At 59.3% G+C, this 113,986-nt stretch carries 105 protein-coding genes and 1 pseudogene; 70 read left to right on the forward strand and 36 right to left on the reverse strand.

Annotated elements, in window-relative coordinates:
• A partial coding sequence (locus tag QZW03_RS08610; protein WP_296509581.1) for a hypothetical protein occupies positions 1–1,045 on the forward strand: 1,045 nt, incomplete at its 5' end.
• A gap of 62 nt (positions 1,046–1,107) precedes the next feature.
• The gene (locus QZW03_RS08615) at positions 1,108–1,557 is read left to right on the forward strand and encodes a DUF2721 domain-containing protein (RefSeq protein ID WP_296509582.1); all 450 of its coding nucleotides are present in this window, start codon (positions 1,108–1,110) and stop codon (positions 1,555–1,557) included.
• Positions 1,558–1,569: 12 nt separating this feature from the next.
• Here QZW03_RS08615 and QZW03_RS08620 read toward each other — a convergent pair whose 3' ends face one another.
• The gene (locus QZW03_RS08620) at positions 1,570–3,660 is read right to left on the reverse strand and encodes a molybdopterin oxidoreductase family protein (RefSeq protein WP_296509583.1); all 2,091 of its coding nucleotides are present in this window, start codon (positions 3,658–3,660) and stop codon (positions 1,570–1,572) included.
• A 79-nt stretch (positions 3,661–3,739) separates the two neighbouring features.
• Between QZW03_RS08620 and QZW03_RS08625 the strand changes: the two genes are divergently transcribed.
• Together QZW03_RS08625 and QZW03_RS08630 are read left to right on the forward strand one after the other, a co-directional pair.
• Entirely contained in the window at positions 3,740–4,933 is a 1,194-nt protein-coding gene (locus tag QZW03_RS08625; RefSeq protein WP_296509584.1) for a M20 aminoacylase family protein, read from the forward strand.
• A 39-nt stretch (positions 4,934–4,972) separates the two neighbouring features.
• Complete coding sequence (locus tag QZW03_RS08630) at positions 4,973–5,581, forward strand: hypothetical protein (protein ID WP_296509585.1); 609 nt, start codon at positions 4,973–4,975, stop codon at positions 5,579–5,581.
• Positions 5,582–5,604: 23 nt separating this feature from the next.
• Here the strand turns inward: QZW03_RS08630 and QZW03_RS08635 are convergent, their stop codons facing one another.
• The gene (locus tag QZW03_RS08635; protein ID WP_296509586.1) at positions 5,605–6,384 is read right to left on the reverse strand and encodes a type III pantothenate kinase; all 780 of its coding nucleotides are present in this window, start codon (positions 6,382–6,384) and stop codon (positions 5,605–5,607) included.
• A 193-nt stretch (positions 6,385–6,577) separates the two neighbouring features.
• Between QZW03_RS08635 and icmF the strand changes: the two genes are divergently transcribed.
• Both icmF and QZW03_RS08645 read left to right on the forward strand, forming a co-directional pair.
• Complete coding sequence (icmF, locus tag QZW03_RS08640; RefSeq protein ID WP_296509587.1) at positions 6,578–9,871, forward strand: fused isobutyryl-CoA mutase/GTPase IcmF; 3,294 nt, start codon at positions 6,578–6,580, stop codon at positions 9,869–9,871.
• Positions 9,872–9,930: 59 nt separating this feature from the next.
• Positions 9,931–13,182 carry an EAL domain-containing protein gene (locus QZW03_RS08645; RefSeq protein ID WP_366481530.1) on the forward strand — a complete coding sequence of 1,084 codons (3,252 nt, stop codon included), beginning with the start codon at positions 9,931–9,933 and terminating at the stop codon, positions 13,180–13,182.
• A gap of 81 nt (positions 13,183–13,263) precedes the next feature.
• On the opposite strand, the gene QZW03_RS08650 is transcribed toward QZW03_RS08645, so the two are convergent.
• From QZW03_RS08650 to dbpA, 8 genes are all read right to left on the reverse strand, one after another.
• Entirely contained in the window at positions 13,264–14,121 is an 858-nt protein-coding gene (locus QZW03_RS08650; protein WP_296509588.1) for an alpha/beta hydrolase, read from the reverse strand.
• Positions 14,122–14,144: 23 nt separating this feature from the next.
• The gene (locus QZW03_RS08655; RefSeq protein WP_296509589.1) at positions 14,145–14,861 is read right to left on the reverse strand and encodes an ABC transporter ATP-binding protein; all 717 of its coding nucleotides are present in this window, start codon (positions 14,859–14,861) and stop codon (positions 14,145–14,147) included.
• Positions 14,858–15,634 (reverse strand): ABC transporter ATP-binding protein, encoded by a 777-nt coding sequence (locus QZW03_RS08660; protein ID WP_296509590.1) that lies wholly within the window; start codon positions 15,632–15,634, stop codon positions 14,858–14,860. The genes QZW03_RS08655 and QZW03_RS08660 overlap by 4 nt, the downstream gene beginning before the upstream one ends.
• Entirely contained in the window at positions 15,631–16,602 is a 972-nt protein-coding gene (locus QZW03_RS08665) for a branched-chain amino acid ABC transporter permease (protein WP_296509591.1), read from the reverse strand. The genes QZW03_RS08660 and QZW03_RS08665 overlap by 4 nt, the downstream gene beginning before the upstream one ends.
• The gene (locus QZW03_RS08670) at positions 16,595–17,515 is read right to left on the reverse strand and encodes a branched-chain amino acid ABC transporter permease (protein WP_296509592.1); all 921 of its coding nucleotides are present in this window, start codon (positions 17,513–17,515) and stop codon (positions 16,595–16,597) included. The genes QZW03_RS08665 and QZW03_RS08670 overlap by 8 nt, the downstream gene beginning before the upstream one ends.
• Before the next feature lie 16 nt (positions 17,516–17,531).
• Positions 17,532–18,728: an ABC transporter substrate-binding protein gene (locus QZW03_RS08675; protein ID WP_296509593.1), complete on the reverse strand. Its 1,197-nt coding sequence runs from the start codon at positions 18,726–18,728 to the stop codon at positions 17,532–17,534.
• A 91-nt stretch (positions 18,729–18,819) separates the two neighbouring features.
• Entirely contained in the window at positions 18,820–19,056 is a 237-nt protein-coding gene (locus tag QZW03_RS08680) for a hypothetical protein (protein ID WP_296509594.1), read from the reverse strand.
• Between the two features lie 118 nt (positions 19,057–19,174).
• Positions 19,175–20,557 carry an ATP-dependent RNA helicase DbpA gene (gene dbpA / locus QZW03_RS08685; RefSeq protein WP_296509595.1) on the reverse strand — a complete coding sequence of 461 codons (1,383 nt, stop codon included), beginning with the start codon at positions 20,555–20,557 and terminating at the stop codon, positions 19,175–19,177.
• 255 nt (positions 20,558–20,812) lie between these two features.
• Here dbpA and QZW03_RS08690 point away from each other — a divergent pair, with 255 nt between their 5' ends.
• The 4 genes from QZW03_RS08690 to QZW03_RS08705 are packed head-to-tail and all read left to right on the forward strand — an operon-like array spanning position 20,813 to position 25,386.
• Positions 20,813–21,619, forward strand: a complete 807-nt coding sequence (locus QZW03_RS08690) for an alpha/beta hydrolase (protein WP_296509596.1) — start codon at positions 20,813–20,815, stop codon at positions 21,617–21,619.
• A 22-nt stretch (positions 21,620–21,641) separates the two neighbouring features.
• Entirely contained in the window at positions 21,642–22,643 is a 1,002-nt protein-coding gene (locus QZW03_RS08695) for a diguanylate cyclase (protein WP_296509597.1), read from the forward strand.
• 42 nt (positions 22,644–22,685) lie between these two features.
• Positions 22,686–24,182, forward strand: a complete 1,497-nt coding sequence (locus QZW03_RS08700) for a M48 family metalloprotease (protein ID WP_296509598.1) — start codon at positions 22,686–22,688, stop codon at positions 24,180–24,182.
• Between the two features lie 58 nt (positions 24,183–24,240).
• Positions 24,241–25,386, forward strand: coding sequence for a M14-type cytosolic carboxypeptidase (locus QZW03_RS08705; protein WP_296509842.1), 1,146 nt, complete (start codon positions 24,241–24,243; stop codon positions 25,384–25,386).
• Positions 25,387–25,404: 18 nt separating this feature from the next.
• On the opposite strand, the gene QZW03_RS08710 is transcribed toward QZW03_RS08705, so the two are convergent.
• A complete protein-coding gene (locus QZW03_RS08710) occupies positions 25,405–25,845 on the reverse strand; it encodes an FKBP-type peptidyl-prolyl cis-trans isomerase (protein WP_296509599.1) in 441 nt (146 codons plus the stop codon).
• Positions 25,846–26,003: 158 nt separating this feature from the next.
• Between QZW03_RS08710 and QZW03_RS08715 the strand changes: the two genes are divergently transcribed.
• Together QZW03_RS08715 and QZW03_RS08720 are read left to right on the forward strand one after the other, a co-directional pair.
• Positions 26,004–26,567 carry a histidine phosphatase family protein gene (locus QZW03_RS08715; RefSeq protein WP_296509600.1) on the forward strand — a complete coding sequence of 188 codons (564 nt, stop codon included), beginning with the start codon at positions 26,004–26,006 and terminating at the stop codon, positions 26,565–26,567.
• Between the two features lie 105 nt (positions 26,568–26,672).
• Complete coding sequence (locus QZW03_RS08720) at positions 26,673–28,202, forward strand: subtype B tannase (protein WP_296509601.1); 1,530 nt, start codon at positions 26,673–26,675, stop codon at positions 28,200–28,202.
• Here QZW03_RS08720 and QZW03_RS08725 read toward each other — a convergent pair.
• The 3 genes from QZW03_RS08725 to QZW03_RS08735 form a co-directional block, all read right to left on the reverse strand.
• Entirely contained in the window at positions 28,199–28,606 is a 408-nt protein-coding gene (locus QZW03_RS08725) for a thiol-disulfide oxidoreductase DCC family protein (RefSeq protein WP_296509602.1), read from the reverse strand. The two genes, QZW03_RS08720 and QZW03_RS08725, sit on opposite strands and share 4 nt — an antisense overlap.
• Positions 28,607–28,698: 92 nt before the next feature.
• Entirely contained in the window at positions 28,699–29,259 is a 561-nt protein-coding gene (locus QZW03_RS08730) for a pyridoxamine 5'-phosphate oxidase family protein (RefSeq protein WP_296509603.1), read from the reverse strand.
• A 71-nt stretch (positions 29,260–29,330) separates the two neighbouring features.
• The gene (locus QZW03_RS08735) at positions 29,331–30,197 is read right to left on the reverse strand and encodes a TIGR02285 family protein (protein ID WP_296509604.1); all 867 of its coding nucleotides are present in this window, start codon (positions 30,195–30,197) and stop codon (positions 29,331–29,333) included.
• 377 nt (positions 30,198–30,574) lie between these two features.
• On the opposite strand from QZW03_RS08735, the gene QZW03_RS08740 reads away from it, so the two are divergent.
• From QZW03_RS08740 to QZW03_RS08755, 4 genes are all read left to right on the forward strand, one after another.
• Positions 30,575–30,871 carry a hypothetical protein gene (locus tag QZW03_RS08740; RefSeq protein ID WP_296509605.1) on the forward strand — a complete coding sequence of 99 codons (297 nt, stop codon included), beginning with the start codon at positions 30,575–30,577 and terminating at the stop codon, positions 30,869–30,871.
• Positions 30,862–31,479, forward strand: coding sequence for a tetratricopeptide repeat protein (locus tag QZW03_RS08745; RefSeq protein WP_296509606.1), 618 nt, complete (start codon positions 30,862–30,864; stop codon positions 31,477–31,479). Before QZW03_RS08740 ends, QZW03_RS08745 begins: the two co-directional genes overlap by 10 nt.
• A gap of 78 nt (positions 31,480–31,557) precedes the next feature.
• On the forward strand, positions 31,558–31,821 hold the full coding sequence (locus QZW03_RS08750) for a DUF4212 domain-containing protein (protein ID WP_296509607.1): 264 nt from the start codon (positions 31,558–31,560) through the stop codon (positions 31,819–31,821).
• Entirely contained in the window at positions 31,818–33,932 is a 2,115-nt protein-coding gene (locus QZW03_RS08755; RefSeq protein WP_296509608.1) for a sodium:solute symporter family protein, read from the forward strand. Before QZW03_RS08750 ends, QZW03_RS08755 begins: the two co-directional genes overlap by 4 nt.
• Before the next feature lie 142 nt (positions 33,933–34,074).
• On the opposite strand, the gene htpG is transcribed toward QZW03_RS08755, so the two are convergent.
• Positions 34,075–36,066, reverse strand: coding sequence for a molecular chaperone HtpG (gene htpG, locus QZW03_RS08760; RefSeq protein ID WP_296509609.1), 1,992 nt, complete (start codon positions 36,064–36,066; stop codon positions 34,075–34,077).
• 127 nt (positions 36,067–36,193) lie between these two features.
• Here htpG and QZW03_RS08765 point away from each other — a divergent pair, with 127 nt between their 5' ends.
• Positions 36,194–36,478, forward strand: coding sequence for a TfoX/Sxy family protein (locus tag QZW03_RS08765; RefSeq protein WP_296509610.1), 285 nt, complete (start codon positions 36,194–36,196; stop codon positions 36,476–36,478).
• An 18-nt stretch (positions 36,479–36,496) separates the two neighbouring features.
• Here the strand turns inward: QZW03_RS08765 and QZW03_RS08770 are convergent, their stop codons facing one another.
• The 6 genes from QZW03_RS08770 to QZW03_RS08795 all read right to left on the reverse strand — a co-directional run bounded on the left by QZW03_RS08770 (position 36,497) and on the right by QZW03_RS08795 (position 42,473).
• The gene (locus QZW03_RS08770) at positions 36,497–37,759 is read right to left on the reverse strand and encodes an alpha/beta hydrolase (protein ID WP_296509611.1); all 1,263 of its coding nucleotides are present in this window, start codon (positions 37,757–37,759) and stop codon (positions 36,497–36,499) included.
• A gap of 13 nt (positions 37,760–37,772) precedes the next feature.
• Positions 37,773–38,798, reverse strand: coding sequence for a pseudouridine synthase (locus QZW03_RS08775; protein ID WP_296509612.1), 1,026 nt, complete (start codon positions 38,796–38,798; stop codon positions 37,773–37,775).
• A 91-nt stretch (positions 38,799–38,889) separates the two neighbouring features.
• The gene (locus tag QZW03_RS08780) at positions 38,890–39,381 is read right to left on the reverse strand and encodes a retropepsin-like aspartic protease (protein WP_296509613.1); all 492 of its coding nucleotides are present in this window, start codon (positions 39,379–39,381) and stop codon (positions 38,890–38,892) included.
• A gap of 20 nt (positions 39,382–39,401) precedes the next feature.
• Positions 39,402–39,650, reverse strand: coding sequence for a DUF3297 family protein (locus tag QZW03_RS08785; RefSeq protein ID WP_296509614.1), 249 nt, complete (start codon positions 39,648–39,650; stop codon positions 39,402–39,404).
• A gap of 37 nt (positions 39,651–39,687) precedes the next feature.
• A complete protein-coding gene (locus QZW03_RS08790; protein WP_296509615.1) occupies positions 39,688–41,688 on the reverse strand; it encodes an EAL domain-containing protein in 2,001 nt (666 codons plus the stop codon).
• 41 nt (positions 41,689–41,729) lie between these two features.
• Positions 41,730–42,473 (reverse strand): Crp/Fnr family transcriptional regulator, encoded by a 744-nt coding sequence (locus tag QZW03_RS08795; RefSeq protein WP_296509616.1) that lies wholly within the window; start codon positions 42,471–42,473, stop codon positions 41,730–41,732.
• Positions 42,474–42,649: 176 nt separating this feature from the next.
• Between QZW03_RS08795 and QZW03_RS08800 the strand changes: the two genes are divergently transcribed.
• The 8 genes from QZW03_RS08800 (at position 42,650) to QZW03_RS08835 (ending at position 52,312) form a co-directional block, all read left to right on the forward strand.
• Positions 42,650–44,602, forward strand: coding sequence for an AMP-binding protein (locus tag QZW03_RS08800; protein WP_296509617.1), 1,953 nt, complete (start codon positions 42,650–42,652; stop codon positions 44,600–44,602).
• Complete coding sequence (locus QZW03_RS08805; protein WP_296509618.1) at positions 44,599–45,384, forward strand: ABC transporter ATP-binding protein; 786 nt, start codon at positions 44,599–44,601, stop codon at positions 45,382–45,384. Before QZW03_RS08800 ends, QZW03_RS08805 begins: the two co-directional genes overlap by 4 nt.
• 14 nt (positions 45,385–45,398) lie before the next feature.
• Positions 45,399–46,328 carry a branched-chain amino acid ABC transporter permease gene (locus QZW03_RS08810; protein ID WP_296509619.1) on the forward strand — a complete coding sequence of 310 codons (930 nt, stop codon included), beginning with the start codon at positions 45,399–45,401 and terminating at the stop codon, positions 46,326–46,328.
• An 11-nt stretch (positions 46,329–46,339) separates the two neighbouring features.
• On the forward strand, positions 46,340–47,416 hold the full coding sequence (locus QZW03_RS08815; RefSeq protein ID WP_296509620.1) for a branched-chain amino acid ABC transporter permease: 1,077 nt from the start codon (positions 46,340–46,342) through the stop codon (positions 47,414–47,416).
• Between the two features lie 72 nt (positions 47,417–47,488).
• Positions 47,489–48,820: an ABC transporter substrate-binding protein gene (locus QZW03_RS08820; RefSeq protein WP_296509621.1), complete on the forward strand. Its 1,332-nt coding sequence runs from the start codon at positions 47,489–47,491 to the stop codon at positions 48,818–48,820.
• Between the two features lie 177 nt (positions 48,821–48,997).
• Positions 48,998–49,807 carry an ABC transporter ATP-binding protein gene (locus QZW03_RS08825; protein WP_142809266.1) on the forward strand — a complete coding sequence of 270 codons (810 nt, stop codon included), beginning with the start codon at positions 48,998–49,000 and terminating at the stop codon, positions 49,805–49,807.
• A gap of 84 nt (positions 49,808–49,891) precedes the next feature.
• On the forward strand, positions 49,892–51,145 hold the full coding sequence (locus QZW03_RS08830) for an AMP-binding protein (RefSeq protein ID WP_296509622.1): 1,254 nt from the start codon (positions 49,892–49,894) through the stop codon (positions 51,143–51,145).
• Positions 51,146–51,340: 195 nt separating this feature from the next.
• Positions 51,341–52,312 (forward strand): tripartite tricarboxylate transporter substrate-binding protein, encoded by a 972-nt coding sequence (locus QZW03_RS08835; RefSeq protein ID WP_296509623.1) that lies wholly within the window; start codon positions 51,341–51,343, stop codon positions 52,310–52,312.
• A 36-nt stretch (positions 52,313–52,348) separates the two neighbouring features.
• Here QZW03_RS08835 and QZW03_RS08840 read toward each other — a convergent pair whose 3' ends face one another.
• Positions 52,349–52,681 (reverse strand): DUF1840 domain-containing protein, encoded by a 333-nt coding sequence (locus QZW03_RS08840; RefSeq protein WP_296509624.1) that lies wholly within the window; start codon positions 52,679–52,681, stop codon positions 52,349–52,351.
• A 75-nt stretch (positions 52,682–52,756) separates the two neighbouring features.
• On the opposite strand from QZW03_RS08840, the gene QZW03_RS08845 reads away from it, so the two are divergent.
• Positions 52,757–53,080, forward strand: a complete 324-nt coding sequence (locus tag QZW03_RS08845) for a polyhydroxyalkanoic acid system family protein (protein ID WP_296509625.1) — start codon at positions 52,757–52,759, stop codon at positions 53,078–53,080.
• 59 nt (positions 53,081–53,139) lie between these two features.
• On the opposite strand, the gene QZW03_RS08850 is transcribed toward QZW03_RS08845, so the two are convergent.
• A complete protein-coding gene (locus tag QZW03_RS08850) occupies positions 53,140–53,394 on the reverse strand; it encodes an acyl-CoA-binding protein (RefSeq protein WP_296509626.1) in 255 nt (84 codons plus the stop codon).
• Positions 53,395–53,529: 135 nt separating this feature from the next.
• Between QZW03_RS08850 and QZW03_RS08855 the strand changes: the two genes are divergently transcribed.
• Positions 53,530–55,137, forward strand: coding sequence for a wax ester/triacylglycerol synthase family O-acyltransferase (locus tag QZW03_RS08855; protein WP_296509627.1), 1,608 nt, complete (start codon positions 53,530–53,532; stop codon positions 55,135–55,137).
• On the opposite strand, the gene QZW03_RS08860 is transcribed toward QZW03_RS08855, so the two are convergent.
• From QZW03_RS08860 to QZW03_RS08875, 4 genes are all read right to left on the reverse strand, one after another.
• Entirely contained in the window at positions 55,138–55,920 is a 783-nt protein-coding gene (locus QZW03_RS08860; protein WP_296509628.1) for a hypothetical protein, read from the reverse strand. It lies immediately after the preceding gene.
• Positions 55,920–56,576: a TetR/AcrR family transcriptional regulator gene (locus QZW03_RS08865; protein ID WP_296509629.1), complete on the reverse strand. Its 657-nt coding sequence runs from the start codon at positions 56,574–56,576 to the stop codon at positions 55,920–55,922. Before QZW03_RS08865 ends, QZW03_RS08860 begins: the two co-directional genes overlap by 1 nt.
• Positions 56,577–56,579: 3 nt before the next feature.
• The gene (locus QZW03_RS08870; RefSeq protein ID WP_296509630.1) at positions 56,580–57,824 is read right to left on the reverse strand and encodes a patatin-like phospholipase family protein; all 1,245 of its coding nucleotides are present in this window, start codon (positions 57,822–57,824) and stop codon (positions 56,580–56,582) included.
• Positions 57,825–57,929: 105 nt separating this feature from the next.
• Entirely contained in the window at positions 57,930–58,523 is a 594-nt protein-coding gene (locus QZW03_RS08875) for a phasin family protein (RefSeq protein ID WP_296509631.1), read from the reverse strand.
• 220 nt (positions 58,524–58,743) lie between these two features.
• Between QZW03_RS08875 and QZW03_RS08880 the strand changes: the two genes are divergently transcribed.
• Positions 58,744–60,744: an SDR family oxidoreductase gene (locus QZW03_RS08880; protein WP_296509632.1), complete on the forward strand. Its 2,001-nt coding sequence runs from the start codon at positions 58,744–58,746 to the stop codon at positions 60,742–60,744.
• A 36-nt stretch (positions 60,745–60,780) separates the two neighbouring features.
• On the forward strand, positions 60,781–61,740 hold the full coding sequence (locus tag QZW03_RS08885; RefSeq protein WP_296509633.1) for a GDP-L-fucose synthase: 960 nt from the start codon (positions 60,781–60,783) through the stop codon (positions 61,738–61,740).
• On the opposite strand, the gene QZW03_RS08890 is transcribed toward QZW03_RS08885, so the two are convergent.
• Positions 61,737–62,884, reverse strand: a protein-coding gene (locus QZW03_RS08890; RefSeq protein WP_296509634.1) for an IS3 family transposase whose coding sequence is annotated in 2 segments (ribosomal slippage) — positions 61,737–62,650 and positions 62,650–62,884 — 1,149 coding nt in all. Because the reading frame shifts where the segments join, the coding sequence is not laid out codon by codon here. The genes QZW03_RS08885 and QZW03_RS08890 overlap by 4 nt on opposite strands.
• 58 nt (positions 62,885–62,942) lie before the next feature.
• On the opposite strand from QZW03_RS08890, the pseudogene gmd reads away from it, so the two are divergent.
• From gmd to QZW03_RS09065, 35 genes and pseudogenes are all read left to right on the forward strand, one after another.
• Positions 62,943–63,901, forward strand: a pseudogene (gene gmd, locus QZW03_RS08895) (GDP-mannose 4,6-dehydratase); the annotation flags it as partial.
• Between the two features lie 80 nt (positions 63,902–63,981).
• Positions 63,982–64,263, forward strand: a complete 282-nt coding sequence (locus tag QZW03_RS08900; RefSeq protein ID WP_296509635.1) for a hypothetical protein — start codon at positions 63,982–63,984, stop codon at positions 64,261–64,263.
• 85 nt (positions 64,264–64,348) lie between these two features.
• Positions 64,349–64,624, forward strand: coding sequence for a winged helix-turn-helix transcriptional regulator (locus tag QZW03_RS08905; RefSeq protein WP_296509636.1), 276 nt, complete (start codon positions 64,349–64,351; stop codon positions 64,622–64,624).
• A gap of 66 nt (positions 64,625–64,690) precedes the next feature.
• Complete coding sequence (tviB, locus tag QZW03_RS08910; RefSeq protein ID WP_296509637.1) at positions 64,691–65,968, forward strand: Vi polysaccharide biosynthesis UDP-N-acetylglucosamine C-6 dehydrogenase TviB; 1,278 nt, start codon at positions 64,691–64,693, stop codon at positions 65,966–65,968.
• 2 nt (positions 65,969–65,970) lie between these two features.
• Positions 65,971–66,978, forward strand: coding sequence for an NAD-dependent epimerase (locus tag QZW03_RS08915; protein WP_296509638.1), 1,008 nt, complete (start codon positions 65,971–65,973; stop codon positions 66,976–66,978).
• Between the two features lie 483 nt (positions 66,979–67,461).
• Positions 67,462–68,829: a hypothetical protein gene (locus QZW03_RS08920; RefSeq protein ID WP_296509639.1), complete on the forward strand. Its 1,368-nt coding sequence runs from the start codon at positions 67,462–67,464 to the stop codon at positions 68,827–68,829.
• 1 nt (position 68,830) lies between these two features.
• Positions 68,831–69,364, forward strand: a complete 534-nt coding sequence (locus tag QZW03_RS08925) for a methyltransferase domain-containing protein (RefSeq protein WP_296509640.1) — start codon at positions 68,831–68,833, stop codon at positions 69,362–69,364.
• Positions 69,365–69,428: 64 nt separating this feature from the next.
• Entirely contained in the window at positions 69,429–70,703 is a 1,275-nt protein-coding gene (locus QZW03_RS08930; RefSeq protein ID WP_296509641.1) for a lipid II flippase MurJ, read from the forward strand.
• 29 nt (positions 70,704–70,732) lie between these two features.
• The gene (locus QZW03_RS08935; RefSeq protein ID WP_296509642.1) at positions 70,733–71,806 is read left to right on the forward strand and encodes a glycosyltransferase; all 1,074 of its coding nucleotides are present in this window, start codon (positions 70,733–70,735) and stop codon (positions 71,804–71,806) included.
• Between the two features lie 8 nt (positions 71,807–71,814).
• Positions 71,815–72,657 (forward strand): class I SAM-dependent methyltransferase, encoded by an 843-nt coding sequence (locus QZW03_RS08940; protein WP_296509643.1) that lies wholly within the window; start codon positions 71,815–71,817, stop codon positions 72,655–72,657.
• Between the two features lie 126 nt (positions 72,658–72,783).
• Positions 72,784–73,932, forward strand: coding sequence for a glycosyltransferase (locus QZW03_RS08945; protein ID WP_296509644.1), 1,149 nt, complete (start codon positions 72,784–72,786; stop codon positions 73,930–73,932).
• Positions 73,932–75,074 (forward strand): glycosyltransferase, encoded by a 1,143-nt coding sequence (locus QZW03_RS08950; protein ID WP_296509645.1) that lies wholly within the window; start codon positions 73,932–73,934, stop codon positions 75,072–75,074. The genes QZW03_RS08945 and QZW03_RS08950 overlap by 1 nt, the downstream gene beginning before the upstream one ends.
• The gene (asnB, locus tag QZW03_RS08955) at positions 75,074–77,014 is read left to right on the forward strand and encodes an asparagine synthase (glutamine-hydrolyzing) (protein WP_296509646.1); all 1,941 of its coding nucleotides are present in this window, start codon (positions 75,074–75,076) and stop codon (positions 77,012–77,014) included. The genes QZW03_RS08950 and asnB overlap by 1 nt, the downstream gene beginning before the upstream one ends.
• On the forward strand, positions 77,007–78,143 hold the full coding sequence (locus QZW03_RS08960; RefSeq protein ID WP_296509647.1) for a glycosyltransferase family 4 protein: 1,137 nt from the start codon (positions 77,007–77,009) through the stop codon (positions 78,141–78,143). The genes asnB and QZW03_RS08960 overlap by 8 nt, the downstream gene beginning before the upstream one ends.
• Positions 78,140–79,069: an NAD-dependent epimerase/dehydratase family protein gene (locus QZW03_RS08965; protein WP_296509648.1), complete on the forward strand. Its 930-nt coding sequence runs from the start codon at positions 78,140–78,142 to the stop codon at positions 79,067–79,069. Before QZW03_RS08960 ends, QZW03_RS08965 begins: the two co-directional genes overlap by 4 nt.
• 45 nt (positions 79,070–79,114) lie before the next feature.
• Positions 79,115–79,675 (forward strand): sugar transferase, encoded by a 561-nt coding sequence (locus QZW03_RS08970; RefSeq protein ID WP_296509649.1) that lies wholly within the window; start codon positions 79,115–79,117, stop codon positions 79,673–79,675.
• Position 79,676: 1 nt separating this feature from the next.
• Positions 79,677–80,066, forward strand: a complete 390-nt coding sequence (locus QZW03_RS08975; protein WP_296509650.1) for an H-NS histone family protein — start codon at positions 79,677–79,679, stop codon at positions 80,064–80,066.
• The gene (locus tag QZW03_RS08980; RefSeq protein WP_296509651.1) at positions 80,056–81,915 is read left to right on the forward strand and encodes a nucleoside-diphosphate sugar epimerase/dehydratase; all 1,860 of its coding nucleotides are present in this window, start codon (positions 80,056–80,058) and stop codon (positions 81,913–81,915) included. Before QZW03_RS08975 ends, QZW03_RS08980 begins: the two co-directional genes overlap by 11 nt.
• Positions 81,916–81,999: 84 nt before the next feature.
• Positions 82,000–82,899: an acetylglutamate kinase gene (gene argB, locus QZW03_RS08985; protein WP_296509652.1), complete on the forward strand. Its 900-nt coding sequence runs from the start codon at positions 82,000–82,002 to the stop codon at positions 82,897–82,899.
• A 57-nt stretch (positions 82,900–82,956) separates the two neighbouring features.
• Entirely contained in the window at positions 82,957–83,649 is a 693-nt protein-coding gene (locus QZW03_RS08990; RefSeq protein ID WP_296509653.1) for a response regulator transcription factor, read from the forward strand.
• Between the two features lie 11 nt (positions 83,650–83,660).
• A complete protein-coding gene (locus tag QZW03_RS08995; RefSeq protein ID WP_296509843.1) occupies positions 83,661–85,073 on the forward strand; it encodes a sensor histidine kinase in 1,413 nt (470 codons plus the stop codon).
• Between the two features lie 65 nt (positions 85,074–85,138).
• The gene (slmA, locus tag QZW03_RS09000) at positions 85,139–85,786 is read left to right on the forward strand and encodes a nucleoid occlusion factor SlmA (protein ID WP_296509654.1); all 648 of its coding nucleotides are present in this window, start codon (positions 85,139–85,141) and stop codon (positions 85,784–85,786) included.
• Positions 85,787–85,972: 186 nt separating this feature from the next.
• Positions 85,973–86,575: a TetR family transcriptional regulator gene (locus tag QZW03_RS09005; protein WP_296509844.1), complete on the forward strand. Its 603-nt coding sequence runs from the start codon at positions 85,973–85,975 to the stop codon at positions 86,573–86,575.
• Between the two features lie 39 nt (positions 86,576–86,614).
• Positions 86,615–88,411 (forward strand): acyl-CoA dehydrogenase C-terminal domain-containing protein, encoded by a 1,797-nt coding sequence (locus QZW03_RS09010; RefSeq protein ID WP_296509655.1) that lies wholly within the window; start codon positions 86,615–86,617, stop codon positions 88,409–88,411.
• Positions 88,412–88,460: 49 nt separating this feature from the next.
• Positions 88,461–88,895 (forward strand): DUF2147 domain-containing protein, encoded by a 435-nt coding sequence (locus QZW03_RS09015; protein ID WP_296509656.1) that lies wholly within the window; start codon positions 88,461–88,463, stop codon positions 88,893–88,895.
• An 18-nt stretch (positions 88,896–88,913) separates the two neighbouring features.
• Positions 88,914–91,313, forward strand: coding sequence for a 3-hydroxyacyl-CoA dehydrogenase/enoyl-CoA hydratase family protein (locus tag QZW03_RS09020; protein ID WP_296509657.1), 2,400 nt, complete (start codon positions 88,914–88,916; stop codon positions 91,311–91,313).
• Between the two features lie 8 nt (positions 91,314–91,321).
• Positions 91,322–91,843: a DUF4442 domain-containing protein gene (locus tag QZW03_RS09025; RefSeq protein ID WP_087496235.1), complete on the forward strand. Its 522-nt coding sequence runs from the start codon at positions 91,322–91,324 to the stop codon at positions 91,841–91,843.
• A 12-nt stretch (positions 91,844–91,855) separates the two neighbouring features.
• On the forward strand, positions 91,856–93,049 hold the full coding sequence (locus tag QZW03_RS09030; protein ID WP_296509658.1) for an acetyl-CoA C-acyltransferase: 1,194 nt from the start codon (positions 91,856–91,858) through the stop codon (positions 93,047–93,049).
• A gap of 92 nt (positions 93,050–93,141) precedes the next feature.
• Positions 93,142–93,948 carry a thioesterase family protein gene (locus tag QZW03_RS09035; RefSeq protein WP_296509659.1) on the forward strand — a complete coding sequence of 269 codons (807 nt, stop codon included), beginning with the start codon at positions 93,142–93,144 and terminating at the stop codon, positions 93,946–93,948.
• A gap of 33 nt (positions 93,949–93,981) precedes the next feature.
• Positions 93,982–94,746, forward strand: coding sequence for an enoyl-CoA hydratase (locus tag QZW03_RS09040; protein ID WP_296509660.1), 765 nt, complete (start codon positions 93,982–93,984; stop codon positions 94,744–94,746).
• Positions 94,747–95,012: 266 nt separating this feature from the next.
• On the forward strand, positions 95,013–95,690 hold the full coding sequence (locus tag QZW03_RS09045) for a TetR/AcrR family transcriptional regulator (protein ID WP_296509661.1): 678 nt from the start codon (positions 95,013–95,015) through the stop codon (positions 95,688–95,690).
• Positions 95,690–96,574, forward strand: coding sequence for an SDR family oxidoreductase (locus QZW03_RS09050; RefSeq protein WP_296509662.1), 885 nt, complete (start codon positions 95,690–95,692; stop codon positions 96,572–96,574). The genes QZW03_RS09045 and QZW03_RS09050 overlap by 1 nt, the downstream gene beginning before the upstream one ends.
• Positions 96,571–97,761 carry an acyl-CoA dehydrogenase family protein gene (locus tag QZW03_RS09055; RefSeq protein WP_296509663.1) on the forward strand — a complete coding sequence of 397 codons (1,191 nt, stop codon included), beginning with the start codon at positions 96,571–96,573 and terminating at the stop codon, positions 97,759–97,761. Before QZW03_RS09050 ends, QZW03_RS09055 begins: the two co-directional genes overlap by 4 nt.
• Before the next feature lie 9 nt (positions 97,762–97,770).
• On the forward strand, positions 97,771–98,268 hold the full coding sequence (locus QZW03_RS09060) for a thioesterase family protein (RefSeq protein ID WP_296509664.1): 498 nt from the start codon (positions 97,771–97,773) through the stop codon (positions 98,266–98,268).
• Between the two features lie 252 nt (positions 98,269–98,520).
• Positions 98,521–98,961: a hypothetical protein gene (locus QZW03_RS09065; RefSeq protein WP_296509665.1), complete on the forward strand. Its 441-nt coding sequence runs from the start codon at positions 98,521–98,523 to the stop codon at positions 98,959–98,961.
• 211 nt (positions 98,962–99,172) lie between these two features.
• Here QZW03_RS09065 and QZW03_RS09070 read toward each other — a convergent pair whose 3' ends face one another.
• The 7 genes from QZW03_RS09070 to QZW03_RS09100 form a co-directional block, all read right to left on the reverse strand.
• A complete protein-coding gene (locus QZW03_RS09070) occupies positions 99,173–100,348 on the reverse strand; it encodes an ABC transporter substrate-binding protein (RefSeq protein ID WP_296509666.1) in 1,176 nt (391 codons plus the stop codon).
• 51 nt (positions 100,349–100,399) lie between these two features.
• Positions 100,400–102,256, reverse strand: coding sequence for a long-chain fatty acid--CoA ligase (locus QZW03_RS09075; RefSeq protein ID WP_296509667.1), 1,857 nt, complete (start codon positions 102,254–102,256; stop codon positions 100,400–100,402).
• A gap of 4 nt (positions 102,257–102,260) precedes the next feature.
• Positions 102,261–103,058 carry an ABC transporter ATP-binding protein gene (locus tag QZW03_RS09080; protein ID WP_296509668.1) on the reverse strand — a complete coding sequence of 266 codons (798 nt, stop codon included), beginning with the start codon at positions 103,056–103,058 and terminating at the stop codon, positions 102,261–102,263.
• A complete protein-coding gene (locus QZW03_RS09085; RefSeq protein ID WP_296509669.1) occupies positions 103,055–103,882 on the reverse strand; it encodes an ABC transporter ATP-binding protein in 828 nt (275 codons plus the stop codon). Before QZW03_RS09085 ends, QZW03_RS09080 begins: the two co-directional genes overlap by 4 nt.
• Positions 103,879–104,955 carry a branched-chain amino acid ABC transporter permease gene (locus tag QZW03_RS09090; RefSeq protein ID WP_296509670.1) on the reverse strand — a complete coding sequence of 359 codons (1,077 nt, stop codon included), beginning with the start codon at positions 104,953–104,955 and terminating at the stop codon, positions 103,879–103,881. The genes QZW03_RS09085 and QZW03_RS09090 overlap by 4 nt, the downstream gene beginning before the upstream one ends.
• Positions 104,955–105,851: a branched-chain amino acid ABC transporter permease gene (locus tag QZW03_RS09095; protein WP_296509671.1), complete on the reverse strand. Its 897-nt coding sequence runs from the start codon at positions 105,849–105,851 to the stop codon at positions 104,955–104,957. The genes QZW03_RS09090 and QZW03_RS09095 overlap by 1 nt, the downstream gene beginning before the upstream one ends.
• A 185-nt stretch (positions 105,852–106,036) precedes the next feature.
• A complete protein-coding gene (locus tag QZW03_RS09100) occupies positions 106,037–106,453 on the reverse strand; it encodes an acyl-CoA thioesterase (RefSeq protein WP_296509672.1) in 417 nt (138 codons plus the stop codon).
• A gap of 40 nt (positions 106,454–106,493) precedes the next feature.
• On the opposite strand from QZW03_RS09100, the gene QZW03_RS09105 reads away from it, so the two are divergent.
• From QZW03_RS09105 to QZW03_RS09130, 6 genes are all read left to right on the forward strand, one after another.
• Positions 106,494–108,353 carry an ABC transporter ATP-binding protein/permease gene (locus QZW03_RS09105; RefSeq protein WP_296509673.1) on the forward strand — a complete coding sequence of 620 codons (1,860 nt, stop codon included), beginning with the start codon at positions 106,494–106,496 and terminating at the stop codon, positions 108,351–108,353.
• Between the two features lie 5 nt (positions 108,354–108,358).
• Positions 108,359–108,967 (forward strand): hypothetical protein, encoded by a 609-nt coding sequence (locus QZW03_RS09110; RefSeq protein WP_296509674.1) that lies wholly within the window; start codon positions 108,359–108,361, stop codon positions 108,965–108,967.
• A 75-nt stretch (positions 108,968–109,042) separates the two neighbouring features.
• Positions 109,043–110,020, forward strand: coding sequence for a LysR substrate-binding domain-containing protein (locus QZW03_RS09115; protein WP_296509675.1), 978 nt, complete (start codon positions 109,043–109,045; stop codon positions 110,018–110,020).
• Between the two features lie 133 nt (positions 110,021–110,153).
• Complete coding sequence (locus QZW03_RS09120; RefSeq protein WP_296509845.1) at positions 110,154–111,041, forward strand: amino acid ABC transporter substrate-binding protein; 888 nt, start codon at positions 110,154–110,156, stop codon at positions 111,039–111,041.
• A gap of 51 nt (positions 111,042–111,092) precedes the next feature.
• Entirely contained in the window at positions 111,093–112,139 is a 1,047-nt protein-coding gene (gene pyrC, locus QZW03_RS09125) for a dihydroorotase (RefSeq protein ID WP_296509676.1), read from the forward strand.
• Positions 112,124–112,873, forward strand: coding sequence for a DUF3025 domain-containing protein (locus QZW03_RS09130; protein ID WP_296509677.1), 750 nt, complete (start codon positions 112,124–112,126; stop codon positions 112,871–112,873). Before pyrC ends, QZW03_RS09130 begins: the two co-directional genes overlap by 16 nt.
• A gap of 20 nt (positions 112,874–112,893) precedes the next feature.
• Here the strand turns inward: QZW03_RS09130 and QZW03_RS09135 are convergent, their stop codons facing one another.
• The gene (locus QZW03_RS09135) at positions 112,894–113,904 is read right to left on the reverse strand and encodes a tripartite tricarboxylate transporter substrate-binding protein (RefSeq protein WP_296509678.1); all 1,011 of its coding nucleotides are present in this window, start codon (positions 113,902–113,904) and stop codon (positions 112,894–112,896) included.
• Positions 113,905–113,986: the final 82 nt, after the last annotated feature.

Raw genomic sequence — 113,986 nt, forward strand, 5'->3', positions numbered from 1 at the left:
TCGTGAGCGGATGTATCCTACCAAGCGAGCATGTAACAGTTGCGGATCAGGAGCTGAGAAAGTGGGAACGTTGCTTACAGGTGTTTGGCGCATTTCGGTCCTTAGCGTCTATGCGCTGATATTTTTTCCATTGCTGGGATGCAGTAGCTCGGACCCTGATTCAGTGCCCAAGACCATCGAGGTCAGCATCAGTTCAGATGGGAAACGAATTGCTGTACTGAACAACGCTGGCGAGAAACAGTCTCGTGTTCAGATCATGTATCTGGATCGCTCGGACAAGTGGTTTGATCTTCCGACTCCACCGAGAACGACGAGCATTCGGTTCGGATTGCTGGCGCACCAGTTATTGCTCACCCATTTGGACCAGGAGGCTTATTTTTCCGAACTGTCAACCATCGATCTAGGTGTGATAAGCGCAGGCCCGATCCCCAGAAAGATCCTGTTTAAAGGGGATGTACTCGCCTATCCGATCGAGGTCGAAGAAGGACGGATCTTGGTTCGGCATTGCAAATTCACGCTCGTAGTTTGCCCCTGGAACCTGATTCGCGACGGCAAATTGGAGCGCGAAGTTGTATCCAGCGATCGGGTGCAGTACAGCCTGCAGTACGGGCAACCTGTGGTGGTTCGTGGAAAGGGTTTCTATTGGCTGACTTACAAACAAGAAAACACCCCAGAATTCGGGCCAGACGTTCTGGCCTTCTCTTTCGATGAAGGTGGTGTATTTCAACCAAAGGTTCCAGCGATAGATCATCGCTTGGATAGTGTTGCGTGTGACTACAGCGGGGCGCGATGTCTGCATGCCTTCACAGAAGAAACTTCGCCAGTCTTGTTCCTGTACAACACCAAAGTATTGTTTAAGCGCGAAATCTGCAGCATCGATGGTGTTGCGGGTTGGAGTGATGGGGCCAGTCTGTCGCCGGATGGGCGCTTTGGCGTGAAGTCTCTCGCAGCTGGATTTGATAAGCCACGGCATGTGGTTTACTTCGAATTTGATCCGGCGAAATGTGAACCATCAGTGGTCAAACACATCCCACTTTCCAGGTGATGGACACCTAAAATAAAATGGTTGGTGGTCCTAGAATCTCCGATCAAACAGAGGTATTTTTTATGGTTTTTCCCATGGATCCCGATACGGTGTCCCACGGTATTCAACTAGCCGTGGCGCCGGTGTTTTTGCTGACCGCCGTGTCCGGCATGATCGGGGCCGTAGCGCAGCGCTTGGCGCGCATCATCGACCGCGCACGCAATGTGGAAACCCGTATCAAGCAGTGCACCCACCCCGCTGAAGATGCCGATGGCTATGCAGAGTTGGCCGAACTGCGCACCCGCGGTTTGTTGGCCAATACCAGCATTGCGCTGCTCACCTCGTGCGCATTTTTGATCGGCCTCACTATCGTGGTGTTGTTCCTTGGCGAGACGATCGACTTCCCCGGCCTGCGCATTTCCATCTTCAGTTTTCTGGGCGGGGTGGTGTGCTTTTTGAGTGCGCTGATCTGCTTCATGGTCGAGACCTTCATCGCCGCCCGCCTGCTCAACTTCGGACGCAAAAAACACTGACCCTGCGCTTCTTCAAGACTTCTTCACGTCAACCGCGCAGTCGTAAAACGTAGGGGCCCGGCCCATGTCGGTCAGGCGCTGGCTGGTCAGCTCGTTCACATTGGTGCCATCGCGGCCCAGCTTGCGCCACCAGATGCCCAAGCCGTTGACCACACCCGGGCGTGCGCGGGCGGACACACGGGCTACACAACGGTGGGTGCCACGGGCATTGAACACCGTCACCTCATCCCCATCCGCAATGCCGCGCTGGGCCGCATCGGCCTCATGCAGTTCCACCAGCGGCTCGCCTTCGATGTCGCGCAGGCTTTTCACATTCACGAAGGTCGAGTTCAGGAAGTTGCGCGCCGGTGGCGAAATCATGGCCAGCGGGTAGGCGGGGTCCGCGCCGGCGAGTTCGTAGTTGGGCACATGGTCGGGCAGGCCATCGTCGCCACGGGCGGCTAAGCGTGCGCTGTAAAACTCGCACTTGCCGCTCGGGGTGGGGAAGCCGCCCTCGGCAAACGGGGCATCGGGCACCGGCAAGGGGGCGTAGCCCTGGCTGAGCAACAAGCCAAAGTCCACCTTGTCGCCAAACGCCGTGCGGCACAGGCTTTCGTCAGACTCGTAGAACAGCGCGTCTGTGTAGTCCATGCGCTGCGCCAGCTCACGGAAAAACTGGGTGTTGGTGCGCGCCTCGCCCAGCGGGGCGATGGCAGGGCGGTTGAGCAGGATGTCGGTGTGGCCGTAGCTGCTGTGCACGTCCCAGTGCTCCAGTTGCGTGGTGGCGGGCAACACATAGTCGGCATAGTCGGCGGTGTCGGTCTTGAAGTGCTCCAGCACTACCGTAAACAGGTCTTCACGGGCAAAGCCCTGCACGACCTTGCCAGAGTCGGGGGCCACCGCCACGGGGTTGCTGTTGTAGACGATGAGCGCCTCAATCGCCGGGCCGAACTCGGGGCTGGCAGGGCGCAGCAAATCGTCGCCAATGGTGCTCATGTTGATGGTGCGCGGGGTGCGGCCCGCCAGCAACTCGGGGCGCTCCAGCGCTGCAGTTTGTGTGGGCACATAACCCGAGCTGGACAGCAACACGCCACCGGCCCGGTGCCGCCAGGCGCCCACCAGTGCGGGCAGGCAGGCGATGGCGCGCACCGCGTTGCCGCCGCCCCGCACCCGCTGCAGCCCGTAGTTCATGCGAATGGCCACCGGCTCGCCAGCGCGTGCTGCCTGGCCGTATTCGCGGGCCAGTTCGCGCACCTCGTCCGCGGTGATGCCACACACCTCTGCGGTGCGCTCGGGCGTCCAGAGCAGGGCGCGTTCGCGCAGGCCTTCCCAGCCCAAGGTGTGGCGGGCAATGTAATCGTGGTCCAGCCAGTCGTGGGTGATCAGCTCGTGCATCAGGCCCAGCGCCAGCGCGGCATCGGTGCCGGGGAGCAGGGCAATGTGCTGGTGGCATTTGTCGGCGGTTTCCGATTTGCGTGGGTCGATGCAGACGATGCGCGCGCCGTTGCGCTTGGCTGTTTGCACATGGCGCCAGAAGTGCACGCTACTGGCGATGGCATTGCTACCCCAGATCAGAATGAGTTTGGACTCTGCAAAATGCTCCACCCGCATGCCGACCTTGTTGCCCAGGGTGAGGGTGAGCGCTTCGGCCCCGGCCGAGGCGCAAATGGTGCGGTCCAGACGGGCGGCGCCCAGTTGGTTGAAAAAGCGTGCGGCCAGGCCCTCGCCTTGCACCCGGCCCATGGTGCCGGCGTAGCTGTAGGGCTGGATGGCCTGCGGGTCGCGGGCGGCAATGGCAGTGAGGCGCTGGGCAATGTCGTCCAAAGCCGCGTCCCAGCTCACGGGCTCAAACTGCCCCGACCCTTTAGGTCCCACACGTTTGAGCGGGTGCAGCAGGCGCTCGGGGTGGTAGGTGCGCTCGGTGTAGCGCGAGACCTTGGTGCAAAGAGCGCCACCGGTCGCCGGGTGGTCCGGGTTGCCCTGGACCTTGATGGCCACTCCGTCTTGCACGGTCACCAGCATGGAACAAGTATCGGGGCAGTCGTGGGGGCAGGCGCCGGTGACCCGGGTCATGGCGGGCGCGTCGGGGGCGGTGTGGGAGGTGGCGGGAGTGTCTGAGTGCATGGTGCGGACTTTACCGAATTGCGTATGCTCTTGCGATGACAGGAAGCGGACATTTCTTTCCCTGCAGAGGACACTTGCTATGAAACTGATAGAGCCCATCGTGGCGAACACCCCCGAAATTGCGGCCCTGCGCAAAGACATTCATGCCCACCCGGAGCTGTGTTTCCAGGAGGTGCGCACTGCGGATGTGGTGGCCGCCAAGCTAACGGAGTGGGGCATTCCCGTCCACCGCGGCATGGGCACCACCGGGGTGGTGGGCATTGTGAAGGCCGGCACCTCCAGCCGCGCCCTGGCTCTCCGCGCCGATATGGACGCCCTGCCCATGCAGGAGTTCAATACCTTCGCCCACGCTAGCCAACACGCCGGCAAGATGCACGCCTGCGGGCACGACGGTCACACCGCCATGCTGCTGGCCGCCGCCCAGCACTTTGCCCGACATCGCAACTTTGATGGCACCGTGTACCTGGTGTTCCAGCCCGCCGAAGAGGGCGGGGGGGGCGCGCGGGAGATGATCAAAGACGGTCTGTTTGAGCAGTTCCCGGTGGAAGCCGTGTTCGGCATGCATAACTGGCCGGGCATGGCAGCAGGCACCTTCGCCGCCAGCGCAGGCCCGGTGATGGCCTCCAGCAACGAGTTCAAAATCACCATCCGCGGCAAGGGCGGCCATGCGGCCATTCCCCACAACGCCATTGACCCCGTGGTGGTGGCTTGCCAGCTGGTGCAGGGTTTCCAGACCATCATCAGCCGCAATGTGAAGCCTATTGATGCGGGCGTGATCTCGGTCACCATGATCAACGCCGGCGAGGCCACCAACGTGATTCCTGACCGCTGCGAGTTGCAGGGTACGGTGCGTACGTTCTCCATCGAAGTGCTGGACCTGATTGAGCGCCGCATGCGCGAGATGAGCGAGAGCCTATGCGCCGCGTTCAACACCCGCGTGGAATTTGAGTTTGTGCGCAATTACCCGCCCACCATCAACTCCGCCCGCGAAGCTGCGTTTGCTCGCCAAGTCATGGAAAGCATCGTAGGCGCCGATAAGGTGTACACCCAGGAGCCCACCATGGGCGCGGAAGATTTTTCGTTCATGCTGCAGGCCAAGCCGGGCTGCTACGCCTTTATCGGCAACGGCGATGGCGACCACCGCACCATGGGCCATGGAGCCGGGCCTTGCACCTTGCACAACCCGAGCTACGATTTCAATGACGAATTGCTGCCCCTAGGGGCAACCTTTTGGGTGCGTTTGGCGGAAGAGTGGCTAGCGTCTGACATCTGAAGTCACTATCATGAAATGTCAGTGATAACAGGGGACGCTATGACCGGTTCGAGCGATGGCAATCCGCGGGAACGCGCTGTGAGTCTTCAAGCGGCTGTCCGCCGGCAGACACGGCCGGGCGAGTACCGGTACACCTTTGTGCACGACGAGTTGGAGATTGACGATCCCTCGCTCGATACGAATGGACGTTTTTTCGTGTCGCCACGGGACTACGGCTTTGTGATTCGTGGCTTCGAGGAGGGCCGCACCGCCTGGGCCCGCGACTTCTCCAACGGGACCATGCTGGTGGTGAACGCCGAAGCCCGATCCCACGTGCTGTCACCCAAAATGGCGGCGCGGGTGCTGTTTATTGCGCCGGACGGTGCTTTGCTCCAAGACACAGGGGGTGCGGGGCGTCCTGCGCAGCCGGTTCCCGAGCTGGCGACCATCCGGCTTACCTTGACGGCAACGGTTGACCTCAATGGCTTGTCGCAAGAAGCAGCACGCGCCGAGCTGATCCGCCTGGTAGATCGCGCCGTGCTGGCCGCCCAAGCTTCGCAGGGGGACGGTGTGCGGGTGTTGGAGCATGCGTTTGACTCGGCGTCGGTGGTGTCGTCCGATACGCCGGGCTCCTCAGATACCAACTTTTCTCAGCTGCTGGACATGTAGCCGCAGCGGGCTGCGGGGCCTTGTCAGGCAGCCTGTGGGGCCGGAAAGCGGACTTTCGCCATCTGCAACAGGCCGTCAAAGATCAGGTTGTCCACCAGTTCGAAAGGCCGTGTCATGCTGGGCGCCATTTTCCAACCGGCTCCGCCCGTCATGATGCAGGCGGGCTCTGCGCCGCAGTGCGCTTTGACGTGTTGCACCATGCGCTCGACAGCACCTGCAATCGCAAAAGTGCCGCCACTGGTGAGTGCATCGCTGGTGTTGGTGGGGAACTCGCGCACATCGCCGGTGGGCACATGCAAGCCCGCTGTGCCGGACTCCAGCGCGCGGAGCATGATGCCGTGGCCGGGCAAAATCAAGCCACCCAAAAACTTGCCCTGGGCATCGACCGCCTCCACCGTCACGGCGGTCCCCACCATCACCAACACCATGGGCCGTGCCGGGCCCTGACTCAGCATGTGGTGATAGGCACCGATCATGGCCACCCAGCGGTCCGCGCCGAGCCGGGTGGGGTGGTCGTAGCCATTGCGCAGGCCGGCTTCGCCCTCGCTGGAGACGACCCACTGGGGCACGACATCCCACAAATCCATTTGCTCTTGCACCCGGCGCTTGACGGCGTCGCCCGCCACCACGCAGCCCAGCACCTGGTCTGGTGGCGTTAGCGCGCTCCAGGCGCCATCTGCGAGCTTGTCGATGTTTTCCAAAAATTCAGCCCCCTGCGCCAGAAGGGCAGCGCCCGGCCGGGGGGAAGCGTAGTGGGCCCACTTGAGGCGTGTGTTGCCGATGTCCAGCGCGAGAAATGTCATGGTGCCGCAAGCAGTGTCTTGATAGAGCGCACTCTACCGGATTCGGCGGCCTGTCCCGCGTACGGCGCAGGTTGTGCCTAGGTACTTACCCCCATGAGCGGTGTAAGCCGCTGTCAGGGTGATTGGTTTACAGTTGACGTTTACGTAAACGTCAATCGTGCTGCATTGCGCAGCCACTGCTTGTGAGTGCCTTATGACCGACCTGTCTGCTGACTTCAAAGCCCTGGCCAACTACCGCCCCACGCACAAAGTGCGCTTCGTCACCGCGGCGAGCCTGTTTGACGGGCACGATGCGGCCATCAACATCATGCGGCGCATCCTGCAGGGCATGGGTGCCGAGGTCATTCACCTGGGCCACAACCGCAGTGTGGACGAGGTGGTGACGGCCGCCTTGCAGGAAGATGTGCAGGGCATTGCCATCAGCTCTTACCAGGGCGGGCATGTGGAGTACTTCAAGTACATGGTGGACCTGCTCAAGGCGCGGGGTGGGGCACATATTCAAGTCTTTGGCGGCGGTGGCGGGGTGATCGTGCCGCCCGAAATCCGCGAACTGCATGCCTACGGCGTTACCCGTATCTACAGCCCCGAAGACGGGCAGCGCATGGGGCTGCAGGGCATGATCGGCGAGATGGTGATGCGCTGCGACCAAGACATCACCGCGCTGGCCCCGACAGACCTCAACGCGATTCAAGGCCACACCGAGGCCAGTTGGCGCGCTCTCGCCCAGTTGCTGACCGCCATTGAGGCTTCTAAGCTAAATCCGGCCCTAGCCCAAGAGATACGTGCGCAAGCAGCTACTAAAAAGATAGCGACTATCGGCATCACCGGCACCGGTGGTGCGGGCAAGTCCAGCCTGACGGATGAGCTGATCCGCCGCTTGCGGCTGGACCAGAACGACGCCTTGCGCGTCGCGGTCATCTCCATTGACCCCAGTCGCCGTAAGAGCGGGGGGGCGCTGCTGGGCGACCGTATCCGCATGAATGCCATCTCTCCATGGCAACAAGGTTCTCGCGTGTTCATGCGCTCGCTGGCTACCCGGGACTTCGGTTCCGAAATCAGCGCCGCGCTGCCGGACGTGATTGCTGCCTGCAAGGTGGCGGGCTTTGATTTGGTGGTGGTGGAGACCTCGGGCATCGGCCAGGGCGATGCGGCGATTGCACCGCTGGTCGACGTGCCGGTGTATGTAATGACGCCCGAGTTCGGCGCCGCCAGCCAGCTCGAGAAAATCGACATGCTGGACTTTGCCGAGTTCGTGGCCATCAACAAGTTCGACCGCAAAGGTGCCAGCGACGCGCTGCGTGATGTGGCCAAACAGGTACAGCGCAACAAAGAAGCCTGGACCACGCCTACTGAGCAGATGCCGGTGTTCGGCACCATGGCCGCGCGCTTCAATGACGATGGCGTTACCGCGCTGTACCAGGCCATGCTGCCGCGCCTCAAGGCGCTAGGCGTACCTTTGCAGGAAGGTAGCTTGCCGCGCGTGAGCGTGCGCCACAGCTCTAACCAGACGCCGGTGGTGCCCGCAGCGCGCACCCGCTACCTGGCCGAAATCAGCGACACCGTGCGCGGCTACAAAAAGCGCGCCCAAGCGCAGGCCCGCCTGGCGCGCGAAATCCAGCAACTGCGGGAGTCCGGCCGCATGTTGCAAGAGGCTAACCCCGACAAGGTCAACGCCGTCACCGCAGTCCGGGAGTTGGCGGTAGAGCGCGAAGAGCGCATGGGCGCCGCCGAGCGCAAGCTGCTGACCCAGTGGCCCGAAATGCAAAAGGCCTACGCCGGCGACGAGTACGTGGTGAAGATTCGTGACAAGGAAATCCGCACCGCACTCACCACCAAGAGCTTGAGCGGCACCACCATCCGCAAAGTGGCTTTGCCGCAGTACGAAGACCACGGCGAGATTCTCAAGTGGCTGATGCTCGACAACGTGCCCGGAAGCTACCCCTACACCGCAGGTACCTTTGCTTTCAAGCGCGAGGGCGAGGACCCGACCCGCATGTTCGCGGGCGAGGGCGATGCCTTCCGCACCAACACCCGCTTCAAGCTGCTCAGCAGCGGCATGGCGGCCAAGCGCCTGAGTACCGCGTTTGACTCTGTCACGCTCTACGGCAACGACCCTGACCCGCGCCCCGATATTTACGGCAAGGTGGGCAACAGCGGCGTGAGTATTGCTACGTTGGACGACATGAAGGTGCTCTACGACGGGTTTGATTTGTGCAATCCGTCCACCAGTGTGTCCATGACCATCAACGGCCCGGCACCGTCCATATTGGCCATGTTTATGAACACAGCCATCGACCAGAACATCGACAAATTCAAAACCGACAACGGCCGCGAGCCCACCGATACCGAAGTCGCCAAGATCAAGGAGTGGGTGCTGGCCAATGTGCGCGGCACCGTGCAGGCCGACATCCTGAAAGAAGACCAGGGTCAGAACACCTGCATCTTCAGCACCGAGTTTTCACTCAAGGTCATGGGCGATATTGCCAGCTACTTTGTGCACCACAACGTGCGCAACTTCTACAGCGTGTCCATCAGCGGCTACCACATTGCCGAGGCCGGTGCCAACCCCATCAGCCAGCTGGCGTTCACGCTGTCCAACGGCTTTACGTTTGTCGAAGCCTATCTGGCGCGCGGCATGCACGTTGACGACTTTGCGCCCAACCTGAGCTTTTTCTTCAGCAATGGCATGGACCCGGAATACACGGTGATGGGCCGCGTGGCGCGCCGCATCTGGGCTGTGGCCATGAAAGAGAAATACGGCGCCAACGAGCGCAGCCAAAAGCTGAAGTACCACATCCAAACCAGCGGCCGCAGCCTGCACGCCCAAGAGATTCAGTTCAACGACATCCGCACCACGCTGCAGGCGCTCATCGCCATTTACGACAACTGCAACAGCCTGCACACCAACGCGTTTGACGAGGCCATTACCACGCCCACTGAAGATTCGGTGCGCCGCGCTATGGCCATCCAACTCATCATTAACCGCGAGTGGGGCCTGGCCAAGAACGAGAACCCTTCGCAGGGCGCCTTCATCATCGAAGAGCTCACCGAGCTGGTGGAAGAGGCGGTTCTCAAAGAGTTTGAGAGCATTGCCGAGCGCGGCGGCGTGCTGGGCGCCATGGAAACCGGCTACCAGCGCGGCAAGATTCAGGACGAGTCCATGCACTACGAAATGCTCAAGCACACCGGCGAGCTGCCCATCATCGGGGTGAACACCTTCCGTAACCCGCATGGCGACGCCGTGATGGACAAGCTGGAGCTGGCCCGAAGCACCGACGATGAAAAGCAAAACCAGCTCAAACGCCTGGCCGACTTCCACACCTTGCACGCAACTCAGTCGCCCGCCATGCTCAAGAAACTGCAGCAGGCCGTGATCGACAACGCCAATGTGTTTGACGTGCTGATGGACGCGGTCCGCGTGTGTTCGCTGGGCCAGATCACCAGTGCGCTGTTTGAGGTGGGCGGGCAGTACCGGCGCAATATGTAGCTGCGTCGGACGATGGCAAAAAGCTCAGCCCACACCGGATGCACCTGCATGGGGCGCTTATGGTGCGTTTATTGCTAGTGACTGTGCAAGCCGTTGGAACCCGCTTGGGCGGGTGGCTCTGGAGATCGGGCCTGCACATGTTGTCAAAAATACCGCTTTGGTTGGGGCGTTTAAGCGTCGGGCGCAAACTCACGCTCATCTACCTGCTGGACTTGACGGCCGTCATTTACGTGTCGGGCATCCTCATCCACGAAAAATACCTCGCGATTGACTTTGCCCGCAAAGAGATTGTGGGCGTCCAGTACACCGAGGCGGTGCGCCGCAGTGTGATGGACAACATCCTGGCACCGGCTGGCACGGTGCCCGCAGCCCGCGCCGGGGCGCTTCAGGGGCTGGAGCAAGCGAAGGCGGCGTTTGACGGTGAACTCCGCACCGGTGGTGCGTCCTCCCGGCTGCACGCCACGTTGGCGGACGCAGCCGCGGCGTCTGAGCATGGCGTCCTCGTGTCGCAGGCGCGGGACCTGCTCACGATCGTGGGCAACCAGTCCAATTTGATTCTGGACCCGGACCTGGACAGCTACTACGTGATGTCGCTGACCCTGCTGCGCTTGCCGGAGCTGCTGCAGGTCATGCTGGACACCCATCACTTTATGAGCCACTGGGGAACGCGGGTCCCCGGCTTCAACCCCAATGCCCAGTTGTTGACTCTCCTGGGCCGGCTGGACGCCGTGCAACAGGGCCTGGAGTCAGACTACGAGCAAACCTGGTTGGCAGGCACGCCGGCTTTACAGGCGGCCCTGCGCCCGGGCCGCGATGCTATGCGCCGGTCTCTGACCGAATTCACGCGGGCGGTCCGCGATATCAACACCGGCAGTATTACCCCGGAACAGACCGCACGGCTGGACGCCAGCTTCCGCATTGCACTGCAAGACCTCTCCGGCAGCTGGCAGACCGGCCTTACCCAACTTGCAGTCTTGTTAGACCAGCGGGTGGAACAACTCTTCCATCGCATGTGGCTGCACTTGGGGACTGCGCTGGCGCTGTTGGGCTGCATTTTGAGTCTGGTGTATCTGGTGGCCAGCCAGATCGCGAAACCTCTGCAAAGCCTGGCCCGCGTGGCCAACGATGTGCGCCTCAAGGCGGACTACAGTTTGCGTGCCGAGTGGCACAGTCGCGATGAAATCGGCCAACTGTTTGCCGCTTTCAACGGCATGTTGGCGCAGCTGGACCGTGACCGCCTGGTGCAGCAGGAGCTAGCCGCCAGTGCCCGCGCCGCCGAAGCGCAGCGGGAGCTGGTGGAGGCGTTTCCGATTCCCATGGTGGTGACCTCGGTGCCCGACCACGAGGTGTTGCACGTCAACACCCCGGCGCGCCCCTGGCTGAGCGGCCGCACCGATGACCCGTGGCGCCACGGCCTGGAGCCGGGCGTGCGGGGGCGGTTCTTTCAGCGACTGGCGGATTTTGATGCGGTCGATGAGTTCGAGGTGCGCTGGCATGGCGGCGCCACGCCCTCGTGGGCGGTGTTGTCGGCGCGCCGGCTCAACTACCAGGGGCGCGACGCCGTGCTCACCGCCTTCACGCCCATCAACAAGCTCAAAGTGATGGAGCAGCGGCTGGAGCTGTGGGCCAAGGTGTTTGAAGCGTCCAGCGAAAGCATCATCATCATGGACGGTGCCCGCAACATCATCAGCGTGAACCAGGCCTTCTGCCGCAGCACCGGGCACGATTTGTACGAGGCACTGGGCCAGGACCTCAGTTTTGTGATGGAAACGCCGCAGGACGCGGTGTGGACGCATCTAGAAGACCACAACGACTGGCAAGGTGAAGTGCGGTTCTGCAAACAGAACGGCGACAGCTATCCCGCCTGGCTGATGGTCTCTACGGTGCACAAAAGCGCTACCAGCGGCGAGGTGGTGAACTACATCGGCATCTCCATCGACATTACCGACCGCAAGGCCAAAGAGGAGCGCATCCGCTTCCTGGCCCAGCACGATGTGCTTACGGAGCTGCCCAACCGAGCCCTGTGCCAGCAGCGGCTGGGCGAGGCCATGGAGAGTGCGCGCCACAGTGGCGAAAAAGTGGCGGTGCTGTTTATTGACCTGGACCGGTTCAAGCTCATCAACGACACCGTGGGCCACCACATTGGCGACGGGCTGCTGCGCACCGTGGCGCGCCGCCTCAGCAGTGCAGTGCGAGCCGACGATACGGTGAGCCGCCTCGGGGGCGATGAGTTTGTGATCGTGCTGCGGCATGTGGGCGATTTGGCGGAGCTCAACGCCATGGTCAACGACCGCCTGATTCCGGCGATCCGCCAGACCGCGACGGTCGACGGGCATGTGCTCACGGTGTCCTGCAGTGTGGGCGTCGCCCTGTTCCCCGATGATGCGCTGGACCAGGACGAGCTGATGCGCCGCGCCGATGCCGCCATGTACGAGGCCAAGTCCGCAGGGCGGGACACCGCCCGCTTCTTTTCTCCCGAGACCGATCAGCGGGTTCTGGCCCGCCAGACCATGGAGAGCCAGCTGCGCCAGGCGCTGGCGAACAACGAGTTCAGTCTGCACTTTCAGCCCCGGCTCAATGCCCGCACCCGCAAGGTGCAAGGCGCTGAAGCCCTGCTGCGCTGGAAAAACCCGATGCTCGGGCATGTGCCGCCGGGCGAGTTCATCCAGGTGGCCGAAGAGAGCGGCCTGATCAAACCCATAGGCGCGTGGGTGTTGGCCGAGGCCTGCCGGAGCTGGATGGCGCTGGAAGCCCAAGGGGTGAGCAAGGGGCTGGAGCTCTCGGTGAATTTGTCGGTGGCCCAACTGGCCGACCCGGAGTTGGTCGATCAGCTCAGTGCCATATTGCGCGAAACCCGCATGCCGCCCGCGCAGCTGGAGTTGGAGCTCACCGAGTCGCACCTGATGGACAACCCGCTCGCCGCCCAGCAGCAGGTGGCCGCCCTCAAGGCGCTGGGGGTGCAGGTGGCTATTGACGATTTCGGCACCGGCTACTCCAGCCTGGCCTACCTCAAGCGCTTTGCGATCGACAAACTCAAAGTGGACCAGTCTTTCGTGCTCGGCATGCTGGAAGACAGTGCCGATGCGGCCATCGTGCACGCTGTCATTGCGCTCGGCCACACGCTGGGCCTCAAGGTCGTGGCGGAGGGGGTGGAGAACCTGCCCACTGCCCAGACCCTCACCGCACTCGGCTGCGATGAGCTGCAAGGCTATTGCTTCAGCCGCCCGGTGCCGCTGCCCGAGTGGGTGAGCTACCTGCAAAGCCACGCCCAGCGGGAAGACCGGCGACGCCCGCCGATTTCCCCCGTTTAGCGCGAAGTGGATGCTATATTTTTAATAGCTACTCGCGCATATTCTGTATGGGCTAGAGGCTGTTTTTGCTTGAAAATTGCCTTAAGCCGTCAGTTGCCGCTGCAGCCAGCGGCACACCGGGCTGGAGGCGTCTTCCAGCCCGTGGATCACGGTGAAGTGGTCGGCGCCTTCGATGGCGCTCAGCTCTACCGGGTTGCCCAGGGCCACTGCCGTGTTGCGGTAGGTGGTGGACTGGCGGGCGAATTCGCCGGACTCTTGGCCACCCCAGACCACCCAAGTGGGCGTAGGGCATGCGCGCAGATTGGGCGTGGGGGACTGGCGGCGGATGATGCCGGCATCCAGCTGGATCATGGGTTGCAGGTAGCTGTAGCGCAGCGGCTCCAACTCATAGAGGCCGCTGAACAGCAAGCCCGCCTTGAGCGGGTCGCGCGGCAGGCCGTAGTCGGTGTCCCAGGCGGTTTGCAAGCACATGGCACCCAGGTGGCCGCCGGCCGAGTGACCGCCCACGCCCACGCGGGTCGGGTCGCCACCGTAGTGTTGGATATTGCGCAGCGTCCAGGCCACGGCCGAGCGCACCTGTCGCGTGATCTCGTCAATCGTGACAAACGGCGCCAGCGCGTAGTTCACCACCACGGTGGTGATACCGCTGGCGTGCAGGCCCAGCGCGACGCCATGAAAGTCTTTGCTCTGGAAGGCGCGCCAGTAGCCGCCGTGGATGAACACAAAAACGGGCGCGTTGGGCTGGTCTGCCGGAAAGATGTCCAGCGTCTCATGCACGGTGGGGCCGAAGGGGATGCCGGCATGGTGCTTGAGGGTGCTACGGGCCTTGTCGGCCTGCGCGGCAAAGTGCTTGCCGGGCGCGGTCGGGTCGGACAGTGCGATGGAGGGGTTGTACTGCGCGTCAATTTGCGCCTGGGTGTCAAAGTCGCGGTAGAGCATGGGGCTGAAGTGTCCTTGATGAATCAAATGCCGACGTAGCGGTGCCAGAGTTCGGGTTGTGTGGCCAAGGTGGCTGAGTCGCCACTCCAGACCGCGCGGCCGCGCTCCATGATGGTGTGGTGGCCGGCCAGCGCAATCAGGCGCTGCACATATTTGTCGATGACCAGCACACTCTGGCCTTGGGAGCGCAGGGTGTCCAGGCAGCGCCAGATGTCTTCCCGGATGAGCGGGGCCAGGCCTTCGGTGGCTTCGTCCAGGATCAGCAGGTGCGGGTTGGTCATGAGCGCGCGGCCGATGGCCAGCATCTGCTGCTCGCCACCCGAGAGCTGGTTCCCCATGTTGCGTGCCCGTTGCTCAAGCACCGGGAAGAGGTGGTAAATCCGCTCCAGCGTCCATGGCTGGGCACTGGCATTGCGCCGCGCGGCAAAGGCAATCAGGTTTTCTTGCACCGTGAGGTTGGGGAAAATCTGCCGCCCCTCGGGCACCAGTGCCACGCCCATGCGGGCAATGCGGTCGGGGCTCAAGCCCTCAATGCGCTCGCCCCGGAAGCGGATGCTGCCGTTGCGCGCTGGCGTCAGCCCCAGAATGCTGCGCACCGTGGTGGTCTTGCCCATGCCGTTGCGGCCCAGCAGGGTGCAGGTGGTGCCGGCCGGGAGCTGCATGTCCAGCCCGAACAGCACCTGGCTGTTGCCGTACGCCGTCTCCAGGCCCTGGATGTCGAGCAGGGTCTCGGTGCTCATGCGCGCACCTCCGGCAAGGCTTCGTCGCCCAGGTAGGCGCGTTTCACGTCGTCACTTTGGCGAATGGCATCCGGCTGCCCGCTGGCAATCACGCGGCCGGCTACGAGCACCGAGATGGTGTCGGCCAGTTGGAACACGGCGTCCATGTCGTGCTCCACCAGCAGCAGCGTGGTCTCCGCGCGCAGCGATTGCAGCAACGCCACCATGCGCTGGGATTCGTCCGGCCCCATGCCGGCCAAGGGTTCGTCCAGCACCAGCAACTGCGGGCGGCTGGCCAGCGCCAAGCCCACCTCTAACTGCCGTTGCTCGGCATGCGACAAGGCGCCTGCCGTACGTTGCAACTGAGCCTGCAAACCTACGCGCGCTGCCACGTCTGCTGCGGCCTGCATGCGTTGGGTCTCGGTGTGTACCGGGCGCCAAAAGCGCATGCTGCTGCCCGCCACCGCCTGCAGGGCGAGGGCCAGGTTGTCTTGCACGCTCAGGCGCAAAAACACGTTGGTAATCTGGTACGAGCGAGCCAAACCGCGCTTCACACGTGCGTGCATGGGCAGGCGGGTGATGTCTGCCCCGTTGAGTAACAGGCGCCCGGAATCCGGCTGCAGCGCGCCCGAAATCTGGTGGATAAGCGTGGTTTTTCCTGCGCCATTCGGGCCAATCAAGGCATGGACTTCGCCTTGGTGTACCTGCAGGCTGGCGTGGTCGGTGGCGGTGAGCGCGCCGAAGCGCTTGACCAGCGTGTCGATCTGTAGCAAGGGGGGGGCGCCGGTGCTCATGGCTGGCCCCGCGTCCACACGCTGCGCAGGCTGGCCAGGCCGCGCGGTGCCAGCAGCACCACAGCCAGCAACATGGCGCCCAAGCCCAGCTGCCAGTGTTCGGTGGTGTGGCCCAGCACTTCTTCAAGCAGCAGGAAAGCGGCAGCACCCAGCACGCCGCCATACAGGTGGCCCACGCCACCCAGAATCACCATCACCATCAGCATGCCGCTCTGGCTCCACTGCATCATGGACGGGCTGACAAACCCTCCCTGGTTGGCCAGCAAGGTGCCGGCCAGACCGGCCATGGCGCCCGCCAAGGTGAAGGCCGTGAGCTGCGTGCGCAGCACCGGAAAACCTAGCGCCTGCATGCGCACCGGGTTCTCGCGCAGGCCTTGCAGCACCTGGCCGAAGCGCGCGTTGAGCAGGCGCTGGGTGAACAGCAGGCACAGGGTGAGCGCACCGAGGGCCAGGTAATAGAGTGCCGTGTCGTCAGGGGCGATGCCGGCCCAGGTGTTGCGCCCGGCCAGGGGCAGGCCGTCGTCCCCGCCGTAGGTTTTGAGGGAAACGGCCAGGTAATACAGCATTTGCGCAAAGGCCAGCGTGATCATGATGAAGTACACGCCCTGGGTACGCAGGCTGATAAAACCGATCAGGCAGGCCAGGCCCGCGCTCACTAGCATGGCAGCGGGCCAGGCAATGGCAGCAGGCACGGTGCCGTGTTGCATGAGAATGCCCACGGTGTAGGCACCCGCGCCCACAAAGGCCGCATGCCCGAAGCTCACCAAGCCGCCGAAGCCCAGAATCAGGTTCAGGCTGCTGGCCGCAAGGGCAAAAATCGCAATGCGGGTGGCCAGCGTGACGTAGAACTCGGCGTGCAAAGCTGCCGTGATCTGCGGCAGGGCCAGCATCACCAGAAACACCGGGAGTGCAGCCCGCAGGTGCAGGGTGTGGTGCAGCGAGGTGCGGGCGTTGTCGGAATCAACCATGGGCAGGGAACAGGCCGCGCGGCTTGAAGAACAGAACCGCAGCCATCAACACATAAATCAAGATAGAGGCCACCGCCGGCGCCGCATCGGCTGCCAGCGCTGCGCCGAAGAGCGACTCGAACACCATGGGCAGCAGAGTGCGCCCGCCGGAGTCCACCATGCCCACCAGCAGCGCGCCCACCAGCGCGCCGCGAATGGAGCCGATACCGCCGATCACGATGACCACAAAGGCCAGAATCAGAATGCTCTCCCCCATGCCCACCTGCACCGCCAGCAGGGGCCCGAGCATGCCGCCGGCCAGCGCGCATAAAGCGGCGCCCAGCCCGAACACCGCAGTGAAAAGGCGCTGCACATTGGTGCCCATGGCCAGGGCCATGTCGCGGTTGGAGGCGCCGGCACGGACTTGCATGCCCAGCCGGGTGCGGGTCACCAGCAGGTAGAGCAGCAAGGCGGTGGTCAGGCCCACACCGATGATGAGTAGGCGAAAAGCCGGGTAAAAAAAGCCGGGCAACAACTCCACCGGGCCCGAGAGTGCGGCCGGCGGGTTCAGCGACAGGGGCTGTGAGCCCCAGATCATGCGCACCGACTCGTTACACATGAGCAATATGGCAAAGGTGCCCAGCACTTGGGTGACGTGGTCCCGCCGGTAGAGCCGGCGCAACACGCTCACTTCGAGCAGCACCCCGAAAATGGCAGTGCCCGCCACCCCCGCCACCAACCCCCACCAGAACGAGCCGCTGGCCTGGGTGGCTGTGGCGATCAGGTAGGCGCCCACCATATAGAGGGATCCGTGGGCCAGGTTCACCATGTCCATGATGCCGAACACCAGGGTCAACCCGGCGGCCAGCAAAAACAGCATCAGGCCGAGCTGCAGGCCGTTCAGGGCCTGCTCCAGCAGCAGAATTCCGCTCATGCGCGTGCGTCAGGCCTTAGAGGCCGGGCATCTTGCAGTTGGCGGCGTAGGCGTCGGCGTGGTTTTTGAACACGGTGCCCAGAGTGCGGTTGGTGACGCGGCCCTTGGCGTCGCGGGTAATGACGCGCAGGTAGTAGTCCTGGATGGGGAAGTGGTTGCTGTTGAACTTGAAGGCGCCCCGCACCGAGTCAAACTTGGCGGCTTCCAGTGCCTTCTTGACGGCGGCTTTGTCGTCCAGCTTGCCCTTGCTGTCGCGCACGCCGGCGTCCATCAGGCGGGCAGCGTCGTAGCCTTGGGCCGCGTACAGGGTGGGCAGGCGGCCGTATTCTTTTTCAAACTCCGCCACAAATTTCTTGTTGGCCGCGTTGTCCATGTCGTGGCCCCACTGGCTGGTGTTGAACATGCCCAGCATGGGCTCGCCCACGGCTTTGATCACGTCCTCATCGCCCGAGAATCCGGGGCCGAACAGCGTGATGTCCTTGGACAAGCCAGCGCCCACAAACTGCTTGATGAAGTTAATGCCCAGGCCGCCGGGCAGGAAGATGTAGACCGCGTCCGGCTTGGTGGCGCGCAGCTTGGAGAGCTCGGCGCCGTAGTCGAGCTGGTTGAGGGCGGTGTAGGTCTCGGAAGCAATCTCGCCTTTGTAGAAACGCTTGAAGCCGGTGAGGGCGTCTTTGCCTGCGGGGTAGTTGGGGGCGATCAGCGCCACGCGCTTGAAGCCTTTGTCGGTGACGGTCTTGCCCACCGCCTCATGCATGTTGTCGTTTTGGTACGAGGCACTGAAGAAGTAGGGGTTGCACTGCTCACCCGCGTATTGCGAGGGGCCGGCGTTGGCGCTGATATAGAAAGTCTTGGACTGGAAGGTGGGAGTGCCCACGGCCAGCATGACGTTGGAGAACACGATGCCGGTCATGAAGTCGACCTTGTCGCGCTTGATCAGCCGGTCTGCGGTTTGGCGGCCCACTTCGGGGTTGGCCTGGTCATCGGCCACGATGACTTCGGCAGGGCGGCCGCCGAGCTTGCCACCGTTAAGTTTCACGGCGAGCTGAAAGCCGTCACGGATGTCCACGCCCAAACCAGCGCCGGGGCCGGACAAGGTGCTGAGCAAACCGACACGAACGGGTTCCGGGGTCTGGGCCCAGGTACCTGCTGTTGCGGCAACCAAAGCTGCGGTCAAAACCAGGCGGGAGGGGGCAAAACGGGGCAGGTGCATTGCAAACTTTCCTTGAGGGGGATGGACCGGATCATTATCGGCCCAACCCTCCCTACTTTCTGCGGCACCGGCGCAGAAAGCAGTACCGCGCTCAGTTCAGCAGGTAGCTGTCAGCGTTGGCTTCAAAGTCTTCCGCATCGATTGCCGCGTCATAGGCGGCGCGGGCAGCCAGCGCTTCTTTGGTGTAGGGGATCAGGGGCTTGTCCAGGGGGCGCAGTTTGTGGCGGCGCAGGCCGCGCAGCTGCTGCGAGCGTTCCATGGTTTGCAGTACCAGCTCGGGCTCCATCATCAAGCTGAAGGGGTTGAGGTCGGTGGCAGTGGTTTTCATGGCAGTTCTCCGGTGAGTGGTTGCGCCGGTCATCAGACTTTGGCGCTTAGGAGAACTGTAGTCAGCCCGGCCCGAAACTGGAGTCAGGCACAGGCTGTAAGTCGTGTAGGAATTTCCCTTACAACAAGCGTGCCCGCACGCTCTTGCCCTTGACCTTACCGGCGTTGAGCTTGTTGCAGGCCGACTGCGCCACATTGCGGGCCACACCCACAAAGGTGCAGTACTCGGTGACCTGGATCTTGCCGATCTGCTCACGGGTGAAGGCGGGGCCGCCCTCGGCGTTGGTCAAGGCACCCAGCACATCGCCAGCGCGGATTTTTTCTTTGCGGCCGCCGGCAATTTGCACGGTCACCATTGGGGGAAGCAAACGCCCGGAGCCTGACGGGGTGAGTTCGTCGAGCTTGTGCCACACCGAGGGCGCGTTTTGGTACTGCTCGATCTTGCCGACCGCACCCATCTCGCGCAAGCTGACCAGGCTCAGGGCCAGGCCTTTCTCGCCCGCGCGACCGGTGCGGCCGATGCGGTGCACATGCACCTCGGGGTCGGGGGTAATGTCCACGTTGATCACGATATCCAACTCTTTCACATCCAGCCCGCGCGAGGCCACGTCGGTAGCCACCAGCACCGAGCAGCTGCGGTTGGCAAACTGGGCCAGCACCTGGTCGCGCTCGCGCTGGTCCAGGTCGCCATGCAGGGCCTGGGCGATAAATCCGTCTTCGACCAGCTTGTCCACCAGCTCGTTGCACTGTTGCTTGGTGTTGCAAAACGCAATGGTGCTCACCGGACGGAAATGGTTCAGGATGCTGCTGACTGCCGTGAAACGGGACTCGCGGTTCACCTCAAAAAAGCGCTGCTCGATGGTGTTGTCGGCCCTGGCGGCCTCCACCTTGATCTGCTGCGGGTTCTGCATGAACTGCTTGGCCAGCTTCTCAATGCCTTCGGGGTAGGTGGCTGAAAACAGCAGGGTCTGGCGGTTGGGTGGGCACTGGCGCACCACGGTGGTGATGTCGTCCAGAAACCCCATGTCGAGCATGCGGTCGGCCTCGTCCAGCACCAGGGTGTTCAGGCCCTCCAGGGTGAGGTATTCGCGCTCCAGCAGGTCCATGATGCGCCCGGGCGTGCCCACCACAATGTGCGCGCCGTTCTCCAGCGAGGCCCGCTGGCCGCGGGTCGCGACACCGCCACACAGGGTGACGACCTTGATGTTGTCTTGCGCGCGCGCCAAGCGGCGAATTTCCACCGTCACCTGGTCGGCCAGCTCGCGCGTAGGGCACAGCACCATGGCCTGCACCGCAAACCAGCGCGGATTGAGCTTAGCCAGCAGGGGCAAGGCAAACGCGGCGGTCTTGCCACTACCGGTCTGGGCCTGGGCAATCAGGTCTTGGCCGGCCAGCGCCACCGGCAGGCTGGCGGCCTGAATGGGCGTCATGGCATCAAAGCCCAGCTGTTGCAGATTGGCCAGCGTGGCAGGTGCGAGGGGGAGAGTAGAGAAAGCTGTCATCCCCCGATTATCGGGGGTGGGCCTGAGGGCTGATCCAGTGAATTGCGGGCTGCTACTTATTTAATAGCTAGATGTCTTGTTTTTACGAGGGCTTTGGGGGTGTTTTTCTTTTTGCTAGGGCGCATCCCGCCGCTTCTTTGTTCTTTTCTGCTCCCCGAATGCAGGCACGCTCTTGCACTGCAAGTTGTTACTACTTGACCGAAAACTAGCCTAGACTTGCGGCTCCTACAAGCGCTGAACTCCGGAGAACTACCAATGGATATCTTGAAGCGAAACCACGTTAACGTGAGCGGTGAAGGCACCCAAACATTGCTCTACGCCCACGGCTTCGGCTGTAACCAGCACATGTGGTCTCAGGTGACCCCTGCGTTTGAGGCAAGCCATCGACAGATTTTGTTCGACTATGTGGGCTGTGGCGCCTCCGATGCGAGCGCGTTTGACCCTCGCCGCTACAGCACCCTGAACGGTTACGCTCAGGATGTGCTCGATGTTTGCGATGCCCTCGGCTTGAGCTCCGGAGTCACTTTTGTGGGGCACTCAGTGAGCAGTTCCATCGGCATGTTGGCCTCCATTGCCCGCCCAAGCCTTTTTGATCGCATGATCATGGTGGGCCCGTCTCCTTGTTTTGTTAACCACGCTCCGGACTACGCGGGCGGCTTTGAGCGTACCGACCTCGAAGGTTTGTTGGCGCTGATGGACCAGAACTACATCGGCTGGGCCAACTACCTCACCCCGGTGATCTCCGGCGAGCAAGGCGGCGGACCGGTCGCAAAAAATCTGGAGGAGAGTTTTTGCTCGACGGATCCGCTGATTGCACGCATTTTTGCCGAGGCTACTTTTTACGCGGACAACCGGGCGGACCTGCCTCTGGTCACCTGCCCCAGTTTGATTCTGCAACACCGGTATGACGCTCTTGCACCGGTCGAGGTGGGGGAGTACTTGCACCAGCACCTGCGCGGCAGCACGCTGCGGGTACTGGATGTGGTGGGGCATTGCAGCCACATGTCCCATCCGGCGTTGGTCGTCGATGAAATGAAAGCTTATTTAGCGACTTCGCTGTAGTCATGGTGACCGCCCGCGTGTCATGAAGCACCTTGATTTGCTACCTAGTCCTGTGTTGGCTACCGATTTGCGGGGGAGCATCCTGACAGCGAATCGGGATTTGTTGGCACTGGTGGGCACAGATGGGGGGGCGTGTGCGGGCCGAACTCTGGATGTTTTGATGCCGGCTGCGAGTCGCATTTTCATGCAGACCCACGTCTGGCCTATGGTGATGCGCTATGGCGCAATCCAGGAGATTTATCTTCACCTCAGCACAGCCAGCGGTGAGTCGGTCCCGGTAATGGTGAATGCCCGCCAGGGCCGCTGGGATGAGACGGAGTGTATTTTTTGGGTTTTCTTTGTAGCGCAAGAGCGCAGCCGTTTCGAGGCTGAGCTCTTGGACGCCCGGGGCCGTGCCCAACGCTTGGCGGCTGAGTTGTCACAGGCGAATGCCGAGTTGAACGCACTTCATCAGCAGATGTCTGAACATGCACAACATGTGGAGTCAGAAAACCGAGAGCTTTCTGCGCTAAGCCTGACCGATCCCCTGACGCAATTGGGGAACCGCCGCGCCTTGGAGCGCGCGGTGGAGCAATGGCAAAAGCAGACCCCTCAAGGCACACCCGCAGCCTTGATGATGGTCGATGCAGATCATTTCAAGAAAGTGAACGACACCTATGGTCACGATGAGGGCGACCGAGTGTTGCAGGAGTTGGGCCAACAACTCCAAGCCAGTGGCCGAGGGAGTGATCTGGTGGTGCGCTATGGTGGAGAGGAGTTTGCGATGTGGTTGCCGGGTGCCACGCCGGACGGCGCACGTGCCGTTGCCGCGCGTACCCATGCCCTGATTGCGCAGGTGCGGGTGGGTGACCGGCCCATCTCGGTGAGCATTGGTGTCGTCTGCGCACAGCACACGCTGCACAAGGAACAAGATATGGTGTTTCTGAGTCGCATGCTCCAACAGGCGGACCTTGCGCTCTACCGGGCCAAAGCGGCAGGGCGCAATCGCACCGAATGGCACACCGGTGCTCTTGGACTCTCCTAAAATTTGAGGATTGCGCTCAGGCGCGTTCAAAAGAGGTCGTGCATGCGTTCCTGGATGGGTATGGCGCTGGTCAGCAGCGCGTTGTTGGTAGCTTGCGGCACCAATGTGGTCAACCCGGTCACCGGGCAAACCGAGCGCTCCGCCATGAGCGAGGACGCCGAGATCGCCGAAGGGGCCAAAGGCCACCAACAGGTGTTGCAGGAGTACGGGGTGGTCAACAACCCGGCACTGCAGTCCTATGTCAACGCGCTGGGGCAGCGCTTGGCGGGGCAGAGTCACCGCAGTCAGCTGCAGTGGCACTTTACGGTGCTGGACAGCCCCGAGATCAACGCCTTTGCCTTGCCCGGTGGCTATGTTTATGTCACCCGCGGCATCATGGCCTACATGGATAGCGAGGCTGATCTGGCCGGCGTCATCGGCCACGAAATTGGTCACGTCACCGCCCGCCACGGCGCACAGCGCGCCACGAGCCAGCAGAACGCAGGCTTGGGTGTGTTTGCCGCCAGCGTGCTGGGTGCGGTGGCTGAAGCCTATGGCGTGGCAGGCGCGGGGCAGCTTGCGGGACAGGTGTCGCAAAACGTGGCGGCGGGTTACATCGCCTCCTATGGCCGCGAACAGGAGCTGCAGGCCGATGGCTTGGGCGCCGAGTACCTGTTTCGCACCCGCTACGACCCGCGCAACATGATTGACGTGATCAAGGTCCTCAAAAACCAGGAGCTCTTTGCGGCAGACCAGGCCAAGGCCGAAGGGCGCCCTGCACCCGCCAAGGGGGATTGGCTTTCATCGCACCCCAGCAACGACCAGCGCCTTGAAACCATCAGCCGCTTGGCCGCGCAATACAAAACCCAAGAGCGCTATGACGACGAGGGCCGCGCCCGCTACCTGCAGGCCATCCAGAGCATGAACTTTGGCGACAGCCCGGAGCAGGGCCTGGTGCGGGGGCGCAATTTTTACCATGAGTCCCTCGGCCTGGCCCTCACGGCGCCTGCAGGTTGGTATGTGCAAAACGACACCGAGCAACTGGCCTTTATCAACACCGCTCGCGATGCCGCGCTTCTGGTGCGCACGGTACCTGCCGCCGCCGGCAAGACACCGGCCGATGTCGTGCGCAACCTGCTCAAGCCGACCCAGGGCCGCTTGGAGCCCACTACTATCAACGGGCTGCAGGCCTCTCGCTTCACCGGTGCACGGGCCGGTGCCAATGGCAGCAGCGTTGCTTTGGAGGCGACGGTCATTACCGGCCCCGGTGACCGGGTGTACTTGTTGCAGTCGACTGCCAAAGACGCCAACGCCCTGGCCCGTGCCCGCGCAGGCCTGCGCGAGGCTGAAGGCAGCTTTCGCGCATTGACAACCCAAGACCGCGCTGCGGCCCGGCCCTGGGTCATCAAGACAGCGCCGTACCCCAAGGGTGGATTTGCCGAGCTGGCCAAAAACTCACCGATTGCGCGGCCCGAGCAGCAGCTGCGCTTGATCAACGGTTACTACGGCGGCGGCGAGCCAGCAGTCGGGCAGCCAGTTAAAGTCGTGGTCATGAAGTAATTTGCTATATTTTTAGGAGCTACTTGCGCAGTATCGGCGAGGGCTAACTGCCATTTTTATTATGAATCAGCTCTACATATCTTCCCAGTTTGATGCCGGTGCTATCGACGTTGTGCGGGCCGAGGTTGCGCACGACATTCAGCTGCGCATCCGCCCTGACAGTGCTGCCGGGTTTGCCCAGTGGTTCCATTTTTGTTTGCATGGTGCGGCGGGGCAGGCGGTGACCCTGCGGTTTATCAATGCTGCGGAGTGCGCCTACCCCAAAGGTTGGGAGGGCTACCAAGTGCTCGCCAGCGAGGACCGCCAGCACTGGAGCCGCATCGACACCCACTACGACGGCAGCGTCATGACTGCCCGTTTGACCCCCCAGGGCAATGCCATTTATTTCGCCTACTTTGAGCCCTATTCGCTGGAGCAACACCTCGACCTGTTGGCCTCTGCGGCGGCGTCCCCCTTGGTGAAGTTGCAACGCTTGGGCGGCACGGTGCAGGGGCGGGACATGTGCCTGGTGCGGGTGGCTGAGCCGCACACCCAAATGCCCGAGGAGGACAAAAAGAATATTTGGGTCATTGCCCGCCAGCACCCTGGCGAAACCATGGCGGAGTGGTTTGTCGAGGGCTTTCTGGAGCGTTTGCTGGATGCGGACGACTCAGTCAGCCGAACCCTTTTGCAGCGCTGCAATTTCTATGTGGTGCCCCATATGAACCCCGACGGCGCGGTGCTGGGCAACCTGCGCACCAATGCCGCTGGCGCCAACCTCAACCGCGAGTGGGCCGCTCCCAGCATGGAGCGCTCGCCGGAAGTGCTGCTGGTGCGTCAAGCCATGGAATCCGTGGGCGTGGACTTGTGCCTCGATGTTCATGGCGACGAGGCACTGCCCTGCAACTTTGTGGTGGGCTCCGAAGGCACCCCGGGCTACACACCGCGCATTGCCGAGCTGGAGGACGATTTCAAAACCGCCTGGATGCGCGCCTGCCCCGATTTTCAAGATACCTTGAATTACGGCCGGGTCGCCCCCGGCCAAGCCAATATGACCCTGGCCACCAACTGGATCGCCCAGCGCTTCGGCTGTATGGCTTTGACCATCGAGATGCCCTTCAAGGACAACGTCAACCTACCCGACCCCGCCGTGGGCTGGAGCGGCCAGCGCTCCAAAAAGCTGGGCGCGAGTGTGCTGCAGCCTTTGCTGGAGTGGTCGGTGTAGATTTGCAGTTTCCTCTGTTTACTTGCCGTTCACCCCGAGCAACTCCACTTCGAAAACCAGGGTGGCGTTCGGCGGAATCACACCACCGGCGCCTCGTGCGCCATAGGCAATTTCAGACGGGCAGGTAAGTTTGGCTTTGCCACCGGTTTTCATGCGCTGCACGCCTTCAGTCCAGCACGAGATCACACCATTGAGCGGCAAGTCGGCTGGCTGGCCGCGCTTGTAGGAGCTGTCGAACTCACGGCCATCCGGAAACATGCCTTTGTAATGCACCGTGACTTTGTCGGTGGCCTTGGGGCTGGTGCCTGTGCCGTCTTTGAGGCTGCGGTAGACCAAGCCACTGGCGGTCACCACTGCACCGTCTTCTTTGGCGGCTGCCGCGGTGATGGCGTTTTGTGCAAAGGCACCCTGTGCACACAAAGCCAGAGCGATGCAGGAAATTCGGAGTTTGATTTTCATAATGGCTTGTCGAGATCGTGTGAAAGAAATCAGCGGAACTACAAGGTAGCAGGACTCGCTGAGCTGCGTACCGGAACATTATCCTTTCCCGCATTTCGTAGCGAGGGACTTTGGGTTGCACGTGCACAGATGCTGCAGGTATCTGAAAAAATGACGCAATGAAAATCCTATTGTCTAGCCTTCGTGGCCTCTTGTGGGTAGCGGTGATGTGGATGCCGGTTTTGGCAGTTCATGCGGCAGATGAAAGAAGCGAGCTCCAGCCAGGCAGTATGGTGCTGATTCGCCACGCTCTTGCAACCGGTGTGGGGGACCCGGAGCACTTTGCTCTGAATGACTGCCGGACCCAACGCAACCTGAATGACGAGGGGCGCAAACAAGCAATGCGGATCGGCGCGTACTTCCGGCAGCTCACCGTGCCTGTGACGGCGGTCTGGTCATCCCAATGGTGCAGAACTCGCGAAACAGCGGATCTGGCGTTTCCTGGAATGCGTGAGGACAAGGCTGCGTTCAACTCGTTTTTCGGAGAGCCCGACGCAGCCCCTGCACAAACGCTGGCGGCCAAGCGTTTGTTAAATGCATGGAATGGCAATGGCTTGTTGGTGGTGGTGACCCACCAGGTCAACATCACTGCGATTGCGGGTGTGGTGCCCGCGTCGGGAGAAGCGGTGGTGCTCCGGTTGCGCGATGGCGCCTGGGTGGTGTCGGGCAGGCTCACACCCTGAAAACGCGGCCTTTGAGCCGGGCATGGCATGGTTGTGCATCGAAAGCTGCGCGGTTCATCGTCGCTTTACATGCCTTGACTAGCATCTCCGCAAAGGAGTTTGCACATGAGTTCTCAATTGTCCCGCCGCGCAGCACTCTCGTGCCTTGCCGGTACTGCCGTGCTGATGGGCACCGCTTGCTCGACTGCCCGCCAACCTTCAGCTGCTAATACTGCAGCGGATTCCCTGCATCTGGACCCCACTCGCTTTGAGCCGCAAGCGGTATCGGTGGGCGGGCAAAGCATCGCAGTGCGCGCCTACCTTGGGGTGCTGTACATCTCCAAGCCGGTGGACGCTGCCTATCAGGTGATGAACATCTATGTGCCGGAGGCTTACTTTCAGGGAGCCAAGGTGGCGGGCTTTGACGCCCGCACGGCGCCGGTGTTTTTCCCGAACCAGGTGGGCGGCTACATGCCCGCCAAACCCGGCACGGCCCAAGCGGCAACCCAGGGCCCCGGAGCAGGTAAGCCTAGCACTATTGGTACAGCTTTGCTCAAGGGGTTTGTGGTCGCGTCGCCCGGCGCACGGGGGCGCACCTTGAAGGATGCCGGTGGCACCTACACCGGCAAGGCGCCGGCTGCTATCGTGGACTTGAAAGCCGCCGTGCGCTACCTGCGCTGGAATGCGGGTGTGCTGCCTGGCGACATGGAGAAAATCATCTCTAGTGGCACCAGTGCAGGAGGTGCTTTGTCTGCCTTGTTAGGTGCCAGTGGCAATTCGCCGGACTACGAGTCCTATCTGCAAACTATTGGCGCAGCCCCGGGGCGGGACGACATTTTTGCGGTGTCCGCCTACTGCCCTATAACCAACCTTGAGCGTGCCGACGCCGCGCACGAGTGGCTGTTCAACGGGGTGAACGATTACCGCGCCATTCAAGTGAGCATGCTGGATTTCAACATGGTGCGCAAAGAGGTGGCCGGAACTCTGACACCCGCGCAAATGCAGGTTTCTAACGCGCTCAAACCGTTGTTTCCGGCCTATGTCAACAGCCTGCAACTGCGCACGCCGCAAGGGCAGGTTTTGGCGCTGGACGCCCATGGCAACGGCAGCTTCAAAGACTGGGTTGCGACTTATGTGCAAGCCTCGGCGCAAGGCCAATTGGATGCCGGCAAAGACCTGAATCAACACAGCTGGCTCACTGTCCAAGGTGGCAAGGTGCGCAGCCTCGACCTGGACGCTTTTGTGCGCTACGCCGGCCGCATGAAGCTACCCCCAGCATTCGACGCGCTGGACGCCTCCAGTGGCGAAAACAACCTGTTCGGTACCGCATCAACGGATAACCGGCATTTCACCGATTTCTCTGTGCAGCACAGCACCGCCGGTGGCGCAGGGCGAGCGGAAGACAAGCTGGTGAAGATGATGAATGCCATGCGCTACATCGGCAGTCAGGACGCGCGCAATGCCAAGCGCTGGCGCATCCGCCACGGCACGATAGACCGTGATACCTCGCTGGCGATTCCTGTCATTCTGGCAACCGCCCTGCAAAACCAGGGCTATGCCGTCGATTTCGCCATGCCTTGGGATCAGGGCCACGCAGGCGACTACGATCTGGAGCAACTCTTTGTCTGGATGACCCAGGTCGCCAAAGCGAACTAACGGCGAGTTTCCGCGGCGCGCATGACCTTTTGAAGTTGCGGCCGCAGATGCAGAAAGCCCCGGTAGCTGAGTTCCAGCAGTGGCGTCACACCGGGGAGTCTGCCAATGCGCCCCAACCAGCGCCAGCCCGGCATAGTGAGCCACAACTCCACAAATGCTGCGGCTCCGCTGAGCAAGCGCCCATCCGGCAGTCGCACGTGAAAGCGGGCCATCAAGCGCGCCTGTTCCTCGGGGCTCAGGCCGGCTTGTGTCCCGCTCACATCCTGCCATTGCACGGGTTGCAAAGATTCCAAGGATTGGTACATCCCGATCTCTCGGCGGCACAAAGGGCATGCGCCGTCAAACATCACGGTTAAAGCATCGCAGGACGCAGGCGAAGCGTTTTTGTCAACGGGTACAGACATGGGCACAGCCCCAACAGGCAGTCAGAAGATGCTGACGCCCGTTTGTAGCGCATCAGGACCAGCCCTTTCGCCAACGCGGGCAAATGGTGGCCTCAGGGTACCCGCCACTCCCACTGGTCGGCGGTGAATACAGCCCGCCGGTGACCGGTGCGCGCCAGTTCCAGCCAGTCTATGTTTTGCACCCGCAGGGTGACGATGGCAAGGTGGTGCTGCGAGTGGTCGGGTGCCGGGTCTGTAGCGTCAGGGTTCCACGCAGCGCCCGGCGCGTTGGCCGACAGATAGTCTCCTGCAGCAGGGGATTGGCTGACGCGAGCCCACACCCCATCCACCTCGGGACCGCTACCCTGCACAGTTGCCGTGGCTTGGATCCTCAATTGCCAGCTCAGCCGCTTGCTCCAAAACACCAGCGCCACAGAGGGGGGCGCCTCCAATTCCGCAACCTTGGGACTGCGCTTGTCGGTGAAAAACTGCAACTCGGTCTGCCGCGCGTCGGCCTGCCGCAGGACCACGGTGCGGGCTTGCGGCGCACCATGTGCGTCCACCGTGGCCAGCACGGGTGTGCGCCACTCATGGTGCCGGTCTTGCACGGCCCGCTGGAGTTCTTGCCAGATGCGCTGGCGAATCTCAGTTGCGTTCAAGAGTGGTGTGTCCACACGGGTCCTCTATGAAGGTGTTATGCAGCTAAGGCCGCAATCAGGCGCTACCCGCACCTGTGTTGGGGCTTTCAACGTGTTGAGCTGTTGATCTGGCTCGCCAGGCGTTGTCGGTAGGGTTTGATCAGATAGGGCGGTAGCCAACGTTCATACGAGGCGGCTAGTGCAGTGTCCGTCTGCAATGTGCTCGTCAATCGGCTGAGGTCGGCAAAAGTCTGGTCGGTGTGCGGACCCTTGGTGCAGCTAAACCGCCCGGCAATCAACGCAGTGTTTTCTGCAATGGGATAGAAATGCAAGTCGTTGAGGGCGTTGTCGTAGAAGACAGCCTCGTTGGGGTAGGCCATCGTGTAGTCAAACCGACTTTTTTGCAGCATGCCGATGAGTGATTTGGTCGAGTTGTCCTGACTGACCCTCATTACTTGGGCCGCGTTGGATTGCAACAGCGGTTTGAGCATGTCATCAATCTTGGCGCCGTAGGCCCTGTTACCGGCGACCCCCACCCGCAGTTCGTTGTAGTCCAGAAGGTCTCGCAAGCGGATTTCGCCCGACTTGTTGAGAAAGCGTTTGAACAGGGATCGGTTTTTGGCCATGGCAACCACGCCCACGGGGTACACATAGCCGTAGGGCGCAGTAAACCGTAAGTAGGCCTCCCGCTCCGGCGTTTGGGCTGCCATCGCCGAGCAATAGGCGCCACCATTTTGGGCAAGAAAAAGGACCCTTGGCCAAGGTAGCACCTCCTCTTGAATGCGATGCTGGGGTAAAGCCTGCTGCACTTGCTTCAGCAAGGTATTCATGTAGCCGGGGTCCTTGGTGTCTTTGTCGAACATCGCCAGGGGCGGGAAATCGGCACTCAGCCAAGTGATCTCCTCGGCATAAGCCGCCCCCCCGAGTAGCGACGCACTGATGCAGCAGGCGATAGCGGGGGCTCTTTTGTTCATGGGAACTCGTGTGTTTCTGGTAGGCAACGACGAGACTCAGCATAACCTTAAGCCGTATTGCACCTGCGTGAGGGTTATCACTGAGCGACAGTCTGTGCATGACTCCAATGACCCGTCCAGCGTCTTCAGTGGCCGCTGCCGGGCCTAGGACTTTCCCTAGGAAACGAGCGCAAAAGTTTCCGAAATACAGACTTTTTTGCATGTCAGGCTCTCGTCAGTTTGCTCTGAATTGCGAGGGAGGGTAGCTGTCCCTTGGCTTGTTTATGTCACTTTTTTCGTCAAAGTAGAAGTTTGCCCCCGACAGATTTAGGGCTTACCGACTTTGTGAGCTGCTTCATAGAATCCGCCGAATTCACTTGCCCAAGGAATCGGAAGCTATGTTGTTAACCGTCGTCATTGCAAAGAGCCTGGTGGAGTTATCGCTGATGTTCATCATCGGCAGATTCGTATTGGGGCTTTTGGCGGGCCCCAAGCGGGACCATAACGTTTTTTGGCAGCTGCTGGATGTGGCCTCCAAGCCTGCGCTATGGCTAACGCGCAAGGTCAGCCCGAAATTGATTTTGGATCAGCATATTCCGCTGGCCGCCGGCAGTTGGTTGCTGATTGCATGGGTGGCGCTTGTGCAATTGAAGGTTGATATGTGTCTCTCCCTCGGAGTCAACGTATGCCAGTAAATCACGATGCCAGCGCGGTGGCACCGCGCACCCCTACCCGCACGACGCTTTTGCTCTTGCGCCTGAAGGCCAAGGCGCTGTTGGTGTTGGGATTGCGCGGCCCCGCTCGGGCGGTGTTTGAAGAGATCGCGACGATCTACCCGCAGGACGTTCTGGCCATCAACAGTTTGGGCTACGACGCGCTCAATGCGGATGACCTCCCGACGGCGCTGCGTTACTTTGAGAAAGCAGTGCATTTGACGCCAGCCAGCACTCACGCGCACTTCAACCATGGCTTTGTGCTGGAGGCCCTGGGCTTCAGTGAGCGGGCAGAACATGCATTCCGGCATGCCGTGCGCATTGACGAAAAAATGGACCGGGCCTGGTACGGGCTGGGTCTTGCCTTGGTACGACAGCGCCGATTTCCAGAAGCGATAGAAGCCTTTAAACGCAACACGCAACTGCAGTCCATGAGTCCCTTTGCCTGGTACCAGATGGCGAGGGTGTACATGGAAATGAAACAACCCGAAGAGGCCTTGACGGTGATGCGGCACCTGAATGGTTTTGAGCCGAAAGTGGCCGCGCAGCTGGAGAGGGAGACCGGGTTGAGCCTGGGCGCAATGGATTAGCCGTGAGGCTGAGTTATTGCTGCTCCAAGCGAAGGAGCGAAAGAAGGTTCATCTAATTTCAATGAGAAGGAGACAAGGATGCAACTCACTGAGAAGCACCGGGAATACTGGGGCAAAAACTTAAGGATCACGGGGCTCTTGCTGGCCCTGTGGTTCTTTGTCACGTTTGTGTTGGGGTACTTCGCGCGGGATTTAACGTTCAGCTTTTTCGGCTGGCCGTTTTCCTTTTGGGTCGCGGCCCAGGGCGCGCTGGTGGTGTATTGCCTGATTATTTGGTTCTACGCCCGTTACATGAACAACCTCGACAAAGAGTACGGAGTCGCCGAAGGAGAGTCCACATGAGTATTTTTGCGGGTGCTGGCCAAAGCCAAAGCCAGTTTCAAAAGTCTCTGAACAAAGTCTTTGTCTGGTACGGCGGCGGCTTCGCGGCCTTCGTACTGGTGCTGGCTTTCCTGGAGCAAATGGGCATGCCCAAGGAGTACATCGGCTACGCCTTCCTGGCCGCCACGGTGTTGCTCTATGGCGGCATCGGCGTCATGAGCCGTACCAACGATGCCGCGGAGTACTACGTGGCCGGTCGACGTGTGCCTGCTATCTACAACGGCATGGCGACCGGTTCCGACTGGATGTCTGCGGCATCGTTCATCGGCATGGCCGGTACCCTGTACCTGACCGGCTACGGTGGCTTGGCATTTATTCTGGGTTGGACAGGCGGCTACTGCTTGGTGGCACTGTTCCTTGCGCCCTACCTGCGCAAGTTTGGTCAGTTCACTATTCCTGACTTTTTGGGTGCCCGCTACGGCGGCAACATGGCGCGCCTGATTGGCGTGTTTGCGGCCATTCTGGTGTCGTTCGTGTACGTGGTGGCCCAAATCTTTGGTGTGGGCCTGATCACCGCCCGTCTCACCGGCTTGTCATTCGATGTGGGTGTGTACGTCGGGCTGGCGGGGATTTTGGTGTGCTCATTCCTGGGTGGAATGCGTGCAGTGACCTGGACCCAAGTAGCGCAGTACCTCATTCTCATCGTGGCCTACATGATTCCGGTGGTCTGGTTGTCGGTGAAACACACCAACATGCCCGTGCCGCAAGTGTCGTATGGCTACTTGCTGGAAAAGGTAACCGCCAAAGAAGAGCAGCTCTTGAAAGACCCCAAGGAACTCGAAGTACGTGGAATTTTCAAAGCCCGCTCCGACGAGGCGATCGAAAAGCTGAAAGATGTACCCGCTGCCATGGCGGCAGACAAAGCAGCGGCCACTAAAAAGCTGGATGACCTGAAGGCCGCGAATGCGCCGGAGGCTGACATCAAGGCTGCGGAAAAAGCCTTGGCCGCGCTGCCCAAGGATGAAACTGCCGCCAAGGCAGCCTACACTGCGGCCCGCACGTCCAATGCGGCCCGTGCTGCGCCTCCGTTGCGCCATGCGGAGCCTTTCCCGGGTAAGGATGATGCTGCGCGGGATGTCGCCCGCAAGAACTTCCTGGCCCTGGTGTTCTGCTTGATGATCGGTACCGCGGCCTTGCCACACATCCTCATGCGCTTCTACACCGTGCCTTCGGTGCGGGAGGCGCGTGAGTCGGTGGCCTGGTCCTTGTTCTTCATTTCCTTGCTTTACTTCACGGCGCCGGCCTTGGCCGTGTTGGTGAAGTTTGACATCTACACCTTGCTGGTGGGCACACCGATGGACCAACTTCCAAGTTGGATTGCACGATGGAATGTGGTGGATCCGACGCTGATGGCGGTGTCAGACATTAACAAAGACGGCATTCTGCAACTCGCGGAAATCCGCCTGGGGGGTGACATTGTGGTGTTGGCCACGCCGGAAATCGGAGGCTTGCCCTTCGTGATCTCGGGTCTGGTCGCCGCCGGTGGCTTGGCTGCAGCGTTGTCCACGGCCGATGGCTTGTTGCTGACTATTGCGAACGCCTTGTCCCACGACGTGTACTACAAAGTGGTGGACCCTAACGCATCCGCAACCCGCCGGGTTGCCATCTCCAAGTCCATCCTGGTGGTCGTGGCGTTGGCGGCGGCGTATGTAGCGTCTTTGCGCATGGCCGACATTTTGTTCCTCGTGTCTGCAGCGTTCTCGTTTGCGGCGGCAGCGTTCTTCCCAGCCTTGACACTGGGTATTTTCTGGAAGCGCGCCAACAAGTGGGGTGCGTCGCTGGGCATGTTGGCAGGCTTGGGCATCTCGTTCTACTACATGGTGCAAACCCATCCATGGATGTACGGCCTGTTCCATGATCATGCAATCACCCCAGAGATTCTGAAGGCCAACACCTGGTGGGATATTGCCCCCATTTCTGCCGGTATCTTTGGTGTTCCCCTGGGCTTTGCGGTGATTATTGTGGTGTCGCTCCTCACCAAAGCGCCTGATAAAGAAGTGCAAGACTTGGTGGAGCACGTACGCTTCCCCAGCTTTGATGGCACCACCTCGCAAGGCAGTGCTGCGCACTAACTAACGCCTTCGAGCTACAACTAAAAAGCCCCGCAACCTACAGGTTGCGGGGCTTTTTCTTTTGATGTGCTACAAAATTAGTAGCAATTAGCCCATGTTGCATATCGGCGGGAGGCCAATTTGACCTCAAATCACTCAGGCCTTACACCAGCAGTGCATTCACCCGCTTCACATAGGCCGCAGGGTCCGCAGGCAATCCGCCTTCGGCCAGCAAGGCCTGGTCGAACAGAATGTGGGCCAGGTCATGGAAGTGCACGGAGCCGTCCAGCTTTTTCACCAACGAGTGCTCGGCGTTGACTTCCAGCACCGGCTTCACATCGGGCGCAGCTTGGCCGGCTTGTTTGAGCATGCGGGCCAGCTGGGTGCTCATGCCGTCGTCTTGCACCACCAGGCAGGCAGGGCTGTCGACCAGACGGCTGGTGACGCGCACATCTTGCGCTTTGTCTTTGAGGGCTTCTTTGAGCTTGGCCAGCACCGGTTTGAAAGCCTCTGCAGCTTCTTCAGTGGCCTTCTTTTCCGCCTCGTCTTGCAGCTTGCCCAGGTCTACGGCGCCTTTGGCAACGGACTGCAACGGTGTGCCGTCGAAGTCGTGCAGGTAGTTGAGTGCCCACTCGTCCACGCGGTCGGTCATCAAGAGCACTTCAATGCCCTTTTTCTTGAACACTTCCAGCTGCGGGCTGTTTTTGGCTGCAGCTGCGTTCTCGCCGGTGATGTAGTAAATGGCCTCTTGGCCTTCCTTCATGCGCGCCTTGTAGTCCGCCAGCGAGACGCTCACGCTGTCGGTGGTGCTGGAGGCAAAACGCAGCAACTTGGCCAGGCGCTCCTTGTTGCCAAAGTCTTCGCCCAAGCCTTCTTTGAGCACCGCGCCGAACTCGGCATAAAACTTGGTGTACTTGCCCAGGTTGGCTTCTTGCTCGGCTTTTTCTTCCGCGCTGAGCACGTCGGTGACGCCATCCGCGGCCTCAGCCGGCTTGTCGTTCTTGGCCAGGGTTTCGAGCATGGACAGCACGCGCTTGGTGTTGCCCTCGCGGATGGCTTTCACGTCGCGGCTTTCCTGCAGCAGCTCGCGGCTCACGTTCAGGGGCAGGTCGGCAGAGTCCACCACGCCCTTCACAAAGCGCAGGTAGCTCGGCAGCAGGGCTTCCGCGTCGTCCATGATGAACACACGCTTCACATACAGCTTCAGGCCGCCCTTGTGCTCGCGGTTGTACAAGTCCATGGGCGCTTTGCCGGGGATGTACAGCAGCTGGGTGTATTCGGTGCTGCCTTCCACGCGGTTGTGCGTGTGGGCCAGGGGCGCTTCAAAGTCGTGGCTGATCTGCTTGTAGAAGTCGTCGTACTGCTCTTGGGTCACGTCTTTTTTGGCGCGGCTCCAGATGGCGTTGGCCTTGTTGACGGTTTCCCACTCGCCGGTTTTGACCATGCCACCGGGCTGGCGGCCGCCGTTTTCGTCGGACGGGTTGATCAGCTCGCCGTCTTTCCACTCTTCCTTTTCCATCTGAATGGGCAGGCTGATGTGGTCGGAGTACTTGTTGATGATGCCCTTGACCTTCCAAGCCTGGGCGTAGTCAGTAGCGTCTTCGCGCAGGTGCAGGATGACGCTGGTGCCGCGGGCTTCGCGCGAAATGGCTTCTACCTCAAAGGCGCCGCCACCGCTGGCACCGCCGTCGCTCACCCAGCGCACCGCTTCATCGGCCTTCAGGCCGGCACGGCGGGATTCCACGGTGATTTTGTCGGCCACGATGAAGCCGGAGTAAAAGCCCACACCGAACTGGCCGATGAGGTTGCTGTCGGCCTTCTGGTCGCCACTGAGCTTGCTCACAAAGTCTTTGGTACCGCTCTTGGCAATCGTGCCCAGGTTGTCGATGGCTTCTTGCATCGACAGGCCAATGCCGTTGTCGGTGATGGTCAGGGTCTTGGCGTCTTTGTCAAAAGTGACTTTCACCTTCAACTCAGGGTCGGCCTCGTACAAGCCGCTATTGTTGATGGCCTCAAAGCGCAGCTTGTCGCAAGCATCAGATGCGTTGGAGATCAACTCGCGCAAAAAAATCTCTTTGTTGGAGTAAAGCGAGTGCGTCACCAGGTGCAGCAACTGCGCCACTTCGGCCTGGAAATTCATGGTTTGCTTGGTCATTGGTCAGTCCCTCAGTCTCAAAAAAGCGATGTGCACCGCAAGCCATGCCGCTTGCGGCGCGGACAACCCTCAATTATGGGCGACGGGGTGGGTTTCAAGAGCAAGATAGATTCGCTAGCATCGAGCTATGCCCAAGCCAGCCTCCCATAAAGAAGATCTCGCGCGCCTGCCTAACTTGGGCCCCAAATCCCGGTCGATGCTGATCGCCGCAGGTATCAACTCCCTGGCGGACCTGCAACGGCTGGGCTCTGTGGCAGCCTATGTGAAGGTTAATCGCCAAAGCGGTAAAGCCAGCCTGAATTTGCTGTGGGCTCTGGAGGGTGCGATCAGCGGCCTGCATTGGCAGGAAGTCGCCCGCGAGCACCGCACCAGCCTGTTGCTGGCCCTCGAAGACGCAGAGCGCTGTGCTTGAGAGGTCGTTGTGACAGGCTTAGGCCAGCCAATTGACCAACAACTCGCGGACCACGGGGCTGCTGAGCAATTCCATGTGGTTGAGGCGGTACACCACGGCTTGCCGGTTTTTGGGGAAGTGCAGCGACCGTGCGGCATCGTCGTGCCGGCCCAGGGCGCTGTGCAGGGGTACTAAACCGTCGCCCACCAGGCGCTCGGCCAGCAGGCTGCGCGGTTTGGCCACGGTGGCGGCCACGGTGTAGCAGGCCACGCCTTCGGGCAGCGGCAAGTGGGTGCGTCGGTCGGGTTGTCGGCGGAAGCGGTCGTGGCCTTGCCAGTCAGACTCATGCACCAAACCGTAGCGCAGGTCGGTGATGCCGGCACTGCGCAGCTGCCCCAGCTTGGCCAGCGGGCGCGAATACGGCGTGCTGCCTAGCACCACATCGACCCAATTGCCCGCCCGCTCCAGCGGCGCGCCGTGGTGGGGTGTGCCCAGAAACACCATGGCTTTGAGCAAGGCACGCCAAGGGGCCGCGCCCGCATCTGCGTGGGCACACGCACTGCGCGCCACCAGCCCGCCCATGCTGTGCACCAGCACGGTGATGCTCTCTACCGGCACGGGCAACTGGGCCACCAGCTGGCTCAATGTCTCTGACAACACCGCGCCATTAACAGACACATGCAGACCGGAGTTGTAGCGCACAAAAAGAGGCGTGTAGCCATGGGCCGCTGCCAGTGCGGCTGGGTGGCTGGTGGATGTGCCGTCGGGCGCTGCATGTTCCCACTGCAGGTCGTTCATGCACAGGCCGTGCAGCACGATCAGCAGCTTGCCGTTCACGGCCTTCGGGGCCGGCATATGGCCAGGCTCCAGCACAGCACCCTTGAAGCGCAAGCTCATTGGCGTGGCCAGCGGGTTGCCGGTGGCGGCCAAGTGGTCACCCAGCACGCCGTTGAGGGCGGCCACTACGGCCGCGCGTTGGGGGGATTCGGGGGGCTGCGCCTCGGTACTCTCCAGCATAGGGGTGAGGGCACGTAGCGCAGTGTCGGCCGTTTTCCCGACCAAACTGGTGATGCCGCGTACTGCGCTGTAGACCAAGCCGGTGAGGCCGGTGGCCTGCGGGTGGCTGCCGGTGTGGGGGCTGCTGTTGCTGCCTTTGGCGCCCAAGGTGCCGAGTACCGACTGGTGCACGCCCTCTGCCATGCGGGCCACACCCAGAGTGGCTTGGGTAGCCAGCTGGGCTGCGCCCCGCAGGTCTGTGGCGATGGCTTTGGCAGAGACTTTGGTGCGGGGCGGTGTGGGCATAAGCGCCTTGTTTTTAAAACTTTTCGTGTGGCTGCAGGTAGCGCCACTGGCCCACCGGCAGGTTGCCCAGCATGACCTTGCCCACGCGCACCCGTTTAAGGCCCACCACCTTCAGGCCCACCAGCTCGCACATGCGACGGATCTGGCGCTTCTTGCCTTCGGTCAGCACAAAGCGCAGCTGCTCGGGGTTTTGCCATTCCACCTTGGCGGGCTTCAGGCGCTGGTCGTCCAGGCTCAAGCCATGTCGCAAAAGCTGCAGCTTGTCAGCAGGGAACACGCTTTGCACATCGCTGGTGACCGGGTCGTCATCGTCCAGGCGAATCAGTTGCTGGGGCTGACCACGGCCCGGCAAACCGGGGTAGGTGGCGGCGGGCGAATTCGCGGCGCTGGGGTTGGCCACACCGGTGTAGGCCACGCGCACCAGGTATTCTTTTTCCATCACCGAGTCCTCGCCGATCAGCTGGCGCGCCACGCGGCCGTCTTGGGTGAGCACGAGCAGGCCGGTGGAGTCAATGTCCAGCCGGCCGGCGGGCACCAGGCTCTTGAGCTGGCTGCCGTGGAAGAAGAAGCGGGCGTTGTCATCATGCCAGCGGTTCTGGGGCTGAATGAGTTTGATGGCGGGCTCGTGCCCGTCTTCGGCCTGGCCGCTCACAATGCCCAATGGCTTGTTCAACAAGATGGTGACCTGGTTGGCCTGCTGGCCCTGGGCCTGTTTGTCGATCTCAATACGCACATCGGGCAGCACTTGCATGCCCATTTCGGCCACCTTGCCGTTGACTTTGACCCAGCCCTTGGCTATCCATTCATCGGCTTCCCGGCGGGACGCCATGCCGAGGTCGGCCATGCGCTTGTTGAGGCGCACGGTGCCGCCTGCGCCATGGGCGGCCGTGTTGCTTTGCCCCTGCGGGATGGCGCGGTTGCCCGGTGCGCGGGATGCTGCGGGGGGCGGTGCCCGGCGCGCGCCGGTGGGGGCTGCCGCGTCTTGGGCGGGCGGTGGCGCGCGGCGCAGGACGGGGCGGGGAGGAGTCTGGTCAGTCATGGTGCGATTGCTATTATTTTGAGAGCTACTTGCGCTTATTCTGCGAGGGCTAGAGGCAGATTCTGCTACTAATTGGCAGGGTGTGCCAGTGTTAGCGGGGTTTCAGGACCATCTGGTCTTTGCTGAGCGTGATGTCGAACTTGGACAGGAAAGTCTGGCCGAGCAGGGCTTGATTGTCGTCGCCAACCGACAAACCCACCCCGACCCGGACCCGGTTGAACTCCACAGGTCCTAAGTGAACAGCAACACCCTCCACAACGCGCCCGGGCCGGTCGCCATTGGCGGTGCGGAATGTGGTGGGGGTGCCGCCAGAGAGCCCGGCTTGGCGTGCCAATGCCTCACTCACGGTCACCAGCGAGGCGCCAGTGTCCACCAGGAACATCACGTCCTGCCCCTGGATGCGACCCGGCGCATAAAAATGCCCGTCGAGCGCGCGCTGGATGACCAGATCGCCGCTGGCTTGCACCTGAACCTGCTTGGGCCGCAGGTAATAGGTCATGCCGGCGTAAAGCAGCCCCATGACGGCGCACCAGAACAGAATGAGCGGAATCAGGCCGGTCTGACGCGGGGAGCTGCCTCGCATGGCGGTCGAGGGGCGGAAGATCAGTTGTAAAAGGCTTCGACCTTGCCCTTGAGCTTGATGAGCAAAGGCTTGCCCTTGCGGTCTACGGTTTTGCCGGCGGGGACTTTGATCCAGCCTTCGCTGATGCAGTATTCCTCGACATCGTGACGCTCTTTGTCGTTGAAGAGGATGCCGATGTCGTGCTCAAACACGGCAGCGACATGGTGTGGGCTGCGCGGGTCGGCGCAGAGGTGGTCGGGCAGGGCGGGGCGTTCGATAGGATTTGTCATAGAGCGTATTTTCTCATTCTCGGGAGCTTGCGAGACGCTAGGCCCGAACTCTGGCAACAAAAGCAGCAGCCGGCATGGGTTTGGCAAACCAATAGCCCTGGTATTGCTCAATGCCTTGGGCCTGCACCCAATCCAATTGGGCTGCAGTTTCTACCCCCTCGGCCACGATCTGCAGTTGCATCAGCCGGCACATGGAGACAATGAGCTCGGCTACCGGGCGGTTGGCCATGATGTCTTGCACAAAAGTTTTGTCGACTTTCAGTACTTGGATCGGAAAACGGTTCAGATAGGCTAGGTTGGAGTAGCCTGTGCCGAAGTCGTCCACGCTGATAGAGAAGCCCATGCGCCGCAAATCGTCTAGCGTTTCGTGGGTGTGGGGCGCCACACCGAGCAACATGGATTCGGTGAGTTCCAATTCGAGGCGCGCAGGTTGCGCCGCCGTGGCTGTGACGATGCGAGCCAGGCGGTTCAGCAACTCCGGGTCCCGGAACTGGCGGGGCGATAGGTTGATTGAAATCTTCAAGTCCAGCCCTTCATGGGCCCACTGCACTTGCTGCCGCGCAGCTTGCTCAAACACCCAGTCCCCCAAGGCACTGATCATGCCGGTGCTCTCGCAAGTCGGAATAAAGGCGTCCGGCCCTACCAGCCCGCGCTGCGGGTGGTTCCAGCGGATCAGCGCTTCTGCCCCGCGCACCTGGCCCGTGGCTACGTCCACGCGTGGCTGGTAGTACAGCTCAAACTCTTGCCGAGTCAGGGCATGGCGCAGTTCGGTTTCCAGCTCCAGCCGCTGTTGCACGCGCTGCGCCATGGTCGATTCGAAGATGTTGAGGGCGTTGCGGCCGCTCTCTTTGGCGCTGTACATGGCGAGGTCGGCATTGCGCAGCAGCGTGTCCAATTCTTGGCCGTGTTCAGGGTAGAAGCTCACACCTACACTGGGGGTCACGATGACCTCGATGCCATGGAGCTGAATGGGCTGCGCCACGGTGCTACTGAGGCGCTGGCGCACGCGCTCGACCTCGTCGCGAATGTTGTCCGCCACCATCAGGATGAGGAACTCATCTCCGCCCAGACGGGCCACCAGGTCGCTGCCTCGGGTGATGGCCCGCAGACGCTCGGCCACCTGCACCAGCAGAGCGTCGCCCGCCGCGTGGCCCAGGGTGTCGTTGATGTCCTTGAAGTGATCGAGGTCGATGTAGATCAGTGCAGCCTCGGTAGCGCCTTCTCCCATGTCACGCAAGGTGTCGGCAAAGCGCTGCATCACATGGCTGCGGTTGGGTAGGCCGGTCAAGGAGTCGTGCCGTGCCAGGTACTGAGAATGGTCTTGCGCATGCTTGATGGCGGTGACATCGACTTCGCTCATGAGCACTGCGTCGTGCCCGGTCACAGCATCGCGGCACAGGCGCACAGACACCTCGTGCCAGCGCAGGTTGCGGGTGGTGAGTGTGGGCAGTGTCAGCGTGGCTTCGCCGTTCAGCTCGAGCATGGCCAGCATGCGCTCCAGCGCTTCGATGTCCTGAAAGCGCTCGGCCATGCGCATGTTGAGGTTGGGCACCGATTCGCGTGCAGCCGGGTTGCGGTAGAGCGCGCCACCTTCCCGGTCGTAGAGGGTGATCATCACAGCGGTGTGCAACAGTGCCTCGACTGATCGCAGCGCCTCGGGGCGGTCTGGTTCAATGATGCGGCTTTCGCACAGCATGGCCGTGCGTCCGTCGGACAGGCGTATTCCGCTGAGCTGCATGTTCATGGGCACGGGCACTCCAGCAGGGTAGAGGGTCCACTGCTCGCTGAAGCAGGCGCTGTGCTGCTCAAAGTCGCTCTGGTATTGCTTGAGCCGCTTGGCGACGGAGGCCGACATGTCTGCCCCCATATCGCGGCTGCAAAGCTCCGGCAGTCCCTGCGCGCGCCAGAGGGTGAGTGCGGCATCGTTGGCCCAGTGCACCCTGCTTTTGTCGATGTCAAACACCCAGATGGGCAGGCTGATGCGCTCCAGTAAGCGGAAGTGCTGCCTGCGTGCCTCCAGCTCTTCGCTTGTCAGCATAGTGGTTCCTTGTCGTTGGCTCGTATCTTAGAGGAGGGGCATCAGGGCACGTGGCGGGTGAATACTTTAGAGCGCAGGGCTTGTAAATCCAAGACACGCAGTCCGCCGTATTCCACCTTGATGAAGCCCTGCGCCTCCAGCGCGTTCAGCGCCTCGTTCACCCGCTGGCGGGACAAGCCGGCCAGGTAGGCCAGCTCCTGTTGGGTAATGCGCAGCACCTCACCCACGCCGGGGTACAGCACGGGGTTGAATAGCGAAGCCAAGCTGCGCGCCACCCGGATGTCGGGGTTGGTCATGCGGTCGATTTCGCGGGCGGCAATGAACTGACCCAAGCGTTCGTTGAGCTGGTTCATGACAAAGCGGTTGAAGGCAATCGAGTGGTCCAGCAGCCAATGGAAGGTGTCCACATGCAGCCCGGCCACCATGCTCTTGCGCAGGGCTTGGATGTTGTAGCGGTAGGCCTCGCGCTTGAGAGCGGTGCCTTCCCCGAACCAGCCGCCGGGTGGCACGCCGGTGAAGGTCATGGTCTGGCCCTCGGCGTTGTCGCTACTCATCTTCAGCAGGCCGTCAATCACTCCGAACCAGTAGGTCACCGGGCGTCCCATGCGGCACAGGTATTCGCCGGCCTCGGCTTCGGCAATACGCAGGTCGTCCACGGCGCGCTCGCGGTCGGAAGGGGCCAGTAAATGGAGCCACGGAATCGCGTCCAACTCCGCCTCATTCAGGGGGCGGCGGCGCTGGTGCAGGCTGGCGTCTAGGGCAACAGGTGAACGGGTGGAGGGCATAGGCAAAGCACCGTGTAACTCGCTTGTAAGTTGCGGTTCAGCGAAGGGAAAACACCTACCGAGAAAGGCGCAAATTGTCGTCCAAATGACAACTCGGCGTCAAATGCAGTTCTACTATTCGACCCATACCAAAGTCCGCAATCGACATGCCGCGGACCATAACGAGGTGACACGCAATGGCTACGCACACAACTTTTCCGCAGCTCCTGCTGCAACACGCCAGTCAGCGCCCGCAGGCCGCTGCCATGCGTGAAAAGGAATACGGCATCTGGCAATCGCTGAGCTGGGGTGACCTGGCGGTGATGGTGGAGCAGCTGGCCGCAGGCCTGCACCAGGCAGGCTTGCAGCGCGGTGAGCACATGGTGGTGGTGGGCGCCAACCGCCCCCGCTTGTACGCCACCATGCTGGCCGTTCAAAGCCTGGGCGCGGTGCCTATTCCGCTCTACCAGGACGCGGCGGCTCCCGAGTGCGTGTTCCCCATCAACAACGCCGAAGTGCGCTTTGCCTTTGCCGAAGACCAGGAGCAGGTCGACAAGCTGCTGGAGGTGCGCGAGCAGTGCCCGCAGCTCCAGCACATCTACTTTGACGACCCTCGCGGCTTGCGGAATTACGACCAACCGGGGCTGGCGGGCATGGACGAATTGCAAGCCGCCGGCAAAGCCTTCGCAGCGATTCACCCCGCCTTCTTCCGCGATGAAGTCGCCAAAATCACCCACACCGACGTGGCGGCCATGTTCTTCACCTCGGGCACTACCGGCAACCCCAAGGGCGTGGTGCACACCCACGACTCCCTGCTCAACCGGGCACGTGCAGGCGCTGAATTCGACAAGCTCACCAGCGCCGAAGAGGTGCTGGCCTACATGCCTCCCGCGTGGATCGGTCAGAACATCTTTAGCTATGCCCAGTGGTTGTCCTGCGGCTATGTGGTGAATTGCCCTGAGAGCAGTGCCACCGCCACGATCGACCTGAAAGAGATTGGCCCGACCTATTACTTTGCGCCGCCCCGCGTGTTTGAAGGCATGCTCACCAGCGTGATGATCCGCATGGAAGACGCGGGCAGCATCAAGCGCAACATGTTCCATTACTTCATGAACGTGGCCAAGCGCGTGGGCCCCGCGTTGATGGACGGGCTGGAAGTGTCGGGTGCAGACCGTGCCTTGTATGCCCTTGGCAATGTGTTTGTGTATGGACCCTTGCGCAACACCCTGGGCTTGAGCCGTGTGCGCGTGGCCTACACCGCCGGTGAGGCGATCGGCCCGGATTTGTTTACCTTCTACCGCTCGATTGGCATCAACCTCAAGCAGCTCTACGGCTCTACGGAGACGGCGGTATTTGTGTGCCTGCAGCCGGACAACCAGGCCCGCGCCGACACGGTGGGCATTCCCTGCGAAGGCGTGGAGATCAAAGTGGCCGAGAACGGCGAGATTCTGGTCAAGTCGCCCGGCCTGCTCAAGGAGTACTACAAAAACCCTGCGGCGACTGCCGAGGTATTGACGGCAGACGGCTGGTACCACACCAGCGACGCCGGCTTTATTGATGCGCATGGCCACCTCAAGATCATCGACCGCGTCAAAGACGTGGGCCGCCTCAAGGGTGGTGCGTTCAACGATGCGATGTTTGCCCCCAAGTACGTGGAGAACAAGCTCAAGTTCTTCCAGCACATCAAAGAAGTGGTCGCTTATGGCGATGGCCGCGAGAAGGTGTGTGTGCTCATCAATATCGACTTTGACGCGGTGGGCAACTGGGCGGAGCGCCGCAACCTGCCTTATGCCGGCTATACCGATCTGGCCCAGAAGCCGCAGGTGTATGAGCTGATCAAAGAGTGCGTGGAAAAGGTCAACGCCGACCTGAGTGCGGATGCGCTGCTCGCTGGCAGCCAGATCAGCCGCTTCCTGGTGCTGCACAAAGAGCTGGACGCGGATGACGGCGAGTTGACCCGCACCAACAAGGTTCGCCGCGGCTTTATTGCTGACAAATACCAAGTCTTGGTCGATGCGCTGTATGAAGGCAAGACCAGCCAGTTCATCGAGACAGTGGTGAAGTTTGAGGACGGCCGCACCGGCAGCGTCAGCGCCACGCTGCGCATTGAAGACACCAAAACCTTTGCCCCTGTGAAGGCTGCAGCATGAGCGATAAAAAGATAGGCGACGTCATCCTTGACGTCAAAAACATTTCCCTGCGTTTCGGGGGCGTGAAGGCGCTGACTGACATTAGCTTTGATGTGCGTGAGCACGAGATCCGCGCCATCATTGGGCCCAACGGCGCGGGCAAGAGTTCGATGCTGAACTGCATCAACGGGGTCTATGCCCCGCAGGAAGGTGCCATTACCTTCCGCGGTCAGCAGTTCAAGCACATGGACAGCCACCAAGTGGCCACCATGGGCATAGGCCGCACTTTTCAGAATCTGGCCCTGTTCAAGGGCATGAGCGTTCTGGACAACATCATGTCGGGCCGCAACCTCAAGATCAAAAGCAACATCCTGTTGCAGGCCTTGCGCATCGGCCCGGCCGAGCGGGAAGAGATTCAGCACCGCGAAGCGGTGGAGCGCATCATCGATTTCCTGGAAATCCAGGCCTACCGCAAGACGCCTGTGGGCCAGCTGCCTTACGGCTTGCAAAAGCGGGTGGACTTGGGCCGCGCTTTGGCAATGGAGCCCCAGGTGCTGCTGCTCGACGAACCCATGGCCGGCATGAACGTGGAAGAAAAGCAGGACATGTGCCGCTTTGTGCTCGATGTGAATGACGAGTTCGGCACCACGGTGGTGTTGATCGAACACGACATGGGGGTGGTCATGGACATCAGTGACCGCGTGGTGGTGCTCGACTACGGCAAGAAGATCGGCGACGGCACCCCCGACGAAGTGCGCAACAACGCAGACGTGATCAGCGCCTACCTCGGCACCAGCCACTGAAGGGAATGTGAATCATGGGATTTTTTCTTGAAACACTGTTTGGCGGCCTTATGGCCGGCATGTTGTATGCCTTGGTGGCGCTGGGCTTTGTGCTGATTTTCAAAGCGTCCGGCGTCTTTAACTTTGCGCAAGGAGCCATGGTGCTGTTTGCGGCGCTGGCCATGGCGCGCCTCTCGGTTTGGATTCCGCAATGGCTCGGTCTGGAGAGCAAGTTCCTAGGCAATCTGCTGGCGTTCCTCGTGTCTGCAATGTTGATGTTCGTTTTGGCTTGGCTCATCGAACGCTTGGTTCTGCGGCATCTGGTGAACCAGGAGGGTGTGACCCTGCTGATGGCGACTTTGGGTATTACCTATTTCATCGACGGCGCGGGGCAGACCATTTTTGGCAGCGACATTTACAAAATCGACGTAGGCATGCCCAAAGACCCGATCTTTTTGTTTGAGTCGGTGTTCGAGGGGGGCGTGCTCGTCAATCAAGAGGACGTGATTGCTGCTGTGGTGGCTGCAGTGCTCGTGGCTGCACTGTCGCTGTTCTTCCAGAAAACCAGCACCGGCCGTGCGCTGCGTGCTGTGGCAGATGACCACCAGGCTGCCCAGAGTATCGGCATTCCGCTGAACCGTATCTGGGTGATTGTGTGGTGCGTCGCAGGCATAACAGCGCTGGTGGCGGGAATCATTTGGGGCTCCAAACTAGGGGTTCAGTTTTCCCTGACGACTGTCGCCTTGCGTGCCCTCCCGGTGATTATTTTGGGCGGGCTCACCTCGGTACCCGGCGCGATTATTGGTGGCCTGATTATTGGCGTCGGCGAGAAGTTGTCCGAGGTCTATCTCGGCCCGATGGTGGGCGGCGGCATCGAAATCTGGTTTGCCTATGTGCTGGCGCTGGTATTCCTGTTGTTCCGGCCGCAGGGCTTGTTCGGCGAAAAAATCATTGACCGCGTCTAAGGAGCGACTTCATGTTTTACAGAGAGAACGGTCAGTTCAAAACCAGCTACCGCGCTGACCAGCAGATTTTTCCCATCGTGCAAGACCGCTGGGGCCTCTTGGTGTTGTTAGCCATCGCCGTATTTGCGGTGCCGATGGTGGTCGACGAGTACATGTTTCGTGCCATCTTGATTCCATTCCTTATTCTGTCTCTGGCAGCGTTGGGCGTGAATGTGCTGGTCGGCTATTGCGGGCAAATCTCGCTGGGTTCCGGTGCCTTTATGGCGGTGGGCGCCTACATGGCTTACAACACCTATGTCCGCATTGAAGGCATTCCCTTGATCGTGGCCCTGCTCAGCGGTGGCTTTTTTGCGACCTTGGTCGGTATGTTTTTTGGAATACCGAGCTTGCGGGTGAAGGGGCTGTATCTGGCGGTGGCGACTTTGGCGGCGCAGTTCTTCTGCGATTGGGCCTTCTTGCGGATCAGCTGGTTTACCAACAACAACGCATCGGGTTCTGTGTCGGTATCGAACTTGTCCATCCTGGGCTGGACGATTGACTCACCGGTCGACAAATATTTGCTGTGTCTGGCCTTCGTGGTGTTGTTTGCCCTGATGACCAAGAATCTGGTGCGTTCTGCGATCGGCCGTGAGTGGATGGCCATCCGCGACATGGACGTGGCAGCTGCGGTGATTGGCATTCGCCCGGTGTACGCCAAGCTCAGCGCATTTGCCGTGAGCTCCTTCATCGTGGGGGTGGCAGGTGCCTTGTGGGGTTTCATTCACCTGGGTTCGTGGGAGCCCGCGGCCTTCTCGATTGATCGCTCTTTCCAGTTGTTGTTCATGGTGATCATCGGCGGCATGGGGTCCATCATGGGGAGCTTCTTCGGGGCTGCTTTCATTGTGATCCTGCCCATCTTTTTGAACCAGTTCCTGCCGGGGGTGGGCGCCCTCTTTGGCGTCAGTATTTCGACTGCGCTGGTCTCGCACACCGAGTACATGGTGTTCGGAGCCTTGATCGTCTGGTTCCTGATTGTGGAGCCGCACGGGCTGGCCAAACTCTGGTCTATCGGTAAACAAAAAATGCGTCTTTGGCCTTTCCCGCATTGAGGTGTTCAGACATCTCCGCTTCTTGAAAGTCCTGCTTTCCTCTCTCGCTTCAACCAACTTAGGAGACACAACATGAAGCTTCGTCAACTCGCAATCGCCGCCAGTGTGGCTGCCGCCGGGGTGTCCGCTCTGGTGGGTACCTCGTCCGCGTTCGCCCAAGCCAAGGAGCAGTTTTTCCCTGTGCTTGTGTATCGGACAGGTGCCTATGCACCCAATGGCGTTCCCTTTGCCAATGGTTATGTGGATTACCTCAAGCTGGTCAATGCCCGCGGAGGCCTCAACGGGGTTCAGCTCTCGTTTGAAGAGTGCGAAACCGGCTATGCCACTGACCGGGGGGTTGAGTGCTACGAGCGTTTGAAAGGCAAGGGCGCCACGGTGTTCCAGCCGCTGTCAACCGGCATTACTTTTGCCCTGACCGAGAAAGCTCCCGCAGACAAGATCCCCTTGATCACGGCAGGCTACGGTCGCAGTGAATCGGCAGATGGAGGCGTTTTCAAGTGGAACTTTCCTTTGGCCGGCACCTATTGGGTGGCCGCTGACGTGTTGATTCAGCACATCGCCAAGAAAGAAGGCGGCTATGACAAGCTCAAGGGCAAGAAGATTGCCTTGGTCTATCACGACAGCCCATTCGGCAAAGAGCCGATTCCTTTGCTGCAAGAGCGCGCTGCAGCGCACGGCTTTACCCTGAGCCTGCTGCCCGTGACCCACCCCGGTGTCGAGCAGAAGGCGACCTGGCTCCAAATCCGCCAGAACCGGCCGGACTACGTGCTGAACTGGGGCTGGGGCGTCATGAACTCCACCGCGTTGAAGGAAGCACAAGCTACAGGCTATCCGCGTGAAAAGATGTACGGCGTCTGGTGGGCCGGCGCAGAGCCTGACGTGAAAGACGTCGGAGAAGGTGCTAAGGGCTACAACGCCGTGATGATGCAGCACGGTGCCGAAACCGGCGCGCCTGTCATCAAAGAGGTCTTGGACAAGCTCCATGGCAAGGGCCAAGGCACCGGACCGAAAGAAGAGGTCGGCCAAGTGCTCTACATGCGCGGAATGATGAGCGCCATGCTGGCAGTGGAAGGCGTTCGCGCTGCCCAGGACCGTTTCGGCAAGGGAAAGGTCATGACCGGAGAGCAAGCACGCTGGGGTTATGAGAACCTGAACCTGACGCAACCCAAGTTAGATGCTTTGGGCTTCAAGGGTGTGATGCGCCCCATCTCCACCAGCTGCCAGGACCACATGGGCGCGGCGTGGGCCCGTGTTCACACCTGGAACGGTAAGTCTTTTGACTGGACCTCCGATTGGATGCAGGCCGACGACCAGATCATCAAGCCGATGGTGAAGGCCGCCGCGGACAAGTACGCCGCTGAGAAAAAGCTCACACGCCGCGCGGGTAGCGACTGCCAGTCTTGAGAGCACCCCCGTTGACCGCTCACTGCGTGTAGCGGTCCTTCTCCTTCAGGGGGCAACATCAGCGGCCCGGCGTAGCCGGTTCCGCGGTGTTTCTGGAAGGGTGGCTTGCTCTGTTTGCCACTCTCCAGATGAAAGCGTCGTGCATCGGGGCTTTCATCTGGTCAACAAGGCTGAGTTATGGAACCGAAAAACATCGTTCTCAACGTGAATGGCATCGAGGTCATTTACAACCACGTCATCCTGGTGCTCAAGGGGGTGTCGCTGCAAGTGCCCGAAGGCGGCATTGTGGCCATCCTCGGGGGCAACGGCGCGGGCAAAACCACGACGTTGCGGGCGGTGTCTAACCTGCTTGCAGGCGAGCGCGGGGCGGTGACCAAAGGCAGTATCGAGCTGCGCGGCGAGCGCATCGAAAACCTGAGCCCTGCCGATCTGGTGCAGCGCGGCGTGGTGCAAGTCATGGAAGGGCGGCACTGCTTTGCCCACCTGACCATCGAGGAAAACCTGCTCACCGGCGGTTACACCCGCAAGAGCAAGGCCGAGGTCGCGGCCAACCTAGAGAAGGTTTACAACTATTTCCCCCGCCTCAAGACCCGCCGCACCAGCCAGGCGGCCTACACATCGGGGGGGGAGCAGCAGATGTGCGCTATCGGCCGTGCGCTCATGGCCAACCCCAGCATGGTGCTGCTCGACGAGCCCTCCATGGGCCTGGCGCCGCAGATCGTGGAAGAGGTGTTCGAGATCGTCAAAGACCTCAACGCCAAAGAAAAGGTCACCTTTCTGCTGGCCGAGCAGAACACCAATATGGCGCTGAAATACGCCGACTACGGCTACATCATGGAAAGCGGCCGCGTGGTGATGGACGGCGCAGCGGCCGACTTGCGCAGCAATGAAGACGTCAAGGAGTTCTACCTGGGCGTGGGTGGCGGCGAGCGCAAGAGCTTCAAAGATGTGAAGAGCTACAAGCGCCGCAAGCGGTGGCTGGCTTAAGAAACATATGAAACATGCCTCTAGCCCACGTAGAACGTGCGTGAGCCGCTCTTAAAAACATAGCAAATTGCTCATGGAGTCCTGATGACATCCACCTACGACGCCCTCGAAATCCGCTCGCAGGCTGACCGCCATGCTGCTCACATGGCAGCGCTGCCCCGGCAAGTGGCCCATGCGCAAGCGCACAGCCCGGCGTGGGCCGGCATTCTTGCGGGTGTGGACGCGAGCGCCATCGTGGACCGCACCGCGTTAGCGCGCTTGCCGGTGACCCGGAAGTCGGAGCTGCAAGCGCTGCAGCAGCAATCCCGCCAGCAGGGCTCAAACGCATTTGGCGGCTTCAGCGCGGTGGGCTTTGGCAGTTCTATGCGCAGGGTGTTTGCGAGCCCCGGTCCGATTTACGAGCCTGAAGGCACCGCACCGGACTACTGGAGGATGGCGCGCGCCATTTATGCCGCCGGCTTTCGCCCCGGCGAATTGATCCACAACAGCTTCAGCTACCACTTTGTGCCGGCGGGCTCCATGATGGAAACCGGAGCCCACGCGCTGGGCTGCACCGTGTTCCCGGGGGGCACCGGTCAGACCGAGCAGCAAGTGCAAGCCATGGCGGAGTTGCAGCCTGCGGGCTACATCGGCACCCCCAGCTTTTTGAAAATTATTCTGGAGAAAGCCTTAGAGATGGGAGTGGCGCTCCCCAGCGTGACCAAAGCCATGTTTGGTGGTGAGGCGTATCCGCCCTCTTTGCGTGACTGGTTTTCCGCGCACGGGGTGGACGGCTACCAGTGCTACGCCACGGCCGACTTGGGGCTGATTGCCTATGAGACCAGCGCCCGCGAAGGCCTGGTGCTGGATGAACAGGTGATTGTGGAAATCGTGCGGCCCGGCACCGGCGACCCCGTACCCGAAGGCGAGGTGGGCGAGTTGGCGGTCACCAGCCTGAACCCGGACTACCCCTTGATCCGTTTCGGCACCGGGGACCTGTCGGCTGTGCTTGCCGGGCAGTGCCCGACCGGACGGACCAACACCCGCATCAAAGGTTGGATGGGGCGCGCAGACCAGACCACCAAGGTGCGCGGCATGTTTGTGCACCCGAAGCAGGTGGATGAAGTGGCCAAGCGTTTCCCCGAGGTGCGCAAGGCCCGCTTGGTGGTCAGCGGCGAAATGGCCAATGACCAGATGACCATGGTGCTGGAGGTTGACGGGCCACAGGAAGGCTTGGCGCTGCGGGTGGCCGATGTGGTACGCGAGGTCACCAAGTTGCGGAGCGAAGTCCGTCTGGTGCTGCCCGGAAGTCTGGCCAATGACGGCAAAGTCATTGAAGATGCACGCACCTACCAATGAGTCCGTTTGAAGTTGATGCTGGTAAGGGTTTTCCCGAGCTGTTGAACACCACAGTTACAAGGTCTTCCCAGTCCGGCTAAATTGTCTCCAGCGAAGAAAAAAGCACCGTCAAAAGCCCCTCCTATGAGGGGCTTTCCGTAAGACAAAGCGCGATGGTGCGCGCTAAACTGTAAGTCCATAACAGGAGACAAACCGATGAAAAAATTGCTCGTTGCAAGCGCTGCTGCGCTGTCCGTTTCTGCATTTGCGCAGGCCTATCCTTCCAAACCCATCACCATCGTGGTGCCGTTCGCAGCGGGTGGTCCTACCGACCGCGTGGCCCGTGACCTGAGCGAATCGCTGCGTAAACAGCTGGGTGACGTCAGCATCATCATCGACAACTCGGCAGGCGCCGGCAGCTCCATCGGCACCAGCAAAGTGGCCAAGGCAGCACCGGATGGTTACACCTTGCTGTTGAACCACATTGCCATGGGGACTATGCCCGGCCTGCTACGCAACATGCCTTTCAAAGTGGAGTCTGACTTCGAGTACCTCGGCATGATCAACGATGTTCCGATGACACTGATCGGCAAGCCCGATATGCCGGCCAAAACCTACAAAGAGTTGACCACCTGGATCGGCCAGAACGTTGGCAAGATCAACTTGGGCAACGCTGGTGTGGGTTCTGCATCGCATTTGTGCGGTCTGCTGTTCCAGAACGCCGTCAAGGTGGATATGACCACCGTGCCGTACAAAGGTACCGCGCCCGCAATGACCGACTTGATCGGCGGCCAGATCGACTTGATGTGTGACCAGACCACCAACACCTCGGCGCAAATTGAAGGTAAGAAAGTCACCGCTTACGCGGTGACTACCTCCAAAACGCTGACGACGCCGGCACTCAAGTCCTTGCCCACCTTGCAAAGCCAAGGCCTGAGCAACTTTGAAGTGACCATCTGGCACGGCCTGTACGCACCCAAAGGCACCCCTGCTGAAGTGCAGACCAAGCTGAACACGGCGTTGAAGGCTGCGTTGAAAGACCCCGAATTCATCAAGAAGCAAGAAGCTCTGGGTGCGGTGGTGGTGACTGACAAGCGTGTCGAACCCGCTGAGCACAAGAAGTTTGTGGCCGCTGAAATTGCGAAGTGGACACCGATCATCAAGGCCGCTGGCGTTTACGCGGACTGATGCTTCACTGGCGGCGGGTTGGCCCTTTGGATAGGGTCAAACGCCCCACACAATGTCTTTTCCAGCCGCTTGGCTGCGGCGGGCCATGTCCAGCAAGGGCATCGCCCGCTGTCGCAGACTCACACCCTCCGGGTAGGTGGCTTCTCTCCCTTGTTCTTGGGCTTCAAGCGCTGCTTGCACGCGTCGCGCTTCCTCGTGCGCAATAGCCTCTTCGAGTGCTTGAATAGCGGCCGGCATCTCTGCCGCCAGCAAAATGCCTTTGCGCAAACTCTCTTCAGTGGTGTAGCCCCAGAGGGTGAGAATTTGTCGCCCCTGAGGCTCCAGCATGATGACGTCGCTGGCAATCTTGGATTTGAACTTGTAGAGCATGGTGAGGACTGCCGGTAGTTTTATGATGCGTTCTGTTGCAATGGCAGACTAACAGCATACTGATCCGAGGACCTCATGGCCGATTTACATATCTTGCGCGAACACAGCCTGGGCTTTGCCGCTGCCAGGAAAATTGCCTTCCAATGGGCTGAGCAGGCTGAAACCGAGTTCGATATGGAGTGCACCTACGTCGAAGGCGACCAGGTGGATGAAGTGATTTTCAAACGCTCCGGTGTGAGCGGCATGCTCCAAGTTACCAAAACGCGGTTCGAGCTCACGGCCAAGCTCGGGTTTTTGTTGGGTGCCTTCAAAGACAAAATCGAGGCAGAGATTGTCAAAAACCTCGACACCTTGCTGGCGCCGAGCGCAAAGGCACCTGCCAAGACGAAAAAAAAGTAGCGTAAACGCTACTTTTTTGATAGCGCCACCCGCATATTCTGCGGGGGATCAGGTCCGATTTAGCTCAAAGACTCAATCAGGTCGATGTACTGTTGCATGGCGTCATCATTGGAGATGCCCTTGAAGCCGTTCCAGGCGTCCCACTTGGCGCGGCCCACCATGTCGGCAAAGCCCGGCTTCTTCTCGGTGTTGTCACCGGCAGTGGCTTGCTTGTAGAGCGCGTAGATTTTCAAGAGAGTGCCGTTGTCGGGGCGCTCGCTCAGATTTTTGGAATTGGCAACAGCGGCTTCAAAAGCGGCTTTCAAATCGGCCATGGTTTTCTCCGTTTGGTGTGGTGCAGAAATCTAGGGGGAACACCCGATGCGAGCAGGTGCTTGCCCCGTATCTTAAGCGGCGATTTGCCCCCAGAATAGGCAGGTCCCCCCACACCTGTTCAGCCTGGAGAATTCATGGTCACCCGAGTCATTGCCAAGAAGGTAGCGAGTCAAGCCCGCCGCAAAGTCGCAGAGACGGTGGCTCCAGTGGCTCCGGTCGCGAAAACAGTGACACGCCGTGCGCGAAAAGCGGCCGGGGTGGTTCAGAAAAATGTGGCAGATGCGGTGATCGGCTCCTTGGGTCTGCAGGGTGAGCGCATGTCCAAGGTCGATACGGCCTGGCTACGCATGGACTCCAGCGCCAACCTGATGATGATCGTGGGCGTTTGGGTCACCAAGCCGGGCCTGCCGCTCCAGGATTTGAAACAACGGGTGGAAGATCGTTTGCTGAAGTACCCGCGGTTCAAACAGCGGGTGGTGGAAGATGCCGCGGGTGCAACCTGGGTTGAGGACGCGGACTTTCAACTCGACCGCCATGTGGTGACCGAAACCTTGGCCAAAAAGCCCCGCGGCCGCGAGCAGGAGGCCTTGCAAGAGCGCCTGGCCGCGCTGACGATGGAGCCCTTGGACCGCGAGCGACCGCTGTGGCAATTTCATTTGGTCGAGAACTACAAGGGCGGGTCTGCTTTGATGGTGCGCATTCACCACTGCATTGCAGATGGCATTGCGTTGATCTCGGTGACCCAATCGTTGGTAGACGGCGGCAGCCCGCCTCCGCAGCGCCGGGCCAAGGCCGAGCGTGCCCAAGGACTGGATGGTGCAGAGGAGTGGCTGGCCGACGCGCTGCTCAAGCCTTTTACCCATCTGGCCGTCAAGGCGTTGGGGGCGGCGGGGGACGGCGCGGTCAAATCCATGGGCTTGCTGATGGAGCCCCAGAAGGGGGTGGAGTCCGGCATGCACAACTCTGTCGATATGGCCAAGATGGCGTACCAAGTGGTGAGCGATCTGGCTGCCTTGGCCTTGATGCCCGATGACTCTCCCACCCGTCTCAAGGGGCAACCCGGGAACGCCAAGCGCGTGGCATGGTGTGCCCCCTTGCCCTTGGAAGAAGTGAAGGCCGTGGGCAAGGCGCTGAACTGCTCGATCAACGATGTGTTGCTAAGTTGCGTTGCGGGGGCAATCGGTGCCTATTTGCGCGAACAAGGCGATGTGGTGAATGGCAAAGAAATCCGCGCCATGGTGCCCGTGAACTTGCGTCCGCTGGAGCATGCTTACAAGTTGGGTAACCAGTTTGGCCTCGCGCCCTTGGTGCTGCCCATCGGGCTCGACAACCCGGTGGAGCGCGTCTATGAAGTGCGCGCCCGCATGCGCGGCCTCAAGGGCAGCATGCAGCCCTTGCTGGCTTTCGGCTTGTTGGCGGTGGCGGGCTTGCTAATCAAACCGGCCCAGGATGCGTTGCTGAGCTTGTTCTCGAAAAAAACAACGGCTGTGATGACCAATGTCCCGGGGCCTCGCGAGAAACTCAAAATTTGCGGAGCCACGATCGAGGAGAACCTGTTCTGGGTACCGCAAAGCGGTTCTGTCGGCTTGGGAGTTTCGATTTTGAGCTACGGAGGCGGCGTGCAGTTTGGGGTGGTGACCGATGCCACGCTGTGCCCCGAGCCTCAAAAAATCATCGATCAGTTTGAACCCGAGTTCGCCAAGTTGTCGATGTTGACCTTGATGCTGCCCTGGGGCGAATAGTTAGCCCGCGAGTTCGGCTTGAACTTGGAGCACGCCTAGGTGCTCCATTGCATCGATAGGGCTTACTTCGGCAGCGCGTGCGTAGAGCGCCATGGCTTCAGTCTCATAGGCCTCTGGGTCCAGCATGAGTAAGCCGCGCGCATATTCGGACAGGGCCAGGGCGGCGTGGGGGATAAGTGCAAGTCCCGCCTGAAAGTGCTGCATTGCGACATCGCGCCGGGCACCGTAGGTTATGTTTCCGATCATTGCGCCGACTTTGTCAATCACTTCAGCATGAAAGGTTCCCAGTGCCAGATGGGCGTCGGCATGCCGGGCTTCCAGTGCAATGGCGGTTTCAAAGGCCGTTTTGATCTTGTCGCCATAGCCCTGTGCCAGGGCCCGGGCTACGCTGGTGCCTTGGCTGTAGCGGCCCAAGGCATAGCCATACAAGTAATGTGCATTGGCGTTGTCCGGATCTTCCCTCGTAGCCCGCAGAGCACGTTCTGCTGTTTCTTTGTACATGCGAAGCCGTGCGGCCTCGCTGGGCTCCAGAAAGTCTGCGTGGATCAGGCAAGCTTTGTTCATCACCGTGGACCCTGCGGAGCCCAGAAGTCGACCGGCATGAAAAGCCGCCTCAAACTCCCCCCGGTGGTAAAGCGCCCACGCAGACAAAAGCTCTGCGTCTGAAGGGAGGGGCTCTGCATCACCCGCGTGGAGTCGCGCCCACTGGGCTGGCATATTGGCGGCGTTCAGCGCATGCAAATGCACAAACGCGTAAGGGTGCCAGTCGTGTGCGCCGGGCATCAAGGGGCCTGGTATGCGCCGCTGAGTTGCTGCAGGTGTTGACGCTGTTGGCTTTGCAGGTAAGGCACCAGTAGGTTGAGCACGTGCTGACCGCCGCGCAACAGTGCCGCTTGGGCGCTGGCCGGTTCCAGCGCATTGCGCGGATCACGGACGTACTCAAAACTCAACCAGTAAGTCAAAACGACCACCATGCTGGTGGCGGTGGGCTCCATTTCCCGGATGTCCATTTGCAATGCGCCGGTGCGGGCCATGCATTCCAACATTGCACGGATAGAGCGGGTCTTGTTTTTCAGGACGCTTTGAAAGTGGGTTTCTAAGCGACGGTTTTTGCTGAGCAAGTCGTTCAGGTCGCGGTACAGGAACCGGTACTGCCAGATCAGCTCAAACAAGGTGTGCATGAAGAACCATGCGTCCTCGACATCGCGCACGTTGTCGCTCGCATTGAGCAACTCGTTGAGAGCACGCTCATAACGGTCGAAGAGGGAGTTGATGAGCTCGTCTTTGGCCGGGTAGTGGTAGTAAAGGTTGCCTGGGCTGATGCCCAGCTCGGCGGAGATCAGCGTGGTCGATACATTGGGTTCGCCAAAACGGTTGAACAACTCCAGTGTGGTTTCCAAAATTCGCTCGGCGGTGCGTCTGGGCGCTTTTTTAACCATGGGTCAGTGCCTCAGCTTTGTCTCGTGGCGAACCACGTGTGATAAATCTTCCATAACGTCCTCCAATGTACCCAATGCCTGAACCCAGCGGGATGAGGACTTACTCGGGGCACACAGGTAGCGATCGGTATCGTTCAGGGCCGCATGGTTCAGACTGATGCCGTGGCGGTGCAGGCGCGCAGATAGACCTGTTTGACGTTTGCGTAGCAATTGCCGTGTTTGCTGGTACGCGTGTTCCGCCAGTTGGCGGCGTTGCGCATAGCTGAAGGTGTTGGCAAGGTAGAGCTCAGGATCCCGATGATCGGGCTCGATCAGGATGATGTCGGTGTCGGGATAGGCGCTCGCGTAGTGCTTCATGCCCAGCTCCATGCGCGAATGGATCATGGAGCGAAATGTCTGGCTCATGACCGCCGGTAGCCCTCCGTCCACCATGCGCGGGATTTTGCGCTGCTGTTCCGGTATGCCTCGTTGCATCGTACGGGGCGGGTGAGGCGATGACGCATCAAAGGGTACAAGCGGGTTCAAGCAGATCAGCAGGTCCGCTCCCTCGTCCAGTGCGACTGATGCGTGCATGGTCTTTTTCATGGCACCGTCGACGTAGTACTGGTCATCAATGGTGACTGGCGGGAATAGGCCGGGTAGCGCCGAGCTGGCCTGAACCGCCTTGGAAATCGGCACATGGTCCCAGCCGGGGCTTCCGAAGGATATGGCCTGGGCACTGTCCAACTGGGTAGCTACGAGAGAGAGCTTGCAGCCGAGGGTTCGGAAGTCGTTGGTGCGCCCTGGTTTGCTAAATAGCCGGTTCAGCTGGGTGTCGATCTGTTGGTTCGAAAAAACACCGGTGGGCAGCGCCGGAGCCATTCTCTCCAGGGCACGCACGACGGAGGTCCGCCCGCGCAACATGTCCCAGCCGATAGAGGCGAGGAGTCCGGGAACCATGATGCTGCGGCGCAAAAACTCCCCGTAGGCCGGTTCCATGAGCCAAGAGGGATCAAAGTGATCACCGGAGCGTGGGTCGTTTTCGATAAACGAAGCGCACAACTGACGCGGAGTCATGCCATTGGCGAGTGCTGCAGCGATGAAGCCACCGGCGGATACGCCGACGTAGTGATCCAAGCGGTTGAGGTTCAGGCCACTGAGGCTCTCGTCCAGTGCGCATAGGGCGCCGATCTCGTAAATGGCGCCCAGTGGCCCGCCGCCGGCTAAAGCGATGGCAATTTTGGAGTGAGGAGAGGGGCGTGCCTTCATGCGGTGCAGTGTAGTGTTTGGATCGGCTCAAAAATGCTGCAACGCAACAGGTCTTAAGACGAAAAAAAGGGCGCCGTTGCGCCCTGGGTTTTGACTACAAAAGTCTCAAGACAGCGTTGTTCCTGCGTCGCCGGAAGCAGCTGTGGCTTTAGCTTTGGTGCTCCGCTTTACGGCGGTTTTTTTAGCGGCCGCAGGCTTGGCGAGCGGGGCCTTCTTGGCGGGGGATGCTTTTTTTGCGACCGCTTTCTTCGGGGGGGCTGCACCAGCGCTTGTTGTTGCAGCCGGTTTTTTGGAAAGCTGTTGGACAGCGGCGTTCAGAGCGTCAATGCGCTCGATGAGGCTGTTGACATCTTTTGCGGAAGGAACACCCAGCTTGTTGAGTGCTTTGGCCACGCGTTCTTCAAAAATGTTTTCCAGCTTGTCCCACTGACCGGTGGCTTTGCTGCTGATGTCGGTGGCCATAGTCGACATTTTGGAGGTGGCCTCGTTGATCTTGTCCTCTGCCACAGCCTGAGTTTTGCGCTGGATGCTGACGCCTTCTTTGACCAAGGCTTCGAAAGCTTTGCTGCCTTCGGCTTGAGCCCGTGTGAAGGCACCCAGGCCAGCCTGCCAGATTTGCTGTGCCGAGTCTTTCACAGACGCGGACAGGGGGCTGCTCGCTGCAGCGGCCGATTTGTTCTTCTGAATTTTCTTGACCATGGATGCTCCTTTGTAGTGTGTGGCGTTGCTACGAGGTCGTGGGCAGCCTCGCTCGCAGGCAACTCTAAGCTTTGTATGTGGAGCTGTGTAGATGCATGCCACTAAGAAGCACGACCGTTCGAAAGCACAATAAATTCTCCTTAAGGGAGGCTTTGTCGGGTTTACGATGAAATCCGTCAGAGCAAAGTCCGTCAGAATAAATTGATTAACAGGAGCATGTATGCGGTATTTCGTCACAGGGGCAACGGGTTTCATCGGCAAGCGGCTTGTCAAGAAGCTGTTGCAGCGCAAAGGTGCCACAGTGCACTTTTTAATTCGCCAGGAAAGCGAAGGCAAGGTAGCCGAGCTGCGTGAATACTGGGGTTTATTAGATGCCAAGTCGGCGGCGCGTGCCATCCCTGTGTTCGGTGATCTCAAGACAAAAAAACTGGGTGTCCCGACCGATGTCGTCAAAGGCTTAAAAGGGCAGGTGGACCATCTCTACCATCTGGCTGCGGTCTACGATCTGGCGGCCGATGAAGAGTCGCAAATTGCAGTTAATGTGGAAGGCACGCGCAACACGATTGACTTTGCGAAGGCTATCGATGCAGGGCACTTTCACCATGTGTCTTCCATAGCGGCTGCTGGGCTGTATGAGGGAGTTTTTCGCGAAGACATGTTTGATGAGGCGGAGAACTACGATCACCCCTATTTCATGACCAAACATGAGAGCGAAAAAATCGTCCGGCAGGACTGCAAAGTGCCGTGGTCTGTGTACCGCCCTGCCATGGTGGTGGGTGATAGCCAGACCGGCGAGATGGACAAGATTGATGGCCCTTACTACTTCTTCAAGCTGATCCAGCGCATGCGCCAGCTGCTGCCACCCTGGATGCCGACCATCGGCCTGGAAGGCGGGCGCATCAACATCGTGCCAGTGGACTTTGTGGTGGACGCGCTGAATGTCATCAGCCACAAGGCCGGGATCGCTAAAAAGTGCTATCACTTGGTGGACCCTGTCGGCTACCGCGTAGGCGATGTGCTGGACATTTTCAGCAAGGCGGCTCACGCACCGAAGATGAATGTGTTTGTGAATGCGGCCCTGTTGGGCTTTATCCCGCGGGGTGTAACCAAAAGCCTGATGGCCTTGGCGCCCGTGCGCCGAGTGCGCAACGCCATCATGAAGGATTTGAGCCTGCCGGAAGACATGCTTACCTTCGTGAACTACCCCACCCGCTTTGACTGCCGCGATGCCCAAGCCATGCTCAAGGGCAGCGGCGTCGAGTGCCCCAATTTGAAAGACTACGCATGGCGTTTGTGGGACTACTGGGAGCGCCACCTTGATCCCGACTTGCATATTGACCGCTCTTTGCGCGGAACCGTTGGGGGCAAGGTAGTGTTGATTACCGGAGGGTCGTCAGGTATCGGCTTGGCGGCTGCCCACAAGTTTGCCGAAGCGGGTGCTACCACCATCATTTGCGGGCGTGACGTCGATAAGCTGGAAGAGGCATGTAAAGAAGCCAAGGCCAAGGGCTACAGCTTCGTGGCCTACCCGGCCGACATCGCCGACATGGCAGATTGCGACCGCTTTGTGCAGTTACTGATTGAAAACCATGGTGGCGTGGATTTCCTGATCAACAACGCGGGACGCTCCATTCGCCGCGCTATCGAGTCCAGTTACGATCGATTTCACGACTACGAGCGCACCATGCAGCTCAACTATTTCGGCTGCTTGCGGGTCACGATGGGCTTCTTACCCGGCATGGTGGCAAAGAAAAAGGGCCATGTCGTCAATATCAGTTCTATCGGCGTTTTGACCAATGCACCGCGCTTCAGCGCCTATGTGGCTTCCAAAGCAGCACTGGACGCTTGGACCCGCTGTGCCTCCAGCGAGTTTGCAGACCAAGGCATCAGCTTCACAACGATCAATATGCCTTTGGTTCGCACGCCCATGATTGCGCCGACCGGCATATACAATAACGTGCCCACGTTGTCGCCCGAACAAGCCGCGGATATGGTGGCCGACGCCTGCATCAGCAAGCCGGTGCGCATCGCTACACGCTTGGGTATCACCGGTCAGGTGCTACATGCGCTCGTGCCCCGCATCGCCCAGATTGCTATGAACACCAGCTTCCGCATGTTCCCGGATTCATCTGCGGCCAAGGGTGCCAAGCCCGGTGAGAAGGCTAAGTTGTCACCGGAGGCCATTGCGATGCAGCAGATGATGCGGGGGATTCATTTTTAAGTGTGGATAATCGGGCCCCATTGGGAAGAGGCCTGAATGTATTCAACTGCAAAAACCTACGTTGCCGGCCACCGCGGTATGGTCGGCAGCGCCATCGTGCGCACCCTGCTGGCCCAAGGCGTGCAGCAGCAAGACATCATCACTCGCACCCACGCCGAGCTCGACCTGTGCAACCAAGCTGCCGTGCACGCCTTCTTTGAAGCGCAAAAGCCGACCCAAGTGTATTTGGCCGCCGCCAAAGTAGGCGGCATCCACGCCAACAACACTTACCCGGCCGACTTCATCTATGACAACCTCATGATGCAGGCCAACGTCATCCACGCGGCCCACACCCACGGCGTGCAAAAGCTACTGTTCTTGGGTAGCAGTTGCATCTACCCTCGCATGGCAGCCCAGCCCATGTCTGAGAGCGCACTACTCACCGGCACCCTCGAGCCCACCAACGAACCCTACGCCATTGCCAAAATAGCCGGCATCAAACTCTGCGAAAGCTACAGCCGCCAGCACGGGCGCGACTACCGCAGTGTCATGCCCACCAACCTCTACGGCCCCGGCGACAACTACCATCCCCAAAACAGCCACGTCATCCCCGCACTCATCCGCCGCTTCCACGAAGCTAAGATCAGCGGCGCGGCCGAAGTCGCCATCTGGGGCACTGGCACCCCCAAACGCGAATTTTTGTATGTGGACGATATGGCCGCCGCCAGCGTGTTTGTCATGAACCTGGCAGACACCACCTACCAAGCCAACACCACCCCCATGTGCAGCCACATCAACGTAGGCTTCGGCAGCGATGTCACCATCGCCGAGTTGGCCCACGCCGTGGGCGCCGCCGTAGGCTACACCGGCCGCATCACCTTCGACGCCACCAAACCCGACGGCGCCCCCCGCAAATGGATGGACAGCAGCCGCCTCAACGCCCTAGGCTGGAGCGCTCGGGTAAGTTTGGAAGTGGGTCTCGAGCGAGCTTACGCTGAATCGCCCCGGGTTTACTAGACACTTCCGAGCCGTTGGAAATAGCGTTTCTCGAACTCTACCGGGGAGATGTCGCCGGCGGTATTGTGCCGACGCTTGGGGTTGTAAAACATCTCGATGTAATTGAAGACATCGGCCCTAGCGTCTCGCCGGATGAGATATATCTGACGGCGAACGCGTTCGCGCTTGAGCAACTGGAAGAAGCTCTCGGTCGCGGCGTTGTCATGGCAGTTACCTCGACGACTCATGCTGCTGACCAAATTGTGATCGCGCAAAAAGGTTTGCCAGGCATGTCTCGTGAACTGGCACCCTTGATCTGAATGCACCAGTACTGATTCGTGGGGTTGTCTGCGCCACAACGCCATCAAGAGTGCATTGAGCACCAAGTCTGTATCTATTCGACTGCCCATGGACCAGCCAACGACCTGTCTGGAGAACAGATCGATCACCACGGCCAGGTACAGCCAGCCTTCATGAGTACGGATGTAGGTGATGTCCGTGACCCATGATCTATCGGGCTGATCCCGGGTGAACTGCCGGTTCAGGTGATTGGGTGGAACCACTGCAGGTTTGCCACCACCACCTGAGCGACGCCGGTAGCCGGTTTGCGACCTGATACCTTCGCTGCGCAACAGTCGGGTGACCCGGGGCTTGCCGCATTGCTCGCCCAGGTCGCGCATATCCAGTGTGAGTTTGCGATAGCCGTAAACGCAGCCGCTCTCCAGCCAAGCCTGCTTGAGTAGCCCCAGCAGGCGTTGGTCATCTCGACGCTTCCCACCAATGGGCTCACGCCTCCATGCGTAGTAGCCGCTGGGGTGTACATCCATTACCGCGCACATCCTGCGCATGCTATGGGCACGTTCGTGACGCTGGATAAACGCGTACCTTACCGGGATAGCTTGGCAAAGTACGCGGCGGCTTTTTTTAAGATGTCGCGCTCCTCGCTCACCCGCTTGAGCTCGGCCTTGAGTCTGCGTAGTTCCTCTGTTTGGGGAAACTGCTCCTTGTGCTGACCACAAGGCAATTGCTGCTCTTTGATCCACTTGTACAGACTGTGCTGACTGACACCCAATCGGGCGGACACATCGGCCACTGGATGGCCGCGCTGCATGATCTGCTTAACCGCTTCGAACTTGAATTCTTCGGGAAATCTCTTCTGACTCACATCACCTCCTATTAGGCCTCACCTTTGAGGCTCAGAGGTGTCTACATAATCCGGGTCGATTCACCAAGACCCCCACATCGACAACGCCAGCTTCAAACTGCACTACGGCGACCTCACCGACACCAGTAACCTCACCCGCCTCATCCAGCAAGTGCAGCCCGATGACAGCTACAACCTCGGCGCCCGAAGCCACGTAGCTGTCTCATTCGAGAGTCCCGAATACGCCGCCGATGTAGACGCCTTGGGCACCATCCGCATCCTTGGCCTGGAGAAGAAAACCCGCTTCTACCAAGCCTCCACCAGCGAGCTCTACGCCCTAGTGCAGGGAATACCACAAATAGCCCCCCCTTCTACCCCCGTAGCCCGTATGCGGTGGACAAGATGTACGCCTACTGGATCACGGTCAACTACCGCGAGGCCTGCAGCATCTACGCCTGCAACGGCATCCTCTTCAACCACGAAAGCCCCCGCCGAGGCGAAACCTTCGTCGCCCGCAAAATCACCCGCGGCTTGGCCAACATTACCCAAGGATTGGAAGAATGCCTTTTCATGGGCAACATGGACGCTGTGCGAGACTGGGGCCACGCCAAAGACTACGTGCGCATGCAATGGATGCTGCTGCAGCAAGACAAGCCGCAGGACTTTGTGATCGCCACTGGCGTGCAATGCAGTGTGCGCGAATTTATCACTTGGACCGTAGCCGCCTTGGGCCTGAGCATTGAATTTAAAGGTCAGGGCGTGGAAGAACACGCCGTCATCACCGCCATCCGCAGAGATTCCGCTCCCGCACTCCGGGTGGGCCAAACCATCGTCAAGTTAGACCCACGTTACTTCCGCCCCACAGAAGTGGAAACCCTGCTGGGCCACCCGAGCAAGGCCAAGAAAGAGCTCGGTTGGGTGCCACAAATCACCGCCCAAAGCATGTGCAAAGAAATGGTGGAAGCAGATTTGGCGCAGGCCAAGCAACACGCACTGCTCAAAAAGCACGGTTACAACGTTAATGTGAGCGTCGAGTAGACCCCATGAGGATCACCTGGCCTGAACCGGCTACTTAGGCCCGATCAACGCGGTGCTGTCGGCGCAGCACCACTGACGTAGTGGTAACAGACCTTATTGCTGCCAAGGTAGAGCAAATCAACCAGTGCATCAGCCCCATTTACGATGCAGAACTGCAAGACTACCTGCGCCACAAGCCTCTGAACCTCAGGGCCACACTCAACAAACAGGAGGCCTATTCGGGGGCTGACTACTTCATCACCCCCACCGACTACGACGATGAGACCCACTACTTCAACACCGTGATTCCTATGCGGCCAAGGGCGCAAAGCCGGGCGAGAAGGCGAAGTTGTCACCGGAGGCGATTGCGATGCGGCAGATAATGAGAGAAATTCATTTCTAGGCGCCTACGGTAGGCGCAGCATTTGGCGATTAGAATTGTTCAGTAAATGAACAAGCCCGCGCCAAATGCCTGCCTCTTATGAAGAATCCAGTTTGCGGGTCTTGCGACTTCTGGAGAAAAATCCCCAACTCACCCAACGTGAATTGGCGATGGAGCTCGGTGTGAGTTTAGGCAAGGTCAACTACTGCGTGCATGCATTGCTGGCTAAGTGCTTCATCAAGTTACAGAATTTTCGTGGTAGCCGAAAAAATCGCCTATGCGTATTTTTTGACCTCGTCGGGCTTTGCCGCGAAAAGCAGCATGGCCTTGAATTTTCTGCAGATCAAGATGGCAGAGTATGAGCGTTTGCGTGCGGAAATAGAGCAGTTGCAGCTCGAGATTGAAGCTGTGAGCGGGATGGATTTGAGATGAAACAACTTGACGGTGTGATTGCGGTCATAGGGCTGGGATACGTCGGCCTCCCCTTAGCGGTGGAGTTCGCCAAGAAGCGCAAAGTAATTGGCTTCGACATCAATGCTGTGCGCATTGCAGAGCTGCAGGCTGGCAGGGACAGCACGCTAGAGGTTTCTTTCGATGAGTTGAAGGCTGCGATCCACGCAACTTACACTGGCGATTTGGATCTGCTCAAGCAGTGCAAGCTCTTTATTGTGACTGTACCTACCCCCGTCGATGCGGCGAACCGCCCTGATATGACCCCTTTGGTGAAAGCGAGTGAGGCGGTGGGCAAGATTTTATCTGTAGGGGGAGTGGTTGTCTATGAGTCCACGGTTTACCCCGGGGCAACAGAAGAAGTGTGTGTGCCCGTACTGGAAAAACACTCTGGACTCACCTTCAACAAAGACTTTTTTTGTGGGTACAGTCCTGAACGAATAAATCCTGGTGATAAAGAGCATCGACTTCCCACAATCAAGAAGGTAACCAGTGGTAGTACACCTGAAATTGCAGAAGCTGTTGATGCGCTCTATCAACAAATTATCACTGCTGGCACCCACAAGGCAAGTAGCATCAAAGTGGCCGAAGCAGCTAAGGTCATCGAGAATACGCAACGTGATGTGAACATTGCCTTGATGAATGAACTCAGCTTAATCTTCCGCAAACTAGGCATTGACACACAGGAGGTACTGCAAGCCGCTGCCACCAAGTGGAACTTTCTGTCATTTCGGCCTGGTCTCGTGGGGGGGCACTGCATCGGGGTAGACCCATATTATCTGACGCACAAAGCTCAGGAGGTTGGTTACCACCCGGAAGTTATTTTGGCCGGGCGCCGTATTAATGACAGTATGGCCAGCCACGTAGCGGATGAAACAATTAAGCTCATGTTGCGCAAAAATCTTCCCGTGCTCGGTAGTAAGGTGCTGGTGATGGGTCTTACATTTAAGGAAAACTGCCCCGACTTGCGTAATACAAAAGTGGTGGATGTCGTCAAAGCCCTGCAGGGCTACAACACCAAAGTTGACGTATACGACCCGTGGATTAACGTGTCAGAAGCCGCGCATGAGTATGGATTGCAGTGCTTGAGTTCGCTGCCGCTACCGGGGCAGTACGCAGCCATTATTTTGGCTGTGGGGCACCATCAGTTTGTATCCATGGGTGAGCAAGGCATCAAGGCTCTGGGTCAGTCTGGTGCTGTTTTGTATGACGTAAAAAGTGTATTGCCTTTGGGGGCTGCGGACGGACGTTTGTAATTATGAAAATCCTTCTAACTGGTGCGGCTGGATTCATCGGCATGCACACCTGTCTGCGCTTACTAGCCCGGGGTGACCAAGTGATTGGTGTCGACAATCTCAACGACTATTACGACGTTTCGCTCAAAGAAGCTCGTTTGGTGCGCCTATTCGGCTATTCCAATTTCAGCTTTCACCGAATCAGTGTCGAGGATCGTGCGAGTATGGCGGAGCTGTTTGCAAGCGAGAAGCCTGAGCGGGTCATCCACTTGGCAGCTCAGGCCGGCGTGCGCTACTCGCTTAGTAACCCGCATGCGTACATTGATGCGAATCTGCAGGGTTTCGTCAATGTGTTGGAGGGCTGCCGACACAATGGTGTAAAGCACATTGCCTATGCCAGCAGTTCAAGTGTATACGGCGGAAACACTGGTTTGCCATTCAGCGAGCATGACAACATAGATCACCCCGTCAGCCTATACGCCGCCACCAAAAAGGCCAACGAGCTGATGGCACACACTTACAGTCATTTGTTTCGCTTGCCTACGACGGGTCTACGTTTCTTTACTGTTTATGGTCCATGGGGGCGGCCAGACATGGCGCTATTTTTGTTTACCAAAGCCATCTTGGAGGGGAAGCCCATCGATGTTTTTAACCATGGGCAGATGGTCCGTGACTTTACCTACATTGACGATATCGTTGAGGGCGTTATCCGCGTTGTTGACAAACCTGCCACCCCAAATCTGGCATTTGATCCGTCTAATCCAGATCCCGCCACCAGCAACGCACCGTACCGTGTTTTCAATATTGGCAACAACCAGCCGACCCCGTTGATGGAATATATCACCGCGCTGGAAGCCGCGTTGGGCAAGACAGCTCAGAGGAATTTCTTGCCAATGCAGGCCGGGGATGTGCCGGCCACGGCAGCGAACACCGAAGAACTAAATGCTTGGGTGGGGTTCAAGCCTAATACGCCGGTAATCGATGGGGTGGGGAGATTCGTGGAGTGGTATCGCGACCATTATAAGTCGTGAGAATAAAGGTGAACTGGAAAGAAACCGTGCGCCTGCAGAATCACAGGTCAATATGTTTTTTCCTAGCACCAGAGATAAAAACCTGTGTGGGTAGAAATAATTGTGACTCGCGATGGAAAGAGCGCTGATGTCTTTGGCATTGCGCTTTCGCTTTTGCGTTCTAATTTTTACTCCGGCGACATACTGGCAACTTGAGTCGATTCATTGTCGTTAAGGTAGTACTTCGGCGTAAATACAAATTGGCGCACGATCCTTTGGGTCCTTCAAAGGATCGAGTAGCGCGCTCATCGACTGTAGGGCACATTTCCGGCGCACACTATTTTATAGCTCAGAAGAATTGCTCTCTAAGAGCTATGCGCAACTTGGCTACGCATTGGCATGTGGAATACTTACCTGTTTTGAAAGATGATGAATCATTGTCCAGACGTGCAATGTGTTTATTTAACTTCGAGGATCAGAGTAAGTTAATGGGAGTGCTGGTCGATGTATAAGTTATTGCTGGGTTACGTATTTCTGGCTTTAATTGTTTTTCGTTTGGGTTTTGTTTCACCTATTCGCCAAGTCGGATCTGGCGGTTTGATGTTGGTTAGTGGAGCCTTTGGTTTATTTTATTGTGTGTTTCCAACTCTCCTAATTCTCTTGGGGGAGCAGGCAACGCGGCAAAGTTACGTTTACCAACGCTTTGGGGTTGGTGATTATTGGACTCTGATAACGATATCACTTACCTTCATTGCTTTTTGGCTCGGTTATGTTGTTCGTGTCAGGACCACTGCGAGGAAAGACTCGACTTGGGCATTATTGCATTCAAGGGAGGAATCTGCTTACTTGCGGAAAATCGCTTATGTTTTTGTCAGTACAGGTCTAATTGGCCTGACCTATCAGGCGGTTCAAGCCGGAGGCGCAATTCGTATGCTTGAGATGTCGTCTTGCGTACGTGGTAACGTTTGTGGGATGACTGGTGATTTAGTATTCCTTCGTCAGTTAAATTATTTCATTGCGACTGGATTTATGGCTTATTGCGCAGCCCACTATCAAGACGAGATGAATGGGGTTCGCAGTAATTTTATTCCACTTCTTTTATTCGGTGGAGTTTTTGTATACCAAGCTGCTAGCACAGCTGGTCGCCGGGATATTCTGTATCCATTGATGATCTGCTGTCTGATGTTATATTCTGCTGGATACAGGAAGAGCGAAGGTTTTCTAGTGTTGTTTGGCGCTGGAATTGCATGGTGGGGGCTAACACTAATTAGTTCATCAGCATATTTGGATGCAAGGTACTCATCACACTCGTCATCCTCTGCGATTGATTTTTTCTTCGGGTGGAATTACGCAAAAAATGTCTTCCTGGACGTTATCAGAGGAGTTGGTGACACATTTATGCATTTTGTTGCGATGCAGCATGTTGGTGTGGGGCAATTTGGCTTCTTGCGGGACTGGACTGAGTTGCCCCTTGAGTTTATGCCAACAAGATTTCTGGGTATTGATCGTGGCAGAGGAGTGATGGGGGAGATCACTTCGTATATGCTAGGGCAAGAACTAAGTCATGGCTTCTCTGGTGAAGAGCCCCCCGGGCTTCATGGGTACATTTTGGTGAATTTGGGCATTTTTGGTGCAATCGTTTTTTTCTTCGCTTCTGGATGGCTTGTTAGATGGGTTGATGAAAAGTTCTATCCCAGAAGTCATGGGGCGTCAGTTAAGTGGTTGATTTATTTTTTGATTATGTGGCTTCTTCTCGAGTACATAAGGGAGGGAGTGATTTCACTTATCGTGAAACCTCGCTTTTCCTGGATTGCGCTCATTGTTTTTGTGGTGCTTATTGATAAGAGAATTTTTTTTCGAAAAGGAATGTAGTATGAAATTACATCTTGGTTGTGGAAAGCGGTTTATCAAGGGATTCGTTCATATCGATGCTGTGGACTTTCCACATGTTGATCACGTGGCAGCAATAGATAACCTTTCTTTTCTTCCAGATAATTCGGTCGAGCTAATATATAACTGTCATGTGCTTGAGCACTTCAAGCGACGTGATGTGAGGCAAGTATTGGCTGAGTGGATGCGAGTATTAAAGCCAGGCGGTGTATTACGGATTTCGGTACCCGATTTCGAAGCGCTTTGCAGCGTCTACCAAAAAGAAAAGAAGCTCGATTTGGTGGTTGGCGCATTGTTTGGTCGCCAAGATTACCTTTACAACATTCATTACAATGTGTTCGACTATGCTTCGCTGTCGCGCGATTTATTAGCCACCGGTTTTGTCAATGTCCGAAAGTACGATTGGCGCACTACTGAGCATGCGGATGTCGACGATTATTCACAAGCATATATCCCGCATATGGACAAGGAAAATGGTCTTCTGATTAGCCTGAACGTGGAATGCACAAAACCCTAGTCTTGAACAATACGGGGGCCTGATGGTTTCTTCTCGCATCCGCGCGATCCTAGGATCTGCGGCGGTGTTCAGTTTGCTGTCTTTGCTGCCCAAGTTTTTGGCGCTGTTGAAGGACGTAGTGATTGCGGGGCGTTTCGGTGCGGCCAACCTGCTGGATTCTTATCTGATGGCTTTTGTGCTGATCGGCATGCCCGTTTCCATCATGGTTGTGGCCTTGCAGACAGTAATGATCCCAGCCTTGGTTCAAGTAGAAGGGAGCGTAGCGGCCAATCGGCTATTGGGTGGAGGGCTCAAGCTTGCTCTCTTGGCGCTGGCATTGGCACTCCCATTCTGGATTGCTGCGGTTCCATGGGTGCTGCAGACCATTTTTCCAGCGGGGGTTGAGGGCCGTAATCTGCCTTCCGTTTATGAGTCGTGCTGGTGGCTGATTCCCTATTATTTCCTCAACGGCTGTAATCTATTGCTCTATGGTGCATTGCAGGCGCGTCGAAGTTTTTGGCCTAATGCGTTAATTCCTGGGGTATTTCCTTTGGCCTTGCTGGGCTCCCTTTGGCTCATGCCTGAGATGGCGCTGCGCCCTTTGTTGGTCGGCACAGTGCTGGGCAGTGCCCTGGAGTTCGTGGCTGTCTTTACCTTGGTTCTGCGGGGTGGCGTTTCATTTGCAGGAAGCCTGAAGGAGTCCGGCATTCTGAGCAAGGCCGTGTTGGCGTTGCCGCTCATGCTGGGAGCGGCCATGAGTACTTTGGTGCCGGTCGTGGAGCAGATGATTGCTTACGGTTTAGGGGAGGGAAGTGTATCCTTGCTCAGCTACGGAAACAAAGTGCCGGCGGCGCTGAACAGCCTCCTTGTGACGGCCATAGGCATTGTAGTGCTTCCTCATTTTGCACAAATGTTGCATCGCAAAGAGTGGCATTCCTGTTGGCGTCTCTACCTCTACCTAGGGGGGCTGGTCTTTGGTGGCGGCATTCTTGTAGTTGGATGTGGCTTGGTCTTTGCAAATTTGGTGATTGTCTTGTTGTTTGAGCACGGTGCTTTCTCAAATATACAAAGCCTGCAGGCCGCCGATGTAATGCGCATGTATCTCCTGCAACTCCCTTTCCTGCTGGTGGCCATGGTGGCCATGCGGATATTGGCTGCTATGGGAAAAACCGTGACGATAACTTGGGTGAATGCGCTGCAGCTTGTTGTCGGCACGGCCTGCGCCTATGCCTTGGGCAAGGAGTTGGGTGCCGCCGGAGTGGCCTTGGGAACCTCGATCGGTACTATGTTGGGTTGCGGCCTGCTTGTCTGGGTTGCCGGGAAATTCTTGAGTGACCAATCAGCGAAAGCAGAAATATGAAACGTGTGTGCCTTTTCAACTACCCACCAATGGAAGATTTTCACGGCTATCGTCTTGAAAGTTTTGATCCATTGGCCTATTTCGCTAAAGGCTCAAAGTGGGGTCTAAACGACTTCCTGCATTGGGGGCACGTAGGCTACGATAAACGTAGGGCGATTACTGCCGGTGCTGCGGGTGTCGACCGTCTATACAGAGAGCGGGATCCCGCTTACATGCGTATGATCAGCGATTTCATTGATCGTTTTCGCGACTTTGACCTCATTGTGATGAGTACCTACAACTTCATCCATCCAGAAGTGCTGGCAAGGGAACTCAAGAAACCGATCAAGGTACTTGGCTTCATAGATGATCCTTATTCAACTTATATGCGTGGAGTTCCGTTTCTTTGGGCTTTTGACGGGGCATTCTTTATATCTCCAAGCTACATCGATGACATTCCGTTCCAGGATGCAATTGCTCGCTGGAGTAACAAGCCTGCTACTTGGTGGCCACTTGTTCCCTTTCCCTTCCAGAGGCCGGAAAAAGTGGACGAACAATTTTTTCGCGATCGGGATGTTGATGTCGTGTATGTTGGCAATCCAAGTGCTACCAAAGTGGACCGCCTGATTCAACTAAAGCACCATTTTCGCGAACGTATACATGTGCATGGCCGCTGGCCCTTTAAGGGATACATTGGTTTCATTCGTGGTGTATTGGGTAAGCCAATTTACCCCCACCGTGTGACGAGTTTAAGCCAAACTGAGCGTACCGAGATCTACTGGCGGACAAAGATTGGATTCAATATGCATGTGTCGGACCGTGCGTATGAAACAGGAAACATGCGCATGTACGAGGCTCCCGCGCATGGGATGATGATGGTCTGCGATAAAGCTGGAGGCGACGCACACACAAAAATCTTTGAGTCAGGTCGAGAGGCTGTTTACTACGACACAACGTCGCAAGCCATCGAGATCATTGAGCACTATCTCCATAAAGAGGATGAGCGTGCACGTATTGCCCAAGCCGGCTTCGAGCGTTATTGGAGAGATTATCAATGGGAGCCAAACCTACTGAGATTCCTTGAATGGGCAAGTAGCATTCGTGCCAGTAACATTGATTGCTAGGAAATGAAATGACCAAAATAGACGGGAATGAAATGGACAAGGCGGGGCAGGAATACTGGAATCAGGTGTGGGGAGATACGCCACCGCCTAGTGTCTGGGATGTTGACTCTCCTCGATTGAAAAATTACGTCGAAAGAGCCTTTTTCTCGTACTTAACACAAGCTTTGAAAGACAGAGGATTCGACAGACGTGAGACTAAACTAGTCGAGGTGGGGTGCGCACGATCTCAAGTGCTGCCAGTTCTTGCCAAGAAAATGGAAATCTCGGTGGCGGGGGTCGATTACTCGCCGAATGGATGTGAGCAAACACGTTTGATGTTGAAGCGCGAGGGTGTTGGCGGCGATGTTTTTTGTTGTGACATCTTTTCTATTCCAGAACAACTATCTGGCAGTTTTGATGTTGTTATTTCATTCGGATTAATTGAGCACTTTTCAAACTCGGATGAGATTGTGAGGGCATTGGCAAAATTATTGAAGCCCGGTGGTTTGATATTCACTAATATACCAAATATGCGAGGTGCGACAGGATTCTTCCAGAAGGTAATGAATCGAGCTATCTATGACGTACACATACCATTGACACCGAAAAATATGCGTGATGCTCACGAAAATGCTGGCTTGAACGTGCTCGAATGCGACTATTTTCTCTCTAGTAACTTTGGAGTCGTAAATATTGGCGCTTCTTTAACCGGGGCGCCTGGTTGGTGGATGAAGAAAATTGTTATGGCACTTATGGTGCGAGCATCTATGTGTATTTGGATACTGGAGCGAATGACGTCGCGACTTCCAGCAAAAAGTATGTTTTCTCCTTATATAAATTGCGTTGCAATAAAGAAGTTGGATGCGGTCTAATTTGGACGAGTTCACTAAGTCAATATGTTGCTAACCAAGATTTGTTCTTATGCTTGATGGAATTACCACATTTTTTAATCATGAAATTTTTATGTTGTCGTGTTTTCAAGATTGAACGCGATTGTGATGACTGAATCTTGTGAGGCAATTGACAAACGCATAGTGTTACTGGCACGCCAACTTGCTTCAGGAGGTGCTGAGCGGCAGTTGGTAGCGTTGGCATGCGGACTGAAGGACCGTGGATGCGATGTCCGCGTGGTACTTTTTTACGGTGGCGGGGTATTCGACGCTGAGTTAGTTGCCGCACAAGTGCCGGTTTATTTCGTCGAAAAGCGCGGGCGTTGGGATGTTGTCGGTTTTCTATTTCGACTTGTCGGTACGTTGAGGCAACTAGAGCCAAAGGTGATCTATTCATTCCTTGATCTGCCCAATGTCCTCGCGTCGTTGCTGAGCGGGTTCGTGGGGAAGCCTCTGTTGATCTGGAGTGTTCGTGCCGCAGGTATGGAGATGCTTCATTACGACTGGCTTATGCGTATCGTCCCTTGGGTTGAGGCTAGGTTGAGTGGACGACCAAGAATAATCATTGCAAATTCCTATGCTGGGGCGGCTTGGGCGATTAGTCGTCGGTTCCCAAGGGAGCGACTGCGCGTGGTACATAACGGAATCGATACCGTGCGCTTTCGGCCAGATGCCATTGGTCGCGCACGCGTGCGGGCAGAGTGGGGGGTGAATGACAGTACAGTGCTTGTAGGGTTGGTGGCGCGGTTGGATCCAATGAAGGATCATCGGCTTTTTTTTCAATCTTGTGCTGCGCTTAAGGTGACGCAGGATGATGTGCGGTTTGTCTGTGTCGGTGGTGGTTCGACCGCCTACCAAGATGAGCTTCGAAAATTTGCCCAACAGTTGGGTATTGGTGAACGTGTGATCTGGGCTGGTGGCAGACAAGACATGCCTGCAGTACATAGCGCGTTGGATATGGAGTGTTCGACATCCGCCTTCGGAGAGGGGTTCTCGAATGCTATCGGCGAGGCCATGGCTTGCGGAGTGCCTTGTGTGGTTACAGACGTTGGCGATTCAGCACGCATAGTGATGGATGTCGGCGAGGTGCTGGCGCCGCGCGATTCTGCGGCCCTTACGCGGGCGTTGGAACGATTGCTAATTCGCATCAAGAATGAGCCTAGGTTGGGTGAGCGCGCGCGGGAACGTATTCAGTGTGAGTTTTCTTTGGAGCAAATGGTCCTTCGCACTGAGCAGATTTTGCTGGCGAGGTCTTGATGCACGTCGTGCACGTCATCGTCGGCATGGATGTGGGAGGCGCGGAGCTAATGCTCAAGAGACTTGTCGATGCCTCTCGTATCCATGTTGAGCAGAGGCATGCAATCATTTCGCTCACTACGCTGGGATCGGTCGGCAAGGCTCTGGCTGCGCAGGGCGTGCAGGTGGAGGCTTTGGGAATGCGTTCGGCACTAGATTTGCCCGGCATTCTTTGGAACTTGTGCACTCGGATCCGCGCTTTTAGACCGGATGCGGTTCAGACATGGATGTACCACGCCGACTTGCTGGGAGGAATTGCGGCGCGTTTTGCAGGGGTTCGACATGTGATCTGGGGGATCCGCGCCACAGAGCTTCCTTACGACGGACCGATGAGTACACGCGTGGTGCGTTGGATGTGCGCGCGTCTCTCGCGCCGGATACCCAAAGTCATTGTGTGTGCCGCTGGAGCTTCTATGGATGCTCATAGGAATCTTGGATACGATGCCTCCAAGATGATGGTCATACCGAATGGCTATGACTTTTCCCTTTTGCAGGCATCGGACGCCGATCGTCAGCAGATCCGGGCTTTAGGCGCAATTGCCGAAGACGAGATCATTGTTGGGACCGTCGGGCGTTTCCATTCCGATAAGGATCAACGCAACTTTGTGCGTGCGGCTGGCCTACTTGGGGCAGAGTTTCCAGCCCTACGCTTCGTAATGGTAGGGCGTGGGCTTGATGGCGGAAATGCACAACTGGCCGGATGGATTGCCGAGACTGGATGGCAAGATAGATTTGTGTTGCTTGGCGAGCGCAGCGATGTTCCGGCATGTTTGGCGGCCATGGATGTTTTTTGTCTCCCATCTCGCTCCGAGGGGTTCCCCAACGTATTAATAGAGGCGATGGCCATGGGCCTACCCTGTGTGGCCACCGATGTAGGTGACGTTGCAGACATTTTGGGCGCTGGGGGGGAGTTGGTAGTCAAGGAAAATTCGGTGGAGCTGGCGGCGGCTATTCGAAGGTTGCTTGGTCGCGGAGAGGCGGGCTGGCGCCAACTGGGGGCGGACAATTGTCTGCGTGTTAGGTCGGAATATGGGATCGAGCGCGCCCACGCGCGATTCAGTGAAGTCTACAGGCGTCTAGTGGGCCAAACGGGAGTGAGCTGATGTGCGGGTTTACTGGTTTTCTCGGAAATGAGGACGCTGACTACAGTGGTGAAGCAGCATTGCATGCTATGGCAGATGCGATTCAGCATCGTGGTCCGGATTCGTCGGGATATTGGAGCGATCTAAGTGCCGGCATCGGTCTGGGGCATCGACGCCTTGCTATCGTGGACTTGAGCCCCGCTGGCGCGCAGCCCATGGTCTCGGTGTCGGGTCGTTTTGTCGTCGCATTCAATGGTGAGATATACAACCATCTAAGGTTGCGTGAACGGCTAGAACGTGAAGGCTCGCTCGCTGCTCCATGGCGTGGGCATTCGGATACTGAAACACTGCTGGCAGCAATAGAGGCTTGGGGGTTGGAGGATGCATTGCGGCGTGCGATCGGCATGTTTGCCCTTGCTCTGTGGGACCGAGCTGAACGGGTGCTGTCGCTGGCCCGCGACCGCCTTGGGGAAAAGCCGCTTTATTACGGTTGGCAAGGGCAGGGTAGGCACGCAACTTTTCTGTTTGGCTCAGAGCTCCCCGCCCTACGTCAGCACCCCGCGTTTGCGGCGCAGATCAGTCGTGATGCCTTAGCTTTGTTCATGCGGCACAACTACATCGGTGGTACCACGTCCATTTATGCGGGCATCAGCAAGCTGGCCCCAGGTTGTTTGCTGACTGTCTCTAGAGAAGCCCCTGTGCCGGCAGTGCGAGCATGGTGGTCGGTTGCGAATGTGGTTCGACAGGGATCAGAAAAGTCTTTCCAAGGCTCTCCCGAGGATGCGGTGGATGCGCTGGAAGCTCTGCTCAGTGATGCCATTGGCCAGCAAATGATGGGCGATGTGCCCCTGGGTGCGTTTTTGTCGGGGGGGGTCGATTCCTCCACGGTGGTCTCATTGATGCAGAGGCAGTCCAGCAGGCCAGTACGGACGTTCAGCATCGGCTTTCATGAGAAAGGCTATGACGAGGCAGTGTATGCCAAGGCGGTAGCCCAGCATTTAGGAACCGAGCACACCGAGTTATATGTGAGTGCCGAACAGGCTATGGCCGTGATTCCAAAACTACCCTACATCTACTCGGAGCCGTTCTCCGACTCCTCGCAGATTCCCACCTATCTTGTAAGCGAGCTCGCGCGCCGGCATGTGACTGTTTCATTGTCTGGAGATGCTGGCGATGAGCTGTTCTGTGGCTACACTCGTTACCAAATGACCTCGCGCTTGTGGGGCATTCTCGTAAGAATTCCGCGTCCGCTGCGCCGCGCCGCCGCTTGTTTGATAACTGCAGTACCTTATAGGGCATGGGACCGTTTGGGTGACATCCTAAGGCTGTCCCGTGCGGGAGACAAATTACATAAGGGGGCTGCCCTAATGGCATGTGCCAATGTGTCAGAGCTCTACCGTGGTTTGGTCTCGCACTGGGCAGATCCTGCTGCCGTAGTTTTGGGCGGGCATGACCCCTTTACTGTGCTCACAGAGTCTGAAGGCTTGTTGCAGGGACTGGGCGGAGTAGAACGCATGATGGCGTTGGACATGTTGAGCTATCTTCCAGACGACATCCTAGCCAAGGTCGACCGTGCTGCGATGGGCGTTAGTCTGGAAACACGGGTTCCATTTCTCGATCATCGTGTAGTGGAGTTTGCCTGGTCTTTGCCGCTGGACTACAAATTGCGTAACGGGGTGACAAAGTGGCCGTTACGTCAGATTTTGTATCGTCACGTGCCGCCCGCGTTAATCGAGCGGCCCAAGATGGGATTCGGTGTGCCTATAGGAGAGTGGTTGCGCGGCTCATTGAGGGATTGGGCCGAAAGTTTGCTTGATGCCTCGCGTTTGCGCCAAGAGGGCTTTTTCGCACCCGGTCCCGTGCGCGAGAAGTGGGAGGAGCACCTTGCTGGCAAGAAAAATTGGCAATACCACCTTTGGGACGTACTGATGTTTCAAGCGTGGTTGGAAGCACATGGTTGAAAGCAAGCGTTTGCTGATAGTAGTCAATGTGGACTGGTTCTTCCTGTCGCATCGTCTGCCTGTGGCCTTGGCTGCATTGGAAGCAGGTTATGAGGTGCATGTAGCTACTTTGCTCACACAAGGGCGTGCACGACTACAGGCCTACGGTTTTATCGTGCATGAGCTGCAGATCGAGCGCAGCAGCTCAGGGGCATGGAGCCTGCTGAAGCTTTTCGTGGCTTTTATGCGTCTGTTATGGCTAGTGCGGCCGGATGTGCTGCATCTGGTAACCATCAAGCCTGTGCTGATAGGGGGCTTGGCGGCTCGTCTTTCCCCTGTGAAGGGAGTGGTGTATGCGATTTCAGGGCTCGGACATGTTTTTGTTGAAGAAGGGTGGTCCTACTGTATTCGCCGATGGTGTATTGGAATTTGGTATCGATTTGCGCTTGGTGCCCGCAACAAGCGCATCATTTTTCAAAACTCCGATGACCGGAGTGTGATCGAAGCTTCGATTCGTTTGCGGGATGCCCAAATCAATTTGATCCCGGGCTCAGGGGTGGACTTGACGCATTACCGCTACAGCGCCCTACCTGAAGGGGAGGCTGTAGTTCTCATGGCTGCGCGCTTGCTCGGTACTAAAGGTGTCCGGGAGTTTGTTGCTGCCGCGCAAATTCTGCGTTCGCAAGGTTACGCGGCACGATTTTGGCTATTTGGCGATATTGATACCGGTAACCCTGCCAGTATCGAGGCGGGCGAAATAGAGTCATGGAAGCAGCAAGGTGTGGTCGAGGTACTCGGGCACAGCACCGATATCGCTGCAATCATGGCAAAAGTGCAAGTAGTTGTGCTCCCCTCCTATCGGGAGGGTTTACCTAAGGTCTTGATAGAGGCAGCCGCCTGTGGCCGCGCCGTGGTGACGACCGATGTCCCCGGGTGTCGTGATGCGATCGAAGCAGGTGTGACAGGTTTGCTTGTGCCCCCTAAGGATGCGTACAGGCTTGTCGAGGCGATCCGGCAACTGCTGGAGAATCGTGCGAAGTGCGAAGCTATGGGGCAGGCAGGCCGCAAGCGCGCGGAGCAAATCTTTAACGTGACCAACGTTGTTACAGCGCATCTTGCTTTGTACCGAGCGCTGGGAGCTGTGAGATGACAGTGCTCGTGACCGGTGGCGGTGGTTTCGTGGGCAGGGGCGTCTTGAATGAGGCAGAGCGGCGCGGGATTGTGACGCGGCCAGTGTTCCGGCGCACGAATTTGAGTCAACCTGCTTGTATTGTGGTTCCAGACCTAGCCGCGAATACAGACTGGCGCATGGCTTTAACAGGTGTCCAGGCGGTGATCCATCTCGCTGCGCGTGTACACGTAATGGCGGAGGCTGCAAAGGATCCTATAACCGAGTTCCGTAGGGTCAATGTCGAGGGCACGCTCCAATTGGCTCACCAGGCCGCTACGTCGGGGGTGCGCCGATTTATCTTCATGAGTAGCGTCAAGGTCAACGGAGAGGTAACCCATGCCGGCGCGCGCTTTGCAGCGGATGATGCAGCAGCTCCTTTAGACGCCTATGGTGTTTCGAAAATGGAGGCGGAGAATGGTCTGCGCGCATTAGCTGCCCAAACAGGCATGGAGGTCGTCATTATCAGGCCACCTCTGGTTTATGGGCCGGGGGTAAAGGCCAACTTTGCTGCCATCGTAAATTGGCTGAAGTGCGGAATCCCCCTTCCGTTGGGCGCGATTCAGAATAAGCGCAGTCTAGTGAGCCTTGGAAATTTAGTGGATTTGACCCTTCTCTGTCTAGAGCATCCCTCCGCGGCGAATCAGACCCTGATGGTCTCGGATGGGGAAGATGTCTCCACTACTGAGCTGCTGCAGCGCCTAGGTGGAGTCATGGGCCGGCCCGCACGTTTGTTTAAAGTGCCGCAAGTATTGCTAGAGCTTGCTGCAGTCGTGATACATAAACCTTCTCTGGCGCAGCGCTTGTGTAGTTCCTTGCAGGTTGATATTTCAAGAACCGAAGAACTGTTGGGGTGGAGTCCGCCGATTTCTTTAGACGAGGGGTTGCGCGGTGTGCTTTCTGCATGAGAATTGGCTTATTTGTTTATGATCAAAAAAGCTTTTGGGTAGAGGATGAAAAGATTTTTGGACTTGATCTTCGCTGCAGTTGCTGTTTTGTTGCTATTGCTTCCGATGGTGTCAATTGCCATATTGGTTGGACTGACGTCGAGAGGGCCAGTTTTGTACTGGTCGGCCCGAGTGGGCAAAAACAACTGTGTTTTTCAGATGCCCAAATTCCGCAGTATGCGAATCGACACGCCTGCATTGGCGACGCATCTTCTGGAGAATCCAGAGTGCTACCTCACTCCCATTGGTGGCTTTTTGCGAAAAAGCAGTTTGGATGAGTTGCCTCAACTATGGAGTATCGTTAAGGGTGACATGAGTTTTGTCGGGCCTCGTCCCGCGCTGTTCAATCAGCAGGATTTAATTGATATGCGAACTCGTGCCGGAGTGCAGGTGCTCCTTCCAGGCCTTACAGGGTGGGCTCAAATCAACGGGCGCGATGACGTGCCGATACCTCGCAAAGTAGCGCTGGATCTCGAATACTTACAGCACCGCTCAGTGCTCTTGGACTTGAAGATAATCACTCTTACAGTTCTCAAGGTGTTAAGAAGAGAAAATGTGACCCATTAACTTGAAAATTCATACAGGAGGTTCAATGTCCAATCTGATCGAAATCCAAAGCCAAATTCAGAAACTGCAAAAGCAGGCTAACGAAATCAAAGCCAAGGAATTCAACAACACTGTCCAAGATGTCTTGGCAAAAATGCAGGTATTTGGCATCACGGTGAAAGATCTGCAGAATGCCAAGCCGGCCAAAGGAGCCAAGGTGATCCGCGGCAAAAAACCTGTATCCGCTGCCAAAACTGAGAAGGCCTCCAAAAGGGCAGGTGTGGCAGTGGCTGCCAAATACCGCGGCCCTAATGGAGAAACTTGGTCGGGGCGTGGTTTGACGCCCAAATGGTTGTCTTCCTTGATCGCACAAGGCCAGCCCAAGGAATCTTTCGCGATCAATGCACAGTAAGTTACTCGCTTGGCCCCGTTCGGCCAAGCGACTGATCGTGATGGCACTGGACGTGGTGCTCGCGATTCTGTCGACGTGGATTGCATACTCCTTGCGATTGGATGGATTCCACCGACCCGCTGAAGCTCAGTGGTGGGTCTACGGCATTGCGCCGGTACTTGGGATTCCCATCTTCATTCGTTTCGGCTTGTATCGCGCGATCTTCAGGTACACCGGTCAGGCAGCATTGATTGCGACGGGTAAAGCGGTCGCTCTCTATGCGTTCGTCTTGTCCGCGCTGCTCATGTGGCACCAGTGGCCTATGGTGCCGCGCAGTTTGGGTTTGCTTCAGCCGTTGGTGTTTCTGGTTTTGGTCGGCGCTAGCCGCGCATTTGCGCGTTTCTGGCTGGCTGAAATGGATGCAAAGGCCCGTGGCTCATTGGGCCGATTGTTGATTTATGGCGCAGGCAATGCAGGCGCGCAAACTGCAGCGGCATTGGGTGTGGCGCGCCAATATGAGCTGGTCGGTTTCGTTGATGATGACGAAAACATGGCCGGGCGCAGTTTGAATGGCCTTCCTGTCTACTCCGCCAAGGCCTTGTCTCAACTGGTTTCGTCAGAGGCGATTACAGATATTTTGCTCGCTATGCCGAATGCGCCGCGCGAGCGCCGGAACCAGATCATCGGAGCGCTTGACGGGGTGCCGGTCCATGTGCGTACGCTTCCAAGCATGTCCGATCTCGCCAGCGGAAGAGTGACGGTTCAGGATATCCGGGAACTCGATATCGAAGATTTGTTGGGCAGGGATCCTGTTCCTCCGTCTGAAGAGCTGTTGAACCGCGAGTTGAATGGCAAAGTCGTTCTGGTAAGCGGCGCGGGTGGGAGCATCGGCTCGGAACTTGCGCGTCAGATTTGTTCGCAAATGCCTACCAAGTTGATCTTGCTGGATCACAATGAGTTTGGCTTGTATTCAATTCATCAAGAGCTTTCAACGATTGGCTCAGAGCGCGGAGCCTCAGTGGAGTTGCTCCCTCTTTTGGGCAGCGTTGCGAATGAGGAGCGCTTGCGCGACGTCCTGAACACTCATATGCCCTCAGTGGTTTATCACGCCGCCGCGTACAAGCACGTTCCCATGGTGGAAGACAATCCCGGGGAAGGGGTGCGTAACAACATCTTCGGCACCCTGAACCTTGCACGTGCTGCTGCAAAGGCTGGTGTGAAACGTTTTGTCCTCATCAGTACCGACAAGGCGGTCCGCCCTACCAATGTGATGGGCGCAACTAAGCGCGTAGCGGAGTTAGTCTTGCAAGCCTTGGCTGCAAGCAACTCGAGCACTTGTTTCTCGATGGTGCGCTTCGGTAATGTGCTGGGCTCCAGCGGCAGCGTTGTGCCTCTGTTCCGCAAGCAGCTTGCCGAAGGTGGCCCGCTCACTGTGACCCATGAAGAGGTGACGCGCTACTTCATGACTATTCCGGAAGCGGCACAGTTGGTGTTACAAGCGGGTGCCATGGGGCAGGGTGGAGACGTCTTTGTATTGGATATGGGGCAGCCCGTAAGGATCATGGATCTAGCCCGCAGGATGATCCAACTCTCCGGGCTGTCTATCCGCAATGCGGAACATCCCGATGGAGATATCGAGATCTCCGTGACTGGTCTGCGCACGGGTGAAAAGCTTTATGAAGAGCTGCTGATTGGCGATAACCCGCAGCCGACAGAGCACCCCCGAATCATGAAGGCCCACGAGCCATTTTTGCCATGGGAGCAGCTGCAACCCGAGCTGGATGCTTTGTATCTCGCGGCAGAGCGCAACGATGCCAAGGTCATTAAAGCGTTCATGCTGAAACACGTTCAAGGTTATCAACCCGCCTGAATCTCAAAACAAAGAGTACCCGCACACATGCGGCACAATTTGGTCTTGAGTATTCATCGTCACTTGCCATCACCGTTACCCCTTATGACCGACGCCACCACTTCCCCAGCTATCGCCCCTTTCGATCAAGCCCAAATTCTGGCGCGTGCCTTGCCTTACATCCGCAAGTTCCATGGCAAAACCATGGTCATCAAATACGGTGGTAATGCGATGACAGACCCGGCTCTGCAAAAAGCCTTCGCCGAAGATGTGGTGCTCTTGAAGCTAGTGGGCATCAATCCGGTGGTGGTGCACGGCGGGGGCCCGCAGATTGAAGGCTTGCTCAAGCGGCTAGGCAAGAAGGGCCAATTCATCCAAGGGATGCGAGTGACAGATCCTGAGACTATGGAAGTAGTCGAATGGGTCTTGGGCGGTGAAGTCCAGCAGGACATCGTTGGCCTGATCAATCAGGCTGGCGGTAAAGCAGTGGGGCTCACCGGTCGCGATGGCGCCATGATTCGTGCCCAGAAGCTCAAAATGCTCGACAGTGCAGACCCCACCAAAGAGCACGACGTGGGGCAAGTCGGAGACATCGTCAGCGTGGACCCGAGCGTGGTCAAGGCTTTGCAAGACGATGCCTTTATCCCCGTCGTCAGCCCGATTGGCTTTGGTGAAAACAACGAAAGCTACAACATCAACGCCGATGTGGTCGCGGCCAAACTCGCAACCGTGCTGCAAGCGGAAAAACTCATGATGTTGACCAACATCAGCGGCGTGCTCGACAAACAGGGCGTCTTGATGACGGATCTGACAGCAACGCGGATCGACGAGCTGTTCGCCGATGGCACCATCAGCGGCGGCATGTTGCCCAAAATTGCCGGTGCGTTGGATGCCGCCAAGAGTGGCGTGAACTCCGTGCACATCATCGACGGCCGGGTGCCACACGTGCTGTTGCTGGAAATTTTGACAGACGAAGCATTCGGAACCATGATCCGTTCCCAATAATTGCTATGTTTTTTATAGCTACTGGCGCATGCAGAATATGCGCTCGGGGGTGATTTAATGCGCTTGTTGCTGGTGGAAGACGATGTCATGGTTGCCAGCGGTATCAAGCTGGGGCTTTCTGACGCGGGCTATGCGGTGGACTGGGTTGGCAGCGCAGAGCGTGCGCTGGATGTCACCCGCACTGAATCCTTTGATGTGGCAGTGGTCGATATAGGCCTTCCTTTGATGGATGGCCTGGCATTGACCCAGGCACTCCGCAAAGCGGGGCAAGTCATGCCGGTGCTGATACTTACCGCACGCGATGCGTTGCAAGACCGCGTTCAAGGCTTAGACATGGGGGCTGACGACTACATGGTCAAGCCGTTCGAGCTGCCCGAGCTGCTGGCGCGCTTGCGGGCCCTGCTGCGGCGTTCGCAAGCGGCAACTTCCTCCATCTTGAGCTTCGGCCCCTTGGAGCTGGACACCGCGCAGCGCGTGGCATGCCTGCGGGGCGAGGGGCAGATAACCCATCCCTTGGAACTCGGCCCGCGTGAATGGACGGTCATGGAGTACCTGCTCTTGCAGGCCCCCAAGCCTGCCAACAAAGACAAGCTTCTCCAGGCGCTCACCGGTTGGGACAAAGAGATCACCCCGAACGCGGTCGAGGTCTATATCTCCCGCCTGCGTGGCAAGTTAGAGCCCCACGGTATTGCGCTGCGCTCCATTCGTGGCTTTGGTTACCGGCTAGAGCTCCTTACAGCGCCTGTGTGATGTCGGCCGGCATGTCCAAGGGCCTGCAAAGGCGTTTGCTGCTGCTCTTGCTCTTGCCGCTATTTTTGTTGGCGCTACTTAATGCGTGGTTTGACTACCGGTCTGCTGACAGCGCAGCCTTGCAGCAAGACCGGCAACTGCTCCGGCTGGTGCCTTTGCTGGCCGACTCCGTGGTGGCTAAGAGCGATCCGGATGCCTCGGTGCTCCTGCTACTGACCGCGCCACCCGTAGACGAGTTTTTAAGTGCCCGCCCCGGCCTGTCGGCGATGGCGGTTGTCGGGCTCGACGGTTCGGTGCGTGCCGGCTCCGACTGGCTCTTTGGTGTACCGCCCACCACCCGGGAGCCCGCCTTCTCCAGTGAAGAGTTTGGTGGCGTGACCTACCGCATCGTGAGTCAGCGGGTGCAGACGGTCGCGGGCGAAATGGTGGTGCGCTTGGCCGATGGCTCCGACCCCCGGCAGCAGTGGCTGCGCTTGCTGGCCCTGAAAGTGCTCTTGCCCAACCTGATCTTGGCGTTTGCCGGTTTCTTTGCGGTTAGATGGGCTGTGGGCACAGCGTTGCGGCCCTTGCTCGATTTGCGCGATGCCTTGGAGCGCCGCTCGCCGCGCGACTTGTCGGCGCTCGACCCGGACACCTCGCCCGACGAAGTCCGCCCCTTGGTCGTGTCGCTGAATCGATTGTTTGGTCTCGTCAATGCACAAGCCCAGAGCCAAGCGCGCTTTGTGGCCGACGCAGCCCATCAGCTTCGCACCCCGCTCGCTGGCCTTCAGGCCCAGGTAGAGGCATGGGCCCAGGTGGTAGAACCGCACGGTTTAAGAGGAAATAGCGCCCTAGCCCCGAAGAGTAGTGCGCCTACAGCTATTACTTTAGGAGCAGACCAAGTGCTTCGCCTGCGTCAGGCAGCAAGGCGCACCTCTCAGTTGGCCAACCAGCTGTTGGCCTTGTCCCGTGCCGATGCGCGCAGCGCGAGCATGCAGCCACTGCAGAGGGTGGACTTGCAGCAACTCTGTGAAGCCGTGCTGGAGTCCCAGCTGGATGCGGCCATGGACAAAAACATCGACTTAGGCTTGGACGCCAGCCCGGTGCATATCAGCGGGCAGGAGTGGCTGCTGCGCGAGTTGATGGTGAACCTTGTCGACAACGCCATCAAATACACCCCGACCGGCGGGCATGTCACCATCCGCTGCGGGCAGGGGCCTCAGGCGTTCCTAGAGGTCGAGGACGATGGTCCCGGCGTCCCTGAGGCTGAGCGCCGTCGGGTGCTGGAGCGTTTTTACCGCGTCGCAGGCACGGCTGTCGAAGGCAATGGCTTGGGGCTAGCCATCGCCAATGAGATCGCGCATGTCCATCGCAGTCAGCTGGAGCTGTCGCCGGCCGGCAACGGGCACGGCTTGCGGATCACCTTGCGTTTCCCCGCCGAGTGAGGCCGGGCGGCTATGGCGGGTGTGCGAGAATTTGAGTGACCACTAACTTCTTGCCTCTGCCCCTCATGATGCCTGATACGTCCAATGAGTCATCCGCTCCCGAAGAGCCTGCCCGCAAGCGCTCCAAGCCGGGCGAGCGCCGGATCCAGATCCTGCAAATGCTGGCCACCATGCTGGAGCAGCCCGGGGGGGAGCGCATCACGACAGCCGCGCTCGCCGCGCGGCTTGAGGTGAGTGAAGCGGCGCTGTACCGCCATTTCGCCAGCAAGGCGCAAATGTTTGAAGGCTTGATCGACTTCATTGAGCAAACCGTTTTCTCACTGACGAACCAGATCATTGAGCGGGAGGCTGCCGACAGCTCACCCGGAGTGGGCGCGCGGCAGGGGCAGCGCATACTGGGCATGGTGGTGCAGTTCGCCGAGAAAAACCCCGGCATGGCCCGGGTCATGGTGGGCGATGCACTGGTGCTCGAGCACGAGCGCCTGCAGCAGCGCATGAACGCGCTGTTTGACAAGCTGGAGGCCACCGTCAAGCAATGCTTGCGGGATGCTCACTTGGCCCACCCCGGCTCAGCAGAGCCCGTTGACCCGCAGGTGCAGGCAGCCGCTGCGGTGGCCTTGGTGGCGGGGCGTCTGCAGCGATTCGCCCGTTCCGGGTTCAAGCGTTTGCCCTCCGAGCACATGGAAGGCGGGTTGCGCCTGATCCTCGGGTAAACCCTAGATTTCCTTAGAAGTGACCCTCTAGAGGGGGTGGGTACTTCACAGTGTCGCGGTAAATGCTGCAAAATAGCACGATCGTTCTATTTTGATTGCATTCTGCCTATGTCGCTCGCTGCTGAAATCGCCACAGATCCCGGGCTCGCTGACGCCGGCGCCAAGCGCGCGCCTGCACGCCGCGCCATGCAAAAAGGGCAGCAAACCAAGGCCGCCATCGTGGAGGCGGCACTGGGCCTCGCCACCCAAATCGGACTCGAAGGTCTGAGCATCGGTGTGCTGGCTGAGGTCACCCAGATGAGTAAATCGGGCGTGTTCGCCCATTTCGGCTCCCGTGAAGAAATGCAGATTTCGGTGGTCCGTGAATACTTCAGCCGTTTCGAGCAGGAAGTGTTCTACCCCGCGCTGCACGCGGACCGCGGCTTGCCCAGGGTGCAGGCCTTGTTCGGCAACTGGATGAAACGCGTGGCCGTTGAAATTCAGTCGGGTTGCATCTTCATCAGCGGCGCAGTGGAGTTCGATGACCGCCCGGGCCCCGTGCGCGACGCGCTGGCCTTCTCCGTCCAAACCTGGTTGAACGCCTTGTACCGCGCAGTAGTCCTGGCCAAGCAATGCGGTCACCTGCGCGCAGATGCCGATGAGCAGCAAATGGCCTTTGAGATCCACGGCCTGATTCTCGCCCTGCACTACGAAGCCCGTTTTTTGAAGAACCCCGGCTCCATAGAGCGCGCCAACCAGGGCTTTGACAACATTCTTGCGCGCTACGCCGTAGACGCGGCCCCCCAGTAAACCCACCCATACCTTCACAGTTACTCAGGAGAAAGCACCATGCCTACTTACACCCCCCCCCTGCGCGACATGCAATTTGTGATGCACGAAGTGCTGAATGTTGCCCAAGATCTGCAGCAAATCCCCAAGCACGCCGACATCGATGTGGACACCATCAACGCAGTGCTCGAAGAAGGTGGCAAATTTGCGGCCGAAGTGGCGTTCCCCCTGAACATCAGCGGTGATGAAGAAGGCTGCACCATCGACCAAGCCACGCACAAAGTGACCACCCCCAAAGGCTTCAAAGAAGCCTACCGCCAATACATTGACGGTGGCTGGGCTGCATTGGCCTGCGACCCCGAGTACGGCGGCCAAGGCCTGCCCTATGTGGTCAACGGCATGTTCTACGAAATGCTCAACAGCGCCAACCAAGCCTGGACCATGTACCCCGGCCTCACGCACGGCGCCTATGCCGCGCTGGAGACCCACGGCACGCCGGAGCAAAAAGCGACCTACCTGCCCAAGATGACCAGCGGCGAGTGGACCGGCTCCATGTGCCTGACAGAACCCCATTGCGGAACCGACCTGGGCCTCATGCGCACCAAGGCCGAGCCACAGGCCGACGGCACCTACAAAATCACCGGCAACAAGATTTTCATCAGTGCCGGCGAACACGACATGACCGACAACATCATCCACCTGGTGTTGGCCCGCTTGCCGGATGCGCCCGCTGGCATCAAAGGCATTAGCTTGTTCATCGTGCCGAAAGTCTTGGTGAATGCTGATGGTTCTCTGGGTGAACGCAACGGCATCTACTGCGGCGGTCTGGAGCACAAAATGGGCATCCATGGCAACGCCACCTGCCAGATGGTGCTCGACGGCGCCGTGGGCACCATGGTCGGCCAGCCACACAAGGGCATGCAAGGCATGTTCGTGATGATGAATGCCGCACGCTTGGGCGTGGGCAATCAGTCTCTGGGTCTCACCGAAGTCGCATTCCAGAATGCACTGGCTTACGCCAAAGACCGTATCCAGATGCGCAGCCTCTCCGGCACCAAAGCCAAAGACAAGCCTGCTGACCCCATCATCGTGCACCCCGATGTGCGCAAGATGCTGATGACGGCCCGGGCCTACGCCGATGGCGGCCGCGCCTTGCAGGTCTACTGCTCCATGTTGCTGGAAAAAGAGCACAACCACCCCGACGAAAAGGTGCGCAAAGACGCCGGCGAAATGCTGGCGCTGTTGACCCCGATCGCCAAAGCCTTCTTGACCGACAACGGCCACATTGCCACCAACGCCTGCATGCAAGTGTTCGGCGGCCATGGCTTCATCAAAGAGTGGGGCATGGAGCAATACGTGCGCGACAACCGCATCAACATGATCTATGAAGGCACCAACACCATCCAGTCGCTGGACTTGTTGGGTCGTAAGGTGTTGGGCAACAACGGCGCCACCCTCAAGAAGTTCGGCAAATTGGTCGGCGTGCTGGTGGCCGAAGAAGGCGTCAACGAAAAGATGGCCGAATTCATCACCCCGATCGCCATCCTGGGCGAGCAGATGACCAAGTTCACCACCGAGATCGGTTTCAAGGGCTTCCAGAATCCCGACGAAGTGGGCGCCGCTGCCGTGGACTACCTGCGCGTGGCGGGCCACTTGGTGTTCGGCTACTTCTTTGCCCGCATGGCCCAGGTGGCTCTGCGCGAAATCGCAGCGGGCAATACCGATCCTTTCTACACCGCCAAGCTGCAGACCGCACGCTTCTACTTCGCCAAGTTGTTCCCTGAAACCGCGACCTTGATGCGCACTGCCCGCACAGGTTCCAAGGTTTTGATGGACACCGACGCAGCCTTGGCTTAAAAAAGTACCGCGTTTCCCCTTCCACCTTTACTAACGACAGGAGACTTTCATGATTCGCAACACGCTCGTAATTGCTCTCAGCTTGACCGCTACCGCCGCCATGGCGCAAATGAGCCCCGTGGGACTCTGGCGCCAGGTCGACGACAAAACCGGTCTGGCCAAGTCGGAGATCCGCATTGTTGAAGAGAACGGTGTCGTCGTAGCGCGCATTGAAAAGCGGCTGGACCCGGCTGCCAAGCCGGAAGACAAGTGCGATGAATGCAAGGACGACCGCAAAGGCAAGCCGATCGTCGGGCTTGAAATCATCCGTGGCGTGAAAAAGCTGGAAGGCAAAGACGTATGGGACGGCGGCAAGATTCTGGACCCCGCTGAGGGCAAGGAATACAACGCCCGCCTGACCCCGATCGAGGGCGGCAAAAAACTGGAGATGCGCGGATCCATCGCCTTCTTCGGCCGCACGCAAACCTGGACCCGCATCCAGTAAACCAATTCAGGAAAACCTATGTCCCGTTTCCAAGTCCGTAAAGTCGCCGTGCTCGGCGCAGGCGTGATGGGTGCGCAAATCGCAGCCCACCTCGTCAACGTCAAAGTACCCGTGGTGCTGTTTGATCTCCCCGCCAAAGAAGGCCCTAAAAATGGCATCGTCACCCGCGCCATTGAAAACCTCAAGAAGCTCAAGCCCGCGCCCCTGGGCGTGGTGGATGACGCTACTCTGATCGGCCAAGCCAACTACGAAGAGCACCTCGAACAGCTGCGCGACTGCGACCTCATCATCGAGGCCATCGCTGAGCGCATGGACTGGAAGCTGGACCTCTACAAGAAGATCGCACCCTTCATCGGCGCCAACACGATTGTTGCGTCCAACACCTCGGGTCTGTCGATCACCAAGCTGTCTGAAGCGCTGCCGGAAGAAATCAAGCCCCGCTTCTGTGGCATTCACTTCTTCAACCCGCCCCGCTACATGGCGCTGGTGGAGTTGATCAACACTCCCACCACAGAAGCCCACTACCTCGACGCGCTCGAAGGCTTCGTGACAAGCACCCTGGGCAAGGGTGTGGTGCGTGCCAAAGACTCCCCCAACTTCATCGCTAACCGCGTCGGTATCGCCGGCATGTTGGCCACCATGAAGGAAGTGGAAAACTTCGGCCTCACCTACGACGTGGTCGATGACCTGACCGGCAAAAAGCTCGGTCGCGCGTCTTCCGGCACCTTCCGCACTGCGGACGTGGTCGGCCTAGACACTATGGCCCACGTGATCAAGACACTGCAAGATACGCTGAGCATCGAGTCAGACCCCTTCTACGAAAGCTTTGCCACCCCCGCCGTGCTCAAGACGCTGCTGGAGATGGGCAACCTGGGCCAGAAGTCCAAAGCCGGCTTCTTCAAGAAGGTCGGCCGCGACGTGCTGCGCTTCGACGGCGAAAGCCAGGAATACGTGGCCGGAGGCGAAAAGGCCGACGAGGTCTACGCCCGCATGCTCAAGAAGCCGGCCGCCGAGCGCCTAAAGCTCTTGCGCAATGCCGAAGGCAAGCAAGGCCAGTTCCTGTGGGCCATTCTGCGCAACAGCTTCCACTACGCCGCCATTCACTTGGCGTCCATTGCCGACAACGCCCGCGATGTGGACTTCTGCATGCGCTGGGGCTTCGGCATGAAACAAGGCCCGTTCGAGCTCTGGCAGGAAGCTGGTTGGCTCGAAGTGGCCCAAATGGTTCAAGAAGACATTGATGCAGGCAAGGCGCTGTGCAAAGCGCCGCTGCCCGAGTGGGTGTTCAAAGGCCCCGTGGCCGAAGCCGGTGGCGTGCACACTGCGGCAGGCTCCTGGAACCCCACCACAGGTACTTTTGTGCCGGTGCGCAAGCTGCCCGTCTACGAGCGCCAGCACTTCCCCGAGAGCGTGTTGGGCTCGAATGCGCCTAAGGCCGAAGCGGCCGGCAAGACCATTTTTGAAGACGAATCCATCCGCCTGTGGACCCTGGATGAGCAAGTGCTGATTGCCAGCATCAAGACCAAGATGCACGCCATCGGTGGCGGTGTGATCGAAGGCCTGCTGCAAGCCCAGGAGTTGGCCGAGAAGGAATACCATGGCCTGGTCATCTGGTCGCCGGACGACATGTTCTCGGCCGGTGCCGACCTGCAGGGCATGATGCCTGCCTTCATGATCGGTGGCGCTAAAGCCATCGAAGGCGCAGAGGCCGAGCTGCAAAACGCCATGCTCAAACTGCGTTACTCCAACGTGCCGGTTGTGTCCGCCATTCGCGGTTTGGCACTGGGCGGCGGTTGCGAGCTGGCGGTGTACTCCAGCAAGCGCGTAGCAGCCATGGAGAGCTACATCGGTCTGGTGGAAGTCGGTGTGGGCCTGGTGCCCGGTGCCGGCGGCTTGACTTACATCGCACGCCGTGCGGCAGAAAACATGGCCCTGTCCACCTCCAAGGATGTGCTGCCTTTCCTGACCGAAGGCTTCACCGCCGCGGCTATGGCCAAGGTGGGCACCAGCGCGCTGGAAAGCCGCAAGCTGGGTTACCTTCTGGACAGCGATGTGGTGGTGCCTCACAAAGATGAGCTGTTGTTCGTCGCCATCAACGAAGCCCGGGCCATGTACGCCAGCGGCTACCGTGCACCGCACAAGCGCAGCTTCCCGGTGGCTGGTCGCAGTGGCATTGCCACCATCCGCGCCCAGCTGGTCAACATGCGCGACGGCGGCTTCATCAGCGCGCACGATTTCCATATCGGCTTGCTGATTGCAGAGGTGGTCTGTGGCGGCCAAGTGGATGCCGGCACCCTGGTGACGGAGGAATACCTCATGGCCATGGAACGCAAGGCCTTCTGCAGCCTGCTGACCCACCCCAAGACGCAAGAACGCATCATGGGCATGATGTCCACCGGCAAGCCGGTGCGTAACTGATTGGCGCCATGACTACGCTCGCTGCCCACGCATCGACTGCCCGGCCCAACCGTTTGGCGCGCTCGGTCGCCAAGCTGGACCGCGTACCTGCGGCCCTGCGCCCCTGGCTGCGCAACAAGGTCATGGGCCGAGCAGTGCCTTTCACCGGCACCGCAGGTCTGGACTTTGCGCACATGGCGCCTGAACGTGTGGAGATTGCCGTGGCCAATGTGCGCCGCGTGCAAAACCACATTCAGGGTGTGCATGCCGCTGCCATGGCGCTGCTGGCCGAAACGGCCACCGGCATGGTGGTGGGCATGAATGTGCGGGACGACTGCCTGCCCCTGGCCAAGAGCATGCGCATCGACTTCAAACGACGTGCCCAGGGCGCCATGCGCGCAGTGGCCACTTTGTCGGATGCGCAGCGCCAGCTCATGCAGCAAAGCGACAAGGGCGAGGTCAGCGTGCCGGTGCTGGTCAGCGACGAATCGGGCGAACAGCCCATTCAATGTGAATTCATCTGGGCGTGGATACCCACCCCGAAAAAATAAAGGAGTTTCCTCATGAAACAAGTCCAAGACGCTTACATCGTTGCCGCCACGCGCACGCCCATCGGGCGTTCCGGCCGCGGCTATTTCCGTAACACCCGCCCTGACGAGTTGCTGGTGTCTGCCCTGCGCAGCGCCATGTTGCAAGTCCCCACCCTGGACCCCAAGGCGATTGAAGACGCCATCATCGGCTGCTCTTTCCCCGAAGGCGAGCAGGGCATGAACATGGCCCGCGTGGCCGTAGGCTTGGCTTTTGACCACCCCGTGGGCGGTATCACCGTCAACCGCTTCTGCGCCTCCGGCATCTCCGCCATTCAGATGGCCGCAGACCGCATCCGTGTGGGCGAGGCTGATGTGCTGATCGCCGGTGGCGCTGAGTCCATGAGCATGGTGCCCATGGGTGGCGGCAAGCCCTCGTTCAACCCCGAAGTGTTTGCCCGCGACGAGAACGTCGGCATCGCCTACGGCATGGGCCTGACCGCTGAAAAAGTCGCCCAGCAGTGGAAGGTGACACGCGAAATGCAAGACGCCTTCGCCCTCGAATCCCACCTGCGCGCCATCAAAGCGCAGCAGGCTGGCGAGTTCGCCAATGAAATCACGCCTATCGATGTGATCGAGCGGACTCCTGATCTGGCAACTGGCGAAGTGTCTACCCGCACCCGCACCGTGAGCTTGGATGAAGGCCCGCGCCCAGATACCTCTATCGAAGGCCTGGCCAAGCTCAAGCCCGTGTTTGCGGCCCGTGGCAGCGTGACCGCCGGCAACAGCTCCCAGACCAGCGATGGCGCGGGCGCCCTGATTCTGGCCAGCGAAAAAGCGGTCAAGCAGTTTGGCTTGACCCCCTTGGCCCGTTTTGTGAGCTTTGCGGCCCGCGGCGTGCCGCCTGAAATCATGGGTATCGGCCCGATTGAGGCGATTCCTGCAGCCCTGCGCTACGCTGGTTTGCAGCACTCCGATATCGACTGGTTTGAGCTGAACGAAGCCTTTGCCGCCCAGTCGCTGGCCGTGATCAACACCCTGGGCCTGGACCCTTCCAAGGTCAACCCCATGGGCGGTGCCATTGCCTTGGGTCACCCGCTGGGAGCTACCGGTGCCATCCGCGCCGCCACCGTGATTCACGCTCTGCGCCGCAACAACCTGAAGTACGGCATGGTGACCATGTGCGTAGGCACAGGCCAAGGCGCTGCCGGCATCTTCGAGCGCGTCTAAGCGCTCACCCAGAAGGCCACCTCCGGGTGGCCTTTTGCATGGGGTATGCGTTCCATGCCCCTGCACCGGACTACCAGAGAGGCCCCCGACTGATGAGCACCCATGTTTTTGACGACGCCATTGCCCTGCAAGCCCAAGCGGACGGGAGCTACACTGGCCACACCCACCCGGCCTACGCCAACATGGTGGGGCCCTTTGGCGGCATCACCACAGCGCAGGCGCTGAACGCGGTGTTGCAGCACCCCGAGCGCTTGGGGGACCCGGTATCGCTGACGGTGAATTTTTGCGCTGCATTGGCCGATGGCCCGTTCAGCATCATGGCGCGTGCGGCCCGCACCAACCGCTCCACCCAGCACTGGACGATCGAGATCCAGCAAGGCGATGCGATTGTCATGACCGGCACCGCCGTAACAGCGGTACGCCGCGACACTTGGGGCGTGGACGAAGAGCCCATGCCCCTGTGCCCGCCACCCGCCGAAGTGCCGCTCCCGCAAGTCATGGCGCCCATGGAGTTTGTCAAACGCTACGAGCAGCGCGCGGTCACCGGTACCTTGCCGGCGGTGTGGGACGGCACAGGCCACAGCAGCCTGTCGCAAATCTGGGTGCGAGACAACCTGCCACGCCCTTTGGACTTTGCGTCGCTGGCGTGCATTTCTGATATTTTCTTTCCGCGTGTGTTCATCCGCCGGGCCACCCATGTGCCGGTGGGCACGGTGTCGCTCACGGTGTACTTCCATGCCAGCGCCACGCAGCTGGCCGAGACCGGCACCGGCTATCTGCTGGGGCAGGCCCAAGCCCAGGCCTTCCGCAACGGCTTTTTTGACCAGAGCAGCCAGCTCTGGAACGAAGCGGGTGTGCTGCTGGTGACCACGCACCAGATCGTCTATTACAAACAGTGATCCAATCACGTATCCATTTTTGAGCGAGCGACCATGCAAGACATCCTGATCCACACCGACGCCGGCATCACCACCATCACCCTGAACCGGGTCGCAAAGAAGAACTCTTTCACCCAGGCCATGTACGCCGCCTGCGCCGATGCGCTGGGCGCAGCGCGCGACGACGCTGCCGTGCGCGTGGTGGTGTTCCAGGGCGACGCTACCGTGTTCAGCGCCGGTAACGACATTGGTGATTTTTTGGGTGCTCCGCCCAAGGAGCAGGACGCACCGGTGTTCCGCTTCCTGCGCGCGCTGGCATCGTTCCCCAAGCCTATCGTGGCGGCGGTGTGCGGGCCGGCAGTCGGTATCGGCACCACCATGCTGTTCCATTGCGACCTGGTCTATGCAGGCGACAACGCAGCGTTTTCTATGCCCTTCGTGAACCTTGGCCTGTGCCCCGAAGCGGCCTCCAGCCTGCTGGTGCCCCAAATGATGGGCTACCACCGCGCCGCCGAAGCGCTGTTGATGGGCGAGCCCTTCATGGCCGAAGCCGCACTGGAAGTGGGGCTGGCCAACCGTGTAGTGCCGCCCACTGAAGCCAATGCCGTCGCCCAGGCCCAAGCCCGCAAGCTGGCCGCCAAGCCGCTGGCCTCGCTCATTGAAACCAAGCGCTTGCTGAAAAAAGGCCAGATGGAGCAGGTGCTGGCCCGCATCGATGAAGAAGCGCTGAGCTTTGGCAAGATGCTCGGCGAGCCCGCCGCCAAGGAGGCTTTCACCGCCTTCATGGAAAAGCGTAAACCCGACTTCAGCAAAGTTTAAAGTCGACAGCCGAAGGCTGCCCGCGGAGCGTGGTTTACGCTTTCGCTAAAAACGCTAGCCCGACTTCAGTAAGGTCTGAATTTCAAGTGTTTTAGGCTGCTAGCGCTCGTTCTATATGCGCAATCAGCTCCTAAAACAATAGCAATGTGAGGTGCGGCGCTGCCTTGACGCCGCAGCTTCAGAGCACCAAAATACTCGCGTTTTCCCTTGGTATTTTTGCCAAGCAAGCGCTTGCTAAAAATAGATGGGGCTGGTATGGTCGACACATGACCCCTACCGAGACCCTGTCTGCCGCACCTGCTGAAGATGCCGCGCCACCCGAGGCCAAACGCCCGCGCGGCCGCCCCCGCAAAACCGAAGACGAGCGCGATGACGGCAACCGCCGCCACGAGCTGCTCAAGGCAGCAGCCCAGCTCTTCCGCCGCCAAGGGTTCGCCGCCACTACCACCCGCGACATCGCCAACGCGGCCGGCATGCAAAGCGGCTCGCCGTTCTACCATTTCAAAAGCAAAGACGCGCTCTTGTTCGCCGTCATGGAGGCGGGCATGCACTCCGCCTTGAGCAACCAGCAGCGGGTGCTGGGCGATGCGGCTTACGAAGCCCTGCCGCCGGCCGACAAGCTGCGTCGCTTGGTGCAAGCCCACTTTGAGGTCCTTCTCGGGCCGGGCAACGACTTTGTGCCGGTCATGCTCTACGAGTGGCGCTCTCTGCAGCGGCCGCAACGCAAAGTGCTGCACAAGCTGATTGCTGACTACGAAGCCCTGTGGATGCCGGTGTTGCAAGCCCTGCACGCAGCGGGCCAGCTGAAGGCACCGGTGGGCGTGGCCCGCTTGTTGATTTTGGGTGCGCTGAATTGGTCAGTGCAATGGTTCGACCCCCTCAAGGGGGCCACGGTCGAGGCGCTCGGCGAATACGCCGTAGCCATGTTTATTCAGGAGCAGTGATGAGCTATGCATCGATTTTTGCCCCCGGCTTGTTTGCCGGCAAGGTGGTGGTGGTCACAGGCGGCGGCTCGGGCATAGGCCGCTGCACCGCCCATGAATTGGCCGCGCTCGGGGCGACGGTGGCCTTGATCGGGCGCAAACCGGAAAAGCTGGAGCGGGTGGGGGCCGAAATCGCGCAGGACGGGGGGCTGTCGAGCCCGCATGTCTGTGACATCCGTAGTGAAGACGCGGTCAAAGCCTGTGTGGCCGAGATCGTGGCGCAGCACGGCCGTATTGATGGCCTGGTCAACAACGCAGGCGGCCAGTACATGACGCCGCTGGAAGCCATCAGTGCCAAGGGCTGGGAGGCGGTGATCAACACCAACCTCACCGGCGGCTTTCTGATGGCGCGGGAGTGCTTTAGCCAAAGCATGAGCAGGCATGGCGGCGCTATCGTCAACATCGTGGCCGATATGTGGGGCTCCATGCCCGGCATGGCGCACAGTGGCGCGGCCCGGGCGGGCATGGTGAATTTGACCGAGACAGCTGCCACCGAATGGGCGGGCCGCGGGGTGCGGGTGAACGCGGTGGCGCCGGGCTACATCGCCTCCAGCGGCATGGACCACTACCCCCCAGAAATGGGGCCCATGCTGCGCGAAATGGCCAAAACCGTGCCCTTGGGCCGCTTTGGCACTGAGGCCGAAACCGCCGCAGGCATTGTGTTTTTGCTCAGCCCGGCCGCAGCATTCATCAGCGGGACGACTTTGCGCATCGATGGCGCACGCCCCCAAGTGCGCATGGGCTGGCCGATGCGGGTGGCAGACGAAAGGGCGCAGGCGCGTGATGCGATCAAGCCTTTCAACGGCTTTCACCGCGCCAGCACGCCCAAGGTGTTTCAGTCATGAGCGCGCTCCCAGAGTCGGCGCAGGTGTTCGGCCCGGAAGATGTGGCTGCCGTGGAAGACGCCGCGCGCCGCTTCATCCAGACCGAGGTAGCCCCGCATCTGGCGGACTGGGAAGAGGCGGGCGAGTTCCCCCGCAGCCTTTACCAGCGCGCTGCCGATCTGGGTTGGCTGGGGCTGGGTTACTCGGAACGCTTTGGCGGCACACCCGCACCCTGGGCGCTGCGCAACGCGCTCACGATTGCCCTCGCCCGCAGCGGGGGCAGTGGCGGCCTGATGGCCAGCCTGTTCAGTCTCAACATCGGTTTGCCTCCGGTGCTGCGCCATGGCTCTGCGGCCTTGCAGCAGCAAGTAGTGCCCGATGTGCTGGCCGGCCGCAAGATTGCCGCGCTGGCGATTACCGAGCCCGGTGGTGGCACCGATGTATCGGCACTCAAAACCACGGCCCGTCTGGAGGGCAACGAGTACGTGGTGGATGGTGAAAAAACTTTCATCACCTCCGGCATGCGCGCTGACTGGATCACGGTGGCCGTGCGCACGGACCTCAAAAACAAAGGGCCCATGGGGATTTCGATGCTCATGGTGCCGGGCAATGCACCCGGCCTGACCCGCAGCCCGCTGGCCAAGATGGGCTGGCATTGCTCTGACACGGCCCAGCTGCGCTTTGACGGCGTGCGGGTGCCGGCTTCGAACCTCGTGGGCGAGGAGGGTGCGGGCTTCAAAATCATCCTGACCAACTTCAACGGCGAGCGCCTGTCCATGGCGGCCATGGCACTGGGCTTTGCGGAGTGCTGTTACGACGAAGCCCTGGGATGGGCCCAGCAGCGCAAAACCTTTGGCACCGCGCTGATCGACCACCAGGTGATCCGCCATAAGTTCATGGACATGAAGATGCGCATCGAGTCCACCCGGGCGTGGCTGCATGCGGTGGCCGCGCGGGCGGACGCCGGTGATCGCGGCGACAAGTCGGCCAAGGGCGCAGAGTGGGTGGCGCAGGTGTGCCTGCTCAAGAACCATGCGACCCAGACCATGCAGTTCTGCGCCGACCAAGGCGTGCAGATTTTGGGTGGCATGGGCTTTATGCGGGGCACGGCCTGTGAGCGGATTTACCGCGAAGTGAAAGTGATGATGATCGGCGGCGGCGCTGAAGAGATCATGAAAGAGTTGGCAAGCCGTCAGCTCGGCCTGTGAGAATGCGGCATGCCTAAAACCCCCCATGCAGAGCAAGCCGCAGCGCCCATCGTGTTTGAGCCGGAGTTCATTGAAGGGCTGACCCGCATCTTTGAAGTAAGCATTGTCTTCAACCAGATGCTGGGCTTGAAAATCACCTCCATCACCCCTGACAAAGTGAAGGCCCGCATTGCCATGCGCCCGGAGCTGGTAGGCCATGCCGCCTACAACCGCATACACGGCGGCGTGATCAGCGCAGGGCTGGATGCCATGGGTGGCTTGGCGGTGATGGCGGCCATAGGCGCACGCCACATGGATGAAGCGCCTTCACAGCGCCTGCACCGCTTTGCCAAGCTGGGCACCATCGATTTGCGGGTGGACTACCTGCGCCCCGGCATCGGCGAGCAGTTCGAGCTGCACGCCGAGGTGATGCGCCTGGGCTCACGCGTGGCGTCTACCCGCATGGAGTTTCTGGGCGCGGATGGCAAGCTGCTGTCCACCGGGTCTGCGGCTTACATAGTCTCTTGATTCGCTATATTTTTAGGAGCTGCTCGCGCATATTCCGTGGGGGCTAGTGGTGCAAATGACCAAGAAGTACGCCAACTGTGAAGCTTGTTTGTTTCATTGCTTGCGCAGGTAGCTTGGGTCCAGTTTTTTGATCTAAGGACTGTGTGAAGTGAACGGCTGTTCTGCAGCGAAATCGGTATCAAAAAGTCCTCCCGCGACATACCCGAGTCATCCTGCATCGCACTCCGGTATGCAATGATGTTCAAACATCGTATGAATCTATTCAACTTCACCCTGGCCGGAGACAACATCGCTGTAGAGCTTTTAGGCCAGTACATTGACCTGCATAACAATTTTGATTTTGTTGAAATTGTTAGTCGAGATGATGAAGTTTCGTTCAAATGGCGACGATTGGAAGGGCATTGGGTAGCAACTTCGTTGCCACAGTTTTTCACTATTTCCGTCGTTGGAGTCGACTACTACGAGGTCAGAGGAAAGCCATCTGACAGTCTCGATGAGGTCGGTTTTTTTACCGCAGAAACCTTGGGGGATATCGACTACAACGGACGTACTGCTCCTGTAGATAGCAGCGACATCCTCATATTCCGATTTGTAGGCGGTGCCGAAATTGCTATTCGAGGCCAGTCGGCAGTCGCAAGTCTTGCGCCGTTTGACGTTCCCTCAAGAGAACGCTTGATGACGCCTCTTAAGTGAACCATAACGACTGCAATCAGTCTGATGCAGCTATCTGATAGATCTCGCTGGCGCAGGAAAGCAGCTAACAGCCTGTAACTGCCCCACTACCATCTGGAAGCCAGCAACACGGTTGGGTTTCTGTTCTTGTCGCACCAACAACTCAGCAAAATCCAATCCGTTATGAAAATGGCCACCCTAGGGTGGCCATTTCACATGTAGCTGACGGTGCTTACTTTTTGGCAGGCGCGTCGCTCACGTACTCAGACATGACCTTCCACTTGCCGTCGGTAATCTGGGACAGGCGGGATGCGCCGCTGCCCAGACGCTTGGTGGCCGTGAAGGTTTGGACCGGTGCACCGAACATGTCTGCCGGAATGGTCATGCTGTCCATGACCTTGATGTACGAATCCGTAGTCAGGTTCTTGCCGGCCTTGTTGGCTGCCGAGGCAAAGGTGTTGATGATCATGTAGCCGTAGACCGAGAAGACGGTGGGGTCCTCATTGAACTTGGTCTTGTACTTGTTGGCCCAGAAGCGGATGCTGGGGGTCTGCTCATCGGTGTAGGGGTTCTGCACGGTCATGGTGGCGTAGAGGCCGTCCATGGCTTTGCCGCCGATCTTGTGGATCAGGTCCGTGTAGGCAGCGCTGGAGCCGATGAAGGTGGGGTTGTAGCCCAGCTTGCGGGCGGTGCCGATGGCGCCGATGGTCTCGCGGATGATGGTGCCCAACACCACAAAGTCGCAACCGCTAGCTTGCAGCTTTGACACTTGGGACGAGAAGTCCGTAGCACCTCGCTTGTAAGAAGTCTTTTCAGCAAATTCCATGCCGATGGTCTTCAGGCCGTCTTCACCACCCTTGAGCACTTCGAGGCCGAAGTCGTCATCCTGGTACAAGGTACAGACCTTTTTGGCGCCTTTTTCCTTCACCAGCTTGGGTACGGCCAGGCGCATCTGGTCGTAGTAGGGGGCGGCAAACGAGTACTTGAGCTTGTGGAAGGGCTCATACATTTCGCGGGCGGCGGTGATCGGGAAGAAGTTGATCACGTTCTTCTCGAACTGCACCGGCATGGCCGCCATGTTCTGTGCAGTGCCGATGTGGCCGACCATCATGAAAATCTTGTCCTGGTTGACCAGCTTCTGGGCAGCGAGCACGGCCTTTTTGGGGTCGTAGCCGGAGTCTTCCACCAGCAGTTTCAGCTTGCGGCCATTGACGCCACCTTGCTCATTGATTTCGTCCACGGCCAGCAGCATGCCGGCGCGGGATTGTTTGCCGAAGCCGGCCAATGGACCGGAGAGGTCCTGGATGGAGCCCAGCAGGATTTCGTCTTTGCTCACGCCTTGTTGGGCGCTGGCAAATGTCGCGGTCAGGGCCAAGGTGCCCAGTGCGATAGCGGTACGCAGTTTCATGGTTGTGTCTCCTCGTTGGTTCTCTTTGCAAAAAGGGAGCAGCAGGGGCTGCTATCGGTACATGGCCTCTATCCGGGCTTCGTATTTCTTCTCCACCAGCTTGCGTTTGAGCTTCATGGTAGGGGTGAGTTCCTCATCTTCCGCGGTGAGCTGGTTTTCCAGCAGGAAAAACTTCTTGATCTGCTCGACGCGGGCAAACTTCTTGTTCACCCGGTCCAGCTCAGCCTGAATCAGCGCCAGCACTTCGGGGGCGCGGGTGAGCGACGCGTAGTTGCTGAAGGGCACGTCGGCATCTTGCGCAAACTTTTCCACGTTTTCCTGGTCGATCATCACGATCACCGTCAGGAACGGGCGCTTGTCACCGATCACCACCGCATCGGTGATGTAGGGCGAGAACTTCAGGTCGTTTTCCAGCTCGCTCGGCGTGATGTTTTTGCCGCCTGCCGTGATGATGATGTCTTTCATCCGGTCGGTGATGCGGAAGTAGCCGTCCTCGTCCACCACGCCCACGTCGCCGGTGTGCAGCCAGCCGTCGTGGGTGATGGTTTCTGCCGTCTTCTCCGGAAGATTCAGGTACCCGGCGAACACATTTTTGCCACGCACCAGAATCTCACCGGTAGTGGGGTCGAGCTTGACCTCGTTGAAGGGCGCTGCCGGGCCGATCGAGCCGGGTTTGATTTTGCCGGCCGGCACGCCGGTGGACGCGCCGCAGGTTTCGGTCATGCCCCAGACCTCCAGCATCGGCACGCCCAGAGCCAGGTACCAGCGCACCAGGTCCGGTGAAATGGGCGCTGCGCCGGTAATCAAGAAGCGTGAGCGGTGAATGCCTATCAACTTGCGCACGTTGTTCAGGGCCAGCACCTGGGCCAGTTTGAACTGCAGCTTCAGGCCCGCACCTACGGGTTGTCCGGCAAGCACCAGATCCGCAATACGGCCACCCACGCCGATGCCCCAGCCGTAGACCAATTGTTGGATCTTGCCGGACTCTTTAAGCGCAATCATCACGCTCGAGTAGAACTTTTCCCACACCCGGGGGACCGCGGTGAATACCGTGGGCGCGATCTCGCGCACGTTCTCCGGAATGGTTTCCGGGTTTTCTACAAAGTTGAGTTTGGCACCGGTGTAGAGCGAGAAGTACTCCCCGCCCAAGCGCTCTGCAATGTGGCACAGGGGCAGAAAGCACATCCGTTCATCCACGGCACTTTGTGCAATCAGCGTGTTGTAGCCGCGGATGGCGTAGACCAGGCCCTGGTGCAGGTGCATGGCCCCTTTGGGCTTGCCGGTGGTGCCGGAGGTGTAGACCAGAATGGCAAGGTCTTCGGGTTTGCAGGCTGCGCTGCGCAGGGTGACGGCATTCGGGTGGGCTGCGTTGAACGTGCGCCCCAGTGCCCGCAATGCGTCGAGGCTGATGACGTCCGGGTCATCAAGGCCGCGCAGGCCTTCCATGTCCATCACCACAATTTTGCGCAAGGTGCTGCACTGTGCCCGGACCTCCAGCGCTTTGTCGAGTTGCTCGTCATCTTCCACGAACAAAATGCGGGTCGTAGAGTCTTCACACAGGTACTGCACCTGGCTGGGCGCGTCTGTGGGGTAGATGCCGTTGGACACGCCGCCAGCCGACAGCACGGCCAAGTCTGCCCATACCCACTCCACGACAGTGTTGGCCAGAATGGAGGCGGTATGCCCCTGCTCGAACCCTAGGCTGATCAGCCCGCCTGCAATCTCACGCACCGCCTCGGCAGTCTGGTTCCATGTCCAGCTCCGCCACAAGCCCAGGTGTTTCTGGCGCAGCCAGATGTCGGGGCCGCGCGCGGCCACGGCGTTCCAGAACATGGCGGGAATGGTCTCCCCGGCCATGGCGATGCCGCTGTGCGGCTGGATGTCGCTGGTATCCCAAAGTCCGTTCATGCCGCTATCTCCAGGTTTTCTTCTTTTTCCAACGACGTTCCCCGCGCACTCCGTCCTCCTTCATGCCAAGGTAAAACTCTTTGATGTCGTCTTTCTCGCGCAGGTTGGCGCAGGTGTCTTCCATGACGATGCGACCGTTCTCCAGCACATAGCCGTAGTCGGAGGCGTTGAGCGCCATGTTGGCGTTTTGCTCGACCAAGAGAATGGTGGTGCCGCGCTCGCGATTGATGCGCACCACAATCTCGAAAATCTCTTTGGTCAGCTTTGGCGACAGGCCGAGGCTGGGCTCGTCGAGCAGGATCAGGTCGGGGTCCGCCATCAGCGCGCGGCTGATGGCCAGCATCTGTTGCTGGCCGCCTGAGAGCAAGCCTGCATCCTGTGCCGAGCGCTCCTTGAGAATCGGAAAATAGCCATACACCGTGGCTAGGTCTTTGGCCACACCATCCCGGTCGGACCGGGTGAAGGCGCCCATCAACAAGTTGTCGTGCACGCTGAGCAGGGGGAATACTTCGCGCCCCTCCGGAACATGGCTGAGCCCCTCTTGCACGATGTGCGCAGGATCCCGTGCGGTGATGTCCTGGCCCTTGAACTCGATCGAACCCTTGCGCGGGTCGATGATGCCGGAGATGGTCTTCAAGATGGTGGTTTTGCCAGCGCCGTTGGAGCCCAGCACGGTGGCGATTTCGCCGCGCCGCACTTGCAGGCTGACCCCACGGATAGCCTTGATGGGCCCGTAGGCACTCTCCACATTCAGCAGCTTGAGCACGGGCTGATCGCTGATCGGCGGGGGCAAGGTACTCATGCAGCCTCCCGGGCAGGTTGCCGGCGTAATGACGACACGTCGTCAATCGAGCCCAGATAAGCCTCCACCACGGCTGGGTCGGCCTGCACCTCGCGGGGGCTTCCCATGGCCAGTACTTCGCCCTGGTTCATGGCCAGCACCCGGTCCGAGACCTTGGAGACCAGGCTCATGTCGTGCTCGACCATCAGCACCGTGATGCCTAATTCATTCTTAATGTCCTGGATCCAGAAAGCCATGTCGTCGGTTTCTTCCACATTCAGGCCACTTGAAGGCTCGTCGAGAAGCAGCAGTTTGGGCTCGGTGCACAGCGCGCGTGCCATTTCGACCACCTTGCGCACGCCGTAGGGCAGGCCTGCCACCAGCGAGTCGCGGTAGTGCTGCAGGTCGAGGAACTCAATCACCTCTTCGGCTTTTTCGCGTGCCTTGATTTCTGCTTCGCGCACGGCCGGTGTAAAGAACAAGTCCTGCCACAGGCTAGTCTTGCGGTGCGTGTGGCGGCCGATCAGCAGGTTGTGCAACACACTGGCGTGCTCAAACAGCTCAATGTTCTGGAAGGTGCGTGCAATCCCCAGGGATGCCACCTCCTGCGGGGCCTGTGCAGTCAGCTCCAGCATGCCTTGTGGGCCCTGGTAGGTGATGTTGCCGGTGGTCGGGGTGTAAATGCGACTGATCAGGTTGAACACGGTGGTCTTACCGGCACCGTTGGGCCCGATGAGGGTGAACACCTCACCTTGCTTGACATCAAAGCTGACTTGGTTGACCGCCAGCACGCCGCCGAAGCGCACGCTCAGGTTCTGGGCAGAGAGTAGGGTGTCGGTGCTCATTTGAGGCGATCAGACTTTTGGAAGGATTTCTGCCGCTTGAACATGCCTTTGCGGTAGAAGGGGAACATTTGCAGGTAGGTGCGGACCTTGAGCCAGCGGCCATAGAGTCCCATGGGCTCAAACAGCACGAATGCAATCAAGACGCTGCCATAAATGACGCTTTTGAGACCGGGTGCCTGACCGATGAATTCGGGCAAAAACTCTTTGCTCAGTGAAATGCCTTGCGGCAGGATGATCAAAAAGATGGCCCCCAGAAACACGCCGTGGACCGAGCCCAAGCCGCCGATCACGATCATCAGCAGCAGGTCAATCGATTGCAGCAAGTTGAACTGGTCCGGCGAGATAAAGCGCAGGTTGTGGGCGTAGAGCGCGCCTGCCATACCCGCCAGTGCGGCGGAAATCGAAAAAGACAAGGTCTTGTAATACGCGAGGTGGATGCCCATGCTCTGCGCTGAAATTTCGGAGTCACGGATGGCCACAAACGCACGCCCGGTCGGTGAGCGCAGCAAGTTCAAAATCCCCAAAGTGCACAACACGGTGAGCACGAGGCACACGAAATAGAAGCCGGTGCCGCTGCCCAGGTCGTAGCCCAGCATTCGGATGGCTGCCACAGACTTGCCGGCGTTGCCGCCGGTTACCGACTCCCAGCGGGCAAACACTTCCTCGATGATGAAGCCGAACGACAAGGTCGCCATGCCGAGGTAAATGCCTTTGAGCCGCAAGGCGGGAATACCCACCACCATGCCGATGGCGGCAGACAGCGTTCCGGAAAGTGCGAGTGAGAGCACAAAGGGCACGCCCGCCTGGACCAGATAGGCCTGGGTGTACGCACCCACCCCGAGAAAGGCGGCATGCCCCAGAGAAAACTGCCCGGTAAAGCCGGCCAGCAACATCAGGCCGAGGCCGGCAATCGCATAAATCAGGACCAGGTTGAGCTGCGCCAGGCTGTACTCGGTGAGTAGCCAGGGGGCCGCCAGTAGCAAGGCCATGAGCGCGCCGTACCAAAAAACGTGACCGCCGTGTTTGGCAAGCTTGATGTCCTGCGCATAGTCGGTTTTGAAAATAAAACGCATCAGACTTTCTTCCGCAGTTTTTCGCCGAACAGGCCGTTCGGCTTGACCATCAGCATGACCAGCACCACCACGTAGGGTGCGGTGTCCTTGAATCCGTCGGGGAGGTAAAAGCCGGCAAACGACTCCACCAGCCCGATGACCAGCCCGCCCACGATGGCGCCCGGCAAGCTGCCGAAACCACCCACGACGGCGGCGGGGAATGCCTTGAGCCCGATAAAGCCCATGTTGGCGTGCACAAAGGTAATCGGGGCGAGCAGCACCCCGGCAATGGCGGCCACCGCGGCTGCCAGGCCCCAGGCCAAGCCGTTCAGGCGCTGCACCGGAATCCCCATGTAATAGGCCGCCAGCTGGTTCTGGGAGGCTGCTTGCATGGCAATACCCAGCTTGGTGTAGCGGAACAGGGCAAACAGCAGGGCGCACAGCACACCGGTTGCACCGATGATGACGAGGTGCTCTACGTTGAGCACCAGGGCGCCTATGCCCATTTCATTGCCGCCGAACTTGAGAATCTCGTCTTTGTAGGGCACCGCCAGCGCATTGGTGTCGGTGCCGATGCCGGGGATCATGGTGATCAGCCCGCGCGCCACATAGCCGATGCCGATGGTGAGCATCACGATGGAAAACGCGGGTTGCCCCAGGATCGGACGGATGACCATGCGCTCCAGCAGGATGCCGAAAACGGCCATGCCCACAATCGCGCTGGGCACGGCGATCCAGTACGGCATGCCCAACATGGTCATGCCCACTAGGCCGCCGAAGGCGCCCAACATCATCAGCTCGCCCTGGGCAAAGCTTACGGTTTCGGTGGCTTTGTAGATCAGTACAAAGCCGAGTGCAATCAGGCCGTAAATGCACCCTTGTGCTACGCCGCTGATCAGCAATTGAAGGAACTGCACGTTGTCTCCTCTGGAAGTGCAGTTCGGTTATAGCGGGGCGCCCTTCATTCGCCGATAGGGTTCCCACTGATCTCGTTGTCCCCTAGAAAGCCCCTGTGGCTGATGGGTCATCACATGCGAATTGGAGGTCTTTTTGCCTTCTGGCCCTTGTGGAATATGCGCAAGCAGCTATGAAAAGTATAGCGCTATTCCCCTGTTTTGGGGATGGGGCGAGGGCGTCCTGCATCATCAATGGCGACATAGGTGAGTGACGCCTCGGTGACTTTGGTGTAGTTCCCTTGCGACCGGTACCGCTCTGCGTAGACCTCGACCTTGACGGTGATCGAGGTCCGCCCGACGCGACTCACTTTGCTGAAGAAACTCAAAATGTCACCCACGCGGACCGGCTGCTTGAAGATGAATTCATTCACTGCCACGGTGGCCATGCGCCCCTGCGTGTAGCGGGCGGGCAGCACGGAGCCAGCCAGATCCACCTGCGCCATGACCCAGCCACCAAAGATGTCGCCGTTGGCATTGCAGTCCCCCGGCATGGGGATGACTTTGAGCACCAGCTCCTGATCGGTAGGTAATTGAACGTGGGGGGCGGTTGAAACAGAAGACATGGGCACAATCCTGACTTGAAACTTCTCTGAATTGTCCGCCATGCGCCCCTCCAGTCTTCCCGCTGCTGCCCCAGCGCCTCTTTCTGCCGCACCGGGTACACCATCCTCATCCGACTGGAGTACTTTGCAGCGTCTTTTCCCCTACCTGTGGACTTACAAATGGCGCGTCATCGCGGCATTGACCTTCATGGTGGGCGCCAAATTGGCCAATGTGTCCGTTCCGCTGCTGCTCAAAAACCTGATCGACACCATGACACTCAAGCCCGGCGATCCCGCGGCCGTGCTGGTGGTGCCGGTCGCCTTGCTGGTGGCTTATGGGGCTCTGCGCTTGTGCACTTCTCTCCTGAGCGAACTGCGGGAGCTGGTGTTTGCGAAAGCGACCGAGGGAGCCGCCCGCTCCATCAGCCTGCAGGTGTTCCGCCACCTGCATGCCATGAGCCTGCGCTTTCACCTGGAGCGCCAGACGGGTGGCATGACCCGCGACATTGAGCGGGGCACCCGCGGCGTGCATTCGCTGATCAATTACTCGCTTTACAGCATCATCCCGACCCTGATCGAGGTGGGGCTGGTGTTGACCTTGCTGGCCGTCAAGTTCGATGTGTGGTTTGCCTGGATCACCGGCGTGGCCTTGGTGGTGTACATCGGCTTCACCGTCACGGTGACCGAGTGGCGCACCCAGTTCCGTAAAAAAATGAACGAAATGGACAGCACGGCCCACAGCCGCGCTATCGATTCGCTGCTCAACTACGAAACCGTCAAATACTTCAACAACGAAGAGTTCGAGGCCCGCCGGTACGACGAGAACCTGGAGCGCTACCGGCGCGCGGCGGTCAAAAGCCAAACCACCTTGAGCGTGCTCAACACCGGGCAGCAGCTGATTATTGCCACCGCCTTGGTCACCATGCTCTGGCGTGCCACCCAAGGCGTGGTCGATGGCCGCATGACCCTGGGTGACCTGGTGATGGTGAACGCATTCATGATTCAGCTCTACATCCCGCTGAATTTTCTGGGCGTCATTTACCGCGAAATCAAGCAGAGCCTGACCGACCTGGAAAAGATGTTCAGCCTGATGGAGCGTGAGCGCGAGATTGCCGATGCGCCTGCGGCCCGTCCGCTCCAGCTCGCGGCCGATGGGTCTGATGCCTCGGTGCGCTTTGAGGGCGTGACCTTCAGTTACGACCCGCCCGGCAGCGCTGCGGCGGCCGGTACCGAGGCGCGCACCATCCTGCACGACATCAGCTTTGAGGTCCCGGCCGGGAAAACGGTGGCGGTGGTGGGGCCCAGTGGTTCGGGCAAGTCGACCCTGGCGCGCCTGCTGTTCCGGTTCTACGACGTGCAGCAAGGGCGCATTTCTATCGGGGGGCAAGACCTCCGACAGGTCACGCAAAGCAGCGTGCGCCAGGCGATCGGCATCGTGCCGCAGGACACGGTTCTTTTTAACGATACGGTGGAATACAACATCGCCTACGGCCGGCCCGGCGCCAGCCGCACCGAGGTAGAGGCCGCGGCCAAGGCTGCGCACATCCATGCCTTCATTGCCGCAGCGCCCCGGGGGTACGACACGATGGTGGGTGAGCGCGGCCTCAAACTCAGTGGCGGCGAGAAGCAACGTGTGGCCATTGCCCGCACCTTGCTGAAAAATCCACCGGTCATGATTTTTGACGAGGCGACCAGTGCCCTCGACAGCGCCAATGAGCGGGCTATCCAGTCCGAGTTGCAGGGCGTGTCACGCAACAAGACCACACTGGTGATTGCCCACCGCTTATCCACGGTGGTGGATGCCCATGAGATTCTGGTGATGGATGCGGGGCGCATTGTTGAACGGGGCAGCCATGCGCAGTTGCTCGCGGCCCATGGCCGCTACGCCTCCATGTGGGCGCTACAACAAAGCGGAGAATAGACCCCATGGAACTCACCATTTTGCTGGCCTTCGCGCTGGGCACGAGCTGGCTCAAGCGCCGCGATCAGCAGCATCGCATTCAACTGCTGGGCAGCGTCCTGTCGCGCTTTGACATAGAAAAACTCATGGAGAGCCTGACCGACGGCTATTTGCGCGCGCTAGGTGAAGATGAGCCGGAGCGGCGCCAGCAGGTCTGGAGCTATCTCGAAACCCAGGAAACCCTGCTGAGCGAGCAGTTTGTTGCGTTTGCCGCAGAGTTCGCCACCCAGGATGCCGCCTCGACCCGCATCAGTACCCTTCCGGTGGCCTTGCCGTTTGCCACCCGCTGGCTGCCCCATGCCAGTGCAGATGCACGCAGTGCTTTCGCCCTGCACGCCCGCGGTATCGCAGAGGTGGTGGCCAACGCGACCGGGCGCAGCCCGCGTGACCGGGCCTACACCCTGAGTGCTGAACTGTTCCTGATGCAACACACCTGCCACTGGTATTGCCGCTCCAAGGCCACGGCCTCAGCGCGCCTGCTGGGGCGGCACAAAACAACCTACGAGCAAGTCCTCCAAAGTGTGTCGCCGGCGACCCGGGACGCCTACAGCCGCTGGGCCGCCCGCCAGGCCTGACGGTTTTCCTTGCTGCAAGCGTGGGTTTCCGGCGGGGCCGTGTGTATCCATGCGTTTCGCGCATAATCCGCGCCCATGGAAACCAAATGGCTCGAAGACTTTGTGTCTTTGGCTGAAACCCGCAGTTTCAGCCGTTCTGCGCAATTGCGCCACGTTACACAACCCGCTTTCTCCCGGCGCATCCAGTCGCTGGAGGCTTGGGCCGGCACCGATCTGGTGGACCGCAGCAGCTACCCCACCCGCTTAACACCGGCCGGCGAGACCTTGTACGACCAGTCCTTGGAAGTCTTGCAGGCGCTGCAAAGCACCCGCGCCATGCTGCGCGGGCACACTACGGCCGCGCAGGATGTGGTGGAGTTTGCGGTGCCGCACACCCTGGCGTTTACGTTTTTTCCGGCCTGGGTGTCGGAGTTGCGTGAGAAGTTCGGGCCTATGAAAAGCCGGCTGATTGCACTCAATGTGCACGACGCCGTGATGCGCCTGGTAGAGGGCAGCTGCGACTTGCTGATCGCCTACCACCACCCCTCCCAGCCCTACCAGCTCGACACTGACCGCTATGAAATGGTCAGTCTGGGCGAGGAGGTGGTCGCCCCGTACGCCAAGCCGGATGCCGATGGCAATCCGCTGTTTGCCTTGCCCGGCAAAGTGGGGCAGCCCTTGCCCTATCTCGGCTATGCCCCGGGCGCCTACTTGGGGCAGATGGTGGAGCTCATCCTGAAGCAAGCCGAGGTGCCGGTGCACTTTGACCGGGTGTACGAAACCGATATGGCCGAGGGCTTGAAAGCCATGGCCCTGGAGGGGCACGGCGTCGCGTTTCTGCCCCACAGTGCGGTCAAAAAAGACCTGCGGGCCCGCAAGCTCGTCAGCGCTTTGCCCGCACACATGAAGAGCCTGCAAATCACCATGGAAGTGCGGGCCTACCGCGAACGCCTGACCGTCCGCGAAGCCGGCCGGGGCTTGAGCGCCGCGCAGCGCGCACAAACCCGCACCCCCAAAGGCTCAGCCCAGGCGCTGTGGGACTACCTAGTCACCCAGGGCAGCATGCCGGCATAAGAGTTGCATACCGAATTTGCATCGCACGCCAAGCAATCAGCATTGGCGGCGCTGTCGGGGGCTCGCTAGAGTGGGCCCTCCGGTTCACCCCGTCGTTGGAGTTGACATGTTCAGAACACAAAACAAATCCGCCATGCAGGCGGCCTTTCTACTGGCGTGCGCGCTGGGAGCCGCCGGCTGGAGCTCCGCGTCGCAGGCATCCGGTGTCTTAGACCGGGTGGCGGCGGGTGGCAAGCTGGTGATTGCCCACCGCGAGTCATCGATTCCCTTTTCGTATATGGATGCCGACAAAAAGCCGGTCGGCTACGCGGTCGACTTGTGCCTGAAATTAGCCGATGCGGTGCGTAAGAAAACCGGTGTCAAAAATATGGCGGTCGAGTTTGTGCAGGTCTCTCCAGCCAACCGGATTGCCATGGTGGCCGAGGGAAAAGCTGATCTGGAGTGCGGCTCTACCACCAACAATGCCGAGCGCCGAGAGAAGGTGGCGTTTACTGTCCCGCACTTCATTACCGGTGCGCGCATGCTGGTGCGAACCAGTGCCCGGGTAGACCGGATTGAAGACCTTGAAGGAAAGAAGCTGGTCTCCACCAAGGGCACTACGCCCTTGAAGGCGGCAGAGCAAGCCAACCGGGAGCGCTTGCTGGGCATCACGATCCTGGAGGCCCCCGACCACGCCAAGGCGATAGAGATGGTCGAAAAAGGAGAGGCCGACGCTTTTGTCATGGACGACGTGCTGCTCTATGGCCTGGCAGCGAACCGGCCCAAGCCCGATGCCTTGAAAGTGGTGGGTAAGTTTCTGACCACAGAGCCGCTGGCCATCATGCTGTCTAAAAACGACCCGGAATTCAAAAAGCTGGTAGACGAGGAAATGCGCCGCCTGATCGTGAGCAAAGAGATCCAGCCGGTCTACGACAAGTGGTTTCTGAAGCCGATTCCCCCGAACGATAAGGCCTTGAACCTGCCGGTGAGCTACTTGCTGCGGGATTTCTGGAAATACCCCAGCGACTTCGTGCCGTTCTGAGCGGTAGCACGGCCTCTGCAACAGGCCGGCAGGTTTTGGGACAATAGGGGCATGACCTCCACCGCCACTCTCCAATCCCTCACCATTACCCGCCCTGACGACTGGCACTTGCATGTGCGCGACGGCGCTGCCCTGGCCACCGTGGTGCCGCACACCGCCGCCCAATTCGGCCGCGCCATCATCATGCCCAACCTCAAGCCGCCGGTGACCACCGCCGAGCAGGCCTTGGCCTACAAGGCCCGCATTCAGGCCGCGGTGCCTGCGGGCGTGAGCTTTGAGCCGCTGATGACGCTGTACCTGACCGACAACCTGCCCGCCGACGAAATCGCGCGCGCCAAAGATGCGGGCGTGGTGGCTGCCAAGCTCTACCCCGCCGGTGCCACCACCAACAGCGACGCCGGCGTGACCGACCTGCGCAAGACCTACAAGACGCTGGAAGCCATGCAAAAGGCCGGCATGTTGCTCTTGGTGCACGGCGAAGTCACCAGCAGCGATATCGACCTGTTCGACCGCGAAGCCGTTTTCATCGACACCCAGCTGATCCCGTTGCGCAAAGACTTTCCCGAGCTGAAGATTGTGTTCGAGCACATCACCACCCTGGAAGCCGCGCACTACGTGGCCGAGGCCGACCAATTTACGGCCGCCAGCATCACGGCTCACCACCTGCTCTATAACCGCAACGCCATCTTCACCGGTGGCATTCGCCCGCATTACTACTGCCTGCCGGTCTTGAAGCGCGAAACCCACCGCCAGGCGCTGGTGAAGGCGGCCACAGGCGGCTCGGCCAAGTTCTTTCTGGGCACCGACAGTGCGCCGCACCCCGCCCACCTGAAGGAACATGCATCCGGCTGCGCGGGTTGCTACACCGCACACGCCGCCATGGAGCTCTATGCCCAGGCCTTTGAGGCGGCCGGTGCGCTCGACAAGCTCGAAGGCTTTGCCAGTTTCCACGGCGCAGACTTCTACAGCCTGCCGCGCAACACCGGCACCATTACCTTGAAGCGCGAGAGCTGGACGCCACCCGAGAGCTTCGCTTTCGGCGAAACCAGCCTCAAACCGCTGGCCGCAGGCGAAGCATTGCAGTGGCGTTTGGTCTAGAGGCCATTGACTGGGCTGCCCCCTGGCTGCTGCCTTGGCGCAGCGTGGGGGAGGGTGTTGCCTTGCAGGTGGAGGCCGGGCACACCGTGGTGCAGGCACTCAACGCACAGGGCGGTGCGCCGGTGCGCTTTATCCCCCAGTCCGAGCTACCGCAGGGCGCGGCGTACGAGCAGCACATTTTCGATACCGGCGGTGTTCCAACCCGGGACGGCCTGCACGATTTCTTCAATGGCCTGTGTTGGATCCACTTCCCGCGCGCCAAGCAAAGGCTCAACCAACTACAGGCCGAGCAAATCGCCCACACCGGCATCCAGCCGGTGCGCGGCCCGGCCCGGGATGCCTTGACCGTCTTTGATGAAAATGCCGCGCTGCTCATGGCGCCGGATGTTGTGTGGGATGCCTTGGCGGCCAAGGACTGGACCGCGCTGTTCGGGCCCCTGCGCCCTCTGTGGCAGGAGTCGACCTTGGTGCTCTTCGGCCATGCGCTGATCGAAAAGCTGGTTTACCCACGAAAACCCATTACCGCCCATGTATTCCGTGCGCAGGCTGCTACTAATTCGATAGCGGACCTGGACGTCTGGCTGGCGGAGTCGCTCAACGCACCCATGCTGGCGGCCAAGCCCTTCGCCCATTTGCCGGTGTTGGGGGTGCCCGGTTGGTGGCCGGAGAATGAGGCGGCGGACTTCTATGCCGATACCAGCGTCTTTCGGGCCCCCAGATCACGCCTTGGCTGAGGGCTGCAGTGCGGCGCTGCTCAAGCCTTGAGCTTGAGCAAATGCACCATGACGCGGGCGGTCGTCTGGTCGAAGTCCAATTGCTCGTGAAAGTCTTTGCCGGTGAGCCAGGAGGCGTCCCAGTGGTTTTGTTTGAGCACCGCCTTCCAACTCTCGTGCTGGGTGGCTTGGCGCACAGCGTCCACCATGGCAGTCTGCCGCTCTAGCGGCACCGACTTACCGGTGAAGACTCCGCGCCAATTGGCCATTTCCACCTGCATGCCCTGATCACGGATAGAGGGAATGCCGAAAGACGCTTTGCGCGATGACACGCCGATTGCCCGCAGTTGCCCGCCCGCCAGCAGCGCACTGAATTCGCTGTAGCCCGAAATTCCCACCACCGCTTTTCCGCTCAGCACCGCAGACGCCACCTCCGCACCGCCGGCAAAAGGCAGGTAGGTCAAGTCCTCAGGGTTCGCGCCGGTAGCGCGGGCGAACACGCCGGAGAAGATGTGATCCACGCCTCCCGCGGACCCGCCTGCTACTGCCACCGCTTTCAGGTTGGCTTTCATGGCGGCCGAGAGGTCGGAGGCACTCTTGATGGGCGAGTTGGCTGCCACCACCATGACCAGGTAGTCGCTGGTGAGCCGGGCCAAGGGTGCCAGCGACCCCAAGTCGATGGCCGGTTTTTGCAGCGCTACGGCACCGACCATGACGGTGCCGCTCATGATGAGCGTGTTCGGGTCCGCCGCATATTTCTCGGCGTAATAGGCCAGGCCGATGGTGCCGCCTTTGCCACCCTTGTTTTCATACTCAATGTCGTCCACCACCCCGGCAGACATGAGGGATGCACCCAGGGCGCGACCCGTCTGGTCCCAGCCACCCCCGGCGTTGGCCGGGATGACGATTCGCAACTTGGCGGCCAATTTCGCTGGAGCCTTGGGTTTGGCCCCCGCGGCCTTGGTGGCTTGGGCCCAAGAGATGCCGGACATGCCAGCGAGCGCGCCCGCAGTCCAGCAGGTCAGCCATTGGCGGCGATCCAGTTTTTTCATCAACGATGTCTCATGTTGTTATGGGGAAGCAGCATTCTCCCAGCCATTGACCGGGAATCAGGTTGCCGTACTTGTAACAGCG

It is taken from the genome of Rhodoferax sp. (assembly GCF_013297935.1).
Lineage (GTDB): Bacteria > Pseudomonadota > Gammaproteobacteria > Burkholderiales > Burkholderiaceae_C > Allorhodoferax.

Coding starts and splice junctions, on each gene's coding strand:
- QZW03_RS08620 (WP_296509583.1), bottom strand. CDS start 3,660: ATGCACTCAGACACTCCCGCCACCTCCCACACCGCCCCCGACGCGCCC.
- QZW03_RS08810 (WP_296509619.1), top strand. CDS start 45,399: ATGGGATTTTTTCTTGAAACACTGTTTGGCGGCCTTATGGCCGGCATG.
- QZW03_RS08990 (WP_296509653.1), top strand. CDS start 82,957: ATGCGCTTGTTGCTGGTGGAAGACGATGTCATGGTTGCCAGCGGTATC.
- QZW03_RS08950 (WP_296509645.1), top strand. CDS start 73,932: ATGCACGTCGTGCACGTCATCGTCGGCATGGATGTGGGAGGCGCGGAG.
- QZW03_RS08870 (WP_296509630.1), bottom strand. CDS start 57,824: ATGAAGGCACGCCCCTCTCCTCACTCCAAAATTGCCATCGCTTTAGCC.
- QZW03_RS08720 (WP_296509601.1), top strand. CDS start 26,673: ATGAGTTCTCAATTGTCCCGCCGCGCAGCACTCTCGTGCCTTGCCGGT.
- QZW03_RS08805 (WP_296509618.1), top strand. CDS start 44,599: ATGAGCGATAAAAAGATAGGCGACGTCATCCTTGACGTCAAAAACATT.
- QZW03_RS09110 (WP_296509674.1), top strand. CDS start 108,359: ATGGAACTCACCATTTTGCTGGCCTTCGCGCTGGGCACGAGCTGGCTC.
- QZW03_RS08795 (WP_296509616.1), bottom strand. CDS start 42,473: ATGCCCTCCACCCGTTCACCTGTTGCCCTAGACGCCAGCCTGCACCAG.
- QZW03_RS08635 (WP_296509586.1), bottom strand. CDS start 6,384: ATGACATTTCTCGCGCTGGACATCGGCAACACACGCCTCAAGTGGGCC.
- QZW03_RS09105 (WP_296509673.1), top strand. CDS start 106,494: ATGCGCCCCTCCAGTCTTCCCGCTGCTGCCCCAGCGCCTCTTTCTGCC.
- QZW03_RS08965 (WP_296509648.1), top strand. CDS start 78,140: ATGACAGTGCTCGTGACCGGTGGCGGTGGTTTCGTGGGCAGGGGCGTC.
- QZW03_RS08905 (WP_296509636.1), top strand. CDS start 64,349: ATGCCTGCCTCTTATGAAGAATCCAGTTTGCGGGTCTTGCGACTTCTG.
- QZW03_RS08695 (WP_296509597.1), top strand. CDS start 21,642: ATGAAGCACCTTGATTTGCTACCTAGTCCTGTGTTGGCTACCGATTTG.
- QZW03_RS08680 (WP_296509594.1), bottom strand. CDS start 19,056: ATGAAAACCACTGCCACCGACCTCAACCCCTTCAGCTTGATGATGGAG.
- QZW03_RS09090 (WP_296509670.1), bottom strand. CDS start 104,955: ATGCGTTTTATTTTCAAAACCGACTATGCGCAGGACATCAAGCTTGCC.
- QZW03_RS08945 (WP_296509644.1), top strand. CDS start 72,784: ATGACTGAATCTTGTGAGGCAATTGACAAACGCATAGTGTTACTGGCA.
- QZW03_RS09070 (WP_296509666.1), bottom strand. CDS start 100,348: ATGAAACTGCGTACCGCTATCGCACTGGGCACCTTGGCCCTGACCGCG.
- tviB (WP_296509637.1), top strand. CDS start 64,691: ATGAAACAACTTGACGGTGTGATTGCGGTCATAGGGCTGGGATACGTC.
- QZW03_RS09005 (WP_296509844.1), top strand. CDS start 85,973: ATGCAAAAAGGGCAGCAAACCAAGGCCGCCATCGTGGAGGCGGCACTG.
- QZW03_RS08785 (WP_296509614.1), bottom strand. CDS start 39,650: ATGACAAATCCTATCGAACGCCCCGCCCTGCCCGACCACCTCTGCGCC.
- QZW03_RS09100 (WP_296509672.1), bottom strand. CDS start 106,453: ATGTCTTCTGTTTCAACCGCCCCCCACGTTCAATTACCTACCGATCAG.
- QZW03_RS09035 (WP_296509659.1), top strand. CDS start 93,142: ATGAGCACCCATGTTTTTGACGACGCCATTGCCCTGCAAGCCCAAGCG.
- QZW03_RS08980 (WP_296509651.1), top strand. CDS start 80,056: ATGCACAGTAAGTTACTCGCTTGGCCCCGTTCGGCCAAGCGACTGATC.
- pyrC (WP_296509676.1), top strand. CDS start 111,093: ATGACCTCCACCGCCACTCTCCAATCCCTCACCATTACCCGCCCTGAC.
- QZW03_RS09120 (WP_296509845.1), top strand. CDS start 110,154: ATGCAGGCGGCCTTTCTACTGGCGTGCGCGCTGGGAGCCGCCGGCTGG.
- QZW03_RS08850 (WP_296509626.1), bottom strand. CDS start 53,394: ATGGCCGATTTGAAAGCCGCTTTTGAAGCCGCTGTTGCCAATTCCAAA.
- QZW03_RS08700 (WP_296509598.1), top strand. CDS start 22,686: ATGCGTTCCTGGATGGGTATGGCGCTGGTCAGCAGCGCGTTGTTGGTA.
- QZW03_RS08845 (WP_296509625.1), top strand. CDS start 52,757: ATGGCCGATTTACATATCTTGCGCGAACACAGCCTGGGCTTTGCCGCT.
- QZW03_RS08940 (WP_296509643.1), top strand. CDS start 71,815: ATGACCAAAATAGACGGGAATGAAATGGACAAGGCGGGGCAGGAATAC.
- QZW03_RS09045 (WP_296509661.1), top strand. CDS start 95,013: ATGACCCCTACCGAGACCCTGTCTGCCGCACCTGCTGAAGATGCCGCG.
- QZW03_RS09060 (WP_296509664.1), top strand. CDS start 97,771: ATGCCTAAAACCCCCCATGCAGAGCAAGCCGCAGCGCCCATCGTGTTT.
- QZW03_RS08750 (WP_296509607.1), top strand. CDS start 31,558: ATGCAACTCACTGAGAAGCACCGGGAATACTGGGGCAAAAACTTAAGG.
- QZW03_RS08745 (WP_296509606.1), top strand. CDS start 30,862: ATGCCAGTAAATCACGATGCCAGCGCGGTGGCACCGCGCACCCCTACC.
- QZW03_RS09010 (WP_296509655.1), top strand. CDS start 86,615: ATGCCTACTTACACCCCCCCCCTGCGCGACATGCAATTTGTGATGCAC.
- icmF (WP_296509587.1), top strand. CDS start 6,578: ATGACCGACCTGTCTGCTGACTTCAAAGCCCTGGCCAACTACCGCCCC.
- QZW03_RS09085 (WP_296509669.1), bottom strand. CDS start 103,882: ATGAGCACCGACACCCTACTCTCTGCCCAGAACCTGAGCGTGCGCTTC.
- QZW03_RS09075 (WP_296509667.1), bottom strand. CDS start 102,256: ATGAACGGACTTTGGGATACCAGCGACATCCAGCCGCACAGCGGCATC.
- QZW03_RS09055 (WP_296509663.1), top strand. CDS start 96,571: ATGAGCGCGCTCCCAGAGTCGGCGCAGGTGTTCGGCCCGGAAGATGTG.
- QZW03_RS08920 (WP_296509639.1), top strand. CDS start 67,462: ATGTATAAGTTATTGCTGGGTTACGTATTTCTGGCTTTAATTGTTTTT.
- QZW03_RS08660 (WP_296509590.1), bottom strand. CDS start 15,634: ATGAGCACCGGCGCCCCCCCCTTGCTACAGATCGACACGCTGGTCAAG.
- QZW03_RS08650 (WP_296509588.1), bottom strand. CDS start 14,121: ATGCTCTACCGCGACTTTGACACCCAGGCGCAAATTGACGCGCAGTAC.
- QZW03_RS09040 (WP_296509660.1), top strand. CDS start 93,982: ATGCAAGACATCCTGATCCACACCGACGCCGGCATCACCACCATCACC.
- QZW03_RS08630 (WP_296509585.1), top strand. CDS start 4,973: ATGACCGGTTCGAGCGATGGCAATCCGCGGGAACGCGCTGTGAGTCTT.
- QZW03_RS08770 (WP_296509611.1), bottom strand. CDS start 37,759: ATGCCCACACCGCCCCGCACCAAAGTCTCTGCCAAAGCCATCGCCACA.
- QZW03_RS09115 (WP_296509675.1), top strand. CDS start 109,043: ATGGAAACCAAATGGCTCGAAGACTTTGTGTCTTTGGCTGAAACCCGC.
- QZW03_RS09065 (WP_296509665.1), top strand. CDS start 98,521: ATGAATCTATTCAACTTCACCCTGGCCGGAGACAACATCGCTGTAGAG.
- QZW03_RS08665 (WP_296509591.1), bottom strand. CDS start 16,602: ATGGTTGATTCCGACAACGCCCGCACCTCGCTGCACCACACCCTGCAC.
- QZW03_RS08925 (WP_296509640.1), top strand. CDS start 68,831: ATGAAATTACATCTTGGTTGTGGAAAGCGGTTTATCAAGGGATTCGTT.
- QZW03_RS08885 (WP_296509633.1), top strand. CDS start 60,781: ATGTATTCAACTGCAAAAACCTACGTTGCCGGCCACCGCGGTATGGTC.
- argB (WP_296509652.1), top strand. CDS start 82,000: ATGACCGACGCCACCACTTCCCCAGCTATCGCCCCTTTCGATCAAGCC.
- QZW03_RS08690 (WP_296509596.1), top strand. CDS start 20,813: ATGGATATCTTGAAGCGAAACCACGTTAACGTGAGCGGTGAAGGCACC.
- QZW03_RS08625 (WP_296509584.1), top strand. CDS start 3,740: ATGAAACTGATAGAGCCCATCGTGGCGAACACCCCCGAAATTGCGGCC.
- QZW03_RS08735 (WP_296509604.1), bottom strand. CDS start 30,197: ATGAACAAAAGAGCCCCCGCTATCGCCTGCTGCATCAGTGCGTCGCTA.
- QZW03_RS08815 (WP_296509620.1), top strand. CDS start 46,340: ATGTTTTACAGAGAGAACGGTCAGTTCAAAACCAGCTACCGCGCTGAC.
- QZW03_RS08840 (WP_296509624.1), bottom strand. CDS start 52,681: ATGCTCTACAAGTTCAAATCCAAGATTGCCAGCGACGTCATCATGCTG.
- QZW03_RS08715 (WP_296509600.1), top strand. CDS start 26,004: ATGAAAATCCTATTGTCTAGCCTTCGTGGCCTCTTGTGGGTAGCGGTG.
- QZW03_RS08860 (WP_296509628.1), bottom strand. CDS start 55,920: ATGCCCGGCGCACACGACTGGCACCCTTACGCGTTTGTGCATTTGCAT.
- dbpA (WP_296509595.1), bottom strand. CDS start 20,557: ATGACAGCTTTCTCTACTCTCCCCCTCGCACCTGCCACGCTGGCCAAT.
- QZW03_RS08675 (WP_296509593.1), bottom strand. CDS start 18,728: ATGCACCTGCCCCGTTTTGCCCCCTCCCGCCTGGTTTTGACCGCAGCT.
- QZW03_RS08655 (WP_296509589.1), bottom strand. CDS start 14,861: ATGAGCACCGAGACCCTGCTCGACATCCAGGGCCTGGAGACGGCGTAC.
- QZW03_RS08875 (WP_296509631.1), bottom strand. CDS start 58,523: ATGGTCAAGAAAATTCAGAAGAACAAATCGGCCGCTGCAGCGAGCAGC.
- QZW03_RS09025 (WP_087496235.1), top strand. CDS start 91,322: ATGACTACGCTCGCTGCCCACGCATCGACTGCCCGGCCCAACCGTTTG.
- QZW03_RS09050 (WP_296509662.1), top strand. CDS start 95,690: ATGAGCTATGCATCGATTTTTGCCCCCGGCTTGTTTGCCGGCAAGGTG.
- QZW03_RS09015 (WP_296509656.1), top strand. CDS start 88,461: ATGATTCGCAACACGCTCGTAATTGCTCTCAGCTTGACCGCTACCGCC.
- htpG (WP_296509609.1), bottom strand. CDS start 36,066: ATGACCAAGCAAACCATGAATTTCCAGGCCGAAGTGGCGCAGTTGCTG.
- QZW03_RS08915 (WP_296509638.1), top strand. CDS start 65,971: ATGAAAATCCTTCTAACTGGTGCGGCTGGATTCATCGGCATGCACACC.
- QZW03_RS08835 (WP_296509623.1), top strand. CDS start 51,341: ATGAAAAAATTGCTCGTTGCAAGCGCTGCTGCGCTGTCCGTTTCTGCA.
- QZW03_RS08855 (WP_296509627.1), top strand. CDS start 53,530: ATGGTCACCCGAGTCATTGCCAAGAAGGTAGCGAGTCAAGCCCGCCGC.
- QZW03_RS08790 (WP_296509615.1), bottom strand. CDS start 41,688: ATGCTGACAAGCGAAGAGCTGGAGGCACGCAGGCAGCACTTCCGCTTA.
- QZW03_RS08935 (WP_296509642.1), top strand. CDS start 70,733: ATGGAAGATTTTCACGGCTATCGTCTTGAAAGTTTTGATCCATTGGCC.
- asnB (WP_296509646.1), top strand. CDS start 75,074: ATGTGCGGGTTTACTGGTTTTCTCGGAAATGAGGACGCTGACTACAGT.
- QZW03_RS08645 (WP_366481530.1), top strand. CDS start 9,931: ATGGTGCGTTTATTGCTAGTGACTGTGCAAGCCGTTGGAACCCGCTTG.
- QZW03_RS09030 (WP_296509658.1), top strand. CDS start 91,856: ATGAAACAAGTCCAAGACGCTTACATCGTTGCCGCCACGCGCACGCCC.
- QZW03_RS08800 (WP_296509617.1), top strand. CDS start 42,650: ATGGCTACGCACACAACTTTTCCGCAGCTCCTGCTGCAACACGCCAGT.
- QZW03_RS09135 (WP_296509678.1), bottom strand. CDS start 113,904: ATGAAAAAACTGGATCGCCGCCAATGGCTGACCTGCTGGACTGCGGGC.
- QZW03_RS08710 (WP_296509599.1), bottom strand. CDS start 25,845: ATGAAAATCAAACTCCGAATTTCCTGCATCGCTCTGGCTTTGTGTGCA.
- QZW03_RS08830 (WP_296509622.1), top strand. CDS start 49,892: ATGACATCCACCTACGACGCCCTCGAAATCCGCTCGCAGGCTGACCGC.
- QZW03_RS08780 (WP_296509613.1), bottom strand. CDS start 39,381: ATGCGAGGCAGCTCCCCGCGTCAGACCGGCCTGATTCCGCTCATTCTG.
- QZW03_RS08615 (WP_296509582.1), top strand. CDS start 1,108: ATGGTTTTTCCCATGGATCCCGATACGGTGTCCCACGGTATTCAACTA.
- QZW03_RS08765 (WP_296509610.1), top strand. CDS start 36,194: ATGCCCAAGCCAGCCTCCCATAAAGAAGATCTCGCGCGCCTGCCTAAC.
- QZW03_RS08820 (WP_296509621.1), top strand. CDS start 47,489: ATGAAGCTTCGTCAACTCGCAATCGCCGCCAGTGTGGCTGCCGCCGGG.
- QZW03_RS08725 (WP_296509602.1), bottom strand. CDS start 28,606: ATGTCTGTACCCGTTGACAAAAACGCTTCGCCTGCGTCCTGCGATGCT.
- QZW03_RS08880 (WP_296509632.1), top strand. CDS start 58,744: ATGCGGTATTTCGTCACAGGGGCAACGGGTTTCATCGGCAAGCGGCTT.
- QZW03_RS08755 (WP_296509608.1), top strand. CDS start 31,818: ATGAGTATTTTTGCGGGTGCTGGCCAAAGCCAAAGCCAGTTTCAAAAG.
- QZW03_RS09080 (WP_296509668.1), bottom strand. CDS start 103,058: ATGAGTACCTTGCCCCCGCCGATCAGCGATCAGCCCGTGCTCAAGCTG.
- QZW03_RS08740 (WP_296509605.1), top strand. CDS start 30,575: ATGTTGTTAACCGTCGTCATTGCAAAGAGCCTGGTGGAGTTATCGCTG.
- QZW03_RS08775 (WP_296509612.1), bottom strand. CDS start 38,798: ATGACTGACCAGACTCCTCCCCGCCCCGTCCTGCGCCGCGCGCCACCG.
- QZW03_RS08970 (WP_296509649.1), top strand. CDS start 79,115: ATGAAAAGATTTTTGGACTTGATCTTCGCTGCAGTTGCTGTTTTGTTG.
- slmA (WP_296509654.1), top strand. CDS start 85,139: ATGATGCCTGATACGTCCAATGAGTCATCCGCTCCCGAAGAGCCTGCC.
- QZW03_RS09020 (WP_296509657.1), top strand. CDS start 88,914: ATGTCCCGTTTCCAAGTCCGTAAAGTCGCCGTGCTCGGCGCAGGCGTG.
- QZW03_RS08670 (WP_296509592.1), bottom strand. CDS start 17,515: ATGAGCGGAATTCTGCTGCTGGAGCAGGCCCTGAACGGCCTGCAGCTC.
- QZW03_RS08825 (WP_142809266.1), top strand. CDS start 48,998: ATGGAACCGAAAAACATCGTTCTCAACGTGAATGGCATCGAGGTCATT.
- QZW03_RS08960 (WP_296509647.1), top strand. CDS start 77,007: ATGGTTGAAAGCAAGCGTTTGCTGATAGTAGTCAATGTGGACTGGTTC.
- QZW03_RS08995 (WP_296509843.1), top strand. CDS start 83,661: ATGTCCAAGGGCCTGCAAAGGCGTTTGCTGCTGCTCTTGCTCTTGCCG.
- QZW03_RS08865 (WP_296509629.1), bottom strand. CDS start 56,576: ATGGTTAAAAAAGCGCCCAGACGCACCGCCGAGCGAATTTTGGAAACC.